Genomic DNA, 112,775 nt, shown 5'->3' on the forward strand with positions numbered 1-112,775 from the left:
GGGTGGAGCAAGCGCTGGGGCAGGGGCCGGGTGCGCGGCTGAACGCGGCGCTGGCCGGGGCGCCGGAACAGGTGTTCGGGCTGATCGGCCGGCATGGCATCGCCTGCGAGGCGGCGCAGGCGGGCACGCTGCATTGCGCGCATGCGCGCCGGGGCTTTGCCGATCTGCGCGAACGCCACCGCCAGCAACTTGCGCGGCAAGCGCCGGTCACGCTGCTGGACCCCGCCGAGGCGTGCGCGCGGCTGGGCAGCGGGCGCATCCACGGCGCGCTGCACGATGCGCGGGCGGGCACGGTGCAGCCGATGGGCTATGTGCGCGGGCTGGCGCGGGCGGCGGCGGGCCTTGGCGCGCGGATCGTCGAGGGCGCGGCGGTCGCGGCCATCCGGCGCGACGGGACGGGCTGGCAGGTGGATTTCGCGGGCGGCCGCGTGCGGGCCGGGGCGCTGCTGCTGGCGACGAACGCCTATCACCGGGGGGCCGAGGGCGCCGATCTGCCGCCGATGACACCGGTGCATTTCTTTCAGCTTGCCACCGAACCGCTGCCGCCCGCCGTCGCGGACACGATCCTGCCGCGGGGCGAGGGCGCGTGGGATACCGGGCTGGTTATGACATCCTATCGCAAGGACGCCGCCGGGCGGGTGATCCTCGGCGCGATGGGCAAGCCGGACGCGATGGGGCTGCACGCGGGCTGGGCACGGCGGGCGCTGGCGCGGCTCTTCCCGCAGGCCGCCGGGGCGGAACTGGCCTATTTCTGGTCGGGCCGGATCGGGATGAGCGGCGACAAGATCCCGAAAATCCTGCGTCTCGGGCCGGGGGCGCTGGCGGTGTTCGGCTATTCGGGCCGGGGCATCGCGCCGGGCACGGTGCTGGGCCAGGCCGCCGCAAAGGCGTTGCTGGAGGGGGATGAGACCGGCCTGCCGCTGGCCCCGGTCGTGCGTCACGGTGAAAGCGGCACCGCGCTGCGCGGGCTTTATTATGAAACCGGCGCGCGGCTGTTGCACGGGCTGGGCGCGCGGTTCTGATCCGCGCGCGTCACCCCCGCCCGGCGGCGCGCAGCAGCAGCGCCAGCGCGTGATCGCGCGCGGCCTTGCGCACCCCGGCGCGGCCGCGCGCGCCGAACTCCACCGTTTCGGTCAGGGTGATCTCGCCCTCGACGGCCAGGCCGAAACAGACGCGCCCCTCGGGCTTGTGCTCGGACCCGCCGGGGCCGGCGATGCCGGTGATTGCCACCGCAAGCTGCGCGTTCGACCGCCACAGCGCCCCTTCGGCCATTTCGCGCGCGACCTCTTCGCTGACGGCGCCATGCGCGGCCAGCGTGGCGCGCGTGACGCCCAGCATCTGCTCCTTGGCGTCGTTGGTGTAGGTGACAAAGCCGCGATCATAGATCGCGGACGATCCCGCCACGTCGGTGATCGCCGCGCCCACCATGCCGCCGGTGCAGGATTCGGCGGTGGCGATCATCCAGCCGCGCGCCGTGCAGGCGGCAAGTATGTCGGCGGGCAGGCTCACATCAGCAACCCGTGGCTGAGGCCGGCGGCGATCATCGTGGCGACACCGGCGAACACGCCGGCCCAGAGATCGTCCAGCATCACGCCGGTGGCGTCGTGGCGGCGGTCGGCGCGGCCCACCAGCCAGGGTTTCCAGATGTCGAACAGGCGAAAGAACACCAGCGCCGCGACCCAGCCGGGATAGGGGAAATGCCAGTTGTCCAGCCCCATCATCCAGAACCCGAAGGACGGGAACAGCAGCGCGACCCACTGGCCCGCCACCTCGTCGATCACGATTTCCGAGGGGTCCTGCCCCGGTTTCGCGGCCAGTTCCACCTCGCACGCCCACAGGCCCCAGCCGATTGCGGCCAGCGTCGCGGCTGCCAGCAGCGGAAAGTTCCCGATGCCGTGGATCACCAGCCCCAGCGCCACGGCCACGACCGAACCCCAGGTGCCGGGGGCGGGGCGCAGCAGCCCGGCGCCGAAAAAGATCGAAACGATGCGTGACAGCTTCATGTTTTCACCAGTGTTGCGGTTGCGATTGCGGCGATGCCTTCCTCGCGCCCGGTAAAGCCCAGCCGCTCGGAGGTGGTGGCCTTGACGGAAATGCGCCCGGCCTCGAGCCCGGTGATGTCTGCCAGCGCCTGTTGCATCGCATCGGCGTGCGGGCCGATCTTGGGCCGTTCGCAGATCAGCGTGCAGTCGATATTCGATACGGCAAAGCCCCGGTCGCGCGCCAGTTCGACCGCGTGGCGCAGGAAGATATGGCTTTCCGCGCCCTTCCATTGCGGATCGCCGGGCGGGAAATGGCGGCCGATATCGCCCATCGCCAGCGCGCCATAGATCGCGTCGGTGATCGCGTGCATCCCCACGTCGGCGTCGGAATGGCCCTGCAGCGCGCGGTCATGCGGCACGCGCAGGCCGCACAGCATGACGTGATCGCCGGGGCCGAAACGGTGCACGTCGTAGCCGTTGCCAAGCCGGATATCGGGTGCTGTCATCTGTCGTCCTTCCAGTATCGCGGCGGCGCGGGCGAAATCGCCCGGCTGCGTGATCTTGATGTTGTCTTCGGAGCCACGGGTAATCATAACGCCGATCCCGGCGGCGCGGGCGACCGCGACATCGTCGGCGGCCTCGCCGGGATGCGCCCGGTGGGCGGCAAGGATCGCGTCGAAGCGAAAGCCCTGCGGTGTCTGTGCGCGGTAGAGCCCGTCGCGCGATTCGGTGCCGGTGACGTGATCCGCCCCACGCCACAGCGCATCGGTGACCGCCAGCCCCGGCGCCGCCCCTTCGGATGTGTCCAGCGCGTCAAGCACCGCGTCGATCACGCCCGCATCCACGCAGGCGCGGGCGACGTCGTGGATCAGCACCTTGTCGATGCCGCGCCCCGCCAGTGCCTCGAGCCCCGCGCGGACCGACGCGGCGCGCGTGGCACCGCCCGCGACGGTTTCGACGCCATCGGGGGCCAGCGCCCGGTCGTCGGGGTGAACGACCATCAGGACATGGTCGATGCGGGGATGGCGGGCAAACGCGGCCAGCGTCCACGCGGCCACGGGCCGGCCCGCCACGACCTGCCATTGCTTCGGCAGGTCGCCCCCGGCGCGGGTGCCGCGTCCGGCGGCGACGATCAGGGCGGCGGTGGTCATCTCGGGCACTCCTCGGGTCATTGCATAGGGCCTTGGCGGAGAGAGGGCAATCGGACAGATCGCACCGGCATGAATGCACAAAAAACAGGCAATGGCCCGGGAATGCGGCACACTCACGCCAGGTTTCATTGTGATTCCCCGTGGGCTGGGCTAGTCAGGGCCGGGTGCACAAGGTTTAGGCACATGAGTTTGACCCTCGACGATCGACAGATAAATCCGCCGGTTCTGCTGGCGCCGCTTGCGGGAATCACGGACCTGCCGTTCCGTGACCTGGTGACGTCCTTCGGTGCCGGGCTGGTGGTGAGCGAGATGGTCGCAAGCCAGGAAATGGTCGAGGCCAGGCAAAGCGTGCGCGACCGGGCCGAGCTGGGCTTCGGGGTTGAAAACACCTCGGTGCAGCTGGCCGGACGCGACCCGCGCTGGATGGCCGAGGCGGCGCGGATGGTCGCGGCAAACGGCGCGCGGGTGATCGACATCAACATGGGCTGCCCGGCGAAAAAGGTGGTTGGCGGGTTGTCGGGCTCGGCGCTGATGCGCGACCCCGACCATGCGCTGCGCCTGATCGAAGCGGTGGCCGATGCGGTGGACGTGCCGGTCACGCTCAAGACCCGGCTGGGCTGGGACGAGGGCAGCCTGAACGCGGCCGACCTTGCCCGCCGGGCCGAGGGTGCGGGCGTGCGCATGGTGGTGATCCACGGGCGCACCCGCTGCCAGTTCTACAAGGGGCGCGCGGATTGGGCGCAGATCCGCGCGGTCAGGGACGCGGTGTCGATCCCGGTGATCGCCAATGGCGATATCGTGGATGCGGACAGCGCGCGCAGGGCGCTGGCGCTGTCCGGCGCGGATGGCGTGATGGTCGGGCGCGGGGCGCAGGGGCGGCCCTGGATACTGGCGCAGATCGCGCATGATCTGGGCCATGGCCCGGCGCCGGATATTCCCGAAGGCGGTGAACTTATCGACATGATTTCAAATCACTACGAGGCGATGTTGACCTTCTACGGTCACGATCTGGGGCTGCGCGTCGCGCGCAAGCACCTGGGATGGTACATGGACGGGATGGGCACCGGCACGGCGCTGCGCCGCCGGATTCTGACCAGCCGCGATCCGGCCGAGGTGCTGCGGCTGCTGCCCGAGGCCCCCGAACAGGAAAGGTGTGCCGCATGATGGCGGACAGCGCACTCTGGAGTTCCCTGCCGGTGCCGGCGCTGCTGGTGGACGACGGCGACCGCATCGCCGACCTGAATCCGGCGGCCGAGGGGTTTCTCAACACATCGGCGAAATCGGCGCATGGCCAGCCGGTCTGGGACAGGCTGGCGGTGGATGCGCCGCTGGAAGAGGCGTTTGCCCGCGCAAGGCAGGAGGGCACGCCGCTTTTCGTCAACGACGTGGACGTGGGCACCGGCGACCGCCCGCCGCTGCAATGCAACCTGCAGATCGCACCGCTGCAGGGCCAGCCGGGGCACATGGTGTTCCTGATCGCCCCGCGCGAACTGGCGGGCCGCATGACGCAAAGCCATTCGGTCAAATCGGCCGCCAAATCCGCCATCGGCATGGCCGAGATGCTGGCGCACGAGATCAAGAACCCGCTGGCGGGCATCACCGGCGCGGCGCAGCTTATCAGCATGAACCTTGGCCCCGAAGACCTTGAATTGACAGATTTAATCGTCAACGAGACCCGCCGCATCGTGAAGCTGCTGGAGCAGGTCGAGCAGTTCGGCAACCTGTCGGCGCCGCATCGCAAGCCGGTCAACCTGCATGACGTGCTGGACCGCGCGCGGCGCTCGGCGCTGCTGGGGTTCGGCGCGCATATGAAGATCGTCGAGCAATACGACCCCTCGCTGCCGCTGGCCTATGCCGATCCCGACCAGTTGCTGCAGGTGGTGCTGAACCTGCTGAAAAACGCGTCGGAGGCGGCCGGGAAAGAGGGCGGCACGATCACGCTGCACACCTTTTTCGAACATTCCTTCCGCCTGCGCCGCAGCGACGGGTCGGGCCATTCGCTGCCGTTGCAGATCGAGGTGATCGACGACGGCCCCGGCCTGCCCGAGGATATCCGCGGCGACATATTCGACCCCTTCGTGTCGGGCCGGGAAAACGGCACCGGGCTGGGCCTTGCGCTGGTGAGCAAGATCATCAGCGATCACGACGGATGGATTTCGGTGAACTCCGTGCCCGGGCGCACGGTGTTCCGCATTTCGCTGCCACGCGCGCCAATGGATGAAAAGGAGACCCCGTAATGGACGGAACCGTTCTTGTTGCCGATGACGATCGCACGATCCGAACGGTCCTGACACAGGCCCTCACACGGGCCGGGTGCAAGGTGCACGCGACCTCGTCGCTGACCACGCTGATGCGATGGGTCGGCGAGGGCAAGGGCGACGTGGTGATCTCGGACGTGATGATGCCGGATGGTAACGGGTTGGAAATGCTGCCGAAAATCGCGCAGGACCGGCCCGGCCTGCCGGTCATCGTGATCTCGGCGCAGAACACGATCATGACGGCGATCCAGGCGGCCGAGGCCGAAGCCTATGATTACCTGCCCAAGCCGTTCGATCTGCCCGACCTGATGAAGCGCACCGCCCGCGCGCTTGAGGCGCGGCGCCGCGTGGCGCCCGCGCGCAGCGCCGGCGAACCGGCCGAGGCCGAGCGCCCCGAGGATCTGCCGCTGGTCGGGCGCACGCCCGCGATGCAGACGCTTTACCGGCTGGTGGCGCGGGTGATGAACACCGATCTGCCGGTGCTGATCACCGGGGAATCGGGCACCGGCAAGTCGCTGATCGCCCGCGCGATCCACGATTTCTCGGACCGGCGCACGCTGCCCTTCGTCACCGTCACCGCCTCGGACCTGGCCGACCTCGAAGGGCCGGCGCGGGTGCTGGCGCGGGTCAAGGGCGGCACGCTGCTGTTCGACGAGCTGGGCGACCTGGACATGGAGGCGCAGGCGCGCATCGTGCGGATGATGGACACGCCCGGCGATCACGTGCCGCGCTTCATGGCGACCAGCCAGGGCAACCTGAACACCGCGATGGAACAGGGCCGGATGCGGCAGGACCTGTTCTATCGCATCGGCGGCGCCACGATCGACGTGCCCGCGCTGCGTGAACGGGTGGACGACATCCCGCTGCTGGCTGAGCATTTTCTGGGTCGGGCCGAGCGCGATACCGGGGTGGCGCGGCGGCTGTCCGAGGATGCGCTGGACCTGATGCGCGCCTATAGCTGGCCGGGCAACGTGCGCCAGCTGGAAAACGCGATCCGCCGGCTGGTGCTGACCAGCCGCGCCGACGAGATCAGCCGTACCGAGGTCGAAGGCGTGCTGGGCAGCCAGCCCGAGGTCGAGCCGGTGCTGGGCGGCGTGGGCGAGGCCGACAACCTGTCGGCCAGCATCGCCCGCCACCTGCGGCGCTATTTCGACCTGCATGGCAACATGCTGCCGCCGCCGGGCCTTTACGGCCGCATCCTGCGCGAGATGGAGATGCCGCTGATCGAGATCGCGCTGGAGGCAACCGGCGGAAACCAGGCGAAATGCGCCGACCTGCTGGGCATCAACCGCAATACCCTGCGCAAGAAGATCACCGATCTGGATATTTCCGTGACACGCCGCCGCAAATTGATGTAAAACCGCAACATCTGCGTGGCAATCGGGCCGCAGACCCGATATATGCCACCATATATTGCGGTTTCGCGCCCGTGGGGCGCATCTTTTCGGGGGGCAGGCGTGGCCACGAGGGCACGGCGCAGGGGTTTGAGCTGGGACCGGCTGGTGCGCCTCAGGCGGCAGCGCCGGATTCAGACGATGGTGACGCTCGGGCTGGTGCTTCTGGGGCCGGCGCTGGCGCTGGCCACCTTTACCGTTCTGGGCCCGCTCGATCGCGGCGCGTCGTCGCTGTCGCTGCGGCTGGTGCTGCTGGCCGACCTTGTCTATGTCCTGCTGCTGGCGGCGCTGGTGCTGCAACGGGTGGTGGCGCTGGTCGCCGCGCGCCGGGCGCAATCCGAAGGCTCGCGCCTGCACCTGCGGCTGACCGGCGTCTTTGCGCTGATGGCGTTCCTGCCCACGGTGACGGTCGCGGTCTTCGCAATGCTGACGATCAATGTCGGGCTGGAAACCTGGTTTTCCGAGCGCGTGCGGCAGGTGGTCGGCGCCTCGCTTGCCGCCGCGCAATCCTATGAAGAGGAGGAGCGGCGCGACCTGAACGACGACGCGCTGCTGCTGGCGCGGTTCATCACCCAGCGCCAGCGCGCCACCGGCTTTACCTCGGTCGGCGATCTGCGCGTGGTGCTGACCGAGGGTCAGGGCCTGATCCAGCGCGGGTTGAAAGAGGCTTATGCCATCGACGGCCAGGGCGAATTGCTGGCGCGCGGGCAGGGGTCGTACCTGTTCGACTATGAACAACCGACCCCGCAGATGTTCGCGGCAGCGCGCCAGGACGGTATCCTGCTGATCCCCGACTGGCCGATCCACGAGTTCCGCGCGCTGGTGCCGCTCAGCGGGTTTGCCGACCGCTTCCTCTATATCAGCCGCACGGTGGACGGCGACCTGCTGGCGCTGCTGGACGAAACCCAGCAAACCGCGCGGTTCTACCAGCAACAGGAAAGCGAACGGGGCCGGCGGCTGTTCGATTTCGCCATGCTGTACCTGGGATTCGCGGTGCTTCTGATCCTGGCGGCGATCTGGCTGGGCCTGTGGTTCGCCGAACGGCTGAGCCGGCCGGTGGGCCGCCTGACCGGCGCCGCGCAGCGCGTGGGCGAGGGCGATCTGGACGTGCAGGTGATCGAGGAAGAGGGCGATGACGAGATCGCCATGCTGGGCCGCTATTTCAACCAGATGACCCGGCAGCTCAAGGCGCAGCGCGAAACCCTGCTGGACAACACCAAGGCGATCGAGCGGCGTCGGCGGCTGTTCGACTCGGTGCTCAGCTCGGTCACCTCGGGCGTGGTGGGGGTGGATGCCAAGGGGCGCGTGACCTTCGTCAACCGCTCGGCCGAGCGGCTGCTCGACTGGCAGGAGGACCAGCAATCGCTGGCGCTGGCGCTGGCGGTGCCGGAATTCGGGCCGCTGTTCGACAAGGTGAAAAGCGGGCAGGCCGAAACCGCGCAGGAAGAGGTCAAGGTCAGCCGCGGCGGGCGGCTGGAAAACCTGCTGGTGCGGGTCTCGACCCGGCGCAACGCCGATGGCAGGCGCGAGGGTTTCGTGGTGGCCTTCGACGATGTGACGAACCTTGTCGCGGCGCAGCGCATGGCGGCCTGGGGCGACGTGGCGCGGCGCATCGCGCACGAGATCAAGAACCCGCTGACGCCGATCCAGTTGTCGGCGGAACGCATCAAGCGCAAGTTCGGCCGCCAGCTCGATCCCGAGCAGGCCGAAAGCCTGGACCAGCTGACCGAGGTGATCGTGCGCCAGACCAACGACCTGCGCCGCATCGTCGACGAGTTTTCGAAATTCGCCCGGATGCCGGAACCCGACCGCAAGCCCGAAAGCATGACCGAGATCCTGCGCAACGCGGTGCTGCTGCAGCAGGCGGGCCAGCCCGAGGTGGCGATCGCCGACGACCTGCCGGGCGTGCCGCTGATGGCCGAGCTGGACGCCACGATGATCGGGCAGGCGCTGACCAACCTGATCAAGAACGCGGGCGAGGCCACCCGGACCCTGCGCGAAAAGGGCGCGCCCGAGGGCTATCGCCCCGAAATCCGCGTCAGCCTGGCCGAGAGCGACGGGCAGGCGGAAATACGCATTGCCGATAACGGGATCGGCCTGCCCGAGGACCGCGCGCGCCTGTTCGAGCCCTATGTCACGACCCGCGAAGAGGGCACCGGGCTGGGCCTGCCCATCGTCAAGAAGATCATAGAAGAGCACGGCGGAACACTCAGCCTCGAAGACGCGCCGCCCTTTGAAAAGGGCGCGCATCGCGGGGCGCTGGCGATCATTCGCCTTCCGCTTTCCCCCGCGGCCCCGGCCACGGCGCAAGACAGCAAGTGAGGACGTTATGAGCGATATTCTTATTGTCGACGACGAGCGCGATATCCGGGAGCTGATCTCGGATATCCTGGAGGACGAGGGTTATACCACGCGGCTGGCGGGCAATTCCGACGACGCGATGAAAGAGGTCAACAGCGAGCCGCCGGCGCTGCTGATCCTCGACATCTGGCTCAAGGACAGCAAGATGGACGGGATCGACATCCTCAAGACCGTCAAGCGCGACAACCCGGACGTGCCGATCATCATCATTTCCGGCCATGGCAATATCGAGATCGCCGTCGCCGCGATCAAGCAGGGCGCTTATGACTTCATCGAAAAGCCGTTCAATATCGACCAGCTTCTGGTGGTGATCCGGCGCGCGATGGAAACCAGCCGGCTGCGGCGCGAGAATACCGCGCTCAGGCGCAAGGAAACCGGCGTGGCCGAGATGGTCGGCGCCTCGCCCGCGTTCCGGGCGCTGCTGGGGCAGCTCGACAAGGTCACGAAATCCAACGGCCGGGTGATGCTGACCGGCCCCGCCGGCGCCGGCAAGGAGGTCGCCGCGCGCTATATCCACGCCAATTCGAACCGCGCGGGCGGCCCCTTTGTTACCGTGGGCTGCGCCAGCATCGACGCCGAGCGCATGGAAGAGGTGCTGTTCGGGCGCGAAACCCCGGAACGGGGGGTGGAGCCGGGGCTGCTGGAACAGGCCCATGGCGGCGTCGTCTATTTCGACGAGGTGGCGGACATGCCGCTGGGCACCCAGTCCAAGATCCTGCGCGTGCTGGTGGACCAGCAGTTCACCCGCGTCGGCGGCACCGACAAGGTGCGGGTCGACATGCGCGTGATCTCGTCCACCAACCGCGACCTGGAAACCGAAATCGCCGGCGGCAATTTCCGGCAGGAATTGTATCACCGGCTGAACGTGGTGCCGATCGAGGTGCCGAGCCTGGAGGAGCGGCGCGAGGATATCCCCGAGCTTGCCCGCCATTTCATCGACGCTTTCCACCAGAGCCAGGGCCTGCCGCTGCGCGAACTGAGCGACGACGCCGTGGCGCTGATGCAGACGATGGTCTGGCCGGGCAACGTGCGGCAGTTGAAGAACCTGATCGAGCGGGTGCTGATCCTGGGCGACGGCACCGGCACGATCGAGGCCCGCGAACTGCCCGGCGACGAGGAAAAACCCGGCGAAGAGGGCCGGGTGGTCATTTCCGGCACGCTGGCCACCATGCCCCTGCGCGAGGCCCGCGAGGCGTTCGAGCGCGAATACCTGCTGACGCAGATCAACCGTTTCGGCGGCAATATCAGCCGCACCGCCAATTTCGTCGGCATGGAACGCAGCGCGCTGCACCGCAAGCTGAAATCGCTGGGCGTGGTGACGACCACGAAATCCGGCGCGCGGGTGGCGCAGGTCAACGAAGAGGACGAGGCCGGGGGCTGACCTGCACCCGCCCTATCCGGCGGGGGTGACGATCTGCCAGCTTCCGTCGCGGTTGCGGATCACGCAGGAATTTTCCGCCAGCCGGGGCAGCACCGTGGTGCGTCCGGCCGGCGCGGCCTGGCGGATGCCCTCGGGGCAGTTCGGCAGGCTGACCGGGGTATAGCCCTCGTTGCGCATGCAGCGGTCGACCACCTGCCTGCGCAGCCGCTCGTTGGCGTCGAAGACGACGACCTCGCCGCCGATACGTTCGTAGAACACGGTGCAGTTGCCGTTCTTGTCGCAGAACCGGCGCGGCACGAGGCTGCTCGGGGTGCGGCGCACCTGCCTGTTGACCGGCACGCTTTGCGCCGCATCGACCCGGCAGGACAGCAGCCGGTCCTCGGCGGTGGCGACCGGCACGCCGGGCTTGTACCATATGTTGAGCGGCGCGCAGGCCGACAGCAGCGCGGCGGTCGCAAGGGGCAGGAGTCTGGCGTATCGTGCAGGCATCGCATGTCTCCGTTTGGCGGCCCCAGTCTGCCCAAAGCGGCGGGCGATGACAATTCAATTGACCCGACCGGGCGCATCTGCCATCCAAATCCTTCGAGGCATGGGAACGTAAACCGATGAAAGTCATCATTTGCGGGGCAGGGCAGGTCGGCTGGCAGATCGCGCGGCACCTGTCGGGGGAACGCAACGACGTGACGGTCGTCGACAACAATGCCGATCTGGTGCGGCGCGCCACGGACGCGCTGGACGTGCAGGGCATCGCCGGGTTCGCAAGCTATCCCGACGTCCTCGACCGGGCCGGCGCGCGCGATGCCGACATGGTGATCGCCGCCACCCATTCCGACGAGGTCAACATGGTCACCTGCCAGGTGGCGCATTCGGTCTTTTCGGTTCCGCGCAAGATCGCACGGCTGCGCGCGCAATCCTACCTCACGGCGATCTATTCCGACCTCTACCGCCGCGACCACATGCCGATCGACGTGGTGATCAGCCCCGAGCGCGAGGTCGCCGAGGCCGCGCTGCAGCGCCTCGGCTCGCCCTCGGCCTTCGACACCGAGGTGTTCCACGACGGCAAGGCGCAGCTTCTGGGGATCACCATCGAGGACGATTGCCCGGTGGTGAACACGCCGCTGCGGCAGCTGACCGACCTGTTCTCGACCCTGCGCGCCATCGTGGTGGGCGTGCGGCGCGAGGGCACGCTGTTCGCCCCCGAACCCGACGACCAGCTTTTCGTCGGCGACGATTGCTATGTCGTGGCGGTGAACGAGGACGTGCCGCGCACGCTCGAGGTGTTCGGCAAGGCGCTGAAGAAACAGGAGCGCGTGGTGCTGGTCGGCGGCGGCAATGTCGGGCTGGCCGTGGCCACCCGGCTGGAGGACCGCGCCGAGCGCGTGCGCGTCAAGGTGATCGAGAAGAACCGCGTGGTGGCCGAACGCGCCGCCGACCGGCTGGAGCGCACCATCGTGCTGAACGGCGACGGGCTGGACAGCGCGCTGCTGAAAGAGGCCAATATCGACCGCGCCGACGCGGTTCTGTGCGTCACCGACGACGACAAGACCAACATGCTGGCCGCCGTGCGCGCCAAGGCCGAGGGCTGCCCGATGGCCATCGTGCTGGTCAATGACCCGACCATGGTGCCGCTGATGGCGCCGCTGGGCATCGACGCCTATATCAACCCGCGTACCACCACCGTCAGTTCGATCCTGCGCCATATCCGCCATGGCCGGGTGCGCGGCGTCTATTCCATCGGCGATGCCGAGGCCGAGGTGATCGAGGCCGAGGTGCTGTCGACCTCGCCCATCGCGGGCAAGAAGATCGGCGAGATCGACTTTCCCGAAGGTGTGCTGATCGGTCTGATCCAGAAAGGGTCCAAGCTGGTCAAGCCCTCGGGCAGCCTGCGCATCGACGAGGGCGATGTCATCACGATCTTCTCGATGGCCAGCGACGTGCCCGAGGTCGAGCGGCTGTTGCAGGTCTCGATCGACTTTTTCTGACCGATGCGCGCGCGGATCGCAGACCAGCCCTTTTTCCTCCTGATGATGGGGGTCAGCGCGCTGGCGATGTATGTGCCGGCGATTCATGCGCTGGTTCTGGATACCGAGGACGAGGCGCGCGCGTTCTTCTATTCGGGCACGCTGCTGTTGCTGCTGACGGTGCTGATCGCCGTGGCGCGGGCAGGGCGGCCGCGCCCGCGCGACGAGATGCGGAACCTGCTGGCGCTGTTCGCGGGCTTCACCGTGCTGCCCGCGGTGCTGGCCGTGCCGTTCCACGACGCGCTGAGCACCACCAGTTTCCTCAACGCCTATGTCGAGATGGTCTCGAGCCTGACGACGACCGGCGCCTCGCTGTTCGCGCCCGAACGCCTGTCGCCCAGCCTGCACCTGTGGCGCGCGCTGGTGGGCTGGATGGGCGGCCTGCTGATGTGGGTCGCGGCGGCGGCGGTGCTGGCGCCGCTCAGCCTGGGCGGGTTCGAGGTGACGGCCAGCGGCGAGCCGGGCCAGGCCGAGGCGGTCGGCCCGATGGGGCAGGCCGATCCGCAGCGCCGTATCCTGCGCGTGGCCTGGCACCTGACGCCGATCTATGCGGGGCTGACGCTGGCGCTGTGGATCATGCTGCTGGTGGGCGGCGACCGTCCGCTGGTGGCGCTGAGCCACGCGATGTCGGTGATGGCGACAAGCGGCATTTCGCCGGTCGGCGGGGTCGAGGGCGCAAGCTCGGGGCTGGGGGGCGAGATCGTGATGGCGCTGTTCATGCTGTTCGCTTTGTCGCGGGTGACCTTTTCGGGCGACACGCTGGTGGGGGCCAAGGTCAGCGTGCTGCGCGATTCCGAGTTCCGGCTGGGGCTGATGCTGGTTGCCGTGGTGCCGCTGGTGCTGTTCCTGCGGCACTGGAGCGGCGCCTACGAGTTCGACGGGGCGCAGAATTTCGGGCAGGCGCTGCGGGCGCTCTGGGGCGGCGTGTTCACCATCCTGTCGGTGCTGACCACCACCGGGTTCGAAAGCGGCGACTGGGCGGCGGCGCAGGACTGGTCGGGGCTCGAGACACCGGGGCTGATCTTTCTCGGCGTGGCGATGATCGGCGGCGGCGTGGCCACCACCGCCGGCGGGGTCAAGCTGTTGCGGGTCTGGGCGCTCTACCTTCAGGGCCTGCGCGAGATGGAGCGGCTGGTGCATCCCTCGTCGGTGGGCCGGGCGGGCGCGGGCAGCCGGCGGCTCCGGCGGCAGGGGGCCTATATCGCGTGGATATTCTTCATGCTGTTCGCCATCTCGGTCACGCTGTTCACGCTGGTCCTGGCGTGGATCGTGGGCGATCTGGAACAGGCGCTGGTGCTGACCATCGCCGCGCTCAGCACCACGGGGCCGCTGGTGACGCTGGCCGCGGAAAACCCCGTTGTGCTGGCCGACCTGGCGATCGTGGGCAAGCTGGTGTTCTGCGCCGGCATGGTGCTGGGACGCCTTGAAACGCTGGCGATCATCGCCCTTGTCAGCAGCGATCTGTGGCGCCGCTGACGCAACGCTTGACGCGCTTTGCCAAAGGTTTGATTTTGGGGCTGGAAACTCGGCTTGGGGCAGGACATACTCGGCCCGGAACAGGGGGAGATGCCGGTCCGCGGCATGTGCAAGAACAAAGGTTTATTCATGGCTTCCGACAAACAAAATCTCCAGGACGCATTTCTCAATCACACGCGGAAGACCAAGATCCCGGTGACGATCTTTCTGATCAACGGGGTCAAGCTGCAGGGCGTCATCACGTGGTTCGACAATTTCTGCGTGCTCCTGCGCCGCGACGGGCAAAGCCAGCTTGTCTACAAGCACGCGATCTCGACGATCATGCCGTCGCAGCCGATCAACCTTTACGATGGTGACGACTCCAATTGATGGAGCATGACCGGGAGCCGACCCGCGCCTGGGTGCTCCATCCCGATATCAAGTCCGACCGCGACCGGCGCCCCGCCGGTTTCGCGCTGGAAGAGGCCGTATCGCTGGCCGCCGCCCTGCCTGAAATCGCCGTCATCGGCTCCGAGATCGTGCCGCTGCAACGACCGCAGGCGGGGCTTTTGTTCGGCAAGGGCAAGATCGAGGAACTGAAGGCCCGGATCGAGGCCAACGAGATCGAACTGGTGCTGGTCGACGGGCCGGTGACGCCGATCCAGCAGCGCAACCTTGAAAAGGCCTGGGGCGTCAAGCTGCTGGACCGCACCGGGCTTATCCTTGAAATCTTCAGCGACCGCGCCGCCACCCGCGAGGGCGTGTTGCAGGTGGAAATGGCCGCCCTGTCCTATCAGCGCACGCGGCTGGTGCGGGCCTGGACCCACCTGGAGCGCCAGCGCGGCGGTCTGGGCTTTGTCGGCGGTCCCGGCGAAACCCAGATCGAGGCCGACCGCCGCGCCATCGACGAACAGCTTGTGCGCCTGCGCCGGCAGCTTGAAAAGGTGGTGAAAACGCGCGACCTGCACCGCAAGGCGCGCGCCAAGGTGCCGTATCCGATCGTGGCGCTGGTGGGGTATACCAACGCGGGCAAGTCGACGCTGTTCAACCGGCTGACCGGGGCCGAGGTGATGGCAAAGGACATGCTGTTCGCCACGCTCGACCCCACGATGCGGGCGGTGGTGCTGCCCGGCGGCGGGCCCGAGGTGATCCTGTCGGACACGGTGGGCTTTATCAGCGACCTGCCGACCGAGCTGGTCGCCGCCTTCCGCGCCACGCTGGAGGAGGTGCTGGCCGCCGACCTGATCGTGCATGTGCGCGATATCAGCCACCCCGAGACCGGGGCGCAGGCCGCCGATGTCGAGGACATCCTTGCCTCGCTGGGCGTCGACAAGGCGGTGCCGCTGATCGAGCTGTGGAACAAGATCGACCGCCTGCCCGAGGCAGAGGCCGAGGCGATGCGCAACGCCGCCGGGCGCAAGGACGGTGTGTTCGCCACATCGGCGCTGACCGGCGCGGGGCTGGAGCCGTTCCTGGCCGAGGTCGCCCGCCAGCTCGATGCCGAACGGCACGAAACCCGCCTGCACCTGCCCTTTGCCGAGGGGCGCAAACGCGCCTGGCTGCACGATCAGGGTGTTGTCGAAACCGAGGAACAGGGCGAAGATGGGTTCGACCTGCTGGTGCGCTGGACCGACCGGCAGGAAAAACGCTTTCGCGAGATGTAGCGCCGGGCACGGGGAGGGACGCGCATGGAACTGACCGAAAAGGGCGCGCTGGACCTGTCGGCGATGCTGGAGCGGCGCGAGATCGGCGCCGCCGAACTGATGCAGGCCACGCTGGACCGCATCGCCGCGGTGAACCCGGCGGTGAATGCCGTGGTGTCTCTGGGCGATCCCGACGACCTGCTGGCCGCGGCGCGCAAGGCCGACGACACCCCGCGCCAGGGCTGGCTGCACGGTATCCCGATGGCGGTCAAGGACCTGGCGAATGTCGCGGGCTTTCCCACCTCTTTCGGCTCGCCCGCGATGCCCACGGCCCCGGCGAAATCCGACGACCTGATGGTGGCCCGGATGCGCGCGGCGGGGGCGGTGTTCATCGGCAAGACCAACACGCCGGAATTCGGGCTGGGCAGCCATACCTTCAACCCGGTGCATGGCACCACCCTGAACCCCTATGATGCGGGGCGCAGCGCGGGCGGATCGTCGGGCGGCGCGGCAGCGGCGCTGGCGGCGGGGATGGTGTCGGTCGCCGATGGCTCGGACATGATGGGCAGCCTGCGCAACCCGGCGGGCTGGAACAATGTCTACGGGATGCGCCCAAGCTGGGGCCGCGTGCCGGGCGAGCCGCTGGGCGAGATGTTCCTGCACCCGCTGGCCACCAGCGGCCCGATGGCGCGCAACCCGCGCGACCTGGCTGCGCTGCTGGACGTGCAGGCGGGCCCCGATCCGCGCCAGCCCTTCTGCCTGCCGCAGGAAAGCTTCCTCGATCGCATCGCCGCGCAGGTCGGCGGCCGCCGCATCGGCTGGCTGGGCGACTGGGGCGGTGCCTACGAGATGGAGCCGGGGATACTGGAGCTGTCCGGGCGCGCCGCGCGCGTCTTCGAGGATCTGGGCGCCATCGTCGAGCCCGTGGCCCCGCCGATCGAGGCGGCGCAGCTCTGGGAGGCATGGCTGGGCCTGCGCGCCTTTGCCAATGCCGGGCGGCTCGATCCGCTGTATCAGAACCCCGCCACCCGCGCGCGGCTGAAACCCGACGCGGTGTGGGAGATCGAAACCGGCCGCGCCCTGACCGCGCCCGAGATCCAGCGCCTGTCGCTGATCCGGTCCGAATGGTATCGCCGCGCCGCCGCGCTGTTCGACAGCTACGACGCGCTGGTGCTGCCCTCGGCGCAGGTCTGGCCGTTCCCCGCCGACTGGGAGCGCCCGCACCGGATCAACGACACCGAAATGGACACCTATCACCGCTGGATGGAGGTGGTGGTGCCGGTCAGCCTGATCGGGCTGCCCTGCGTGAACCTGCCCGCCGGCTTCGGGGCGAACGGCCTGCCGGGCGGGGTGCAGCTTTTCGGGCGGCACGGCAACGACCTGGGCCTGCTGCAACTGGCCGAGGCGTATCACCAGGCGACCGACTGGCCCGGAAAACGCCCGCCGCCGCTGTCCTGATGCTTGATTTGTGAAGTATTTCCCGCTCACATACCGGCAAAGGCGCATCGGAACAGGGGGGAGATCATGAGAGAGGAGCCGCAACTCGGCGTGCCGCCGCTGGGGCAGGTGACATTCGCCATGCTGGCCGAGGCGCTGCGGCGCGGCTGGCGCGACCTGAAACGCGCCCCCGGCTTCGGTTTCGTCTTTGCGCTGGTCTATGTGCTGGTGGGGCTGGTCTTTGCGCTGATCACCTGGGCCACCGGCAAAAGCTACTGGCTGGTCTTCGCGGCGGTGGGCTTTCCGCTGGTCGGCCCCTTCGCGGCGGTCGGGCTTTACGAGGTCAGCCGCCGGCTGGAACGCGGGCAGGTGCTGGACATCTACCAGATCTTCGGCGTGATCGTGATGCAGTCGAAACGGCAATTGCCGTCGATCTGCGCGATCGTGCTGTTCATGTTCCTGTTCTGGTTCTTCATCGCCCACATGATATTCGCGCTGTTCATGGGCTTTTCGACCATGACCAATGTCTCAAGCTCTTACGAGGTCTACATGACCTCGGAAGGTATCACGATGCTGACGGTCGGCACGGTAGTCGGCGCGCTTTTCGCGCTGCTGCTCTACATGATCACCGTGATCTCTTTACCGCTTCTGCTGGACCGCGAGGTGGATTTCGTCACCGCGATGATCACCAGCTTCCAGACCGTGCAGGCCAACCCGGTGCCGATGCTGGCCTGGGGGGCGTTCATCGCGGCGATCACCTTTGCCGCGATGGTGCCGTGGTTCCTGGGTCTGTTCGTCGTGCTGCCGCTGCTGGGCCACGCGACATGGCACCTCTATGATCAGATTGTGGCCGCGGGCGCACAGGTGGAGGCCGGGGCGCAACCGGCCTGAGTCCGTATTCGAACCCGACACCCCGCCCGGAACAGCCGCGAAGCGGCCCGGGCATCGCACGGCCGCCCCCCGGCCGGGCGATTGGCTGCCGCAAGTGCCACGCTTTGAGGGAGGATGTGGCGGCACGATAAACTGCCATCCACAAGCGTCGGATCGCCCGACCGCGGCCGTGCGATGCCCTTTTGTTGCGAACCACCCGAACGGCAGAAAAGACCCGTATAGCTGCCCCCCGATACTTGCCCGCGAAAGGAAACCGGCCCGTTACAGCGGCCGGATCTTGAGCTTGGTGATACGGTTGCCGTCGCGGCCCGTCACCTCGAAGCGGAAGCCGTGGAAGGAAAATACCTGCCCGGTTTCCGGGATCATCTGCGCCTCGTGGATCACCAGCCCGGCGACGGTGTTGGCCTCGTCATCGGGCAGCGACCAGTCGGTGGCGCGGTTCAGGTCGCGGATCGTCATCGCGCCCTCGACCAGGAACTGGTTGTCCTTGGACCGCTGGATCGGGTGATCGGCGGCGGGGTCGAACTCGTCGGTGATCTCGCCCACGATTTCCTCGAGGATATCCTCGAGCGTGATCAGCCCCTCGAGGCTGCCATATTCGTCCACCACCAGCGCGAAATGGGTGCGGCGGCGCAGGAACTGGCGCATCTGGTCGTCCAGCGTGGTGGTGTCGGGCACGAAATAGGGCGGCATCGCCACGTCGAGGATGTTGAAATCCGCCAGCCCCCTGGTCGAAGCGTCGGGGCCGAACATCAGCTTGTACATGGCGCGCAGCAGGTCCTTGGCATGGACCACGCCGACGATGTTGTCGGGGTCGTCCTTGTAGACCGGCAGGCGCGTGTGTGGGCTTTCGAGGCACTGGCGCAGCAGTTCCTCGGGATCGCGGTCGGCGTCGATCATCTCGATATTCGAGCGGTGGAGCATGATTTCCTCGACCGCGCGTTCGCCAAGGTCGAGCGCGCCGAGAATGCGGTCGCGGTCTTCCTTTTCCACCACGCCTTCGGAATGGCCAAGGTAAAGCGCACCGGCGATTTCCTCGCGCACGGCAAGGATCTGGCTGTCGGGGTCGGTGCGCACACCGAAGATGCGCAGCACGCCGCGCACGAACCAGCGCACCGCCGACACCACCGGCGCGAACACCGTCACCACGAACTGGATCGGGCGCGACACCAGGCTGGCGGCGGCCTCGGCATTGGTGATGGCATAGGTTTTCGGTAGCACCTCGGCAAAGACCAGGACCAGCAGCGTCATCACCAGCGTGGCCAGCGCCACGCCGGATTCGCCGAACACCCGGGTAAAGAGCGCGGTGGCCAGCGACGCGGCCATGATGTTCACCAGGTTGTTGCCCAGCAGGACCGAGCCGATCAGACGTTCGTTATCCTCGGTGATCTGCAGCGCCCGTTCGGCGCCGCGCGATCCTTTGTCGGCCTGTGCCCGCAGCTTACCGCGGCTGGCCGCGGTCAGCGCGGTTTCCGAGCCGGAAAAGAACCCGGACAGCACGAGAAGAAACAGAATCGCGCCGGAGGTGATCCAGAACGCGGCGTCAAGCAGGGGGGTAGTGGCCTCGGGGGTCATCATATCCGTTCGGTTTCGTGCAGGATAGACGACTTATGGGGATTGCCACCCCCGCGATCAAGGGGGCGGTTCAGTCGCGCGCCAGCGGGTGGTGATCCAGCACCAGGTCGCGCAGCCGTTCCTCCAGCACATGGGTATAGATTTCGGTCGTGGCCACGTCGGCATGGCCCAGCAGCGTCTGGATCGCGCGCAGGTCGGCGCCGTTGGCCAGCAGATGCGTGGCGAAGGCATGGCGCAGCGTGTGCGGCGTGACCTTCGCGGGGCTGATACCGGCGGCGACGGCCAGTTCCTTGATCAGCATATAGAAGCGGTGCCGCGTCAGGTGGCCGAGCTTGCCGCGCGACGGAAAGAGAAAGCGCGACGGCGTGCCGCCGTTTTCGCGCGTGCGCGCCTCGGTGGCATCGCGCCGCTCCAGCCAGGCGGTCAGCGCCTCGCGCGCGGGGGGCGACAGCGGCACCATCCGTTCCTTGCCGCCCTTGCCCATGACCAGCAGCATCCGCGGATCGCCCCGCGCCGCCGAGACCGGCAGCGACACCAGTTCCGACACCCGCATTCCGGTGGCGTAAAGCAGCTCCATCAGGCAGGTGTTGCGCAGCCGGTCCTCGCGGCTGCGCCCGGTTTCGCGCGCGGCGTCGAGCAGGCGGTCGACCTCGGCCTCGCTCAATGTCTTGGGCAGGCGCTTGTCGCGGCCGGGCCCGGCGATCTGGATCGCGGGGTTGTCCTTGCGCCAGCCCTCTTCGAAGGCAAAGCGGTAAAGCTGCCGGATCGCCGACAGCCGCCGGGCGCGGGTGGATTTCGCCAGCCCCTGCGCATCGCAATGGAGCAGGTAGTTTTCCACATCCGCCCGCGTGGCATCGGAAAACCCGCGCCCCGCATCGGCCAGCCATTCGGCGAAATCGCGCAGGTCGCGGCCATAGGCAAGCCGGGTGTTGTCCGCGGCCCCCTGTTCGGCGGCCGCCGCTTCGAGAAAGGCCGAGATCCAGTGATGATCGCCCATCGCTACCCCCGCATCCCCAGCCGCAAAAGCTGCAGCGCCGCGCGCCGCGCGGTATCTTCGAGCCCGAGCGCGCGAAAGGCCGACAGCGCCTGTTCCAGCGCCACGGTGTCGCCGGTATTGCCGTGTTCGAACAGCGCCATGGCGGTCAGGATCGCCTCGCCCAGGCGCCCCGCCGCCACCAGCTCGGCGATGTCGTCGGGCGGCGTGGCCTCGTCGAAGGCGCGCGCGACGGCGGCGCGCAGCGGGTCGTTGCCCGGCGCGGGCACCGTGCCGCGTGCCACGCCGGTGGCGAAGGCGCGGGCCGCGATCGCGGGGCCGCGGGTGATCGCGGCGTTCTCATAGGCCGGGCCCAGCAGCGCCACGTCATAGGCCAGCACCGCCGCCTCGCCGGTCAGCGGCAGGCGCATCAGCTCGGCGCCGTAAAGCTCGGCGAAGGGCACTTCCAGCCGGGCCGCCCGCATCGCGCGCCAGGCGCCGGGCAGGGCGCGTGCCACCGCGCCGGGATCGCCCGCGCGCATCGCGGTGTCGAACCGCTGGATCGCCTCGACCCGGTCCCAGATCCCGCCCGAGGCGGCGGGCAGGCGTTCGGAATAGATGCCCAGCAGGCGGTTCACCGGCAGCGCGCCGGTGCGCGCCAGCCGTTCGGCGGCGACCAGTTCGGCCTTCCACCCCACGGTGCTGCGCAGGTCGGCCATGGCGAAGGCGCGGGGCAGGGTGTTGGTGGGCAGCGGCTCGCCCACCGCCTCGTACAGCCGGAACAGCAGCGGGCTGGGCCGCACCGGCGGCATCGGCAGCGGCTCGCCCTCGAACAGCTCGGGGTCGAGGAACTGCGCCAGCATCCGGTCCTCCAGATCCGAGATGAACCCCAGCGCCCGCGCGGTATCCAGCGTCAGCGCCGCCGCCGTCCAGTCGCCGCCCCGCGCGGTGCAGAAGATGCGCGCGTCGTATCCGGGGCTGAGATGCGGGCTGTCGCGCAGGGCGCGGCAGGCCTTGTCCTCGTCGCCGGTCAGCAATGTCGCGTCGAACCAGCGCGTGAACAGCGCCGGGGTGGTGGCGCCGGCGCGTTCCAGCAGCGCCTGCGCCGGTTCGACCGCGCCCAGGTCCATCAGCGCGTCGATGCGCGCCTGCAGGAACGGCGCGCCGGGCCCGCTGTCGCCGGGGGCGTCGGCCTCGGCCAGCAGCAGGGTATAGAGCAGCGATTGCATCGCCGGCAGCCGCGTCACCCGGCGTGCCTGCAGCAGGTTGCCCAGAACCTCGGCCCGGCTGTCGCGCCACAGGCTGCGGGGCAACCCGGTGACCGAGCCGGGCAACAGGCCCACGGCATCCACCGTCGGCTCGCCCAGCGGGGTTACGCTGACCGCCGGGATGGTGGCGCTGTCGGCCACGGGCGATTCGCCCGGCACCGCGCCGCGCGGAACCACGCGGGTCACCGGCAGCGTGGTCGGCCTGTTCAGCCAGTCGATCGCCGAAAGCGGTGCCTCCTCGGCGGGCGCGGCAAGCGGCAGGCAGGACAGGACAAGCGCCAGGCTAATCCGCATTCAGGATCACTCGCTCTCGTATCTCGTCCTGCGGGGGCGAGAAATCGGCCCCCAGGAACGGCCCGATATAGGCATAGGCCACCAGCGCGATGCCGCCCAGAACGATCAGAATGAAGAGGTATTTGATAAGTCGCCCCATGTCGCCTGCCTGTTCGTCTTTGTTTTCCCGAGATATAACTGGCATTTCGACAAAGATCACGTCATTCAGGCGGAAATCGGGAAAAACGGCATCGACATGCCGATGCGGGCAAGTGATGGGCTGGCAACTGAAAAAAACGGTCGTGATGGTGGGGATGATGGGCGCGGGCAAAACCGCCGTGGGCCGGGCGCTGGCCGCGCGGCTGGGCGTGCCGTTCCTCGATTCGGATGCCGAGATCGAAACCGCCGCCAACATGACCATCCCCGAGATTTTCGCCCGCGACGGCGAGGCGTTCTTTCGCGCCAGGGAAACCCAGGTGATCGAGCGCCTTCTCGACACGCAGTCCTGCATCCTGTCCACCGGCGGCGGCGCCTTCATGGCCGAGGGCAACCGCGCGATGATCGCCGAAAAGGGCGTGGCGGTCTGGCTGGATGCCGGGCTCGACCTGCTGTGGCAGCGCGTCCGGCACAAGAGCACCCGGCCGCTGCTGCGCACCGCCGATCCCAAGGCGACGCTGGCGGGGCTTTATGAGGCGCGCGTGCCGGTCTATGCGCTGGCCGATCTGCGCGTGGCGGTCATGCCGCGCTATTCCATCGAGGACACGGTCGAGCGGGTGATCGAGGTGCTGCGGACCCGTCCCGACGTGCTGCAGGGGGGAAGCTGATGGAAACCGTCCATGTGGGGCTGGAAGGCCGCGAATACGACATCCATATCGGCCCGGGCCTGCTGGCGCAGGCCGGCGCGCTGATCGGCCCGCTGCTGGCGCGCCCGCGCGTGGCCGTGGTGACCGATGAAACGGTGGCGGCCCTGCATCTCGACGCGCTGCGCGACGGGCTGGCGGCGTCGGGGATCGAGATGGTGGCGCTGGCCCTGCCGCCCGGCGAGGGCACGAAAAGCTGGCCGCATTTCACCCGCACGGTCGAGTGGCTGCTGGAGCAGAAGGTCGAACGCCGCGACATGGTGATGGCCTTCGGCGGCGGCGTGATCGGCGACCTTGTGGGATTTGCCGCCGCGGTGCTGCGCCGGGGCGTGCGCTTCGTGCAGATCCCCACCACGCTGCTGGCGCAGGTGGACAGTTCGGTCGGCGGCAAGACCGGGATCAACGCGCCGCAGGGCAAGAACCTGATCGGCGCGTTTCACCAGCCCAGCCTGGTGCTGGCCGATACGCAGGTTCTGGGCAGCCTGACCGAACGCGATTACCTTGCCGGTTACGGCGAGGTGGTGAAATACGGGCTTTTGGGAGATTCCGAGTTCTTTCAATGGCTTGAAGGTAACGGTTCACGCGCCGCATCGGGCGACATGGCGGCGCGGATCGCGGCGGTCAGACGCTCGGTCGAGATGAAGGCGCGCATCGTCGAACGCGACGAGACCGAACAGGGCGACCGCGCGCTGCTGAACCTCGGCCACACCTTCTGCCACGCGCTCGAGGCGGCGACCGGCTATTCCGACCGGCTGCTGCATGGCGAGGGCGTGGCCATCGGCTGCGCGCTGGCCTTCGGGCTGTCGGCCCGGCTGGGCCTGTGCAGCCAGGAAGACCCCAGCCGCGTGCGCGCCCATCTGCGCGACATGAAGATGAAGGTCGACCTGTCTGATATTCCAGGGGATTTGCCGGATGCCGACGGGCTGATCACGCTCATGGCGCAGGACAAGAAGGTGGTGGCGGGCAAGCTGAATTTCATCCTGGCGCGCGGCATCGGCGATGCCTTCGTCACATCGGACGTGCCGCCCGACGCGGTGCGCGCGGTATTGCAGGACGCGCTGGCGCAACGGGGGTAAGGCGCGGCGCGCCCTGCCTCTTCATCTTGCCTGAAATACTCCGGGGGTGTGGGGGCAGCGCCCCCACTATCCATCGTGCGCAGGTGCGTGCGAACCCTTACCCGTTCAGCCGGACCAGCGCGTGCCGCTTCCGGCCTGCGCTCAGCTTGATCGGCTGCGCCAGCATGGCCGCGTCGATCACCAACCCCGCGTCCGTCAGCGGGGCATCGTCCAGCTTTGCCCCGTTCTCGGCGATCAGGCGCTTGGCGTCCTTGCCGGATTTCGCAAGGCCCGATCTTACAAACAGCTGAACAATAGACACGCCCGCCGTAGCTTCTTCAGCACTCAACCTTACAGTGGGGAGCACGTCCAGTTCTGGGCTTGAAACGTCGCTTTGAGCGGTGATGCCATCTGCGTCGAGCTTGAAACTGAAGATCTGGCCTGCGGCATTCGCAGCTGAAGCAGCGGCCGTTTGCCCATGACAAAGTGCGGTTACCTCATTAGCCAGAATAACTTTGGCTTCATTTATTTCTGAACCACCAAGTCTTCCCATTTGCTCGCATTCTGCGACCGGCAGCTCTGTGTAGAGTCGCAAAAAGCGGCCAACGTCCGCATCCGTCGTATTCCGCCAGAACTGCCAGAAATCAAATACAGAGCACATGTCGGCATTCAGCCACACCGCGCCGTCGGCGGTCTTGCCCATCTTCTTGCCGTCCGAGGTGGTCAGCAACGGCGAGGTCAGGCCAAAGATCCCGTGATCGACCACCCGGCGGGTCAGGTCGATGCCGTTGACGATGTTGCCCCACTGGTCCGATCCGCCCATTTGCAGCAGGCAGCCATAGCGGCGGTGCAGTTCCAGGAAGTCATAGGCCTGCAGGATCATGTAGTTGAATTCGAGGAAGGACAGCGATTGCTCGCGGTCCAGCCGGGATTTGACCGATTCAAAGGACAGCATCCGGTTCACGCTGAAATGCCGCCCGATATCGCGCAGGAAGTCCAGGTAGTTCAGGTCGTCCAGCCATTCGGCGTTGTTCAGCATCAGCGCGCCGGTGGGGCTGTCGTCGTAGCTGACGTATTTCGCAAAGACCTGCTTGATCCCCGCAATGTTGTCGTCGATCTGCGCGGGCGTCAGCAGCGGGCGTTCGTCGGCGCGAAAGCTGGGATCGCCCACCTTGGTCGTGCCGCCGCCCATCAGCGTGATCGGCCTGTGCCCGGTCTTTTGCAGCCAGCGGAGCATCATGATCTGGATCAGGCTGCCCACATGCAGCGATTTCGCCGTGGCGTCGAACCCGATATAGCCCGGCACCACCCCCTTGCTCAGCGCCTCGTCGAGGCCCTGGTAATCGGTGCAGTCGGCCAGAAAGCCGCGCTCGATCATGACACGCATGAAATCCGACTTGGGGTGATAGGTCATCTGTCTTGTTCCCACTAGAATTGCGCGGCATGTATAGGCATCGAATTGGCAAAGGAAAAGGCCATGTTGAAAGGGCAGGTCGCGCGGGCGCTCGGGGCGATGTCGGGAACGTCGCTCGATGGGGTGGACGCGGCCGTTGTGGAAACCGACGGGGTCACGATTTCGGGGTTTGGTGAAACGGCTTACCGCGCCTATTCGGCACAGGAACAGGCGGTGCTGCGCGCCGCGCTTGGCCGCTGGTCGGGCGAAAAAGGCGTGGAACAGGCCGCGCGACTGGTCGAGGACGCCCACGCGCAGGTCTTGTCGGGCTTCGACGGGATCGGCCTGGTCGGGTTTCACGGGCAGACGCTGGCGCATGATCCGGCGGGCGGGCGGACCCACCAGGCGGGGAATGGCGCAAGGCTGGCCGAAACGCTGGGCTGCCCGGTCGTGTGGGATTTCCGCAGCGCCGACATGCGGCTGGGCGGGCAGGGCGCACCGCTGGCGCCGTTCTTCCATTTCGCCTGCGCGAAATGGATCGGGGCAGAGGCACCGCTGGCCTTTCTGAACCTGGGCGGTGTCGGCAACCTGACATGGATCGACCCCGCGCGCCCCGCGCCCGAGGCCGACGGCGCGCTGCTGGCCTTCGACACCGGGCCGGCGAACGCGCCGCTCAACGACCTGATGATGGAGCGCCGCGGGCTGCCCTTCGACGCGGGCGGCGCGCTGGCCGCGCAGGGCAAGGTGGTGGACGGCGCGCTGGAGCTGTTCCTGGACGAGGGGTATTTCCTGAAGATCCCGCCGAAATCGCTGGACCGGGACGATTTTTCCCTGATGCTCGACCTTGTGCGCGAACTGGACGATGCCGACGCGGCGGCCACCATGACGGCGATGGCGGCAGCGGCAGTGATGCAGGGAATGCAGTTCTGCCCGTCCCCGCCCGAACGCCTGCTGGTCACCGGGGGCGGGCGCCATAACCCGGTGATGATGGAGATGCTGGCGGCGGGGCTGGATTGCCCGGTGCTGCCGGTCGAGGATGTGGGCCTGGACGGCGACATGCTGGAGGCGCAGGCGTTTGCCTATCTCGCCGTGCGGGTGGCGCGCGGGTTGCCGACCTCGGGGCCCGCCACCACCGGCGTGCGCGCAACCGTGGGCGGGGGCGAGATCAGCGGCATGGTCCGGCGTTGATATTGCACCCAGCCCGGACCGGCCGCGCAGCGGCCCGGGCATCGCACGGCCGCCCCCCGGCCGGGCGATTGGCTGCCGCAAGCACTCTGCCTTGAGGGACGAGGTGGCGGCGCGATAAACTGCCAGGCCCCGGCCGTCGGATCGCCCGACCGCGGCCGTGCGATGCCCTTCTGTTGCGAACCGCCCGACCCGCAGCAAAACCCCGCCCCCGGCCGCCTTGGGATTGTGCCTTGGTGCGGTCATGTTACTCTGCATCGCAGCAGAGAGGTTCAACATGGTTTCCAGAGTCATCCCCGTCGATCCTTTCGACCTCGTGGTGATCGGCGGCACCGGCGATCTGGCGCGGCGCAAGATCCTGCCCGCGCTCTACCGGCGTTTCTGCGCCGGCCAGGTGCCGGACGACGCACAGATCATCGGCGCGGCGCGCACCGCGATGGACGATGCCGGATACCGAGATTTCGTCGGCGCGGCGCTGGACGAGTTCGCGGGCGCCGCCGGCTGCGAGGATCGCGCGCGGTTCCTGTCGATCATCGGCTACGTGACGCTGGATGTCCTGGGCGATGCCGGCTGGACCGAGCTTGCCGGGCGGCTGGGGCAGGACCGGGTGCAGGCGTTCTATTTCTCGGTCGGCCCGTCGCTGTTCGGCCCGATCGCCGAGCGGTTGCAGACCTATGGCATGGCGGGGCCGGACACGCGGATCGTGGTGGAAAAACCCTTTGGCCGCGATCTCACCTCGGCACGCGCGCTCAATACCGATCTGGCGCGGCATTTCGACGAGGGGCAGATCTACCGGATCGACCACTACCTCGGGAAGGAAACGGTGCAGAACCTGATGGCGATCCGCTTCGGCAACATGCTGTTCGAGCCGCTGTGGAACAGCCAGTATGTCGATCACATCCAGATCACCGTGGCCGAAACCGTGGGCGTCGAGGGGCGCGGCGAATATTACGAACGCGCCGGCGCGATGCGCGACATGGTGCAGAACCACCTGATGCAGCTTTTGTGCCTGATCGCCATGGAGCCGCCGTCGAAATTCGATCCCGACGCGGTGCGCGACGAAAAGCTCAAGGTCATCCGCGCCCTCGATCCCATCGCCCCCGAGGACGTGGTGCGGGGGCAATACCTGGCCGATGGCGACCGCCCGGGGTTCCGCGAACATGTGGGCAATGCGGAATCGACCACCGAAAGCTTCATCGCGCTCAAGGTGCGGATCAGCAACTGGCGGTGGGCGGGCACGCCGATCTACCTGCGCACGGGCAAACGGTTGCGGGCGCGCACCTCGGAAATCGACGTGGTGTTCAAGGACACCCCGCATTCGATCTTCGGCCCCGAGGCCGGGCGGCACCGCAACATCCTGACGATCCGGCTGCAACCGAACGAGGGGATCGACCTTGGCGTGACGATCAAGGAGCCGGGCCCGGGCGGTATGCGGCTGGTCGATGTGCCGCTCGACATGACCTTCGCGCAGGCGCTGGGGCCTGATGCCAAGGATGTGCCAGATGCCTATGAACGGCTGATCATGGACGTGGTCCGGGGCAACCAGACGCTGTTCATGCGCGGCGACGAGGTCGAGGCCGCCTGGGCCTGGACCGACCCGGTCATCGCCGGATGGGAAGAGGCGGGCACCGCGCCGATCCCCTACGATACCGGCAGCGCCGGGCCCGAGGAGTCGCTGGCGCTGATGCATCGGGACGGCCGCCGCTGGAGGGAGATACGGGCATGACTCTGATCGAATACGCCGACCGCGACATGCTGGCCATCGACCTGGCCAACAAGCTGGCGGGCGAACTGGCCGCCGCGCTGATGCATGAGGACCGCGCCACGCTGATCGTGCCGGGCGGCAGCACGCCGGGGCCGGTCTTCGACGATCTCTGCGCCGCCGACCTGGACTGGTCGCGGGTCGACGTGCTGCTGTCCGACGAACGCTGGGTGCCCGAGGACGATCCCGCCTCGAACGCGGCGCTGGTGCGCGACCGGCTGCTGGTGAACCGGGCGGCCCGGGCGCGGCTGGTGCCGTTCTACGTGGCCGGCCAGGCCCCCGAACAGGTCCTTGGCCCGCTTGAGGAGACGATCCGGACCCGCCTGCCGGCCGCCGTGGCGCTGCTGGGGATGGGGGCCGACATGCACACCGCCAGCCTGTTTGCGCGCGGCGACAACCTGCGGCTGGCGCTCGATCCGCAGGCGCCGATTCTGGTCGAGATGCGCGCCCCGGGGCTGGAGCATGTGCGCATCAGCCTGAGCGCGCGGGCGCTGGCCGAATCGCTGTCGCTGCACGTGGTGATCACCGGCGCGGACAAGCGCGCCGCGCTGGAGCGCGCGCAGGGCCTGCCCCCGGAGGAAGCGCCGGTCGCCGCCATTCTGGAGGATGCCGTCGTGCATTGGGCGGAATGAGCGCGATCTGGGACCAGCTCCATGCGATGCAGGCGGATGTGGCGCAGCGGCGGATTCGCAGCCTGTTCGACGATCCCGCGCGGTTCGACGGGTTTTCCGCGCGGTTCGACGGGATTCTGCTGGATTACTCCAAGACCAATATCGACGCCGCGATCCGCGCTGCGCTGATCGCCCTGGCGGATGCGACGGGCGTGCCGGCGGCCCGCGCGGCGATGTTCGGCGGCGAGCCCATCAACCGGACCGAGGGGCGCGCGGTGCTGCACACCGCGCTGCGTGCACCCGCCGACGCGGAAATCGCGGTGGACGGGCGCAACGTGATGCCCGACGTGGTGGCGACCCGGTCGCGCATGGCGCATTTCGCCACGGTGCTGCGCAGCGGCGCCTTCAAGGCGCAGGGCGGGCGGGTGACCGACGTGGTGAATATCGGCATCGGCGGCTCCGACCTGGGCCCGGCGATGGCCACGGCGGCGCTGGCGCCCTGGCATGACGGGCCGCGCTGCCATTTCGTGTCGAACGTGGACGGCGCGCAGATCCACGACACGCTGGCGGGGCTGGACCCGGAGACGACCGTGGTCATCGTCGCCTCGAAAACCTTTACCACCGTCGAAACCATGACCAATGCCGCCACCGCGCGCGACTGGATGGCACAGACGGTCGCCGATCCGGGCGCGCAGTTCGTGGCGCTGTCCTCGGCGCAGGAGCGTGCCGCCGCGTTCGGCATCGCGCCCGAGCGGGTATTCGGCTTCGCCGACTGGGTCGGCGGGCGGTATTCGGTCTGGGGGCCGATCGGGCTGAGCCTGATGATCGCCATCGGGCCGGACGAGTTCGCGGCCTTCCTGGACGGGGCGGCGTCGATGGACGCGCATTTCCGCGACGCGCCGCCCGATGAAAACCTGCCCGTGCTGCTGGCGCTGGCGGGCATCTGGCACCGGCAGATCTGCGGCTACCCGACCCGCGCGGTGCTGCCCTACGATCAGCGGCTGGCGCTGCTGCCCGCCTACCTTCAGCAGCTTGAGATGGAAAGTAACGGCAAGCGCGTCGGCATGGACGGCGCCGACCTGACGCGGCCCTCGGGGCCGGTCGTGTGGGGCGCGCCGGGCACCAACGGGCAGCACGCCTTTTTCCAGCTTCTGCACCAGGGCACCGATATCGTGCCCTGCGAATTCATGGTCGCGGCCGAGGGGCACGAACCGGACCTTGCCCATCACCACGCGCTGCTGGTGGCCAATTGCCTGGCCCAGTCCGAGGCGCTGATGACCGGCCGTTCGCTGGAAGAGGCGCGCGCCCTGATGGCGGCGCGGGGGCTGGAGGGCGCGGAGGCCGTGATGCAGGCCCGCCACCGGGTGTTCCCGGGCAACCGCCCGTCGGTCACGCTGGCCTATGACCGGCTGACGCCGCGGCGGCTGGGCCAGATCGTCGCGCTGTACGAGCACCGGGTGTTCGTCGAGGGAGTGATCCTTGGCCTCAATTCCTTCGACCAGTGGGGGGTGGAACTGGGCAAGGAACTGGCCACCGCGCTGGGGCCGGTCCTGTCGGGCGAAGAACCCGCCGGGGACAAGGACGGATCGACCGCGGGGCTGGTGGCGTTCCTGCGGCGCTGACGCGATCCGGCGGATGCGCGCCCGTCATCGGCGGCGCCAGGGGGGCGCTGCCCCCTTGGGCCTGCGGCCCAATTCCCCCGGAGTGTTTCAGGAACGATGAAGGCCGGGGCGCGCGCGCAGTCGGCGAATCCGTGCCGACCGGATCGGGCGAACCGGCAATCTTCGGCGCATCAAACGGGCGGCGCCGATTCGGGCTGTTCCGCGGGCAAGGTGCGGCCAAGGATGGCGGGCGGACGTTACAGCAAAAGGAGTAACATCATGAATGTTTTGAAAGTTTCAGCCGCTTTCCTGGCGCTTTTCACCCTTGTCGCCTGTCAGAACATGACGAGCCAACAGCGCACGGTGGCCGGTGTCGCCGGCGGTGCGGCCGCGGGGCTGGTCGCGGCGGATGTGCTTGAGGCCGATGACGACTGGCGCCTGATCGCCGGTCTGGCCGGGGCTGCGGCGGGCACGATGGTGGCGCAGAACCGGAACGGACAGACCTGCGCCTATGCGCGCGGCGACGGCACCTATTACCGGGCAGCTTGCCCGAACTGATGCGGGTGCGGGCGGGGCCGCACTGGCCCCGCACCACGCTTACCTGAGAATGCCGCGCCCCGCATATTGCGCGGTTTCGCCCAGCAGCTCCTCGATACGGATCAGCTGATTGTATTTCGCCAGCCGGTCGGAGCGGGCAAGGCTGCCGGTCTTGATCTGCCCGCAATTGGTGGCCACGGCCAGATCGGCGATGGTGGCATCCTCGGTCTCGCCCGAGCGGTGCGACATCACGTTGGTCATGCCCGCGCGATGGGCCATGTCGACGGCGCGCAGGGTTTCGGTCAGGCTGCCGATCTGGTTGACCTTGACCAGCATCGAATTGGCGCAGCCCTTTTCGATGCCCATCGCCAGCCGTTCGGGGTTGGTCACGAACAGGTCGTCGCCCACAAGCTGCACGGTGCCGCCCAGCGTGTCGGTCAGCAGTTTCCAGCCGTCCCAGTCATCCTCGGCGCAGCCATCCTCGATCGAGATGATCGGGTAGTCGGCGCAAAGCGCCTGCAGGTAGGCGACGTTTTCCTTGGAGGTCAGGGTTTTTCCTTCCCCGGCAAGCACATATTTGCCGTCCTTGAAGTATTCCGTCGCCGCGCAATCGAGCGCGAGGTGGATGTCGTCGCCGGGCTTGTAGCCGGCTTTCTCGATGGATTTCAGGATGAAATCCAGCGCGTCGCGGGTGGAGTTCAGCGCGGGCGCGAAACCGCCCTCGTCGCCGACGCCGGTGGCCAGCCCCGCCGCCGACAGTTCCTTTTTCAGGGTGTGGAACACCTCGGCGCCCATGCGCACGGCATCGCGGATATTGCCCGCGCTGACCGGCATGATCATGAATTCCTGGATGTCGATCGGGTTGTCGGCATGTTCGCCGCCATTGATGATGTTCATCATCGGCACCGGCAGCATCCGGGCCGAGGTGCCGCCGACATAGCGGTAAAGCGGCTGGGCGGTGAAATCGGCCGCCGCCTTTGCCACGGCCAGCGACACGCCGAGGATCGCGTTGGCGCCCAGCCGGGCCTTGTTTGGGGTGCCGTCAAGCTCGATCAGCCCCTCGTCGATGGCGACCTGCTCGGTGGCGTCCAGCCCCAGCAGCGCCTCGGCGATCTCGCCGTTGACGGCGGCGCAGGCTTCCAGCACGCCCTTGCCCATATAGCGCGCCTTGTCGCCGTCGCGGCGTTCCACCGCCTCATACGCGCCGGTCGAGGCACCCGAAGGCACGGCGGCGCGGCCCATCGTGCCGTCTTCGAGGATCACGTCCACCTCGACCGTCGGGTTGCCGCGGCTGTCGAGGATTTCGCGGGCGTGAATGTCGATAATCGTGCTCATTGGGTTCGTTCCTTGCTCAAATGGCGGATTTGCCGCCGCTTGTAAGGGCGGCGGGGGTGAAGGAAAAGGGGCGGGGGCGATGATAACGCTAGCGGGCGGCGCGGCGGGCGCGGGCGTGCAGCCGTGCCTCGCGCAGGAGGGTGTAAAGCCCGCTGCCCACGATCAGTGCCGCACCGGCCAGCGTGGGCGTGTCGGGGCGTTCGCCGAACACCGTCACGCCGATGATGATGGCGAAGATCAGCCGCGAATAGCGGAACGGCGTGACCACCGCGACCTCGCCCAGCCGCATCGCCCCGACGATGGCGTAATAGCCCACGATCCCCAGCGTCAGCGCCCCGGCGAACTGCCCCCACTGGCCGGGCCGCGGCGCGATCAGGCTGTCGCCCTGCACCAGAAGAAGCACCAGCCCGGTGGGCACGATCAGCGCAAAGGCATAGGCCGAAAGCTGCATGGCGCCGATCTCGCGCGGGACGGCGCGGGTGGCCAGGTCGCGGATCGCCAGGCCCACCACGCCCTGCAGCGCGAAGAGCGAGGCCGGTTCGAACCCTTCCAGCCCCGGGCGGATGATCAGCAGCACGCCCGCGAAGCCCACCAGGATCGCGCTCCACCGCCGCCAGCCCACGGTGGCGCCCATGAACAGGGCGGCGCCCAGCGTGACCGCCAGCGGCAGCGCCTGCAGGATCGCCGAGGCCGACGACAGCGGTGTCAGCGCGATGGCGGTGACGAACCCCATCGTGCCGATCACCTCGCCCAGGTTGCGCAGCAGGACCGGGCGGGTCAGCAGCACGGGGCTGAGCAGCCGGGTCCCGCGCCGGGCGGCCAGGACGCCGAACACCAGCGCGCCGCCGGCGCCCAGCATCATCAAGATCTGCCCGGTCGGGATATCGGCCGACAGGGTCTTGATGAACATGTCCTCGATGGCAAAGGCCGCCATCGCCGCCACCATCATGGCCGCGCCGCGCAGGTTTTCCATGGGCCGTCCTGTTCGCAGATCGCGGGCGAAATTGCCCGCGTGGCCCGGCTTAGACCCGGACCGGGGCCGGGGCAAGGGGGGTCATTTCTTGATCGGCACGCCGTAGAGTTCCAGCCGGTGATCCTTGAGCCGGTAGCCCAGCCGCTCGGCGATCTTTTCCTGCAGGCGCTCGATCTCGGGGTCGCAGAACTCGATCACCTCGCCGGTGTTCACGTCGATCAGGTGGTCGTGGTGGTCGCGCTCGGCATCCTCGTAGCGGGCGCGCCCGTCGCGGAACTCGTGCCGGTCGAGAATGCCCGATTCCTCGAACAGTTTGACGGTGCGATAGACCGTGGCGATCGAGATGCGCGAATCGCGCGCGGCGGCGCGGGCGTGCAGCTCTTCGACATCGGGGTGGTCGTCGGCCTCCTGCAGGATGGCGGCGATGGTGCGGCGCTGATCGGTCAGGCGCAGGCCCGCAGCCTCGCATCGGTCGATGATGGTGTCGGTCATCGGGCATCCCCCGGGCGGTCGTATCGGTGGGCGCGGTTTAGCGAATGGCGCGCGGCGAATCCACCCCGTTTCGCCCGCGCGCGGGCGATCTATCCGGGGTATTCCGGCCCCGGCGGGGATATTTCCCGCCACGGGAAGGGGATAGTGATTGACTTTATGTCGCGGGGTGTCCATGTGTCCCGCAGCACAGCCCTGCCGCGTGAGCAGGCCGGCGCCCCGATACGGGCGCAAAGGGCGGTGTGACAGAGTTTCCCAAGATCACGCGTGGGGATCGGTGCCGGGACGGCGGGCGCACATGCGGTGCGCCATGCCGCGATCCGGGCACAAACCACGGACCGGCGCAAACTTGCGCCGCATGGCGCACGGGCCAGGGGGCTGCGTGCGCATAAAGGACTGACTGATTATGACCGATACGTTCAAGGATCTGGGCCTGCCCGCGCATCTGTTGCGCGCGCTCGAGGCGCAGAACATCACCACCCCCACGCCGATCCAGGCGCAGGCCATTCCGCACGCCATGAACGGGCGCGACGTGATGGGGCTGGCACAGACCGGCACGGGCAAGACCAACGCCTTCGGCCTGCCGCTGGTGTCGCAGATGCTGGAGCTGCAGGGCAAGCCCGCGCCGCACACGGTGCGGGGGCTGGTTCTGGCGCCGACGCGCGAGCTGGCCAAGCAGATCCAGGACCAGCTTTTGCTGCTGGTCAAGGGCACGCCGATGAAGGTCGGGCTGGTCGTCGGCGGCGCCAGCCTGAATGCGCAGGCGAACCGGCTGGCCAGGGGCACCGACATCCTGGTGGCGACGCCGGGGCGGCTGCTGGACCTGCTGGACCGGCGCGCGCTGACGCTGGCCGAGGCGCATTTCCTGGTGCTGGACGAGGCCGACCAGATGCTCGACATGGGCTTTATTCATGCGCTGCGCAAGATCGCAGGCCTGCTGCCGTCCGAGCGCCAGACCATGCTGTTCTCGGCCACGATGCCCAAGCAGATGGAAGAGATCGCACAAAGCTACCTGGTGAAACCGGCCCGCGTGCAGGTGAACCCGCCGGGCAAGCCCGCCGACAAGATCGAGCAGGAGGTGCATTTCATCGCCAAGGGCGAAAAGCTGGGCCTGCTGAGGGAATTGCTGGACGGTCACCGCGACGACCTGGCGCTGGTCTTCGGCCGCACCAAGCACGGCATGGAAAAGCTGGCGCGGATGCTGGAGAAATCCGGCTTTGCCGTGGCCGCGATCCACGGCAACAAGAGCCAGGGCCAGCGCCAGCGCGCGCTTGAGGCGTTCAAGCGCGGCGACGTGCGGGTGCTGGTGGCCACCGACGTGGCGGCGCGGGGGCTGGATATCCCCGAGGTGCGCCATGTCTATAACTACGAACTGCCCAACGTGCCCGACAATTACGTGCACCGGATCGGCCGCACCGCGCGGGCGGGCCGCGACGGGCGTGCCATCGCCTTTTGCGCGCCCGAGGAAATGGGCGAGCTGAAGGATATCCAGAAGGTGATGAAGCGCGATATTCCCGTCGCCTCGGGCACGCCGTGGGAAAGGATCGCGCCGCCGCAGGGGCAGGGCGCGAAGCCCGCGGGCGGCGGGCGTGGCAAGCCCAAGCCGGGCGGTGCCCGACGCGCCCAGCAGCGTCGCCGCAGCCGTGGTGGGCAGGGCCGGGGCAAGGGGCAGGCGGCGTAAGCCGCGCCTACCCGTTGCCGTTGCCGGTGAACCGATGCGCATCCGCCGCGGCGCGGCGGATGGCGTTGGATTTATGCACGGTTTCCATGTATTCCGCCTGCGGGTCGCTGTCATAGACCACGCCGCCGCCGGCCTGGATATAAAGCGTTTCGTCCTTCACGATGGCGGTGCGCAGGGCGATGCACATATCCATGTCGCCGCCCGCGCTGAAATAGCCCACGCCGCCGCCATAGACGCCGCGCTTTTCCGGCTCCAGCTCGTCGATGATCTCCATCGCGCGGACCTTGGGCGCGCCCGACACGGTGCCCGCGGGCATCCCGGCAAAGAACGCGTCCAGCGCATCGCGGCCCTCGGCCAGCTCGCCCACCACGTTCGAGACGATATGCATCACATGGCTGTAGCGTTCGATGATGAATTTCTCGGTCGGGCGCACGGTGCCGATCCTTGCCACGCGGCCCACGTCGTTACGGCCGAGATCCAGCAGCATCAGGTGTTCGGCCAGTTCCTTCTGGTCGGCCAGCAGGTCGGATTCGAGCGCGCGATCCTCTTCCGGGGTCTGCCCGCGCGGGCGGGTGCCGGCGATCGGGCGGATCGTCACCTCGCGTCCGAAGACGCGGACCAGGATTTCGGGGCTGGCGCCGATCACCTGGAAGCCGCCGAAATTGAAATAGAACATGAAGGGCGACGGGTTCGTGCGCCGCAGCGAGCGGTAGAGCGTGAAGGGCGGCAGCGGAAAATCCTGCGCCCAACGCTGGCTTGGCACGACCTGAAAGATGTCGCCCGCGCGGATGTATTCCCTGGCGCGTTCGACCGCCTGCATGTATCCCGCTTCCGAGAAATTCGACACCGGCGGCGCGATATCGCGCGCCTCGCCCATCTCGCGCGTAGCCTGCGGCAGGGCGCGTTCCAGGTCGCGCAGCGCGTCCATCACCCGCTCGGCGGCCTGCGCATAGGCGGCGCGCGCCGACTGCCCCTCGCTGACCCAGGCGGGGCTGACCACCGTCACCTCGCCCTTGACCCCGTCCAGCACCGCCACCACCGTGGGGCGCAGCAGCACCGCGTCGGGCAGGCCCAGCGGGTCGGGGTTCACGTCGGGCAGGTGTTCCACCAGCCGGATCATGTCGTAGCCGAGATAGCCGAACAGCCCCGCCGCCGATTGCGGCAGGTCGTCGGGCATGTCGATGCGGCTTTCGGCGATCAGCGCCCGCAGGTTGGCCAGCGGATCGCCCGGCTGATCCTCGAACGCGTCCGGGTCGAACCGTGCGTGGCGGTTCAGGCGGCTTTGGCCGTCGTGGCATTGCCAGATCAGGTCGGGCTTCATCCCGATGATCGAATAGCGCCCGCGCACCTCGCCGCCGGTGACCGATTCCAGCACGAAGGCGTCCTTGGCCGCGCCGGACAGTTTCAGCATCAGCGACACGGGCGTATCGAGATCGGCCGCAAGCCGGGCATAGACAAGCTGGTTATGGCCCGCGTCATAGGCGCGGGCGAAGCTATCGAAACTCGGGGTCAGGTCCACGGCGCCGGAATCCTTGGCGTTTGATTACTGGAAATTGGCATGAACGGCATTCAGCGCGGCCTGGTCGATCTGCACCCCGGCGCGCAGCTGGATATCGGTGGCCACGGCGGTGAACAGATCCTGCGCCAGCCCCTGCTGGGCCTGTTCGGTCAGCTGGCTGCGCAGGGTGGCGATTTCGGGCGTGTCCATGTCGGGCGGCAGGATGTCGTCCATGCGCACCAGGAACACCGCGCCCAGCCCGTCGATCACGCGCAGCTGGCCGCGGTTCATCTCGAACACCTGCGTCAGGAAATCCGGCGGGGTGCCGAGGATGAAATCGCCCCGCGTGATCTCGGTTTCCTCGGTCACGTCATAGCCCAGTGTCGACATCTCGGCGCCTTCGGACAGGCGCGGGATCAGCGCCTCGGCCTGCGCGCGCAGGCGCTTGTCGCCCTCCTGCGCCTGCCAGCCGGCAATCGCGTCGTCGCGCACATCGTCGAGCGGCAGTACGCGCGGCTCTTCGATCCCGTCCAGGCGCAGGGCGAAGATCCCGCCATCCTCGAGCGTGGCGATCTGCGGGAAATCGTCTGCCGTCACCTCCTGCGCGACCTGGCGGAAGGCTTCGTAACTGGCCGGGCCCTCGCCGCTGTCGCGGAACCAGTCGATCTGCGCGACCTCCATCCCGGCCTCGCCGTCCAGCTCTTCCAGCGTGGCGCCGCCGGCCAGCAGCCCGTCGATCTCGGTCATGCGGTTTTCGATCAGCCGCCGCGCCCGGTCCAGCGCCAGCTCGTCGCGCAGCTCCTGCTCGACCTCGTCGAAGCCGACCTGCTGCGCCTCGAGCTTGCCGTTCACGCGGTAGAGCGCCGGGCCGATCGGGCTGTCGAAGGGGCCGACCACCGCGCCGACATCGGCGGCGAACACCTCGTCCGCGCCGTTCGGAACGTCGGACCGGGCGACATCGCCCATATCCACATCCGACAGCGACAGCCCGCGTTCGGCCACCACCGCATCGAAATCGGCCTCGCCGGCCGCGATCTGCGCCAGCGCGGCCTCGGCGGCGGCGGTGTCGGCAAAGCCAAGACGCTCGACCAGGCGGCGTTCGGGGCTGTTGTATTCACCGGCGCGGGCGTCGTATTCGGCGCGCAGCTGATCCTCGGGCACGTCGATCTGGTCGACCACCATTTCCGGGCTCAGCCAGGCATAGGTCAGCTTTTTCATTTCCGGCGTGGTGAAGGCGGGCAGATTCGCCTGGTAATAGGCGGTCAGCTCGTCGTCGGAGGGCGCGGGCAGCGGCGTGTCGAGATCGGTGTGATCCAGCCGGATATAGGAAAAGCTGCGGCGCTCGGCGATGAAGGTCATGATGGTGTCGGCATGACTGTCCGGCATCCGGGTGCCGCGCACGATGGCGCCCTGCAACAGCGTGCGCGCGGTTTCCTTGCGCAACTGGGTCTCGAACCGGGCCTCGGTCAGCCCGGCGCGGTCCAGCGCAAAGCCATAGGCGTCGCGGTCGAACGTGCCGCCGGGCCCCTGGAAGGCGGGGATTTCGCGGATCTGGCGCGCAAGGTTGTCGTCGCCGATCGACAGGCCAAGCTGCGCCGCCTCGTTGTCCAGCGCGGCGGCGTTGACCAGCCGGCTCAGCACCGCGCGGTCCAGCCCCGCCGCCTGCGCCTCGGCAAAGGTCACGGGGCCGCCGGCCTGCGCCTCGACGGCGTTCATTTCCTGCTGCAGCGCGCGGGCGTAATCGTCGATGGCGATGTCCTCGTCGCCGACCGAGCCGACCGGGCTGACGCCGCCGGACAGGTTGGTGACGCCGAAGCCGCCAAGCCCCAGGATAAGCAGGCCGAGCAGAACCCAGACCGCCGTTTTCGAAATGCTGCTGCCGCGCGCCATAACGCCCTCTCGGTTATCGATTTCGCCCTGTCTACGCTGCGCCGCTGCCCCGTGCAAGCGCCGCTTGGGCGGTAAAATCCGCCAGCCGGTCGTAAAGCCGGGCGATCCCGTCACGGTCGATATTGGCGAAGGCGATGCGCATCTGGCGCGCGCCATCGGCGTCGCCGTCTGGCATGAACATCGTGCCCGGCAGCGCCAGCACGCCGGCCTGGTGCACCAACTGCCGCGCCAGCCGGTCCGAGGGCAGGTCGAACGGGTGGCGGAGATAGGCGAAATAGGCGCCGACCCCCATCAGGCGCCAGCCGCGATCCGCCAGCCGGGGCAGCCCTTCCTCGATCGCGGCGCGGCGGTCGAGGATCTCGGCCCGTTCGCCCGCCAGCCACTGATCGAGGTTGCGCAACCCCCACAGCGCCGCGCGCTGGCCAAGCTGCGGCGCGCAGATCGCCACGGTGTCGAGGAATTTCTCGGCCTCGGCCAGCCGGTCGGGATGGGCGATCATCGCCCCCACGCGATGCCCGGTCAGGCGGTAGGATTTCGAGAACGAATAAAGCTGGATCAGCGTATCGGCCCAGTCGGGATCGGTGAACAGGTCATGCGGCGCACCCGGCCGGCTGTGAAAATCGCGATAGGTCTCGTCCACGATCAGCGCGATCCCGTGCCGCCGCGCCAGATGCGCGAAGCCCGCCACCAGGTCGGCGGGATATTCCACGCCGCCGGGATTGTTCGGCGTCACCAGCACGATGGCGCGGGTGCGCGGCGTGATCAGCGTTGCGGCATGATCGGGATCGGGCAGCAGCTCGGCGTCGCAGGGCAGGGGCACCGCGGCGACGCCCGCCATGTCGAGCCACATCTTGTGATTGAAATACCACGGCACCGGCAGGATCACCTCGTCGCCCTCGGTCGTCAGGGTGGCGATGGCGGCGCAGAAGGCCTGGTTGCAGCCCGCGGTGATCGCCACGTTCCCGGCCCTGATTCGCCCGCCATAGACGGCACCGGTCCTTTGGGCGAGTTCCGCGCGCAGGTCCGGCAGGCCAAGCACCGGCCCGTAGAGATGCGTCGCCGGATCGTCGCGCACCAGCCGGGCCATTTCCTCGCGCAGCCCGGCGGGCGGCGGATCGACCGGCGCGGCCTGGCTGACATTGATCAGCGGCCGGTCGGGCGGAAAGACCGCGCCTTCCAGCCAGCGGCGCGCCTCCATCACCGGGGGCGCAAAGGTGGATGCGGTGCGGGGTGCGCTCATGCTCGGGCCTTCGGTCTGGCGGTGGGGGCGGATGCCTCCGGCGGGAGTATTTTCGGGAACGATGAAGGGGCGGTCAATCCTTGCCGCGATAGGGCTCGACATATTGCAGGGCCATGTCCCAGGGGAAGAAGATCCAGGTGTCCTGGCTGACCTCGGTGATGAAGGTATCGACCTGCGCGCGGCCCTTGGGCTTGGCATAGACGGTGGCGAAATGCGCCTTGGGATACATCCGGCGCACCAGTTCCAGCGTCTTGCCGCTGTCCACCAGGTCGTCGACGATCAGGATGCCGGTACCGTCGGCGCCCATCATGTCGGGGTTGGGCGCCTTCAGCACCTCGGCCTCGCCCTGGTCCTGGTTGTGATAGGATTTCACGCTGATCGTGTCGACGGTGCGAATCCCCAGTTCGCGCGCGACGATCATCGCCGGGGCCATGCCGCCGCGGGTGATCGCCACCAGCCCGCGCCATTGCCCGTCATCGGGGCCTTGCCCGTCCAGCCGCCAGGCCAGCGCGCGGCTGTCGCGGTGGATCTGGTCCCAGCTGACGTGAAAGCCTTTTTCGTGGGGCAGGCGGTCGGTCATGGCGGTGTCCTTTCGGAGTCTAGCGGGAGAACAGCAGGCGCAGGCCCAGAAGGCCCAGCACGCCGGCGGCGATACGGTCGAACAGCGGCTTGAGGCGCAGGTAACCGTCGCGCGCGGCGGGCGTCGCCAGAAGCGCGGCAAACCCGGTATAGGCCGCCAGCTCGACAAGGAAATGGTTGGCCACGATCAGCGCCTTGTCGGCCATCGTCAGGTCGGGCGGAAAGATCACCACCAGCACCGAGGCGGCGAACAGCACCGATTTCGGGTTGGCGAGGTTCACCAGCACGCCGCCGAGAAAGGCGCGGCGGCCCGGCTGCGCGCTGTCGGCCACCGGGTGGCCGGCATCACGCCAGATATGCCAGGCGATCCAGATCAGGTAGGCCGCGCCGGCAAGCTTCATCGCCAGGTAAAGCCACGGCACCAGTGCAAACAGCGCGGCCAGCCCCAGCAGCGCGGTGCCGGTCCAGGCGGCCGCCATCAGCCCCAGCCCGGCGCCGGTGGCCGCCCCGGTCAGGAAACCGCCGCGCACCGACTGGCGCAGCGCGAAAAGCAGGGCGGGGCCGGGGCTGGCGAGCGCGGCCAGCAGCGTCAGGTTGAAGGCCAGCAGGTCGGTCAGCGTCATGTTGCCCGCCCCTCAGCTTGCCACGCGCAGGGCCAGGACGCCCAGCACCGCCGCGGCGATCCGGTCGATCCGCGCCTTCAGCCGCAGATATCCTGCACGCGCGGGTGCGGTGCTGAGGATGACGGCCGCCGCGCTGTACCACGCGGTTTCGAGTGCCAGGTGATTGGCCACGATCAGCGCGGCGTCGGCCCCCGTCGGCATCACCGGAAACACGGTGGCAAAGATCGCGGCGATGAAGAAGACCGCCTTGGGGTTGGCGAAATTCGTGACCAGCCCCAGCCGGAACCCGCGCAGCCCCCGCGGCGCATCCTGCCCGACCGGCCGATGCGCGCCGCGCCACAGCGACACCGCCAGCCACAGCAGGTAGGCCGCGCCGAGGAATTTCAGCGCCATGTAGGCCCAGGGCACCAGCGCAAAGAGCGTCGTCAGCCCGGCCATTGCCAGCAGCGTCCAGCAGGTCGCAGCGCAGGCCAGCCCCAGCCCGCAGCGCAGCGCCGCCCCGCGCCCCTGCGCAAAGGCCGCCCGGATCATCGCGATAAAGGCCGGCCCGGGCGAGGCCAGCGCCCCCAGGATCGCGATGTTGAACGCGATGAGCGCGGCGCCCTCCATCGCGGTCAGCCGTCCTTGCGGCCGGTCACGGCGTCGATATCGGGGGCGTCCACCGCCTTCATGCCGACCACGTGATAGCCCGCGTCGACATGCAGGGTTTCGCCGGTGGTGCCCGACCCGAGATCGGACAGCAGGTAGAGCGCGGATTTGCCCACGTCGTCGATCGTCACGTTGCGGCGCAGGGGCGAGTTCAGCTCGTTCCATTTCAGGATATAGCGGAAATCGCCGATGCCGCTGGCCGCCAGCGTCTTGATCGGGCCGGCGCTGATCGCGTTGACGCGGATACCGTCCTTGCCCAGGTCCTCGGCCAGGTATTTCACCGACGCTTCCAGCGCGGCCTTGGCCACGCCCATCACGTTGTAATGCGGCATCACCTGTTCGGCGCCGTAATAGGTCAGCGTCAGGGCGCTGCCGCCCTCGCTCATCAGTTTCTCGGCGCGCTGCATCACGGCGGTGAAGCTGTAGCAGCTGACATCCATGGTCATCAGGAAATTGTCGCGGCTGGTGTCGACGTAGCGGCCGCGCAGCTCGTTCTTGTCGGAAAAGCCGATGGCGTGGACGATGAAATCCAGCTTGCCCCATTTCGCCTCGATCTCGGCAAAGGCGGCATCGACCGAGGCGGCGTCGGACACGTCGCAGTCGATCAGCGTATCCACGCCCAGCTGGTCGGCCAGCGGCGCCACCCGTTTGCGGAACGCGTCGCCCATGTAGGAAAACGCCAGTTCGGCCCCGGCATCGGCGCAGGCTTTCGCAATGCCCCATGCGATCGACTTGTCGTTGGCGAGGCCCATGATCAGGCCGCGCTTGCCGGCCATGAGGTTGTTTGACATTTCCGCTACCCTACCCAGATCTATGGTTTTAGTGTGTGTCCTTTAGGCGATGGCTTGCGCTGCATCAAGGCCGGTTGACCTTGCCCGGAGCAATGTTCGCCTTGCAACCGAAACCTTGCCCGGTGCTTCATGCGGGCCGCAACCCGTATCATCTGGAGAGAACAGACCATGACAGACCGCACCGGTATCTTCGCCGGGGACTGCCCCTTCGGGATCGCCCGCCGCTGGCTGGACGAGGCCGGGGAGGCCGAGATCAACGACCCCAACGCCATCGCGCTGTCGACGGTGGACGCCGACGGGCTGCCCGATGCCCGCATGGTGCTGCTGAAAGAGATCGAGGACGACGCTTTCGTGTTCTACACCAATTACGAAAGCGCCAAGGCGCAGGAGATCGACCAGGCCGGCAAGGCGGCCTTCGTCATGCACTGGAAATCGCTGCGCCGGCAGATAAGGGTGCGCGGCACCGTCACCCGCGAGGACGGGCCGCAGGCGGATGCCTATTTCGCCTCGCGCTCGCTGAAAAGCCGGCTGGGGGCGTGGGCGTCGAAACAGTCGCGCCCGCTGGCGTCGCGTGCTGCGCTGATGGCCGAGGTCGCGAAGGTGACCGCACGTCACGGCACGAACCCGCCCAGACCATCCTTTTGGGGGGGTTACAGAATCAATCCGGTTCAGATCGAATTTTGGGCAGACGGGGCATTCCGTTTGCACGACCGCTTCATGTGGCGCAGGAAAGAAGGAGGGGCCGATTGGGAAATCACCCGCCTGAACCCCTGAATTTCATGTCGCGTGAAATGCAAGAGCCCGAAAAAACAGTAATAAATCCCTTGAACCGGTCATGCATCTGACGCATGACTTTACGGGTCTGGGGGTAAGGCAGATCTTGTGGGTGGCCAATTTGACCAACGAAGCTAACAGCACCCGCAGAGTGAACGGACAGGTTAAGTGGTTTGATCCCGTAAAGGGTTTTGGTTTTGTAGTCGCCGACGAAGGCGGGCCGGACATTCTGCTTCATGCAAACGTCCTGAGGAATTTCGGGCAAAGCTCGGTCGCCGATGGCGCCCGGGTCGAGATTGCCGTGCAGGAAACGCCGCGGGGGGTTCAGGCGACAGAAGTCCTGTCGATCGAACCGCCGGCGGGGACCGGCATCGGAACGCTCGCCGATTTCGAGGAAATAGATCCCGCGACCATCGCGGCCGCCCCGCTGGAGCCGGCGCGCGTCAAGTGGTTCGACAAGGGCAAGGGCTTCGGTTTCGGCAACGTGTTCGGCCGCGGCGAGGACGTGTTCATCCATATCGAGGTGCTCCGGCGCTCGGGGCTGGCCGATCTGCAACCCGGCGAGGCGGTATGCCTGCGGGTGATCGACGGCAAGCGCGGGCGCATGGCGACCGAGGTCCTGGCCTGGGAAGCGGCGCTGAAGAAATCCGGGGAGGATTGATGCGTTTCGCGTGGCACGCAGCTGTTTTCACGGTATTTTCGGTTCTGGTTCTGGGTTTTGCCACGTCGCATCCGCGGGCCGAAACGGCGGCCTGCGCACCGGGGCAGGTGTTCCTGCGCGGCGACTGGGGGCAGGCGCGGTTCTCCGTCGACCTGGCGCTAAGCGCCGAAGAGCGCGCGCGCGGCCTGATGTTCGTCGAGAAGATGCCGGCAAGCCGGGGGATGCTGTTCGTCTATCCCCGGCCCGGTCCGGCCTCGTTCTGGATGAAGAACACGCTGATCCCGCTCGACATGATCTTTCTCGATACCACCGGCACGGTGCGCCACGTCCATCACCGGGCGAAACCGGGCGACCTGACGCCGATCGACGGCGGCGACGGCATCCTGGCGGTGCTGGAAATCAACGGCGGGCTGGCGAAATCGCTGGGTATCGTGCCGGGCAGCCAGATGCGCCACCCGGCCTTTGCCGGCGGTCCGGCCGCCTGGCCCTGCTGAGCCGCGCGGCCCGGCCGGAACCCGAAAGGGCAAATACCCCGGCCACCGGCGGCCAGGGGGGTTTTCAAACCGGAATGCGCAGGGTAATGGACCGCATGGATCGGGACGTGGCGCAGTCTGGTAGCGCACCTGTTTTGGGTACAGGGGGTCGTGAGTTCGAATCTCGCCGTCCCGACCATTCCTTCTCCGGCCCTTATGGCCTGCGGGCGTGATCCAGACGAAAGCGGTTCAGACCATGGGCATTTCCGGCATCCAGATCGAGGCTGTGACGCTGTCGCATGGCGGGCGTCGCCTGTTCGACGGGTTGTCGCTGGACCTGTCCGAGCGGCGCGTGGCGATCATCGGCCGCAACGGCGCGGGCAAGACGCAGCTTGCGCGGCTGCTGTCGGGGCTGGGCGCACCGGATGCCGGCAGCGTGCGGGTGCATGGCGTCGACGTGGCGCGCGACCGCAAGGCGGCGCTGTCCACCGTGGGCATCCTGTTCCAGAATCCCGATCACCAGATCATCTTTCCCACCGTCGAAGAGGAACTGACTTTCGGCCTGCGCAGCCAGGGCCACGACGCACAGGCGGCAGCGCAGGCGGTGGCGGGGATGCTGCACAGTTTCGGCCGCGCCGACTGGGCCGCGCGCCCGGTGCACGAGCTGAGCCAGGGCCAGCGTCACCTTGTCTGCCTGATGGCGGTGCTGCTGATGGCACCGCGCGTGATCGTGCTGGACGAACCCTTTGCCGGGCTCGACATGGCCACCACGCTGCGGCTGACACGCCACCTGGACGCGGTGGAGCAGCAGCTTGTCCACATCACCCACGATCTTGAGGCGGTGGCGGGCTATGACCGCGTGGTCTGGCTCGATGCGGGCGCGGTGCGGGCGGACGGGGCGCCGGGGCAGGTGATTCCCGCCTACCGGGCCGAGATGGCGGCGCTGGGGGGCAGCGATGCTTTCACTGACCTCTGACATCCGCACGCCCTGGCACCGGGTGCCCGCCGGGGCCAAGCTGCTGACGCTGCTGGCGGCGACCGCGCTGGCCTTCTGGCTGCGCACGCCGGGGCAGGCGGGCGTGTTCCTTGCCGCGGTCTGGGCGCTTTACCTGCCCGGCGGCGGGCGGTTCCTGCGGCAGGGGCTGCGCCTGATGAAGCCGGTGCTGCCCTTCGTCGTGATCATCCTCGGCTGGCACTGGTTCACCGGCGCGCTGGCGGCGGGCGTGGTGATCGTGGCGCGGATCGTGGCGCTGGTGTCGCTGGCCAACCTCGTGACCATGACCACCCGGTTGCAGGACATGCTGGACCGGGTGGATGCGGCGCTGGCGCTGCTGCGGCTGCCCGCCAGGTGGCGGCGGCGGCTGGCGCTGTCGGTGGCGCTGGTGATCCGCTTTACCCCGGTGCTGGTGCAGAAGGGCGCGGCGCTGGGGCAGGCGTGGCGCGCGCGCTCGACCCGGCGGCCGGGCTGGCGGCTGGTGCTGCCCTTCGCGCTGGTGGCGCTGGACGATGCCGAGCGCGTGGCCGAGGCCTTGCGCGCCCGTTCCGGCGGGCTGTAAAAGGGCGCAAAAGCGAACGGAAGGACAGAGAATGGAACGCAACATCACCCTTATCGCCCTGTTTGCGGCGCTGATCGCCGCGCTGGGACTCGTGCCCAGTTTCATGCTGGCCAGCGGCGTGCCGATTTCCGCGCAAAGCATGGGCGTCATGCTGGCGGGCACCATCCTTGGCGCGCGGCGCGGGGCGCTGGCGGTGCTGCTGGTGCTGTTCCTCGTGGCGCTCGGCCTGCCGCTGCTGGCGGGCGGGCGCGCGGGGCTGGGCGTCTTTGCCGGGCCGACCATGGGCTTTCTTGTGGGCTGGCCGGTCGCGGCCTTCGTCACCGGCTGGCTGGCCGGACGGTGGCGCGATGGCACGCCGGTGGTGATGCCCGCGATCGCGGCCTTCATCGGCGGGGTGATCGTGCTTTATGCCTTCGGCATCGGGGGCTTTGCGATCATCGCGGACAAGACGCTGCTGCAATCGGCGGCGGTCATGGGGGTCTACGTGCCCGGCGATATCGTCAAGGCGGTGCTGACCGGCTTCATCACCGAGGGTGTGCTGCGCGCGCGCCCGGGCCTTGCCCGGGGCTGAGCGCGCTCAGCCCGGACCGCGCCGGATCAGGTGGCGCTGGTGGTCGCCGATATCCTCCAGCGCCAGGTGATCGTGCCCGGCCTCGGCGCAGAAATGCGGCAGGTCGATCCGCGCCATCGCGTCATCGGCCAGCACTTCGACCAGCGCGCCCGGCGGCAGGCCAAGCAGCACCTTGCGCGCGCGCAGGACGGGCAGCGGGCAGATCAGCCCGCGCGCGTCGATCTGGATCGCCGGGTCGGTCATGCCGCCCGATTACCGCGCCCTTCACGCGCTGTCCACGCGCATGTGACCTTGCGTCCCGCCCTTGGGGCGTGACGCCACGCGCGCGGCGGGCTATGCAGGCGCCATGTTCGGAATCGAGATCATAGACGCGGCCCTGTTGCCGGCGATGTTCGTGGCGCTTTTCGCGGGGCTGATTTCGTTCCTGTCGCCCTGCGTGCTGCCCATCGTGCCGCCCTACCTGGCCTATATGAGCGGCGTTTCCCTGGCCGACCTCAACCGCGAGGATGCGCCCGCCAGCGCGCTGACGCCGGCGGTGTTCTTCGTGCTGGGCCTGTCCACCGTGTTCCTGCTGCTGGGATTCGCCGCCAGCGCGGTGGGGGCGCTGTTTTTGCAATACCAGGGCTGGTTCAACACCATCGCGGGCGTGATCGTGATGATCTTCGGCGCGCATTTCGTGGGCGTCTACCGCATCGGCTTCCTTGACCGCGAGGCGCGGCTGGACGCGGGCGACCGGGGCGGCAGCGCCTTCGGTGCCTACGTGCTGGGGCTGGCCTTCGCCTTCGGCTGGACGCCCTGCATCGGCCCGCAACTGGGCGCGATCCTGTCGCTGGCCGCCTCCGAGGCGTCCGTCGCGCGCGGCACGCTGCTGCTGGCGGTCTATGCCGCGGGGCTGGGCATCCCGTTCCTGCTGGTCGCGGCCTTCCTGCCGCGGATGCAGGGGGTGATGGGCTGGATGAAGCGCCACATGGAACAGATCGAGCGCGTCATGGGCCTGCTGCTGTGGACCATCGGGCTGCTGATGCTGACCGGCGGGTTCTCGGCCTTTTCCTACTGGCTGCTGGAAACCTTCCCGGCGCTGGCCGTGCTGGGCTGATCCGGTCCCGGCCGCTATCGCGCCTTACGCTTGTCGAAATCCCGGGGTATCCTGCCGCAAAACAGGTGTGGCATGAGCGGTTCCGATTTCCAAGACAAGCGCAGGCGCCGGGTGTTCTATATCCCCGGCTACGACCCGATTCACCCCCGCCGCTATCGTGAGCTTTACCGCAAGGAGGGCCGCGACCAGGCGGCGATCACGGGCTATGACCTGACGCTCAGCCCCGGCAAGGGCGATAGCGGGCGCTATGGCTGGCACGTGGAAACACTGGTGGACGGCGCCCGCACCGACACCGATGTCGAGGTGCTGGTCTGGTCCGACATCGTGCGCGACAGCATGTCGAACTCGATCCCCGCGACCTATCTGCAACTGCTGCGCACGGCCTGGGCCTATATCGGGTCGGGGGCGCTGTGGCGGTTGATGCGCTTGCGCAAGGGGCCGGTGATCGCGGCGCTTTACCCCATCGTCATGCTGCTGGCGCAACTGGCGCTGGCGCTGCTGGCGGGCTGGCTTCTGTGGCGTGCGGCGGGGCTTTTGACGCCGTGGCTGGGCGTCGCGGCGCAGGGGATCGGCGCGCTGGCGGGCATCGCGCTGGCGGTGCTGGTGCTGCGCTGGTTCAGGGCGCGCGACAACCGGCTTTACGCCTATTACCTGATGCACGACTTTGCCTATTCCGCGCAGGCGCGCGGCGCGAACCCGCCCGAGCTGGAGGCGCGGATGGCCGAATTCGCCGATACCGTGGCCGCGGCGCTGCAGACGGACGTGGACGAGGTGCTGGTCGTCGGCCATTCCTCGGGGGCGCATCTGGGCGTGTCGATCCTGGCCGACCTGATCCGCGACGGACGGGTGCCGCCGGACGGCCCGGCGCTGGCGTTCCTGAGCCTCGGGCAGGTGGTGCCGATGGTGTCGTTCCTGCCCGATGCCTGGCGGCTCAGGCGCGACCTGGCGTATCTCGCGCAATCCGACCGGCTGACATGGGTCGACGTGACCGCGCCGGGCGACGGTTGCGCCTTTGCGCTGTGCGATCCGGTGGCGGTGTCGGGGGTGGCGCCGCAGGACAAACGCTGGCCGCTGGTGTTTTCCGCCGCCTTCACCCAGACGCTCGGCCCCGAACGCCTTGCGGCGCTGAAACGGCGCTATTTCCGGCTGCATTTCCAGTATCTCTGCGCCTTCGACCGGCCCAAGGATTACGATTACTTCCTGATCACCGCCGGGCCGGTCACGCTGGCCGACCGCTATCGCGGGCGGCCCGCCTCGGTCAGCCGGATCGAACGCGCGGTGTCGGGCCATGTGGGCGTGACGCCATGATCCCGCCCAAGCCGCCCGCGCGCCCCGACCGGGTATCGCTGCTGAAATATGTCCGGCTGTTCCGCCGCGATATCCTGTCGGCGCAGCCCGCGCGGCTTTATCGCGCGTGGATGGCCGAGTTCCGCACGCCGTTCTTCCGCTCCTACCTTGTCAACCAGCCCGAACTGGTGCGCCGCGTCCTGAAAGAGCGCCCCGGTGATTTCCCCAAATCCGGCCGCATCGGCGAGGGGCTGCGCCCGCTCCTGGGCAACTCGGTCTTCCTGACCAACGGCGAGGTCTGGAAACGCCAGCGCCGCATCATCGACCCGGCATTCGAGGGCGGGCGGCTGAAAGATACCTATGCCGCGATGTGGCAGGCGGCGGATGCCTGCGTTGCCCGGCTGGGCGCGCGGGCGGGCGGCCAGGTCGAGATCGAAGAGGTCATGAGCCACGCCGCCGCCGACGTGATCTTTCGCACGCTGTTTTCCATCCCGATCGAGCATGAAACCGCCGCGCGCGTGTTCCACGAGTTCCGCGACTACCAGCGCAGCCAGCCGATCCTGAACCTTGCCGCCTTCGTGCCGCTGCCGCGCTGGATGCCGCGATTCTTCCGCCGCCGCACGCGGGCCACGGCGCGCACGATCCGGGCGCTGATCGCCACGCTGACCGAGGCGCGGATGCAGGAGATCGCCGCCGGCACCGCCCCCGACGACCTGGCGACCAAGATCATGACCACCCGCGACCCGCAAACCGGGGCGCGGTTCGATACCGCCGAAATGACCGACCAGGTGGCGATCTTTTTCCTGGCCGGACACGAAACCAGCGCCTCGGCCCTGGCCTGGGCGGTGTATCTTCTGGCGCTTTACCCCGATTGGCAGGAGCGCGTGGCGCAAGAGGCCGCCGTGCTGAAAACCGGCGACTTCTCCGAGGTTGGCAAGCTGCGGATCAGCCGCGATGTGTTCCGCGAAACCCTGCGTCTCTATCCCCCGGTGCCGATGATGGTGCGCGAAACCACCTGCCCCGAGGAGATGCGCGACCGCGTGGCGCCGAAGGGCAGCCAGATCGTGCTCAGCCCCTGGCACCTGCACCGCCACGAACGGCTGTGGGAGCGCCCCGACCACTTCGACCCCGCGCGCTGGCAGACCGAAAACGGCAGGGCCTGCGCGCGCGATGCCTATATCCCGTTCTCTGCCGGGCCGCGCGTCTGCACCGGCGCCGGGTTCGCGATGGTCGAGGGGCCGCTGTTGCTGGCGCGGCTCTGCGCGGCGTTCCGGTTCGAGCCGGTGCCGGGCAGGGCGCCCGAGCCGGTGGCCCACCTGACCGTGCGCGCCCGCGACGGCATCCACCTGCGGGTCACGCCGCGCTAAACCTCCGCGAGGGTGGTTTCCAGATCGCCATAACCGGTAAAGCGCCGCTCGAATTCCAGCCCCAGCCGCCCGGCGCAGGCGCGCGCCTTTTCGGTCAGCGCCGGGTCGTCCGTCTGCGCCTGGTAGACCAGCTTTTCGTAATGGCCGAAATACATCTCCAACAGGTCGGGATGGCGGTCCAGCCCCAGCGGTTTCCACACGAAGGCATCGAATTGCCGGACCAGGAAATCGGTCAGGTAGAAGGCGGTGATTTCCTCCTCGGCATGGGCGGCGAAGCGGTCATTGCCTTCGAAGAAGCTGTAGCAATGCGGGCCTTGCACCATCTCGATGCCCAGCCGGTCGCAGGCCGCCTGCAACTGCCCGCCGGTGCCGCAATCGGCATAGACGACGAACACGTCGTCATACTCGGCGCGGCGCTTTTCCACCGCGTCCACCACCGCCTGCGTGATCCTGTCGGGGGTGTTGTGCAGGATCGCGGGCAGGCAGTGCAGGTCGAGGTGATCCCAGCCATTCGCCGCCCGCAAATCGAGGATCTCGCGCGCCAGCGCGCCGCAGGCGATCAGCAGCACGCGCCCCCGGCCGGTGGGGGCCAGGCCGCGTTCGGTCAGCGTGCGGTCGTCAGGCGTGGTCATCTCTCATGCTCCTTGCGTGGCGGTCCGGTGCAGTGTGACGCGGCGTTCCGCGCGCATCCTGCCTGAAACCGACATAGGTTGTGCCGGGACAGGCATCAATCGCAAAGGGTCCGCCGCATGACCGACACCGCCACCAGTTTCGCCCCGCGCGTCGCGGATTTCGAATCCCGCGTGCGGGACAGTTTCGCACGGCAGGCGGTGATGCGCACGATGGGGGCCGAACTGCAATCGGTGATGCCGGGGCATGTCGAAATAACAATGCCTTACGCGGCAGAGTTCACCCAGCAGCACGGGTTTCTTCATGCCGGCACCGTGTCCACCGTGCTGGACAGCGCCTGCGGCTATGCCGGGTTCTCGCTGATGGATGCAGAGAGCGCGGTGCTGACCGTCGAATTCAAGATCAACCTGCTGGCCCCGGCGCAGGGCGCGCGATTCCGCTTTGCCGGAGAGGTGATCAAACCGGGCCGCACCATCGTTCTGGCGCAGGGCGCGGCCCATGCCATCGGCGAGGATGGCGCAGAAAAGCTGATCGCCACCATGACCTGCACGCTGATGGCGGTGCGTGATCGGGGGATTAGCGGGTAAGGGACAGCGCCGGTGGGGGCTCGGAGGGCACCTGCCCGGAACAGCCGCGCAGCGGCCCGGGCATCGCACGGCCGCCCCCCCGGCCGGGCGATTGGCTGCCGCCAGTGCCACGGTCTGAGGGAGGAGGTGGCGGCGCGATAAATTGCCATGCCACAAATGTCGGATCGCCCGACCGCGGCCATGCGATGCCCTCTGTTGCAGTCAACCGGACGCACAGTCCGGGACTCACCCGCATGAAAAAGGCCCCGGACGGTGCCGGGGCCAAAGCATGACTGTTTTTCAATGCGCTCAGACGGTTGCGACGCCCTGGTTATGCTTGCGTGCCACGAACTGCTTGGCGGTTTCCACCGCCACGGCGGCGTCGCGGCAATAGGCGTTGGCGCCGATCGCCTTGCCGAATTCCTCGTTCAGGGGGGCACCGCCCACCAGCACCACGTAATCGTCGCGGATACCCTGTTCCACCATCGTGTCGATCACCACCTTCATGTAGGGCATGGTGGTGGTCAGCAGCGCCGACATGCCAAGGATGTCGGGTTTGTGTTCCTCCAGCGCCTCGAGGTAGTTCTCGACCGGGTTGTTGATGCCCAGGTCCACCACCTCGAACCCGGCGCCTTCCATCATCATGCTGACAAGGTTCTTGCCGATGTCGTGGATATCGCCCTTGACCGTGCCGATCACCATCGCGCCCATGCGCGGCGCGCCGGTTTCGGCCAGCAGCGGCTTGAGGATGGCCATGCCGCCCTTCATCGCGTTGGCGGCCAGCAGCACCTCGGGGACGAACAGGATGCCGTCACGGAAATCGTTGCCGACGATGGTCATGCCGCCCACCAGCGCCTCGGTCAGCACCTTGTAGGGGGCCCAACCGCGTTCGAGCAGGATGTTCACGCCTTCCTCGATCTCTTCCTTCAGGCCGTCGTAAAGGTCGTCGAACATCTGCTGGACGAGTTCCTCGTCATCGAGTTCGGAGAGGATGATATCGTCTTCTTCTTCCGACATGGGCTGTTCCTTCATGGCCGCGCGCGCGGGATTGGCTGTCATTCGCAGGTTTCGTCATTTTGTCGCACGCGCACTGTCTGAATAGCGACATAAGCGCCATCGCTTCCGACTTATAGCCCCAAAACGGCGGGGGAATTCTGAAAAATACTCAGGATGATATCGCGGGGAATTGCATATGTTCCCGTTATGTTCCATTTTCGGGCCATGACACAGGATACCCGCCCCCTGATCCAGCCCGACCTGCGCCGCGCGCGGGGGGCCGGGCGCAACATGACCGGCCGGTTCGAGGCGCTGGAGCGGGTCGAACCCGGCACCGGATGGGAGGGCGACGGCTGGGACATTCCCGAGCCGCAAAAGGGCTGGCGCACCGAGGTGGCGGTGGAACGGCCGCGCAGCGCGATCACGCGCAACGCATCGCCCGACGTGCCGTTCGACCGCTCGCTCAACCCCTATCGCGGCTGCGAACACGGCTGCATCTACTGTTTCGCGCGGCCCAGCCACAGCTACCTGGGGCTGTCGCCGGGGCTGGATTTCGAAACCAGGCTGGTGGCGCGGCCCGATATCTGGCGGGTGCTGGAAAGGGAACTGCGCCGCCCGTCCTACCGGGTTGCGCCGCTGGCGATCGGCACCAGTACCGACCCCTACCAGCCGATCGAGGCAAGGTTCAAAGCGATGCGCAAGGTATTGGAAGTGTTGCGGGATTTTCATCACCCCGTCGGTATCGTCACCAAGGGCACGATGGTGGCGCGCGATCTGGATATCCTGGCGCCGATGGCGGCGGCGGGGCTGGCGCATGTGGGGGTGACGGTAACGACGCTGGATGCCGACCTGTCGCGCCGGATGGAGCCACGCGTGCCGCTGCCCGCGCGCCGGCTGGCGCTGATCCGGCAACTGGCCGGGGCCGGCGTGCCGGTGCGCGTCATGGTCAGCCCGGTGGTGCCCGGCCTGACCGATCACGAGATCGAGCCGATCCTGGACGCCGCGAAACAGGCCGGCGCGCGGGCGGCAAGCTGGATCATGCTGCGCCTGCCGCATGAGGTGGCGCCGCTGATGACCGACTGGCTGTGGGAACATGCGCCGGGCCGCGCCGAGAAGGTGCTGCGCCGCCTGCGCGAGATGCATGGCGGCAAGGGCTACGATGCGCGTTTCGGCCACCGGATGCGGGGGGAGGGGGTCCATGCGCGGATGATCGCGCGGCGGTTCGAGGTCGCAACCCGGCGGCTGGGGCTGGATGGCGGCCTGCCGCCGCTCGATTGCGGGCAGTTCCGCGTGCCGCTGGGGACGCAGGATCAGCCGAGCCTGTTCTGAGTGAAGAAAACCGCGCGGTTTCGGGTCAAAACCGCGCGCTTCGCCGCGTCAGCCGCGCCGCCGCCCGCGCCGCTGGCGCTTGGGCCCGTCATCCTCGCCGGTGCCGTCGGCGGCCGAGGAAAAGCCGCCCAGCTTCTCGGCGATCTCGTCCAGCGTGGGGCGCGGGCCGCGGGGCCGGGTGCTGAGCGCCTCGTGCATCTTTTCCAGGTGCTCGGGCATGGTGCCGCAGCAGCCGCCGATGATCGTCGCGCCGCAATCGCGCGCCATCACCGCATATTCGGCCATCAGCTCGGGCGTGCCGTCGTAATGGATATGCCCGTCATGGTATTTCGGGATGCCCGCGTTGCCCTTGGCGATGATCGGCCGCTCGGTGCCCTGCGCGGCAAAGCCCAGCACGGTGCGCAGCAGGTCCGAGGCGCCGACGCCGCAATTGGCGCCGAAGGCGACGGGCGGGTTCGGCAGGGCCTCGACCATGTCGACCATGTCGGCGCTGGTCACGCCCATCATGGTGCGGCCCGCGGTGTCGAAGCTCATGGTGCCGCACCAGGGCATGCCGGCCAGCGCAAAGGCCTCGGCGGCGGCGCGGTATTCCTCGGGGGCGGAAATGGTTTCCAGCCACAGCACGTCGGCGCCGCCCTCTTTCAGCCCCTCGGCCTGTTCGTGAAAGATCTCGACCGCAACCTCATGCGTCAGCGGGCCCATCGGGGCGAATATCTCGCCCGTCGGCCCGACCGAGCCGGCCACCACGACGACACGGCCCGAGGCATCGGCCACCTCGCGGCCAAGCTCGGCGCTGATGCGCGACAGCTCGCGCGCGCGGTGCTGGGCGTCGTGCAGCTTCAGGCGGCTGGCATTGCCGCCGAAGGAGTTGGTCAGGAAGATGTCGCTGCCCGCATCGACGGCGGATTTGTAAAGCGTCCTGATCCGGTCGGGATGCTCGGTGTTCCACAGCTCGGGCGCGTCGCCCGAACTCAGCCCCATGTTGAACAGGTTGGTGCCGGTGGCGCCGTCGGCCATCAGCCAGTCGCGGGTTTCAAGCAGACGCGAAAGGGCGTTCGTCATGGGAATGCTCCTGCAGGTTTCTGCGAACCGGGATTTCAGGTCGGACAGGATGGCGCAAGCGCAAAACTCTCATCACCCACATGAGGCGCGCGCATGACCGGCGCGGCCCCTTTGGCGGGGCCGCGCGGGCGGCTTAGTTTTCCTCGACGATCTGGCCCTTGGCCTGCGCCAGCATCTCGGCCATCATGGCGCGGATTTCCTCGGCCGTGGTCTTGTCGCCCAGATCGCCCAGGACCTTGCGCACCACGTCCTCGTGCCCCGCCTCTTCGAAATCGGCCTTCACGACCTCCCTGGCGTAGGCCGCGGCATCGTCACCGGATTTGCCCAGCTTTTCGGCAGCCCAGAGGCCCAGCAGCTTGTTGGCGCGTGCCTGCGCCTTGAACTTCATTTCCTCGTCATGGGCGAATTTGTTTTCGAACGCGCTTTCGCGATCATCGAAGGTCGTCATGGAAGGCAATCCCCTGGCTGACAGTAAGGTTGGCCCTGATATGCCCGCAAGGGCGGTCTGACGCAAGGGGCGGCTGCACCTTGCGAGCGTGCCGCCCATCAACTAAAGGGAAGCCAAGGCGCCGGGACTCAGCCCCGCGCCAGCGACGGAGTGGCCATGGCACGGCGCAAGAAGATTTACGAAGGCAAGGCGAAAACCCTGTACGAAGGCCCCGAACCGGGCACCATCGTTCAGTATTTCAAGGATGACGCCACCGCCTTCAACGCCGAGAAACGCGCGACCATCGAAGGCAAGGGCGTGCTGAACAACATGCTGAGCGAATATTTCATGCTCGGCCTGACCAATCTCGGCATCCCCAATCACTTCATCAAGCGGCTGAACATGCGCGAACAACTGGTGCGCGCCTGCGAGATCGTGCCGCTGGAAGTGATCGTGCGCAACTATGCCGCGGGCTCGATGGCCAAGCGGCTGGGGATCGAGGAGGGTGTGCAACTGCCGCGCCCGATCGTGGAATACTGCCTGAAGGACGACAAGCTGGGCGATCCGCTGGTCACCGAGGAACATATCGCCGCCTTCGGCTGGGCCAGCCAGCAGGACATGGACGACATCCTGAGCCTGGCGCTGCGCGTCAACGATTTCCTGTCCGGCGTGATGTATGGCGTCGGCATCCGGCTGGTGGATTTCAAGATCGAGATCGGCCGCGTCTATGACGGCGATTACCAGCGCCTGATCGTCGCCGACGAAATCAGCCCCGACAGCTGCCGGCTGTGGGATATCGAGACCGGGCAAAAGCTGGACAAGGACGTGTTCCGCCGCGACCTGGGCTCGCTCACCGATGCCTATACCGAGGTGGCGCGACGGCTGGGCGTGATGCCCAAGGCGAATGCGCCCGTCACCAAGCCGACGCTCATCAACTGAGCGCAAGACAAACCGGGGCAGGGGCCGTGTGCCCGCCCGACATCTACCGGAGGACGCCATGAAGGCACGGGTCACGGTCATGCTGAAGAACGGGGTGCTGGACCCGCAGGGCGAGGCGGTGCGTCACGCGCTGGGATCGCTGGGCTTCGACGGTGTCGAAGGGGTGCGCCAGGGCAAGGTGATCGAGCTGGAGCTGGCCCCCGGCACCACCGAGGACACCGTGGTGCAGATGTGCGAAAAGCTGCTGGCGAACACGGTGATCGAATCCTACAGGGTGGAGATGGGCTGATGCACGCCGCGGTTCTGGTCTTTCCCGGCTCCAACTGCGACCGCGACCTTGCGGTGGCTTTCGAAAGGGCGGGCGCGCGGGTCTCGATGGTCTGGCACAAGGAAACCGGGCTGCCCGACGGTGTCGACCTGGTGGCGGTGCCGGGTGGGTTTTCCTATGGCGATTACCTGCGCTGCGGCGCGATCGCGGCCAATTCGCCGATCTGCGGCGCGCTGAAAAAGCACGTGGAACGCGGCGGTTTCGCGCTGGGGATCTGCAACGGGTTTCAGGTGCTGACCGAAACCCGGCTGCTGCCCGGCGCGCTGCGCCGCAACGGCAACCTGAAATATATCTGCAAGCCCGTGGGCCTGCGGGTGGAAACCGCCGACAGCGCCTTTACCGCCGGCTACGCCGCGGGGCAGGAGATCACCGTGCCCATCGCGCATCACGACGGCAACTACTATGCCGACGACGAGACCCTGAAGGCGCTGAACGATCAGGACCGCGTGGCGTTCCGCTATGCCGACAATCCCAACGGGTCGGTTCAGGACATCGCCGGCCTGCTGTCGGAGAACCGCCGGGTGCTGGGCATGATGCCCCACCCCGAGCGGATGGCCGAGCCCGCCCATGGCGGCACCGACGGGCAGGCGATGTTCCGCGCATTGACGGACCAGCTCGAGACTGCCTGACTTGAGCGGTTCGCGCGCGCAGCGTAACCTGCCGGTATGACACAGCTTCCGGCAAAAGTGATCTCGGGCGGGCGCACCATCGGCTGGCGCACGCGCATTGCGCTTGCCGCGTTGCTGGTGCTGGCGGTGACCACGGTGGTGACCACCAATGTTCTGCTGACCGACCGCTTTACCCAGAACACGCGCAACCGCGCCGAGCTGCGCCTTGCGCTTTATTCCGGCAACCTGCTGTCCGAGCTTCGGCGCAACGCCATCGTGCCGCAATTGCTGGCGCGCGACCCGGCGCTGATCGGGGCGCTGGGATCGGGCGATTACTCGTCCTCGACCCAGCGGCTGATTTCCTTTGTCGAGGAAATCGGCGCGGCCTCGCTGATGCTGCTGGACCGCGACGGGCGGGCGGTGGCGGCGACCGACCGCAACCGGCTGGGCAGCCAGCACCGCTCGGATCGCTATTTCGTCGATGCGATCCGCGCCAGCGGAACCGTGTTCACCGCGATGCGGCGCGACAGCGGGGCCTATGTCTTTGCCTATTCCCGCCGTGTCGAGGAGCGCGGCAGCGTGCTGGGCGTGATCCTGGTCGAGGTCGACCTGGCCAAGTTCGAACGCGCCTGGGCGGGTATTTCCGACGCGGTGGTGGTGTCGGACAGCTCGGGCACGATCATCCTGGCGACCGAACCGCGCTGGCGCGGCCTGACCGAGGCCGAGGCGCTGGCCGCCGAACCCGCCCGCAGCGCGATCCAGCGCGCGATCCAGGTCACCTCGGACTGGACCGCGCTGCCCGCGGACGCCTATGTGCAGGGCGAGGCGGTGATGCGGATGCAGACGCGCATCCCGTTCCGCGGCTGGACGATGACTAGCTTCACCACCTATGCCAGCGTGCGCGAGAAGGTAAACGGGTTCCTGGCGCTGGAAATCATGGGATTCGCCATCCTTCTTGCGGTCGCCTTCTATTTCCTCAGCCGCAAGAGCGCGCTGCGCATGGCGCTTTTCCAGCGCGAGTCGGCAGAGCTTCGCGCATTGAACGCGCGGTTGCAGCGGGAAATCGCCGAGCGTGAGCGCGTGCAGGAGAACCTTGCCGTGGCCGAACAGACGCTTGAGCAAAGCTCGAAACTGGCGGCCCTGGGCGAGATGTCGGCGGCGGTCAGCCACGAGCTGAACCAGCCGCTTGCCGCGATGAAGACCTACCTTGCCGGCGCGCGCCTTCTGCTGCGCCGCAACCGCCCCGAAGAGGCGCTGTCCTCGTTCCAGCGCATCGACGACCTGATCGAACGGATGGGCGCGATCACCCGGCAGCTGAAATCCTACGCGCGCAAGGGCAGCGAGGAGTTTGCCCCTGTAAACATGGGCGATGCGCTGGCTTCGGCCATGTCGATGATGGAGCCGCAGCTCAAGCGCAGGCAGATCAGGATCAGCCGCGCCATCCCGTCCCGGCCGGTCATGGTGATGGGCGACCGGATGCGCATCGAACAGGTGATGATCAACCTGCTGCGCAACGCCATCGACGCCACCGGCAGCGTGGACGACCCCGAGATCGACATCATCCTGGCCGCGGGCGAAACCGCGACCCTGTCGGTGCGCGACAACGGGGTGGGGATCGACAATCTCGATAAGCTGTTCGAACCTTTCTACACCACCAAGACCGCCGGTGACGGTGTCGGGCTGGGGCTTGCGATTTCCTCGGGGATCGTGAACGACCTTGGCGGACGCCTGACCGCACGCAACGCCGAGGGCGGGGGGGCTGTATTCGAGATGCAGCTTCCTATCTTGGAAGAAGAAGATGCCGATATCGCGGCCGCGGAGTGAACCATGTCTAAAGCCATGAAGATTGCCATTGTCGATGACGAACAGGATATGCGCCAGTCGATCAGCCAGTGGCTGGCCCTGTCGGGATACGACACCGAAACATTCGCCAGCGCCGAGGACGCGCTCAAGGTGCTGGGGCCGGAGTATCCGGGCATCGTGATCTCCGATATCCGTATGCCCGGCATGGACGGGATGCAGTTCCTGAAAAAGCTGATGGGCAGCGACAGCGCGCTGCCGGTGATCATGATCACCGGCCATGGCGACGTGCCGATGGCGGTCGAGGCGATGCGCGTGGGCGCCTATGATTTCCTTGAAAAACCGTTCAATCCCGACCGGATGACCGAACTGGCCAAGAAGGCGGCCAATGCGCGGCGGCTGACGCTGGACAACCGCGCGCTGCGGCGCGAGCTGTCGGATGGCGGCCAGATCATGAAAAAGCTGATCGGCCAGAGCCCGGTGATGGAACGCCTGCGCGAGGATATCCTCGATCTCGGGCAGGCCGACGGGCATGTGCTGATCGACGGCGAAACCGGCACCGGCAAGACGCTGGTGGCCCATGCGCTGCACGCGGTGGGCGCACGGGCGGGCAAGAAATTCGTGCTGATCTCGTGTTCGGCCTTCGAAGAGGACGCGCTGGCCAAGCGGCTGTTCGGCCCGATGCAGCCCGAGGACAGCCAGTTGCCCGCCGTCGAAGAGGCGCGCGGCGGCACGCTGGTGCTGGAAGATATCGAGGCGCTGTCGGATTCGTTGCAGGCCCGCCTGCTGAGCGTGATGAACGACCAGGGCACCCCGGCGGAAACCCGCATCGTGGGGATCTCGAACCTGCAACAGCAGGACAAGACGCTTGAGGACGTGCTGCGCCCCGACCTGTTCTACCGGCTGGCGGCGCTGCGCATCACCGTGCCGCCGCTGCGCCAGCGCGGCGAGGATATCCTGACGCTGTTCACCCGGCTGTCGGAACAGTTCGCCGACGAATACGGCTGCGACGCCCCGCAGGTCAGCGCGCAGGAGGCCGCCCAGCTTTTGCAGGCGCCGTGGCCGGGCAACGTGCGCCAGCTGATCAACGTGGCCGAACGCGCGGTGCTGCAGGCGCGGCGCGGGCAGGGAACCATCGCGTCGCTGCTGATGGCCGATCACGACGAGATGCAGCCGGTGATGACGACCGAGGGCAAGCCGCTCAAGGAATATGTCGAGGCGTTCGAACGGATGCTGATCGACAACACCATGCGGCGGCACAAGGGTTCGATCCAGGCGGTGATGGACGAGCTGTGCCTGCCGCGCCGCACGCTGAACGAGAAGATGGCGAAATACGGTCTGCAACGCGCAGATTACCTCGGCTGAGGGGAGGTGACGGCGGCGATCGCACTTTGCGATTGTAATTGGTCGGTTTCCTCCTCTATGAATAGGGAACGGCCCGCTGGCGCGACGCTGCACCGTGTGGACCGGATGGATTTTCCGAAAGGGCATCGTGGAGAAAGACCCGACCCTTCACGGACCGTGGAATATGGCCCTCCTGTAACGAGGCCATTGTGAACAGCCCGCGGGCGCGAGCAGAACTCTGACAAGCGCCGGGCCTTGAATTGGCGCCTGCCTGGCAGGCGTCGGAGACGAAACGCGATGCTTGGCGCATGTGATACAAGGCGGATGACAGCGGCCCCCGCGGCCGGGCTGTCCCGCAGCGGCGCCGGCCTTGCCACAAATAATGGACATGACAGGAAAACCGCCGCGCCCCCCGGTGCGGCCGGTGGCAGTCATGCATACGGATTACATGGCAAAAAAGATGCTCATAGATGCCACCCACGCGGAGGAAACCCGCGTCGTGGTGGTGGACGGCAACAAGGTCGAGGAATTCGACTTTGAATCGGAGAACAAGCGGCAGCTCGCCGGCAATATCTACCTGGCAAAGGTAACACGGGTCGAACCCTCGCTTCAGGCGGCCTTTGTCGATTACGGCGGCAACCGCCACGGTTTCCTGGCGTTTTCCGAAATTCACCCCGATTACTACCAGATTCCCGTCGCCGACCGCGAGGCGCTGATGGAAGAAGAGCGCGCCTATGCCGAGGCGATGCGCGCCCGCGACGAGGATGACGAAAAGCCGAAATCGCGCCGCCGCTCGCGTTCGTCCAGCAAGGCGGCCCGCGCCGGCAACGACGATGCGGTGGCCACGCAGGAACTGCCCGGCAACGGCGATATCGCCGGGATGGAGACCATCGACTTCGAAGGTGACGAACTGCCGGAAGAGGGCAGCTCGCCGATGGATACGGTGTCGGAAACCCCGGTCGAGGAACCGCAGGACGACGACCTGCCCGACGGCGCCGCCGAGGCGGTGACCGGCAGCGATGCGGACGACGCCGATGACGACAACGGCGACAATGGCGGGCGCGATGACGACGCCGCCAGCGCGGCGGACAAGGATTCCTCGATCGAATCCGTGGCCGATGACGACGATGTCGAGGATATCCGCCCGCCGCGCAAACCGCGCCCGCGCCGCTACAAGATCCAGGAGGTCGTCAAGGTCCGCCAGATCATGCTGGTGCAGGTCGTCAAGGAGGAGCGCGGCAACAAGGGCGCGGCGCTGACCACCTATCTGTCGCTCGCGGGCCGCTATTGCGTGCTGATGCCCAACACCGCGCGCGGCGGCGGGATCAGCCGCAAGATCACCAATGCCGCCGACCGCAAGAAGCTGAAGGAAATCGCAACCGAGATCGACGTGCCGCAGGGCGCGGGGCTGATCATCCGCACCGCGGGCGCCAAGCGCACCAAGTCCGAGATCAAGCGCGATTACGAATACCTGCAACGGCTGTGGGAACAGATCCGCGAGCTGACGCTGCAATCCATCGCGCCGGCCAAGATCTATGAAGAGGGCGACCTGATCAAACGCTCGATCCGCGACCTTTACAGCCGCGATATCGACGAGGTGCTGGTCGAGGGCGAGCGCGGCTATCGCATCGCCAAGGACTTCATGAAGATGATCATGCCGTCGCACGCCAAGAACGTGCGGCATTACGGCGACGCGCTGCCGCTGTTCGCGCGCTACCAGGTCGAAAGCTACCTGTCGTCGATGTTCAACCCGACGGTGCAGCTGCGCTCGGGCGGGTATATCGTGATCGGCGTGACCGAGGCGCTGGTGGCGATCGACGTGAACTCGGGGCGGGCCACCAAGGAAGGCTCGATCGAGGAAACCGCGCTCAAGACCAACCTGGAGGCCGCCGAGGAAGTGGCCCGCCAGCTGCGCCTGCGCGACCTTGCCGGCCTGATCGTGATCGACTTCATCGACATGGAAGAGCGCAAGAACAACGCGGCGGTGGAAAAGCGGCTCAAGGACCGGCTCAAGACCGACCGCGCGCGCATCCAGGTCGGGCGCATCTCGGGCTTTGGCCTGCTGGAGATGAGCCGCCAGCGCCTGCGCCCCGGCATGATCGAGGCGACGACCCAGCCCTGCCCGCATTGCCACGGCACCGGGCTGATCCGGTCGGACGACAACCTGTCGCTGTCGATCCTGCGCCAGATCGAAGAGGAAGGCACCCGCCGCCGCTCGCGCGAGGTGCTGGTCAAGGCGCCGGTCAGCATCGCCAACTACCTGATGAACCAGAAGCGCGAACATGTCGCCCAGATCGAGGGGCGCTATGGCATGGCCGTGCGGATCGAGGGCGACCCGATGCTGATCAGCCCCGATTTCAGCCTTGAGAAGTTCAAGACCGCCACGCGCATCGTGGCCGAGGTCGCGGCGCCCGTGGTGTCGGTCGATACCTCGCTGATGGACCAGATCGACGAGGACGTGGCGGAGGAAGACGAAGAGGACAGCCGCCCCGAGGCCGAGGCCGAAGCCGGGGACGAGCAGAAGCCCAAGAAGCGCCGCCGCCGTCGCCGGTCGCGCCGCTCGAAATCGTCGCAGCGTGACGATCAGGACAACGGCGCGGAAGCCGGTGAGGAGGCCACCGCCGAGGCCACGCAGCCCGAGGCGGCAGAGGCTGAGAAACCCGCCGACGAGCCGGTGAAAGCCGAAACCGCCGAGGCGGATGCCGCCGGGGATGCGCCCGAGGCCGAGGCTGCGGAAGCCGCGCAGGCGGAAAAGGCCGCGGACAAGCCGAAGCGCAAGACCACGGCCAGGAGCCGCCGCAAGAAGGCCGAACCGGAGGAAGCTGCACCTGCGGAGGCTGCCGAGGCCGTGGAGGTGGCCGAGGTTGCCGAGGCACCGGAACCCCCGGCGAAGAAACCCGCGACCCGCAGCCGGGCGAAGGCCAAAAAGGCCGAGGACAAGCCGGAACAGCCCGAGGCCGGGGCGGCCGAGGAGGCGCCCAAGCCGGCCAAAGCCGCGTCGAGGCGCAAACCGAAACCCACACCCGAACCTGAAGCCGAGGCAGAGCCGCAACCGGCGGCCGAACCCGCGCCGGAACCCGCGATGGCCGAGGCCGCGCAGGAGGACAGCGCGCAGGCCGAGGACAAGGACGATTCGCGCCCCAAGCGGCGCGGATGGTGGTCGCTGGGCCGCTAAGGCGCGGCGCACGGCAAGGATCGGACGGCCCCGGAAATCTCCGGGGCCGTTTTCATTCGGGGATCGGTTCGCCGCCCATCCGGGCCAGCAGCTCGCGCATTTTGCGCGCGACCTGCGCATCGGGATACACCACGTAGATCTCGCTGCCGTCCGGTTGCGGCACCGAGACAAAGACCGAGGCGACGACGATGGTCGCGTCCTGCTCGGTGCTGGTTTCGAAGCGGATGACGCTTTCGGGCAGCGCGTCGATCGTGCCGTTATAGCGCAGGATCGCCCCGGCGGCCCCTTCGGGCGGCAGCAGGCGGCGGCATTCGATCGTGCCCTCGCGCGGGCGCAGCACACGCTCGCCGGGGCCGGAACATACGGCGGGCACCGCGGCGAACAGCCGCGCGGGCGGTGCGGCGAAACGCATCCGCGCGGACGGGTCCTGCGGCGGGGTGCAGCCCGCGGAGAGCGCCAGCGCCGCCCCCAGAAAGAATCGCCTGAACCGCAAGATGTGGTGTCCTGTCCTGTTTGTGCCGCCAAACTGTTGAGTGTCCGGCGACGCGCTGTTGCTTTTTTGTGCAACCGGCCCGATCACGCCCCCGAGCTGAGGCAACGGGGCAAAAGTGCCGGATAACGGGCACGGATACAACGGTTTTCGCGGCTTATACCGGCCTTGCCCACAGGGTCGTCCACAGGTTGCGCCGCCGCGATGAATCACCACCCGGTCCCCGCGTCCCGGCGTCAACGATTTTTTTGCGCGTGAAGCGGTAAAAAATTCGTTGCCCCCTCGGCCAATTCACGTCACCTTGTGCGGGCCTTCGGTGAAAGACACAAGATGTAGTGCCAGACCGGGCGGGGACAGTGGATTTACCAATAAACCGGGATCGTACCCGGATCGACGCGCAGCAGGTGTTTGCGCGCACGATACCCGTCTGTGTCGCGTGCCGAAGCGCAAGGAAAACGGCTGAACTGATGGGGCAGATCCAATGAAGATCGAAAGAAAATTCACGCGGGCAGGGCAGGACGCTTACGCGGAGCTGAATTTCATCACCACCACCTCGGAAATCCGCAATCCCGACGGCACCGTCGTGTTCAAGCTGGACGAGGTCGAGGTTCCCGACAGCTGGAGTCAGGTGGCATCCGACGTCATCGCGCAGAAATATTTCCGCAAGGCGGGCGTCGCGCCCCGGCTTAAGCGGGTGAAGGAAAAGGGCGTGCCCGAATTCCTGTGGCGCTCGGTTCCGGCCGACGACAACAGCGAAACCGGCGGCGAAACCTCGTCCAAGCAGGTGTTCGACCGGCTGGCGGGGGCCTGGACCTACTGGGGCTGGAAGGGCGGCTATTTCTCGACCGAAGAGGACGCGCGCGCCTATTTCGACGAAATGCGTTACATGCTGGCAACCCAGCGCGCGGCGCCGAACTCGCCCCAGTGGTTCAACACCGGTCTGCACTGGGCCTATGGCATCGACGGGCCCAGCCAGGGCCACTATTACGTCGATTACAAGACCGGCAAGCTGACCAAATCGGCCAGCGCCTATGAACATCCCCAGCCCCATGCCTGTTTCATCCAGTCGGTCGCCGACGACCTTGTGGGCGATGGCGGCATCATGGACCTGTGGGTGCGTGAGGCGCGGCTGTTCAAATACGGTTCCGGCACCGGCACCAACTTTTCCTCGCTGCGCGCCGAGGGCGAGAAGCTGTCGGGCGGCGGCAAGTCGTCGGGGCTGATGGGTTTCCTGAAAATCGGCGACCGCGCGGCGGGCGCGATCAAGTCGGGCGGCACCACGCGCCGCGCCGCCAAGATGGTGATCTGCGATGTCGATCACCCCGATATCCAGGAATTCGTCAACTGGAAGGTCAAGGAAGAGCAGAAGGTTGCCAGCATCGTCGCGGGTTCGAAGATGCACGAGCAGCGCCTGAACGAGATCTTCGCCGCCATCCGCCAGTGGGACGGCAGCACCGAGGATGCGGTGGACCCGGCCAGGAACGAAAGCCTGAAATCGGCCATTCGCGGCGCCAAGAAGGCGGCGATCCCCGAGACCTATGTCAAGCGCGTGCTGGATTACGCCAGGCAGGGCTATGACAGTATCGAATTCCCGACCTACAACACCGACTGGGACAGCGAAGCCTATGCATCGGTGTCGGGCCAGAACTCGAACAACTCGGTCCGCGTGACCGACGCATTCCTGAAGGCCGTGCAGGACGATGCCGACTGGGAGCTGCTGCGCCGCACCGACGGAAGCGTGTCGAAGACCGTAAAAGCGCGCGACCTGTGGGAAGATATCGGCCACGCCGCCTGGGCCTGCGCCGATCCCGGCATCCAGTATCACGACACGGTCAATGCCTGGCATACCTGCCCCGAAGACGGGCCGATCCGCGGCTCGAACCCGTGTTCGGAATACATGTTCCTCGACGATACCGCCTGCAACCTGGCCTCGATGAACCTGCTGACCTTCTACAAGGGCGGCGAATTCCAGGTCGAGGATTACATGCACGCGATCCGGCTGTGGACGCTGACGCTGGAAATCTCGGTGATGATGGCGCAGTTCCCGTCCAAGGAAATCGCGCAGCTGTCCTACGAGTTCCGCACGCTGGGGCTGGGCTATGCCAATATCGGCGGGCTGCTGATGAACATGGGGCTGGGCTATGACAGCGACGAGGGCCGGGCGCTGACCGGCGCGCTGACCGCAATCATGACGGGCGTGTCCTATGCCACCTCGGCCGAGATCGCCGGCGAGCTGGGCGCCTTTTCGGGCTATGAGCGCAACGCCGCGCATATGCTGCGGGTGATCCGCAACCACCGCAACGCCGCCTATGGCGCGACCGACGGGTACGAGGATCTGGCGACGCTGCCGGTGGCGCTGGATCATGCCAACTGCCCCGATGAACGGCTGGTCAGGATCGCCATGTCCTCGTGGGACGAGGCGCTGCGGCTGGGCGAAAAACACGGCTATCGCAACGCGCAGGCCACGGTGATCGCGCCCACCGGCACGATCGGGCTGGTGATGGATTGCGACACCACCGGGATCGAACCCGATTTCGCGCTGGTGAAGTTCAAGAAGCTGGCCGGCGGCGGCTATTTCAAGATCATCAACCATTCGGTGCCCGCCGCGCTGGAAAAACTGGGCTACGGTTCGGCCGAGATCGAGGAGATCATCGCCTATGCCGTGGGCCATGGCAGCCTTGGCCAGGCGCCGGCGATCAACCACAGCTCGCTTGTCGGGCACGGTTTCGGCCCGAACGAGATCGACAAGGTGGAAAGCGCGCTGGCCACCGCCTTCGACATCCGTTTCGTGTTCAACCAGTGGACGCTGGGCGAGGAATTCTGCACCAACGTGCTGGGCATCCCGGCCGAAAAGCTGAACGATCCGACCTTCGACATGCTGCGCCACCTTGGCTTTTCGCGCGCCGATATCGAGGCCGCGAACGACCATGTCTGCGGGACGATGACGCTGGAAGGCGCGCCGCATCTGCGCGACGGGCATTACCACATCTTCGATTGCGCCAACCCCTGCGGCAAGAAGGGCAAGCGGTACCTGTCGGTCAACAGCCATATCGACATGATGGCGGCGGCGCAGTCCTTCATCTCGGGCGCGATCTCCAAGACGATCAACATGCCCAACGACGCCACCATCGGGGACTGCCAGGAAGCCTACGAACGCAGCTGGAAGATGGGTATCAAGGCCAACGCGCTGTATCGGGACGGCTCGAAACTGTCGCAGCCACTGGCCGCCTCGCTGGTCGAGGATGACGACGAGGCCGCCGAGATCCTGGAAACCGGCTCGGCGCAGGAAAAGGCCGCCGTGCTGGCCGAAAAGATCGTCGAAAAGGTGGTGGTCAAGGAAATCGTCCGCAGCCACCGCGAGAAGATGCCGGAACGCCGCAAGGGCTATACCCAGAAGGCGGTCGTGGGCGGGCACAAGGTGTATCTGCGCACCGGCGAGTATGCCGACGGCAGCCTTGGCGAGATTTTCATCGACATGCACAAGGAAGGCGCCGGTTTCCGCGCGATGATGAACAACTTTGCCATCGCGGTATCGGTCGGGCTGCAATACGGCGTCCCGCTTGAGGAATTCGTGGATGCCTTCACCTTCACCAAGTTCGAACCTGCGGGGATCGTGCAGGGCAACGATTCGATCAAGAACGCGACCTCGATCCTCGATTACATCTTCCGCGAACTGGCGGTCAGCTATCTCGACCGCACCGACCTGGCCCATGTGAAACCCGAAGGCGCGTCCTTCGACGATCTGGGCCGCGGCGAGGAAGAGGGCGTATCGAACGTGCAGGAACTGAGCGACAGCGCCGCCTCGCGCTCGCTCGAAGTGCTCAAGCAGATCAGCTCGACCGGCTACCTGCGCAAGCGCCTGCCGCAGGAACTGGTGGTGCTGAATGGCGGGCAGGGGCTGGCCACCGGCACCGATCCCGTCAGCGTGCTGAACACGCTGGTGCCGGAAACCGCGCAGGGCGCCACGGCGACGATGACCGCGGCCTCGACCACCACGACCACGGTGGCCAGCGGCTCGGTCTCGCTGGATGCGCGCACCAAGGCCAGGATGCAGGGCTACGAGGGCGAGGCCTGCGGCGATTGCGGCAACTACACGCTGGTCCGCAACGGCACCTGCATGAAGTGCAACACCTGCGGCGCGACGAGCGGGTGCAGCTAAACGAACACGGGGCGGGTGCGCTCGCCCCGCGTGGATCAGGCCGCAGGCAGAAAAATTCCGAGCGGTTAACAGACAGAGCCTGATCAACGAAACTCCGGGGGCGCGGTTGCGTCCCCTTTTTCTTTGCGCGGGCCGGGGTTAGGCTTGCCCGAAAGGGGGCGCCGATGGCCGATCTGGAAACACGTATCGCGCAGGCCCGTGGCGAGGCACCCGCCGACCTGGTGCTGCGCGGGGGCCGCGTGCTGGACCTTGTGACCGGCGAGTTGCTGGAGGGCGACGTGGCGATCTGCGGCGACCGGATCGTGGGCACCTGCGCGGATTACGAGGGGCGCAAGGTGCTGGATGTCGGCGGGCTGATCCTTGTGCCCGGCTTCATCGACACGCATCTGCATATCGAATCCTCGCTGGTCACCCCGTTCGAATTCGACCGCTGCGTGCTGCCGCGCGGGGTGACCACGGCGATCTGCGACCCGCATGAGATCGCCAACGTGATCGGCGCCGAGGGCATCCGCTATTTCCAGCAGGCCAGCGAACGCACGCTGATGGATATCAAGGTGCAGCTCTCCTCCTGCGTGCCGTCGAGCCATATGGAAACCGCCGGCGCGCGGCTGGGGGCGGAGGATCTGAAACCGCTGATGGGCCATCCTTCGGGGCTGGGGCTGGCGGAATTCATGAATTATCCCGGTGTGTTGGCCCGCGATCCCGATGTGATGGAAAAGCTGGCGCTGTTCCGGGGTGGGCATATCGACGGGCATTGCCCGCTGTTGTCGGGGCGCGATCTGAACGCCTATGTCGCCGCCGGCATCCGCACCGAGCACGAGGCGACCAGCGCGCAGGAGGCGCGCGAAAAGCTGCAAAAGGGGATGCGGGTGCTGATCCGCGAAGGCTCTGTCTCGAAAGACCTGCACGCGCTGCAACCGCTGCTGAGCGAGCGCACCGCGCCCTACATGTGCCTGTGCACCGACGACCGCAACCCGCTGGACATCGCCGAGCACGGGCACCTGGATTACATGATCCGCGAGTTGATCCGCCTGGGCACGCCGGTGCTGGCCGCCTATCGCGCCGCCAGCCTGTCGGCGGCCGAGGCGTTCGGGCTGAAGGATCGCGGGCTGATCGCACCGGGGCTGCGCGCCGATATCGTGGCGGTGGACAGCCTTGAGGAGTGCCGCGCGCGGCACGTCATCTGCGCCGGTCAAATCGTTGACGATGCCGCATTTTCTGCGCGTGAGACCATCCCGCCGGTGGGGCGGAGCTCGGTCCACGCACCGGTTGTCGGGCCGCAGGATTTCCGCGCCCGCGCCAACCGGGCGGAAACCGATGTGATCGGCATCCGCGAGGGGCAGATCCTGACCGACCACCTGCACGAGGTGATCGGGATCGCCGACGGCGACAAGCCCCCCAATCCCGCGCGCGACCTGGCGCGGATCGCGGTGATCGAACGGCATGGGAAGAACGGCAATATCGCCACCGGATTCGTGCGCGGGTTCGGGATGCAGGCGGGGGCCATCGCCTCGACCGTGTGCCACGACCACCACAACATCGCCTGTGTCGGCGTCGATTACGCCGACATGGCGCTGGCCGCCAACCGTCTGAGCCAGATCGAGGGCGGGTTCGTGGTGGTGCGGGACGGCCTTGTGCTGGCCGAACTGGCGCTGCCGGTGGCCGGGCTGATGAGCCTTGAGCCGTTCGAGGCGGTCCACACCCATCTGGATGCCCTGCGCGCGGCGGCGAAATCGCTGGGCGTCACGCTGGAAGAGCCGTTCCTGCAACTGGCCTTCCTCGCGCTGCCTGTGATCCCGGCGCTGAAGATCACCGATCGCGGCATGGTGGATGTGACGCGGTTCGAACTGATCGGGTAACCTGTGCGCCTGTGCGCATATCTGGCGCGTTGATGGGTGTTTTGTGCATTCACGTTTCGCCCTAGCTTTTGGTGATCCCACACAGGAGGAGGACATGCCATGAGCTGGAACCCCGCGCTCGACCCCGATTGCCCGACCGGCGATGCGGTGGATGCCATAGACACCGTGATCGTGCCGCGCGCCCGCGACCTCGGGGATTTCGAGGTGCGCCGCGCGCTGCCCGCGCCGCGCCGGCAGATGGTCGGCCCGTTCATCTTTTTCGACCAGATGGGCCCGGCCGAATTCCTGACCGGGCAGGGGATCGACATCCGCCCGCACCCGCATATCGGGCTGGCGACGGTGACCTATCTTTACAAGGGCAGGTTCCACCACCGCGACTCGCTGGGCACCGACCAGTGGATCGAACCGGGGGCGGTGAACCTGATGACGGCGGGCCACGGCGTCACCCATTCCGAACGGGTGGATGGCGACATGCTCGGGGCGCCTTACGCGCTGTCGGGCATCCAGACCTGGATCGCGCTGCCCGAGGACAAGGAGGACATGCCGGCCGATTTCGTCCACGCGCCGAAGGACGCGCTGCCGCTGATGCAGGGCGAGGGCAAGCAGGTGCGGCTGATCCTCGGCCATGCCTGGGGCGAGCGCGCGCCGGTCGAAACCCCGTCCGAGATGTTCTATGCCGATGCGGTGCTGGAGCCGGGGGCGCAGATCCCGCTGCCCGACGATCACGAGGATCGTGGCGTCTATGTCGTGGATGGCGAGGTAAGCGTTGCGGGGCAAGTGTTTGAAAAACAGCGCATGATGGTGTTTCGCCCCGGTGACCGGCTGTCGCTGCGGGCCGGTCCGCAAGGCGCGCGGGTGCTGCTGCTGGGCGGTGCCACGCTGAACGGGCCGCGCCATATCTGGTGGAACTTCGTGGCCTCGTCCCGCGACCGGATCGACGCCGCGAAAGAGGCGTGGCGCGCGGGCGACTGGGCGCATGGCCGCTTTCGCCTGCCGCCGACGGACAGCGATGAATTCATCCCGCTGCCGGAGTGAGAAAAAAATGCCGCCCCCCGCGCATTCGCTGCTTGACGGGGGGCGGTGGGCCGCGTAAATCGGCCCGCACGCGGTTGTAGCTCAGTTGGTTAGAGTACCGGCCTGTCACGCCGGGGGTCGCGGGTTCGAGCCCCGTCAACCGCGCCACTTTCCCCCTTCGATCTGATGATACCCCCCTTCGGGGGCGCGAACCGCGCGGTTTCGTGCCCGAAGCGCGCGGTTTTCCCGGTGATGCCACGGCGGCCTTCAAGGCAGGCAATTTCGCCATTGACGCCCCCGCGCGCTTGGCCTATCCCACCCCTCACGCGGTTGTAGCTCAGTTGGTTAGAGTACCGGCCTGTCACGCCGGGGGTCGCGGGTTCGAGCCCCGTCAACCGCGCCACTTTCCCCCCAGATACGGCGAAGGACGACCCATGCAGGCGCTCGACGGCATTTCCTGGCTTCCGGTCGTCGTGCTGTGCCTGCTGCTGGGCGGCGCGCCCTTCGTGCCCGAGCCGCACCTGCTGGAAAAGCTGCGGATGCTGGCACAGGGCACGCTGAGCCGCCCCATCGACATCTTCGACCTGGTCATGCACGGCTCACCGTTCCTGCTGCTTTTCGCCAAGATCGCGCGCGCAGCCACCCGTTGAGCCGGGGCGAAACCCGGCCCTTTCAGGCGGTCAGGAAACCGCGCAGCGCGGCCAGCGTGTCGCCGGGATTGGCGTCGATGAAGAAATGCCCGCCGGGGATCGCCTGCGCGCGCATGTCGGACAGCCGCCCGGCCCATGTGGCGGGCACGTCATAGGCGCGCGCCATCGGCCCGTCGGCGCCGTAAAGCACCAGCGCGGGGCAGGCCACCTGCCGGGGCAGGTCGGCGCGGTCCAGCGCAAGGTCGTGGTCGATGGCCGCGCGATAATCGTTGCACATGCCCCGGATCGTGCCGGGGGTGCGCCAGGCCGCGCGATAGGCGGCAAGCTGGTCGGGGGCAAAGCCCGACAGCCCGTTGCCGCCCCAGCCGCCGAGGCAGGTTTCGAAATAGGCATCGGGGTCGTGCCCGATCATGGTTTCGGGCAGCGGCGCGGGCTGGGCGAGGAAGAACCAGTGGTAATAAAAGCGCGCCACCGGCGTTGTCAGTTCGTCCAGCAGCAGTTGCGTCGGCACGATATCCATCAGCGTCAGGCTGGTGAGCGTGTCGGGGTGATCCAGCGCGATGCGATGGGCGGTGCGCGCGCCCCGGTCGTGGCCCACAAGGTCGAACCGGCGATACCCCAGATGCGCCATCAGCGCGACCATGTCGGCCCCCATCTCGCGGAAGCTGTAGTTTTCCACGCCCTGCGGTTTCGACGACGCGCCATAGCCGCGCAGATCGGCGCAGATGACCGTGCGGGATGCGGCCAGCCCGGGCGCGACCTGCGCCCACATGGCATGGGTTTGCGGAAAGCCGTGCAGCAGCAGCACGGGCGGGCCGTCGCCGGTTTTGACATAGGCGATGCTCTGGCCGTTTACCTGCGCGGTGGATTTTTCGAACCCTGCGAACATATGTGCCCCTCCTGCCGCGACAGTAGGGCCAATCGCGCGGTGGGGAAAGGCGGCTTTGTTCAGCCTTCGGTCACGCCGCACCACTCGGCGATGAACAGCGCGGTGGTCTGCGTCACGCGGCGCACGGATTCGAGATCGACCCGTTCGTTGAAGCCGTGGATCGCCTCGGCCCGCGGGCCATAGACCAGCGCGGGCGTGTCGGCATAAAGGCCAAAGAACCGCGCATCGGTAGTGGCGGTGATCGCCATCTTTTCCAGCGCGGTGCCGGTGACGTGGCTGTGCGCGCCTTCCAGCGCGCCGATGGCCTGCGTGGCGGTTGCGCTTTTATCCTCGCTCAGCGCGTAACCCTCGGCGGCGAAGCCGTGATAGACCACCTCGGGCGAGTTGTTGCGCAGAAAGGCGTTCTGCTGCGCGGCCTCGGCCAGCGTCGCCTCGATCTCGTCACGCAGGGCCTGGATGTCCTGGCCGGGGTAAAGCCCCATGCGCACGTCGAACACGCACCACGCCGGCACCGACGAGGCCCAGTCGCCGCCCTCGATCCGGCCCACGTTCAGGTTCAGCGGGTGGTGCATATGGGCGTAATCGGGGTGCTTGCGGTCGTCGGCGTTCCAGCGATCCTCAAGCGCGTGCAGGGCAGCGATCAGCGGGATCGCCGCGTCGATGGCATTGGCGCCCGACCCGGCATAGGCGACATGGGTCGGCAGCCCCCTGAGATGCACCTGGAACCACAACACGCCCACCTGCGCGGTCACCAGCCCCTCGTTGAAGGGTTCGGGGATCAGCGCCGCATCGGCACGATAGCCGCGTTGCAGGCAGGCCAGCGCGCCGTTGCCGGTGCATTCCTCCTCGACCACGGACTGGAAGAAGATATCGGCGGTGGGGGTCAGCCCGGCATGGGCCAGCGCATCCAGCGCAAAGAGGTTCGAGGCCAGCCCCGCCTTCATGTCGCCCGCGCCGCGCCCGTACATCCAGCCATCGTCGATGCGGGGTTCGAAGGGCGCGGTGTCCCACATGTCCAGCGGGCCCACCGGCACCACGTCGATATGCCCGTTCAGGATCAGCGATCGGCCCTTTTGCATATCGGCGCGCTGCGTGCCCACCACGTTCACCGCGTCGTCATAGGCGCCGATCACCGGGGAAAAGCCGGGCATGTCGCGGATATCGTCCACGTCGATCTGCCAGCGGTCGACCGCCATCCCGCGCCTTGCCAGTTCGTCGGCCATGAAATCCTGCGCGCCCTGTTCGTTGCCACGGGTCGAGGGATGCGCCGTCAGTTCCGACAGGAACGCCACCTCGTCGTCGAAAACCGCGTCAACGGCGTTCATGATGCGGGTCGTAAGCTGCTGGTCCATCCTGGCCCCTCGGTTCAGAAAATGGGAATGGCGTCGCCGGGGATATGCAGCGGCGCCCCGGTGGCGTGTCTGACATCCGCGACCGTGACGCCCTGCGCCAGTTCGCGCAAGGCAAAGCCCGCCGGCGTCACGTCGATCACCGCCATGTCGGTGAATATCCGGTCGACGCAGGCGGCGGCGGTCAGCGGCAGGGTGCAACGCGTCAGCAGCTTGGGGTTGCCCGCGCGGTCGGTATGGGTGGTCAGCACCGCGACGCGGCGGGCCTTTTGCGCCAGCTCCATGCCCCCACCCGCGCCGGGCGAGAATTTTCCGGGGATCTTCCAGTTGGCGAGATCGCCGTTTTCCGCCACCTCGAACGCGCCCAGCATCGTCAGGTCCAGCCGCCCCGAGCGCACCAGCGCGAAGCTGGTGGCGCTGTCGAAGAACGCGCTGCCGGGCACGGTCGAGACATAGGCGCCGCCGGCGTCGATCAGGTTCCGGTCGGCAGCGTCGGGGGGCAGGGTGGGGCCGATGCCGGTCAGCCCGTTCTCGGTATGCAGGCAGACAGGGAAATTGGCGGGCAGGTGGTTGACCACCTGCGTCGGCAGCCCGATGCCCAGGTTCACCGTCATGCCGGGCGCGATGTCGCGGGCGGCGCGGGCGATCATGCGGGATTTAGCGTCGGACAACGGCGTATTCCCCGGACAGTTGCGGCACATGCACCACGTGATCGACAAAGGGGCCGGGGGTATGCACATCGTCGGGGGCGATGTCGCCCGGCGGCACGATCTCCTCGGCCTCGACGATCACGGTGTCGGCGGCCATCGCCATCAGCGGGCTGAAATTGCGCGCGGTGGCGGCGAAACGCAGGTTGCCGAACGTGTCGGCCCGCGCCGCGTGGAGCAGCGCCACGCCGGCGCGCAGGGCGGTTTCGATCATGGCCACCTCGCCGCCGATCTCGATCCGTTGCTTGCCGGCACCCATCTCGGTGTCGATGCCGATATCGGTGACGACCCCCTTGAGGCCAGCACCGCCCGCGCGGATACGCTCGGCCAGCATTCCTTGCGCGCAGAACTCCACTTCGATCGCGCCCTCGTTCATCAGGCGGATCGCGTTGGCGTTCAGCCCCAGATGGGTGGTGATCAGGCGGCGCACGCAACCCGCCACCAGCAGGTGATCGACGCCCATGCCGGTTTCGTTGGCGTCGTTCTTGATGATCGTCAGGTCACGTTTGTTCTGCCGCACAAGTTCCTGAATCATAAGGAAAGGCGTGCCCGGCACCCCGAATCCGCCCAGCATGATCGTGGCGCCGTCGGGGATGGCGGCGATGGCCTGTTCCATCGTCGTGGTCTTGTCCGGCAGCCTCATGCGGCGGACCTGCCAAGCCCGGCCTCGGCCGCGAAATCGTCAAGCGCGGCGGTCAGCATCTCCATGATTTCATCAACCTGGCCCTGCGTGGTGATCATCGGCGGGCAGACAAGGAAGTGATCGCCCGACAGCCCGCCCCGTGTGCGGCGGGAATAGATGATCAGCCCCTTGTCATAGGCGATATCGACCAGCCGGGAATGGGCGTTCAGGCCGGGGGGCAGCGGCTCCATCGTCACCCGGTCGGCGACCAGTTCGAAGGCCAGAAGCAGCCCCTTGCCGCGCACGTCGCCGATGAAGGGATAGCGGTTCATCAGCGCATTCAGGCGTGATTCCAGATACTTGCCGACCGTTGCTGAATTCTCGATCAGGCCCGCGCGGTGGATTTCGTCGATCACGGCGGTACCCGCGGCGCAGGCCAGCGGGTTGCCCGCATAGGTGTGGCCGTGGGCGAAACCGCCCGCATCCAGCACGGTTTCCACGATCTCGTCGCGGGCAATCATCGCGCCCAGCGGCACGTAGCCACCACCGAACCCCTTGGAGATCGAGATCAGGTCCGGCGCGGTGCCCCAGTGATCGGCGCCCCAGAACCTGCCGGTGCGTCCGCCGCCCGACATCACCTCGTCATGGATGAGAAGTATGCCGTAAGTATCGCATATGTCGCGGATTCTCTGCATATACCCCGCAGGCGGCACCAGCGCCCCGGTCGATGCGCCGCCCACCGGCTCGACGATGAAGGCCAGCACGGTGTCGGGCCCTTCGTCCAGGATCTTCTGCTCCAGCATGTCGGCGTAATGAAGCCCCGTGGCCGGGTCATCGGCATCCAGCCCGTCCAGGTAGGCGCGCGGCGCGGGGATTTTCGGCATGTGCTGCATCATCGGCTCGAATGGCGCGGAGAGCGGCGCATAGCCGGTGACCGACAGCGCCCCCAGCGTCGAGCCGTGATAGGACGGCATCCGCGAGATCACCTTGAACCGCTGCGCCTGGCCCTTCGCCAGCGCGTATTGCCGGGCCAGTTTCAGCGTGCTTTCCACCGCCTCGGACCCGCCCGAGACGAAAAACACCCGGTTCATCCCATCGGGGCAAAGCGCGGCGGTCTTTTCCGCAAGTATTTCCGAGGCTTCGGTCTGGAAGTGCAACCGATACCCGAAGGTCGATTTCTCCATCTGGTCGCGCATCGCCTGCAGCACGGCGGGGTTCGAGTGGCCGATATTGCTGACCATCGCACCGCTGGAGCCGTCGATATACCGTTTGCCCGAAATGTCCCACATATAGATGCCCTCGGCACGGTCGAGCGCGGGGCGCGGCAGGCGGGACTGGTAGAAAAGTTTGCTGGCCATTGGGGTGATCCGGTGACTGAGGGGCTGGAAAACCCTTGCACGGGCGCCGCATTCGTTCAAATTGATAAATAGAATGAAGGCCATTAACCCAAATAATGCACGGTCCCCGGCGGAGCGGTTCGCCGCCACGCTCGACTGGAACCTGCTGCGCAGCTTCGTCGTAATCGTCGAGGCGGGCAGCATCACGGCGGCCGCCGAACGGCTGCTGCGCGGCCAGCCGGCGGTCAGCCTTGCGCTCAAGCGGCTGGAAGAGGCGGTGGGCGCGCGGCTGATCGAGCGCGGGCGCGGCGTGTTCGAACTGACGGCGGCGGGGCGCGCGCTCTATGAGGATTGCGCCGATCTTTACGGCGGGGTGGCGCGGCTGCCCGATGTCACCCGCGCCGCCGAGGCCGAGATCGCGGGGCAGGTGGCGATCCACCTGGCCAGCCACGTGGTCACGCCGCTGCTGGACGACCTGCTGGCGGCGATGCACCGGGACCATCCCGGCGTGCGCTTTCGCATCCGCACCGACACCAGCGCCGGGGTGGCGCGCGCGGTGCAGGACCGCAGCGCCAGTTTCGGTATCTGCCTGGTGAACCGGCAACATCCCGACCTGGATTACGCGGTGCTTTACCGTGAATTCTTCGGCTTCTATTGCGGCCCGTCGCATCCGCTGTTCGGCCGGTCCGGCCTGACGCTGAACGATCTGCGCGGGCACGCGGCCGTGGCGTTCGAGACCGAGGATCTGAACGACGCGCTGCGCCCGGTGGCGCTGTTGCGCCGGCAGGGCGCGCTGGACCAGGTGGTGGTGGGCCGCTCCAGCCAGTTGGAGGAGGTGCGGCGCATGATCCTGTGCGGGCTGGGTATCGGCGCCTTGCCCGTCCATGTGGTACAGGGCGATGTCGATGCGGGACGCCTGTGGCGTCTGCCGCCTTATGACGATCCCCCGGCGGTGGATATTTTCCTTGTCACCAACCCGCGCAAGCGCCTGAACCGGGCCGAGGCGGTGATGCGCGATCACCTGCAAACCGCGATCGCCACGATGCCGCTTGCCGCGCGCACCTATCCCCCCGAATAGGCCCCGGCTGCTTCATCTTGCCGAAAATACTCCGGGGGGTGTGGGGGCAGCGCCCCCACGCAGCCCTGTATCCTATGCCAGTTTCCCCAGCATCCGCGCCCAGCTGCGGATACCCTTGTGGAAACAGGCCAGGTCGTATTTCTCGTTCGGGGAATGGATGTTGTCGTCGTCCCGCGCGAAACCGGTCAGCAGCGCATCCATGCCGAGGATCGTCTTGAAATGCCCCGCGATGGGGATCGAGCCGCCGCAGCCGACAAAGGCCGCCGCCTCGCCCCATTCCTCGGTCAGGGCGTCGCGGGTCTGTTCGAACAGCGGGTGATCGGTCACCATGCGCGATCCGCCCGCGCCGCCGGACAGTTTGAACTCGGCCGTGCAATCGGCGGGCAGTTGCGCGGTGATCCAGTCGCGGAAATTCTGCCGGATCGCCACCGGGTCCTGGTCGCCGACAAGGCGAAAGCTGACCTTGGCGTGGGCCTCGGCCGGCAGCACGGTCTTGAAGCCCGCGCCGGTATAGCCGCCCCAGATTCCGTTGATTTCCGCCGTGGGGCGGGACCAGATCATTTCCAGCGGCGTGTAGTCCTGTTCGCCCGCGGGCACGGACAGGCCGACATCGCCCAGGAACCGCGCGTGATCGAAACCCAGCGCCTGCCATTGCGCGGCGATGTCGGGCGCGATGTCGGGCACACCGTCATAGAAATGCGGGATCATCACCCGGCCCTTGTCGTCGTGCATGCCGCCAAGGATGCGGGTCAGCAGGCGGATCGGGTTCATGGCGATGCCGCCATACATGCCGGAATGCAAATCGCGGCTGGCGGCGTGGATGGTGAATTCCTCGGCGACCAGCCCGCGCAGCATGGTCATGATCGCGGGCGTCTGCGACTGGAAGAGGCCGGTGTCGCAGATCAGCGCCAGGTCGGCGCGCAGCTCGTCGGCGTTTTCCTCCAGGAACGGCACCAGCGAGGGCGAGGAGGATTCCTCTTCCCCCTCGAACAGGATGGTCAGGCGGCAGGGCAGGGCGCCGTTCACCGCCTTCCAGGCGCGGCAGGCCTCGACAAAGGTCATGAGCTGGCCCTTGTCGTCCGAGGCGCCGCGCGCGCGGATCGTCTGCCCGTGCGGGCCGTCCACCACCGCGGGATCGAACGGGTCGCTGTCCCACAGTTCCAGCGGGTCGACCGGCTGCACGTCGTAATGGCCGTAGAACAGGATATGCGGCGCATCCGCCGGCCCCTCCATGTGCCCAACCACCATCGGGTGGCCGGGGGTGGGGCGCACGCTGGCGTCGATGCCGATGGACTGCAGGTCAGCCACCAGCCATTCGGCGGCGCGCTGGCAATCGCCCGCAAAGGCCGGATCGGTCGAGATCGAGCGAATCCTGAGCAGCTCCTGCAGCCGTGCGATGGCGTCGGGCAGATCGGCGTCGATATGGGAAAGGGTCTTCTCAAGGCTCATGGTCGGCTCCTGTCACGAATTCGGGCCGAGCCTATCGGGCGGCGCGCGGGTGTCCAGCGGCTTTGTCTTTGTCGGGGGTGCGCGCCGTGGTAATATGCGCGCATTTAACAGGAGATTTTACCATGAAACCGATTGTCAAACGCGGCCTGGCGGCTGCCCTGTTGGTGCTGGCGCCCGTGTCGCCGGCGCTGTCCGCGACACTTGTGCCGGGCGGGGTGATCTTTCCCGGCGGAACCACCGCCGCTGCCGCGCCGGAACTGGCCGGCACGGTCCAGCAGGATCAGGTGCTGGCGTTCCAGTCCGTCAGCCCCATTCCGCTTTTCCTTGACGTCCTGGGTAACGTCCAGAACCGGGTGGTGCGGTCCGATGCCACCGGCACCGCGGTTCTGAATTATCGTCTGCGCGATCTGAGCAGCACCTACGCGGCGGACGATATCGTGATCACCTCCATGTGGCTGGACGGCTTTGCCACCTACGGCGATTTCGACGTCGATGTGGATTACCGGCTCGACGGGAACGGGAATCGCGGGCTGGATTCGGTCAGCCGCTCGGCCGATGGCGACAGGCTGACCTTTCGCTTCGACGATATCGCCGTTTCGGGCGATTTCACGGTGCCGTCCGACGACAGCTATTTCGTGTCGCTTTTCACCGATGCGACTCACTGGTCGAACGAGGGGCGCCTGACGATCGTCGGTATCGACACCAGCGACGGGCGCAGTTTTTCCACCACGATCGGCGGAATCGCGATTCCGGCGATCGCGGTCATTCCCCTGCCGCTGCCGGCGGGTTTGCTGCTGGCGGGCCTGTTGTCGCTGGGTTTGCTGCGGCACCGGTCGCGCGCCTGACGCTGCGTCGGCCGCGCCCGGAAAACGGGCGCGGTTTGACCGAAGTCAAAGATATCTCCCCGTGTCATTTTGTAACCTGTCGCTAACGCGTGAACGGGTTTATATCCGTTCTAATTCCAAGCCCGCCCGCGCGGCGGACCGACTATCGAAGGGAGAGCCCGGTGGACTACAACGCCCAGCTGGATCAGGCGATCAACCGTCTGCATGAGGAAGGCCGCTATCGCACCTTCATCGATATCGAGCGTGAGAAGGGGAATTTCCCGCACGCGACCTGGCACCGCCCCGACGGCGAAAAGCAGCCGGTGACGATCTGGTGCGGCAACGATTACCTCGGGATGGGGCAGAACCCCGCCGTTCTGGCCGCGATGCACGAGGCGCTGGATGCCACCGGCGCGGGGTCGGGCGGGACGCGCAACATTTCGGGCACCACGGTCTGGCACAAGCGGCTCGAGGCCGAGCTGGCCGACCTGCACGGCAAGGAAGCGGCGCTGCTGTTCACCAGCGCCTATATCGCCAATGACGCGACGCTGTCGACGCTGCCCAAGCTGTTTCCGGGGCTGATCATCTATTCCGACGAGCTGAACCACGCCTCGATGATCGAGGGCGTGCGCCGCAACGGCGGGGCCAAGCGCGTGTTCCGCCACAACGACGTGGCGCATCTGCGCGAATTGCTGGCCGCCGACGACCCCGAGGCGCCCAAGCTGATCGCCTTCGAATCGGTCTATTCGATGGATGGCGATTTCGGCCCGATCGAAGAGATCTGCGACCTGGCCGACGAATTCGGCGCGCTGACCTATATCGACGAGGTGCACGCGGTGGGCATGTACGGCCCGCGCGGCGGCGGGGTCAGCGAACGCGACGGGCTGGCGCATCGCATCGACATCATCAACGGCACGCTGGCCAAGGCCTATGGCGTGATGGGCGGCTATATCGCCGCCAGCGCAAAGATGTGCGACGCCGTGCGGTCCTATGCGCCGGGCTTCATCTTCACCACTTCGCTGCCGCCGAGCGTGGCGGCGGGGGCCGCCGCCTCGGTCGCCTATCTCAAGACCGCCGATGGCCGGGCGCTGCGCGAGAAACACCAGGAACAGGCCAGGGTGCTGAAGCTGCGGCTGAAGGGGATGGGCCTGCCGATCATCGACCACGGATCGCATATCGTGCCGGTGATCGTGGGCGACCCGGTACACACCAAGAAGCTGAGCGACATGTTGCTGGACGGCTTCGGCATCTATGTGCAGCCGATCAATTTCCCCACCGTTCCGCGCGGGACCGAGCGGCTGCGCTTTACCCCGTCGCCGGTGCACGGGCCGGGCGAAATCGACAAGCTGGTGCGCGCGATGGACAATCTTTGGTCGCATTGTGCGCTGAATCGTGCCGAATTGAGTGCCTGAGCAACCGCAAGGTGCAAACTGCCTTGTATCGTGGTAACTTGCGGGTAACAAAGACGCGACTCGAATCGGGGATGGGTTCGGGCGCAGTCTGGAAAACGGGGCAGATGCATGATCGGGCGCAAATCCCAGCGCGATGACAGGGAGCAAATCGGCGAACCCAAAGGGTTCGACGATTTCGATCTGCGGCTGGGCGACGTGATGCGCGGCGAGCGCGCCACGATGGGCAAATCCCTGCTCGATGTGCAGCGCGAGCTGCGGATCAAGGCAGCCTATATCGCCGCGATCGAGAATTGCGATCCTTCCGCCTTCGACACGCCGGGTTTCATCGCGGGCTACGTGCGCTCCTACGCCCGTTACCTGGACATGGACCCCGACCGCGCTTTCGCGCAGTTCTGCGCCGAAAGCGGGTTTTCCACCGCGCACGGCATGTCGGCGGCGGCCAGTTCGGTGCGCAAATCCGACACGCCCCGGCAATTGCCGCCCGAGCGCGATCCCTTCGCCTCGCCCGCGACGCCCTTCGTTCCGGCCAAAGACGCGTTCCTCAGCCGGATCGAGCCGGGGGCGGTCGGCTCGGTTCTGGTGCTGCTGTTGCTGATCGGCTCGATCGGGTTCGGCGGCTGGACGGTGTTCAACCAGGTCCAGCAGGTGCAGGTGGTTCCGGTCGAGAACACACCGGACGTGCTGTCCGATCTCGACCCGCTGCAGACCGCGCGCAACATGGCCCCGTCAGGGGACGGTGCCACGCCGAACGCCCCGGCGCCCGAGGCGCTGGACCGTCTTTACCGGCCGCAGGCGCTGGACGTGCCGGTGCTGGTGGCGCGGGATGCGCCGATCTCGACCCTCGATCCCGATACGGTGGGCGTGTTCGCCGCGCCCGAGGGGCCGGCGCTGCCGCAGATCGACCGCGCGACCGCCATCGCGCAGGCCCTGGCCGAAGCGCAGACCGGCGAGGGCGAAGCGCCCCTGCCGCAGGTGGTCGAGAAACTGGGCCCCGGCGTCACCATCGTGGCGGCGCGGCCGTCCTGGGTGCGGGTGCGGGCGGCCGACGGATCGACCGTGTTCGAAGCGATCCTCGAGGCCGGCGATACCTATACCGTCGCCCAGACCGAGGAGCCGCACACCATCCGCGTGGGCGAAAGCGGCGCGATCTATTTCGCCGTCGATGGCCAGACCTATGGCCCGGCCGGGCCGCGGGGGTCCGTGACCTCGGGGCTGGCGCTGTCGGCGGACAACCTGACCGGCACCTACCAGGTGGCCGATATCGAGGCCGATGGCGATCTGGCCCGTGTCGTGGCCGACCTGCAGGGCGTGCCGGACACCACCCCCGCCATCGACTGACGAATTCCACGTTGCACAGAAGGCCCGCGCGCCCTAAGTCCTGTGGCGGACCCGCGCAGGAGGTTTGATCCATGTCGCTGAACGAAATCCGCCCGTGGCGCAACATCTATCGCCGTGAAAGCCGCCGGATCATGGTCGGCAACGTGCCGGTGGGGGGCGATGCGCCGATCAGCGTGCAGACCATGACCAACACGGCGACCACCGATGTGAAGGGCACCATCGGCCAGGTGCTGCGCGCGGCCGAGGCGGGGGCGGATATCGTGCGCATCTCGGTGCCCGACCAGGACAGCAGCCGCGCGCTGAAAGAGATCGTGCGCGAAAGCCCGGTGCCCATCGTCGCCGACATCCATTTCCACTACAGGCGCGGGATCGAGGCGGCCGAGGCGGGCGCGGCCTGCCTGCGCATCAACCCCGGCAATATCGGCAGCGAGGACCGCGTGCGCGAGGTGATCCGGGCGGCGCGCGACCACGATTGCTCGATCCGTATCGGGGTGAATGCCGGGTCGCTGGAAAAGCACCTGCTGGAAAAATACGGCGAACCGACGCCCGACGCGATGGTGGAATCCGGCCTGGATCACATCAAGGTCTTGCAGGACAACGATTTTCACGAGTTCAAGATCAGCTGCAAGGCGTCCGACGTGTTCATGGCCGCCACCGCCTATCAGCAACTGGCCGAGGCGACGGATGCGCCGATCCACCTTGGCATAACCGAGGCGGGCGGGCTGATGTCGGGCACGATCAAATCGGCCATCGGGCTGGGCAACCTGCTGTGGATGGGGATCGGCGACACGATCCGCGTCAGCCTGTCGGCGGACCCGGTCGAAGAGGTCAAGGTCGGCTACGAGATCCTGAAATCGCTGGGGCTGCGGCACCGGGGCGTGAACATCATTTCCTGCCCAAGCTGCGCGCGGCAGGGATTCGACGTGATCAAGACCGTCGAGGCGCTGGAAAAGCGGCTGGAGCATATCAAGACGCCGATGAGCCTGTCGATCATCGGCTGCGTGGTGAACGGGCCGGGCGAGGCGCTGATGACCGATGTCGGCTTTACCGGCGGCGGCGCGGGCAGCGGCATGGTCTACCTTGCGGGCAAGGCCAGCCACAAGATGTCGAACGACCGGATGATCGACCATATCGTCGAAGAGGTCGAAAAGAAGGCCGCCGAGATCGAGGCGGCAAGCGCGGCGCAGGCGGCGGAATAACCTAGTCCTGCAGATACCGCTCCAGCACGATGGGCGGCACGTGGCCGCGCACCATCTTGTCGGGCAGCACGTAAGAGGGGGTGGCGTCCAGCTCCAGCGCGGCGGCCAGATCGGCGTTTTCGTGGATATCCAGAACCGTGAAAATCACGCCTTTCCCGTCCGTTAGGGCGCGCAGTTCATCCAGTGCCTGCGCGCAGTCGGGGCAGTCCTTTGCGACGAAGACGGCGATCGCCGCGCCCCCCGCAAACAGCGTATCGGCGTGCCGCTCGATCACGCCAAGGTCGCGGTCGACCGCCTCGGCATAGGGCGACGGGCCCGACAGGGCGCGGGCGACGATTTCAGGCTCGTCCAGCAACAGCGCGCGGATCTCGGCACGCAGCACCGCGCGTTCCTGCAGGGTAAGCGCGGTGAAATCGGTGTCGGCCAAGGCCGCACCGCCCGCGCCCCACAGGGCGCAGGCCAGTGGCGTCAGGCGTCGCATCGGGTCAGTTCGCGCGGATCTGGTCGACGATCTGCATCATGCCCTGCAGCGGCACGTAGCCGCGCAAAAGCTGGTCTTCGAACACGAAGGTGGGCGTGCCGTTGACCTGCAGCCGGCCGGCCAGTTCGCGGTTCTGCCGGATCTCGGCGTCGACCTCGGGGTCGTCCATGCGCGCGAGGATCGGCTCGGGGTCGATGCCCAGCCCCTCGGCCAGCCGGGTCAGCGAGCCGCGCCCGACATTGCCGTTGAAGGTGATCAGCGCGTCGTGCATCTGCTTGTAGGCGTCGTCGCCGGCGACCATCCGCGTGGCGATGGCAAAGCGCGACGAGACCACCGAGTCCTCGCCCAGGATCGGGAATTCCTTGAGGATGAAGCGGATATTGCCATCGGTGTCGACCAGCTGCGCCACCTCGTCATGGGCCTTGCGGCAGTACCCGCAGCGGTAATCCACGAATTCCACCAGCGTCACATCACCATCGGGGTTGCCGCCGACCCAGGAATAGCCGTCGTCGAAGATATCCTCGGCATTGACGCGCACCAGGTCCAGGTCGGTCTGCGCCTGCTGGTCGGCCTGGCGTTGCTCCAGCACGCCCACGGCCTCCATGATGATTTCGGGATTTTCCAGCAGGTAGGCGCGGATCTCGGCGCGGAAGGCGGTGCGCTCGTCCTCGGTCATGGCGGTCAGGTCGAAGGCGGCGGCGGGAACCGACAGGGCCGCAAGCGACAGGCCGGCGGCGGCGAGGGTGCGTTTCATATGGATCATCTCCGTTGTCTGAGGGCGGCTTCGGCCGCAGAAATCACATCTTGGGCCCGAAGGCCAGCGCGCGAACCGCGCGGCACCAGCCCCTCGGCCCGCCTGGCATGAACCAGCGCATCGTCGAACCGCCCGGCCAGCGCATAGCGTTCCGCCGTCACCACCGAGGCCAGCCCCGGGTCGCCGGTTTTCGCATAGGCCACGGCAAGGTCGCGCAGCACGCGCGGATCGCGGAAATCGCGGGCGCGGGCCCGTTCCAGCGCATCGCGCGCGGCGCGCGGGTTGTCCGCCGCCAGCAGCGCGCGGCCATAGCCGCCCATGATCAGCGCGTTGCCCGGCGCCAGATCGGTGGCGCGCTTGTAGGCGGCCACCGCGGCGCCCGCCTGCCGGCTTTCCAGCAGGATCTGCCCGCGCAGCTCGTGCACGAAGGGGTCGGTGGGGCGCATCGCGGCCAGCTTGTCGATGGCGGCCATGGCGCGGCGCGTGTCGGGCTGCCGGTGATGGGCGATCGCCGTGCGCATCAGGCGGATATCCTCGGTGGGCGACTCGTTCAGCCGCCGCAGCGTCCAGGCGGGCGCCCGCGAAAAGGCCGACAGCTTGCCGGTGGCGCGGGCGAACCAATAGGCCGCGTCCTGCGGCGGGGGCGATGCGACCTGCGCGGCCCCGGCCTGCGCGGTCACCGCGCGCAGCCGGTCACGCGACAGCGGGTGGGTGCGGGCATAGGGGTCTTGCCGCGATTCCGACAGCAGTTCCTGCCCGCGAAAGATATCCAGCACCTCGATGAACGCCTTGGGGTCGATGCCCGCGCGCACCATGTAGCGCAGCCCCGAGGCGTCGGCGCTGCTTTCCTCGGCCCGGGTATGCGACATGAAGACCCGGTTGGCAGACCCGGCCACGCCCAGCGCCAGCCCGCTGGCGGCTTGCCCGCCCGCGCCCGAGGCCGCCGCCGCCATCGCCAGCGCGATCCCCAGCCCCGAGATCGTGTTCGCGGCCTGCGCACTTTGCAGGCGGCTGGCGATATGGCCGTTCTGGATATGCGCGGCCTCATGCGCGATCACCGCCTGCACCTGCGCGGGGCTGTCGAGCTTCATCAGCATGCCCGAATGGATGAAGATGTGGCGGTTATCGACGATAAAGGCGTTCAGGCCGGGATCGTCGATCACCAGTATGCGCACCTGCGTGGGCGACAGGCCCGCCGCGTTCAGCACCGGCCGGGCCAGTTCGGCCAGCGCGTGCTCGATATCCGGGTCGCGGATCAGTCCGCGCGCCTGGGCGGGCAGGGCCAGCGCCACGACAAGCGTCGCGGCAACCGCAAATCGCCAGATGTAAGACATTGACCCTCGTCCGGTTTCGCTGTGAATTGGCCCTTCGCGGCAAAGCATAGGAAGTAAGTCATGCGGAACTCAACCCGTGGAGAGGTCGATCCCTTCATTGTGATGGACGTGATGGAGGCCGCCCGCGCCGCCGAAGAGGCCGGGCGCCACATCATCCACATGGAGGTGGGCCAGCCCGGCACGCCAGCCCCGGCAGCGGCGCGCGACGCGCTGGCGCAGGCGATGCGGGACGATCCGCTGGGATACACGGTCGCGCTGGGGCTGCCCGCGCTGCGGCGACGTATCGCACGGCTTTACGGCGACTGGTACGGCGTCGATCTCGACCCCGCGCGGGTGGTCGTCACGCCGGGTTCCTCGGGCGGGTTCATCCTGGCCTTCACCACGCTCTTCGATGCGGGCGACCGGGTGGGCATCGGGGCGCCGGGCTATCCCAGCTATCGCCAGATCCTCAGGGCGCTGGACCTGACGCCGGTGATGATCGAAACCGCCGCGGAAAACCGCCTGCAGCCGGTGCCCGGCGATCTGGACGGGCTGGACCTGCAGGGGCTGATGGTGGCCAGCCCCGCCAATCCCAGCGGCACCATGCTGGATCGCGCGGCGATGTCGGCGCTGATCGCGGCGGCGCAGGCGCAGGGCGCGGCCTTTATCAGCGACGAAATCTATCACGGCATCGAATACGAGGCCAAGGCGGTCAGCGCGCTGGAAATCAGCGACGAGACCTATGTCATCAATTCGTTTTCCAAGTATTTCAGCATGACGGGCTGGCGCGTCGGCTGGATGGTGGTGCCGCCCGACCATGTGCGCCGGGTCGAGCGGCTGGCGCAAAACCTGTTCATCTGCCCGCCCCATGCCAGCCAGGTCGCGGCGCTGGCCGCGATGGACGCCACCGACGAGCTGGAGGCGAACATGGCGGTCTATCGCTGCAATCGCCAGTTGATGCTCGACGGGCTGCCAAAGGCCGGGTTCGACCGGATCGCACCACCCGACGGCGCGTTCTACGTCTATGCCGATGTCGGCCACCTGACCGATGACAGCCGCGCCTTTTGCGCCGAGATACTGGACAAGGCGGGCGTCGCGGTGACGCCGGGGCTGGATTTCGACCCCGCGCGCGGGCATGGCACGCTGCGGTTCTCCTACGCCCGCAGCACCGCCGATATCGAGGAAGGGCTGGCGCGTCTGGCGCGCTTCATGAAGGACACGGGGCGGCTGTGAGGTGGGCCGCGGCCCTTTTGCTGTTGTCCGCCGCATTGCTGGCGGGGGTGCTGGCGTGGCGCATGATCCCGCCGGCGGCGGGCATCGCGCCAAGGCTGGACGCCGGGGCCGGGCGCGCGCCGGTCGTGCTGCTGCTGGGGCCCCAGACCGGCGGGCGGCCCGGCGCGGGCGATCCGCTGCCGCAGGAGTTGCGCAATGCCGGTTTCCGCGTGGCGCGGGTGGGCTGGATCGGGATGCCGGGCACCCCGGCCCGGCTGGACCGGATCGCGCTGGACCCGTTCGACAGCTACCTGGAAGGGCTTGCTGCGCGGGGTGACGTGGACCGGCGCTGCCTTTACGTGGCGGGCGCGTCGCGGGGGGCGGAACTGGCGCTGCTGATCGCCTCGGGCAACGGGGCGGTGGGCGCGGTCGCGGCGGTGGCCCCGGCGCATGTGGCGTTCCAGGCGCCGGGCATCGCGCCGCTGCGGCAAAGCGCGTGGCGGCGGGGCGGGGCGCCTGTCGCCTTCGTGCCGTTCCGGGCGGACCTGCGCGCCTTGCGCGGCCTTGTTACCGGTGATCGATTCGCCGGACGATACGCCCGCGCGCTGCAGGACGCGGCGGCGGTGGCCCGCGCGGCGATCCCGGTGGAACGCATCGCCGGGCCGGTGCTGCTGATCGGCGCAGCGCGGGACGAGGTCTGGCCCTCGGCGCGGATGGCGCAGGCGGTGGCGGACCGGCTGGCCGAAAGCGCATTCGCCCACGAGGTCGGGCTGACGATCGTGGATGCGGGGCACGACCTGCTGGCGCGGGGGGACGTGCGGGCCGGCATCGTCACCTTCCTGACCGGCGCGGCGCAGCGGGCGGGATGCCTGCCGCCGGTGGCGCGTTAGGCGCTTTCTCGGCGCGGGGTTTGCTGTTAGTTTGCGGCCAAAGGCCGGGCGGACACCGGCCGGGGGCGATGTATGAGCAGGCTGCTGGTTTTCTTGTTGACGATGCTGTGGGGCGGTCTGGCGCTGGCCGAGGATTTCAGCGCGCTGGCCCGGGTGCAGCCGGATGGCAGCGGCATCGACGACACGCGCGGCGGCGCGCGGCTGACCCTGACGCTCAGCCAGGGGGTGCCGTGGCGGGCCTATACCCTGACCGATCCGCCGCGGCTGGTGCTCGATTTCCGCGAGGTTCTGTGGGACGGGCTGGATGCCGGCACCCTCGACCGGGCCGAGGCCGTGCGGGGCGTGCGCTTTGGCGGGTTCCGGCCGGGCTGGTCGCGCATGGTGGTGGATCTGGCCATGCCGCTGGCGGTGGCGCAGGCCGGTATGACGGTCGCGCCGGACACCGGCCTTGCCAGGCTGGCGGTGATGCTGGATGCGGTGGCGGCGGAAGAGTTCGCCGCGCGGTCGGGCACCCCGCACGATCCGCGCTGGGATCTGCCCGAACGCAGCCGGCCTGCGGACGTGCCGCCGCGCCCGATGGGCGAGGGGCCGGTCGTCGTGGTGCTGGACCCCGGCCATGGCGGGATCGACCCCGGCGCCGAACATGACGGGCTGACCGAGAAGGACCTGATGCTGACCTTCGCGCGCGAATTGCGCGACGTGCTGCGCCGTGCCGGTGGGTTCGAGGTGGTGCTGACGCGCGACGACGACCGCTTTGTCTCGCTCGAACGCCGGGTCGCCATCGCGCACGAGAGGCGCGCGCATGTGTTCCTGTCGCTTCATGCGGATGCGCTGGCGCAGGGGCAGGCCCATGGCGCGACGGTGCATGTGCTGGACGACGAGGCCAGCGATGCCGCCACCCGGCTTCTGGCCGAGCGGCACGACCGCGACGACCTGCTGTCGGGCGTGGATCTCGACGGGCAGGACGACGTGGTGGCCGGGGTGCTGATGGACCTTGCGCGGCACGAGACCCGGCCGCGCACCGTGCGGCTGGCCGAGGCGCTGGTGCAGGGGCTGATGGCCGCGGGCGGCCCGGTCAACCGGCGCCCGATCCGGCGCGGCGCGTTCTCGGTGCTGAAGGCGGCCGATATCCCCTCGGTCCTGATCGAGGTCGGGTTCCTGTCCAGCCCGCGCGACGCGGCCAACCTGCGCGATCCGGCATGGCGGATGGCGATGGCGCAGGGGATGCGCGACGCGCTGCGCGCCTGGGCCGATGACGACATCGCCCGCAGCGCGCTGCGCCGGCAATAGGCCGCGCGACGGGCAAGGTTTTGCCCATCGGGCACGCCGAGTTGTTTTGACCGCGGCCGGTCGCGCGCGTATAGAGGCCCCAGACTGCAAGGGAAATGCTGGTGATACGGTTCGTTCTGTCCTTTTTCGGCGCGATTTTCACGCTGATCACGCTTGGCCTGCTGATGGTCGCGCTGAGTATCGGCGCGGTCTTCTGGATGTATGGCCGCGACCTGCCCAGCCACGAAAGCCTTGCGCAATACACGCCCCCGACAATCAGCCGGATCTATTCGGCGCAGGGGCGGCTGATCGACGAGTTCGCGCAGGAACGCCGCCTGTTCACCCCGGCCGAGGAAATCCCCGACCTGGTCAAGCGCGCCTTTATCAGCGCCGAGGACAAGAATTTCTATACCCACAAGGGCTATGACGCGCGCGGCATCGCCAGCGCGGCGATCGACGCGGTGCGCTCGCGCGGGCAGGATATCCGCGGCGCCTCGACCATCACGCAGCAGGTGATGAAGAACTTTCTGCTGGGCGGCGAGCGCCGGGCCGAGCGCAAGATCAAGGAAATCATCCTGGCCACCCGGCTTGAGGAAACGCTGTCCAAGGACAAGATCCTTGAGCTTTACCTTAACGAGATCTTCCTGGGGCAGAATTCCTATGGCGTGACGGCGGCGGCGCAGACCTATTTCAACAAATCGCTGAACGAACTGGCCCCGCACGAGGCGGCGACGCTGGCCTCGATGCCCAAGGCGCCATCGGATTACCATCCGGTGCGGCAAAAGGAGCGCCTGCTGGCACGGCGCAATTTCGTGCTAAAGGAGATGTACGAAAACGGCTACCTGACCGAGGCGGAATACCAGAGCGAGCGGGAAATGCCGCTGCGCTCGGTCCAGAACGGCGATTTCGACAGCTTCAAATCGGCGCTGCCGCCGCGCGACTATTTCACCGACGAGATCCGCCGCCAGCTGTCCGACACGTTCGGCGAGGACGAGTTCTTTTCCGGCGGCATGACCGTGCGCGCCACGATCGACCCCGAGATGCAGGCGGTCGCCGCCGCCTCGCTGCGGCAGCAACTGGAACAATACGACCGCGGGCTGGGCATCTGGCGCGGCACCGGCGCGACGATCCCCGAGGACCGGCTGGGCAGCGAAGAGGCCTGGCGCGAGGCGCTGGCCGCGACCGAGGTGGCGCGCGACATCGACCTTGACGGCACATGGCACCCGGCGGTGGTGCTGGCGGTCGAGGACCAGCAGTTGCGCATCGGCATCGAGGGCGTGCAGGAGACCGAGGCCGAGCCCTTTGTCGTGCCGCGCAAGGATATCGGCTGGCTGCGCGGCGATTTCTTCGACAATTTCAAAACCGGCGACGTGGTGCATGTGCGCCGCATGACCTCCGGCGACGACGGCACCGGCGATTTCATCCGCTGGACGCTGCGGCAGGTGCCCGAGGTGCAAGGCGGTTTCATGGCGATGGACGTCAATACCGGGCGGGTGATCGCCATGCAGGGCGGGTTTTCCTACCAGCATTCGGTGTTCAACCGCGCCACGCAGGCGCAGCGCCAGCCGGGCTCGTCCTTCAAGCCCTTCGTCTATGCCTCGGCGCTGGACAGCGGCTATACCCCCGCGACGATCATCATCGACGCCCCGATCGAGATCGACACGCCGCAGGGGCTGTGGCGGCCCCGCAACGCGTCGAACACCTTTTACGGGCCGACGCCGCTGCGCACCGGGATCGAACGGTCGCGGAACCTGATGACCATCCGCCTTGCGCAGGAGGTCGGGATGGACGTGGTGGCCGACTATGCCGAACGGTTCGGCGTCTATGACAACATGGGCCGGTTCCTGGCCAATTCGCTGGGGTCCGAGGAAACCACGCTGTACAAGATGGTGGCGGCCTATGCGATGTTCGCCAATGGCGGCGAACGGGTGGAGCCCACGCTGGTCGACCGTATCCAGGACCGTTACGGGCACACCGTCTATCGCCACGACCGGCGCGATTGCGTCGATTGCACCGACCCCACGATCCCGGCCAGCGAAAGCCCGGCCATCCTGACCAACCGCGAGCGCGTGATGAACGCGGTCACCGCCTATCAGCTCACCTCGATGATGACGGGCGTGGTGCAGCGCGGCACCGCGTCGGGCGCGGTGAACCTGCCGGTGCCGGTCGCGGGCAAGACCGGCACGACCAACGAGTCGAAGGATGTGTGGTTCATCGGCTTCACCAACTCGGTCGTGGCGGGTTGCTATATCGGTTACGACCAGCCGCGCAGCCTTGGGCGCGGCGCCTCGGGCGGCGGGTTCTGCGGGCCGGTGTTCCAGCGGTTCATGGAGCAGGCGATCCAGAAATACGGCGGCGGGCGGTTCCGCATCCCGGATGAATGCATGTTCATCAAGATCGACCGCTTCACCGGCGCGCGGCTGGACGACGACGCCACCGGCGACCATGTCGTGCCCGAATGTTTCCGCGAGGGCGAGCAGCCGATGTTCGGCATCATGTTCGACGGCGGTTTCGCCATGGGCGCCAACCTGCCGCTGGTCGAAGAGGTCGGCACGCGGCTGGGCCGCGAGGTCACCACCTCGACCGGGAAAAAGGCCGTGGTCGGCCCCAAGGCGAATTTCGGCACGCTGAGCTCCGGCGGGCTCTACTGACGCGCCGGATGCTCACCGCTTGCCCCCTGGCAGGCGGTGGTCTATCACCCCGCACTGAAACCCCAAATCAGGACAATGCGATGCGCGCAGAGGCCCAGAATACCGTTGCCGAGATCGAGAAATCGCTGGAGCTTTTGCGCCAGCGGATGGACTGGGATACGGCGCAGCACCGGCTGGAGGAATTCAACGCCCGTGTCGAGGACCCCAATCTTTGGGACGATCCCGCCGCCGCGCAAAAGCTGATGCGCGACCGGCAGGCGCTGGTCGATTCCATCGACACCTACGAGGGCATCCGGCAGGAGCTGTCGGACAATGTCGAACTGATCGAACTGGGCGAGATGGAGGGGGATGACGAGGTCGTCGCCGAGGCGGAGGCCGCGCTGAAGGCGCTGGCCAGACGCGCCGCCGCGAAAGAGCTTGAGGCGCTGCTGAACTGCGAGGCCGACGGTAACGACGCCTTCCTGGAAATCAACGCCGGCGCCGGCGGGACCGAGGCCTGCGACTGGGCGCAGATGCTGGCGCGGATGTATGTCCGCTGGGCCGAGCGGCGCGGCTTTACCGTCGATCAGCAGGACATGAGCCCCGGCACCGAGGCCGGGATCAAGTCGGTCGTCTACCAGATCAAGGGGCAGAACGCCTATGGCTGGCTCAAGTCGGAATCGGGCGTGCACCGGCTGGTGCGCATCTCGCCCTTCGGCAAGGGCACGCGCGAGACATCCTTTGCCTCTGTCTGGGTCTATCCGGTGGTGGACGACAATATCGAGATCGAGGTGAACCCCGCTGATATCCGCATCGACACTTACCGGTCCTCGGGCGCGGGCGGTCAGCACGTGAACACCACCGACTCGGCGGTGCGGATCACCCACATGCCCACCGGCATCGTGGTCACGAGTTCCGAGAAATCGCAGCACCAGAACCGCGACATCGCCATGAAGGCGCTGAAATCGCGGCTCTATCAGTTGGAGCTGGAAAAGCGCACGGCCTCGATCCAGGAGGCGCACGAGGCCAAGGGCGAGGCCGGATGGGGCAACCAGATCCGGTCTTACGTTCTGCAGCCCTACCAGATGGTGAAGGATCTGCGCACCAGCTTCGAGACCAGCGATACGCAGGGTGTGCTGGACGGCGATCTTGACGGGTTCATGGCCGCGACGCTGGCGATGAACGTGGCCGGCAAATCCCGCGCCGAGGCGCAGGGCGAGGACTGAGGCAGGATTTCGAGGAGGCTTTCGAGTCCTTTCGAGACATCTGAAAGACGCACCCGCCCGGAACAGCCGCGCAGCGGCCCGGGCATCGCACGGCCGCCCCCCGGCCGGGCGATTGGCTGCCGCAGGCACTCCGTTTTGAGGTAGGATGTGGCTGGACGACAAAATGCCAGTCACAGACGTCGGATCGCCCGACCGCGGTCGTGCGATGTCCTTCTGTTGCCAACGACCGGGCCCCGTCGTCACTCCCTCGGCAGCAGCCGCGTCACCCCCACGGCGGCGGCGCGGGCAAGGTCGAGGTCCAGCGACATCGGGATATACTCCCCGCGCCGCCACAGCTCGCCCATGTCGTCATAGAACCGCGACAGCGGATGGCCGGACTGACCGGTGGCGATGATGAAGACCGAGCTGTCGGGATCGGTGAAATCATAGACCCCGCGATAGCCCGCCGCGTGGACGTTCTCGAACGGCGCCGCGCCGGTCCCGCGCGTCAGCCCGCGTTGCAGCGTGTTGTCCCCGCCCGAGGTCGATTGCCGGATATTCACCACCCAGCGCAGCAGCGGCACGTCGCCCAGCGTCGGGTGATCGTGGGTGGCCTGGTGCGCATCGCCCCAGCGCAGCGATTCCAGCGCGGTGCCATAGTTTTCCTCCAGCCAGACGATCGCGTCGTCCAGCGCCAGCCGCGCCATGTCTGTGCAGCTTTCCCGCGGCGCGCTCTGGATCACGTCGCACCAGATCCCGGCGCCGTCCACGTCACGATAGACCCGTTCGATGAACAGCGGCTCGATATGGGTGAAATCCCGCGACAGCGGGCCCAGCTCGTCGCGGATCAGCCGGTCCTGCAGCGCGCGGACCCAGGCCGAATAGATCAGCGGCTCGGGCAGGTGCTCGTTCATCTCGCCGTTCCAGTCGGCCAGCAGGGCCAGTGCGTCGTGGCGCTGGCGTTCGGCGGTGCCTTCGGGCGCGGCCTCGCCGGTGAACCACAGGTCGGCGCCGATCAGCGGCAGCAGCGTGCGCGCGGTGGGCGACACGGTATCGAGCTGCGCCTCGATGAAACTGTCGCGGGTATGGACCTGCCGCGACTGCATCAGGCGGGTCCAGCGTTGCACGCGCTGGGTGTCGCCCCAGTGAAACGACATGTGCAGCGGAAAGGGGCGGTCGACGATCTTGTTGTTGGTGGTGCCGACGATGCCGCCGGGGGGCGAGATGAATTCGGGATTGGCGCTGTAGGGGCTGATCCCCTTCCAGAGGTTGTGATCCAGCCAGCCGGGCGCGGGCAGGCGGCCCTGGCTTTGATGGTCGGCATCGCGGCGCGGGGCGTGGCCGATCGTCTTCATGGCGATCTGCACCCCGTCCACCACCACGAGGTTGAGCGACGGCGCGACATGCGCCTCGGCAGCGGCGATGGCATCCTGCACGGTGCGGGCCTGCATCAGCCGCAGCCAGGCGGCGATCGACCGGTCCTCGGGCGACAGCCCGGTCCAGCCCAGCGCCATCACGTGCCCCTGCGGCGTGATGCTGTCGAGGTCGAAATCGGTGCCGGGCAGGACCGGGCCGTTCCCGGTCCAGCGCAGGGTCAGGGTCACCGGGGTTTCGTCCCTGATCCGCAGGATCGACCGCCGGGTTTCGAACGCGGCGAAACCGTCGGGCGTTTCGTATTGCTCGGGGTCGTCGGGGTTCAGCTTTTCGACGAAAATATCCTGATCGTCCATGTAGGAGGCGGCGATGCCCCAGCCCAGGTCCTCGCTGCGGCCCGACAGGATCACCGGGATACCGGGGATGGTGGCGCCGATCACGCCGCCAGTGCCCAGCTCCAGCCGGGCGAGATACCAGATCGCCGGGGCGGTCAGCGGCAGGTGCGGATCGTTCGCCAGCAGCGTCCCGCCCGAGGCCGAGCGTTTCGGCGCCGCGGCCCAGGCGTTCGACGCGCCCGACAGCCCCGCGCGCGCCACCGGCCAGAGCGGATCGGGGGATTGCCGCGCGGCCTGTGCCACGCGGGGCAGGGGCGTGTCGAACAGCGCGGCGTAATCGGGCAGGGCGGCCACGCCGCTGCCCGGCGCCTCGGGCAGGATATCGGCCACCCGCGCGGCATCGGGCAGCAGCAGCGACACCCGGGCGCGGCGCACCTCGGCCTGCAGGTGGTCGGTGACCTGCAACGCCATCAGCTTGACCAGCGCGATGGAATCGGCGGGCTGCCAGGGCGCGACGGCGGGGTTGAACAGGAACATCTCGGGGGCGCCGCGGCCCAGCGCGCGCTCGTTGATCTCGGCCAGCCGCGCGTTCACGCCGTCGGCATAGGCGTTGAGCGCGGCCAGCGTCGCATCGTCCTGCACCCCGGCCGAGGCCTGCGCCGCGCCGTAGATGTCCAGCCGGCGCATCAGCTTGTCGGTTTCCACGGTGCGGGTGCCGAACACCTCGCTCAGCCGGCCCTGCGCGGTGCGGCGCAGCACCACCATCTGCCACAGCCGGTCCTGCGCATGGGCATAGCCGAGGCCGAAAAACACGTCGGCATCGGTTTCGCCCAGGATATGCGGCACGTTGGCGTTGTCGCGCACGATCTCGACCGGGGCCGAGGGGCCTGTGACCTCATGCGTGGCGTCGTATTCGGGCAGCGACCGGGCGGCGAGGTAATAGGTGACGAACAGCGCCAGGAACGTCAGAACGACCAGCCCGCCCGCGATCCGCAAGAGCCATCGGAAAACCTGCGCCATTGCACCCTGTCCAGTTCATCCTTGCCTTTGCCCTGTTCCCTAGACACAAACCTAGGCGAACACAAACAGATGAAGGAGGGGTATGATGGCAAAGGTGACGTTTCTGGGGCTCGGCGTGATGGGCTATCCGATGGCGGGCCACCTGGTCAAATCCGGGCACGAGGTCTGCGTCTACAACCGCACGCCGGCGAAGGCGGAAAAATGGGTGGCCGAGCATGGCGGCACCAGCGCGCCGACCCCGCGCGCGGCGGCGCAGGGCGCCGATTTCGTGATGGCCTGCGTCGGCAACGACGACGACCTGCGCGCCGTCGTGCTGGGCGATGACGGAGCGCTGGCGGGCATGGCCGAAGGCACGGTCTTCGTCGATCACACCACGGTTTCTGCAAAGGTCACCGCCGAGCTTTATGAGGCGGCACGCGCGCAGGGCGTGGGCTTTGTCGATGCGCCGGTGTCGGGCGGCCAGGCGGGGGCCGAGAACGGCGTGCTGTCGATCATGTGCGGCGGCGATACGGGCCATTACGACCGGGCCGAGCCGGTGATGCAGGCCTATGGCCGCTCGATCAAGCGGCTGGGCGAAAGCGGCGCGGGACAGCTGACCAAGATGGTCAACCAGATCTGCATCGCAGGGCTGGTGCAGGGCCTGTCCGAGGGGCTGGCATTCGCGCAAAAGGCCGGGCTGGACGGCAAGGCCGTGGTCGAGGTGATCAAGGGCGGCGCGGCGGGAAGCTGGCAGATGGAAAACCGCCACGAAACCATGCTTGAGGATTTCTTCGACTACGGTTTCGCCGTCGACTGGATGCGCAAGGATCTGGGCATCTGCCTGTCCACGGCGGACGAGCTGGGCGCGGCGCTGCCCGGCACTGCGCTGATCGACCAGTTCTACAAGGATGTGCAGAACATGGGCGGCGGGCGCTGGGACACCTCGTCGCTGATCAGGCGGCTGCGCTAGGCGGCGCAGGCCGCCTCAGTGCGGGGTGGCGTTGGAAAAGATGTGGATGACGACGATTCCGCCCAGGATCATCGTCATCCCGATCACCGCCGGCCAGTCCAGCGCCTGCCGGAACACCAGGTAACCGATCAGCGCGATGAACACGATGCCCAGCCCCGACCACATCGCATAGACGATGCCCACCGGCAGCACCTTGAGCGTCATCGACAGCAGGTAGAAGCTGACGCCATAGGCCAGCACCACCAGCACCGAGGGCCAGAGCCGGGTGAATTGCTGGCTGGCCTGCAACGCCGAGGTGCCGACGGTTTCGGCAAGGATCGCAACGGCAAGAACAAGGTAGACATGGGTGGGCATGGGCGACTCTCCTGCGGAACTCCGCCTGTCTTAGCCTGCGGCGCGGTCGGGGTCACGGGGGGGGGCGACGGGTCAGAACCGGCCGAGGCGGTTTTCGGCGCGGCGCATGACGATCATCGTGACGAAGGCACCGGCGCAGACCGCGCAGACCCCCAGCGTCAGCGGCAGCAGCGTGCCGTTGAACGACAGCCCGATCGGCACCGCCAGCAGCGCCCCGGCGAGGGTCGAGACCGAGCCGATCACGCTGGCGGCCATGCCCGCGACATGGCCCATCGGCTCCATCGCGATGGCGTTGAGGTTGCCGATGGTCAGCCCGGTCTGGAAGAACACGCTGGCCTGCCAGCCGATGAACAGCCCGAACAGCACCGGCCCCGGCAGCGGCGCCAGCGACAGCAGGGTCATGGTCAGCGACAGCACGACCTGGATGCCGAAGGCGGCGGTCGCCAGGCGCCGCATCCCCAGCCGCATCACCAGCGTGGCGTTCAGGATTGAGGCGCTGGCCGCGATCAGCGACACCAGCGCGAACCAGTAGGGAAAGCTGTCGGCGGCGCCGAACACCTGGTCATAGATCGGCTGCACCAGGCTGATCATCACGAACAGCATGGCATAGCACAGCGCCTGCGCCAGCAGCGCCAGGCTGACCGTGGGGTGCCGGGCCATTTCGACCAGCGCCGCGATCATCAGCGAAAACCGCATCGGGCGGCGGTTTTCGACGGGCAGGGATTCGGGCTGGCGCAGCGCCAGCCACAGCCCCGAAATCACGGCAAAGACGATGAACGAGACAAAGATCGCGCGCCATCCCGCCGCGTCGGCGATCCAGGCCCCGAGCAGGGGCGCGACCGCAGGCACAAGCGTGAAGGTCATCATGATGAAGGACAGGATACGCGCCATGTGGCGGCCGCCATAGAGGTCGCGCACGATGGCCATGGCGACGACGCGCGGACCCGAGGCGCCGATCCCCTGCAACACCCGCGCGGCCAGCAGCATCTCAAGCGTCTGCGCGCGCCAGGCCAGCGCCGAGGCCGCGATATAAAGCGCCGTGCCCGACAGCAGCACGACCCGGCGGCCCAGCGCATCCGACAGCGGCCCGACAAAGAAGGTGGCGATCCCCATGCCGATGACGAAGCTGGTGACGATCATCTGCACATTGTTCGGCGCGTCCGGCGTCAGTTCACCGGCGATCTGCGGCAGCGCCGGCAGCATCGCGTCGATCGAGAACGCGATGGTGGCGAACAGCATCGCCATCAGGGCGATGAATTCGATGATCGACAGGGGACGCGCGCGCATGAAAATAGTTACATAATTCCCGTGGAATGCGCCGACCCAACACCAAACGACCCTGGGTAGCAATGGTAAGAATTTTTACCGTTTGGTTGACGTCACGGAAGGGGTGTCACGCGTCGCCATCCTCGTCTTCCGTGGTTTCGCGCCGTTTCTCGCGCTCGGCACGGCGGCGGCGCAGGCGGCTGGCGATGGTGATGTTGGAAAAGTGCTGGATCGCGGCGGCGAATATGCCGAGCCCGGTAAAGATCAGGACCGTGGCGGCGATCTTGCCCAGCGCCGTTGCCGGCACAAGGCTGCCATAACCGACGGTGGACAGGGTCACGACGGTAAAGAAATAGGCGTCGAGCCAGCTCCACCCCTCGACATAATGAAAGAACACCGTGCCGACCGCGACGACCGCGACAAGCGCGCCGATCAGGAGCCTGGCGGCCTCGGTATTCACATCATGCCTCCGTGTTCTCCCCCGGCCTGCACCTGCCCGGCGATTTCGTCGATCACCTTCAGCCACAGGTCGGTCGCCTGCGCGCCCGGCACCGCGTGCTGGCGGTTGACGAGGAAGGTCGGCACCGAGTTTATGCCCATCTCGCGCGCGGCGGCGTCCCTCTCGCGGATCTCCTGCAGGTCGGCGTCCGAGGCCAGAAGCCGCTGGATCATCGCGGCGTCCATGCCCGCACTGTCGGCGATATCGGCCAGCACCTCGGCATCGCCGATATCGCGGCCCTCGGTGAAATAGGCGCGGAACAGCGCGCTGACAACGAATGTCTGCCGCCCCTCGATCCCGGCCCAGTGGATCAGGCGGTGCGCGTCCATCGTGTTCGGCGTGCGTGCGATCGCCTCGAAGTCGATGGTCAGCCCGGCCTGCGCGGCGTGCTCCACCACCGGCATATAGGCTTTTACCGCCGCCTCCCTGCCGCCGAACTTGGCCTCGAGATAGGCGCGGCGGTCCATCCCCTCGCGCGGCATGTCGGGGTTGAGCTGGAAGGGATGCCATTCGATCGTGAAGGGATGGCCGGGGCGCTGCTCCAGCGCGCGGTCCAGCCGCGTCTTGCCGATATAGCACCACGGGCAGATCGGATCGGAAAAGATATCGAGCTTGATCATGTTGGCCTCATTCGCATCGCGCCGGGGTAACAGGCGCGGGCGCGGATGAAAAGTGCCGCAGCCGTTGCCCGCCTTCAGACCAGCGCCTTCAACGCCTGGCGTTGCAGCTTGCCGTTGGGGTTGGTCGGCAGGGCGTCGAGCCTGCGGAAGATGCGCGGCTGCTTGTAGCGGGCCAGCCGTTCGGCGCACCACGCGGCCAGTTCGTCCGCGGGGATGTCGGCGGGGCCGGTGTAGAAGGCGGCGATCAGGCGCACGTCTTCCTTGACCTCGATATCGGTCGCGCCCGCCTCGGTGATACCGGGATGGGCCAGCAGCGCGGCCTCGACCTCGAGCGGCGAGACGCAGTAGCCGCCCGCGTTCATCATGTCGTCGTTGCGCCCGTGATAGGCGATCTGCCCGTCCTCTTCCATGTGGCCCTGATCGCCGGTCAGGAACCATTCGCCCCTGATCCGCGCGGCGGTGTCGGTCTCGGCGCCCAGGTAGCCCAGCATCAGGCCGGGATCGGCGGTGCCGACCGCGATCGTGCCTTCCGTGCCCATCGCAACCGGCTGTCCGTCGGCATCGACGATGGCAACCCGCCGCCCGTCCTGCGGCTGGCCCAGCATACCGGCGCGCGAAGGATGCGCGGGGCTGCCCGAGATGAAGGTGGAACATTCCGACATCCCGTACGCCTCGTATATCCGGGTGCCGGTGGCGTCGTTCCAGTGCCGGCGGATGCTGTCGGACAGCTTTTCGCCCGCCGCCAGCCCGTGCCGCAGTTTCGGCAGGTCGATCCGGTCGTGATGGTTCAGGATCTTGCGGTAAACCCCCGGGGCGGCGGCGAAAAGCGTCGCGTCATGGCGTTTGAGCAGCAGCGGCAGCGTGTCGGGGCCGACACCCCTGGCGGGGATCAGCGCCGTGGCGCCGACGCTCCACGGGTCCATCAACCCGGTGCCCAGCGTGAAGGTCCAGTTGAACGCCCCGGCATGAAGCAGGCGGTCGTCCTGTCCCAGCCCGTACCAGCCCTCGTGCATCATGCGCCGGGCCCAGATCGCGCGATGCGCGTGGCAAACCGCGCGGGGCACGCCCGAGGTGCCCGAGGTATAGACGATATAGGCCAGCCGGTCGGGATCGCCCATCGCGTAGTCGCAGGGCGGCAGGCTGCGCATGTCCTCCAGCGCATCGGTGCCGATCACCGGCACGCCGGGATCGTCGGGGCAGGGCACGCCCGCGTCGCGCAGGATGCCCGCCGGTTTCAGCCCGGCGATCATCCTGTCCACCTCGGGCGCGGTCAACTGGCTGGAGGTCGGCACCGGCACCATGCCGACGGCGATGGCGCCGAGATAGGCGATGGGAAACTCCACCGTATTGCCCAGCCGCATCAGCAGGATGTCGCCCGGTGCGAACCCCGCTTGCAGCAGCCCGGTTCCGGTGCCGCGCACGGCGGCGGCCAGCCTGGCGTAACTCCAGCGGTCGGCCCCGGCGGGCGACAGCACCGCCAGCGCGATCTTGTCGGGCAGATCCCCGGCATGGGCCAGCACATGGGCGGCCATGTTGAAGGGGGCGGGGCAGGGCGCGGGCGCGCCGGTATCGAAAACGGACAGCATGGCCTTGGGTTAGGCCCGCGCGGGCGCAGTTGCAAGGCCCGCGATGCCCGCTTATAGCAACGCCATGACGGAAAGAGATCCCAAGGCCCTGATCCGCATCGCGCGATCGACCGGCGAGGACGAGGCGGCCGAGCCGCTCGACCTCGGAAGCCGCGTGCGCGAGCTGCGCAAGGCGCGTGACTGGACGCTGGAACAGGCGGCGGCGCGGGCGGGGCTGGCGCGCTCGACCCTGTCGAAGATCGAGAACGGGCAGATGTCGCCCACCTACGAGGCGCTCAAGAAACTGGCGACGGGGCTGGCGATCTCGGTGCCGCAGCTCTTCACCCCGCCGCAGCGCGACCAGATCAACGGGCGCATGTCGGTCACCCGGTCCGACGAGGGTGCGGCCCATGCCACCGCCACCTACGAGCACGAGTTGCTGGCCGAAGGCCTGACCAAGAAAAAGATGCTGCCCTATCGCGCGCGGGTGCGCGCGCGCTCGATGGACGAGTTCGATGGCTGGGTGCGCCACGACGGCGAGGAATTCCTGTACGTGCTGACGGGTGTGATCCGGCTTTATACCGAGTTCTACGAGCCGGTCGAAATGCGCCGGGGCGACAGCGCCTATTACGACGCCGCGATGGGACATAACGTCATCTCGGTCAGCCAGGAGGATGCGACGATCCTCTGGGTCACGTCACTGGCCTGAAGCGCGGGGCTCAGAACCAGCTCTGGACCGTGCGCGCCGCGCCCGAGATATCCTGACCGATGCCGTCGATCGTGCCGCAGCCGCCCAGAAGGGCGATCAGCGCCACAAGACCCATCTGCCTTGCGATTGTCATCTCTGCTCTGCCTTCGTTCGTTATTCTTTGTTAATCTTCGGACCACCAGACATCGGGCATCCAGCCGATCCTGTCGCCATATATCGGCGTATTTTCGGGAAATTTCAAGTTTTTGGCATGGGCCACGCGGTCGGTCAGGGTGGTCCAGATCGGGATGACGAAGCGCCCCGCCATCAGCACCCGGTCCAGCGCGCGGGCGGCGGCGGTGAAATCCTCGGGGGTTTCGGCGTTCAGCAGCGCGTCGATCATCGCGTCCACCGCCGCGCTTTGCACGCCCATCAGGTTGCGGGTGCCGTTGCGGTCGGCGCCTTCCGAGCCCCAGTAAAGCCGCTGCTCGGTGCCGGGGCTGAGCGACAGGTCGCGCCGGAAGGTCATGATGTCGAAATCGGCCGCGGCCTCGCGCTCGGTGAACTGGGCGTTGTCGATGCTGCGGACGGTCAGCGCGATGCCCAGCCGCTCCAGCGCGCGGGTATAGATCTGCAGAACCGATTCCATCCGCTTGTCGCCCTGGCGCAGCACCGCCTCGATCTGGAACGGCTGGCCCTCGGCGTTGCGCAGCACGCCCTGCTCTACGCTCCATCCGGCCTGCGCCAGCAGATCGACCGCCCGGCGCAGGTCGCCCCGGTTGCGCGGCGCGCTGTCGCCTTCGGGCAGGGCATAGCCCTCGATCGCGCCGGGTGGCAGCGTATCGGCGAAGGGGGCCAGCAGCGCGCGCACCCGGCCGCTGGCCGGGCCGGGGCGCATGGCCAGGTCGGAATTGGCGAAATAGGAGGTGATGCGCGGCTGCCGCCCGCCGGTCACGGTGCCGTTGATATAGGGAAAGTTGAACGCCAGGATCAGCGCCTCGCGCACGCGCCAGTCGGCCAGGTGCGGGCGGCGGGTGTTCATCACGAAGCCGGTCATGCCGGTGGGGCGGTCGTGGCGGATTTCCGACAGCACGATCCGGCCCGATTGCACGGCGGGAAAATCGTATTGCGTGGCCCATTTGTCGGCGTTGGTTTCGCGGTAGAAATTGAGGACACCGGCCTTGAACGCCTCGAACATGACGTTCTCGTCGCCGAAGAACTCGATGCGGATCTCATCGAGATTGGCGATGCCGCGCCGGATCGGCAGGTCGTTGCCCCAGTAATCGGGGTCGCGCGTCAGCGTGACGTGGCGGCCCGCCTCGTACCCGGTGACGACATAGGGCGCGGTGCCGATGGGAATGTCGCGGATCGTGCCGGCGGTGAAATCGCGCCCCTCCCATTGCGCCTTTTTCAGGATCGGGCGCAGCCCGGCGATCAGCGCCAGTTCGCGGTTGTCGCCCTCGAATGTCAGGCGCAGGCTGCGCGGGCCGGTCTGTTCGATGCTTTCGACCTGCGTCCAGAACGGAAGGTAGCGGGGGTGGCCCACCGTGCCCAATGTCTCGTAGGACCAGATCACGTCCTCGACCGTGACCGGGCTGCCATCCGAGAATCGCGCCTGCGGGCGCAGCGTGAATTCGACCCAGGACCGGTCCGGCGCGACCTCGACCGATTCGGCCAGAAGGCCGTAAAGCGCAAAGGGTTCGTCCCAGTTTCGCGTCATCAGCGATTCATAGGCATAAAACCGCAACTGCCACGGGACCGTGCCCTTGCGCAGGAACGGGTTGAGCGAATCGAAGCCCCCGGTATTGCCCTCGACCAGCCTCCCGCCACGGGGCGCGTCGGGGTTGGCATAGGGCAGGGACACAAAATCCGGTGGTAGCTGCGGCTCGCCATACATAGCGATGCCATGGCGCGGTTCGGCGATTCCCGCCACGGCCTGAAAAACAAAGGCCGCAACGGCGGTGACGACCAGGGATTTACGGAAAAATATAGACCGCATTTCTGCAACAATCCTGCTCTGCCTTTGTTTTCTTGAGGCGGAACGTAGCGGTGGATTCATTGCTTTTCAAACTTTTAGCTTGGAGTCGCGTGTTGGATTGCTTATAAAGAGGGCACTGCTCGATAGGTTTCTTGCCTGTATGAAACCTGCCTCAATAACTGAACGCCGGCCTTGTGCCGGCGTTTTTTTTTGTGTGCCCGCTGGCGGGGTCTTGGTTCCTTTTGCAGATGCAGAATGTCAGGATGGCGGGGAAACCAGACAAGGAGCCATCCATGAGCTTTGCAGGAAAGACCGCCATCGTCACCGGATCGAATTCCGGGATCGGGCTGGGCGTTGCCCGGGAACTGGCCCGCGCGGGCGCGAACGTGGTGCTGAATTCCTTTACCGACCGGGACGAGGATCACAAGCTGGCCGCCGGCCTGGCGGCCGAATTCGGCGTGACCGCGCGCTATATCGCGGCCGACATGTCCGACCCCGACGCCTGCCGCGCGCTGATCGCGCAGGCCGGGGCCTGCGATATCCTCGTGAACAACGCAGGCATCCAGCATGTCAGCCCGATCGAGGATTTCCCGGTGGCGAAATGGGATGCGATCATCGCGATCAACATGTCCTCGGCCTTTCACTGCACCGCCGCCGCGCTGCCGGTGATGCGCAAGGCGGGCTGGGGCAGGGTGGTCAATATCGCCTCGGCGCACGGACTGACGGCCTCGCCCTACAAATCGGCCTATGTGGCGGCCAAGCACGGGGTTGTGGGGCTGACCAAGGTCACCGCGCTGGAAACCGCGCAGGAGGATATCACCTGCAACGCGATCTGCCCCGGCTACGTGAAAACCCCGCTGGTCGAGGCGCAGATTCCCGACACGGCCGCGAAATACGGCATGACCGAGGAAGAGGCGGTGCAGAAGGTGATTCTGGAGCGCCAGCCGTCCAAGCAATTCGCCACCGTCGAACAGATCGGCGGCACCGCGGTATTCCTGTGCTCGCCCGCCGCCGACCAGATCACCGGCACGACGATCAGCGTGGACGGCGGCTGGACCGCGCTGTGATCCGGGAGGGCGCGGTGTCACCGCCGCGCCCTTACACGACAGTCGAGTGATGCACCTTGCCCGGAACAGCCGCGCAGCGGCCCGGGCATCGCACGGCCGCCCCCCGGCCGGGCGATTGGCTGCCGCAAGCACTCCGCTTTGAGGGAGGATGTGGCGGCACGATAAACTGCCAAATCCCGACCGTCGGATCGCCCGACCGCGGCCGTGCGATGCCCTCTGTTGCGAATGCGGTTACTGCGCCGGCACCGCCACGGGCGTTGCGGCGAACAGGCCCGCCCGGTCGAAGAAATCCGCGATCTGGCGCTCTGCCACCTCGTTGCCCGACAGGGTGCGGCCCGCATCGACATAGGTCATGCGCTGCACCGTACCCGCGCCCGCGTCCTTGGCCCCCGGCGCGCGCCAGTCGCTGTCGAGGTGGTCGGACAGATGCGCCTGCGCCAGCACCTCGCCGTCGCGCACCAGCCGCAGCACCGGGTGGATGAACGGGTCGGCGGCGTCCCCGTCGGTGGTGTGGGCACGCTTCACATGCATCGGGTCGGGGCCGAAATTGCCGAATTCCAGAGTCACGCGCAGCACCGTGCGGCCCCGGAACTCCGGCGCCTCATCGGCCCAGTGCATCGGCACGTCGGTGTAATGCGCCCCGGCCTCCGGCCCGTCCAGCACGATGACATCCCCCAGGAACGAGGGTTGCAGGAACATGCCCGAGGCGGTGCTGATACGGTCGATCAGCAGCCCGCCCAGCGCCGGCCGGTCCAGCGGCGCGGTGCCGTGCGGATAGGGCTGGCCGGTCACGCGGCCCGCCACGAACTCGGCCAGACATTTCACGTTGTGGCGGAACCCGTGCACGAAACCCGACATGGTCTTCTTGAAATCGCGGCATTGCATGATGGTGCCGGCAAAGAACAGGCCCGGCGCGGCCTCGCTTTCCCATTCGGCGGTCATCGCCGGAAACTTGCCCATGTGGCGCATCTCGGGGCGGATCGCCGGGTCGAGGATCGAGTCGTCGAAACGGAAGCCGGTGCAGGCGATGACGTGATCGTAATGCAGCACGATCTCATGCCCTTCGGCGGCGCTCATGGCGACATGGAGCGTCAGCCCGTCGCCCTCTTTTTCAATCCGGGTCACGGCGCCGTCCACCACGGCGTTTTGCGATTTCAGCTGGTAGGTATCGAGGAAATTGTTGTTCACCGCCCGCAGGTTGCCGACGAAATGCGTGTTCCACGCGAATTTCACCGGGTTGGGGCTGACGACATGGATCGCCTGCGCCTCTTCGATCAGCGACTCGGCGGTCTCGAAGGCCGAATTGCCCTTGCCCAGGATCGCCACGCGCTTATCGCGGAACCGCTCGGGCGTCGGGTCGAAATCGTGATATTGCTCGGCCAGGCCGATCCCTTCGATATCCGCGTGCCAGGGGCGCGAGACGCCGGTGGCCACGATCACCGTGCGGGCGTGATGCGTCGCGCCATCGCCGGTTTCCACCGTGAACAGCTCACCCTCTTTCCCGATCCGCGTGACCTCGACCCCGCAGCTGATCCGGTCGGCGAACCTTTCGGCAAAGGCATCGAGATAGCCCACGTAATCGTCGGCATCGGGGAAATAGCGGCGGCTGACATCGGTGAACATCTGCCCCTCGTCGTTCAGCAGGCTGTTCCAGTCGAAGCGCAGCTTCGTATCGGGGTTGCTGAGGCCGGTATGCACCTTGTTGATGGAAATCAGCATCCGGTGGCGCGGGAACCGGCGAAAGAACTGCCCGACCGCGCCCCGTTCGAGGATACGGAAACTGATGCCCTTCCTGTCCAGGAAATAGGCCGCCTGCAGCCCGGCGGGCCCGGCGCCGATGATAAGGCAGTCGGTGACGTGATTTGCTGTTTCCATGAATGTTCCCCAATGTCAGTTTGAACGCGGCGCGCAGATGGCCCGAGGATAAACAGCCAAGGCGCGCGTCGAAAAGGAAAAATTCGCCCGAAAGGCGTGTTTGCCGGCGACAGGGGAAAAATTGGTTATGAGCGATACGATCCGCATCAATCTGGCGCTGCAGGGCGGGGGGGCGCATGGCGCCTTTACCTGGGGTGTGCTCGACAGGCTTCTGGATGACGAGGATATCGAGGTTGCCGGCATCTCGGGCAGTTCCGCCGGGGCGATGAACGGCGCGGCGTTCAAGGCCGGCTGGCTGGAGGGCGGACGCGACGGGGCGCGGGCCAATCTCGAATGGCTGTGGCAGCAGCTGGGGGCGCAGCAGGACACGCCGATGATGCAATGGATGATGGCCTTTGCGCCCTCGGCGGCGCTGCTGGGCCGGGCCTTCGAATATTCGATCGGCAGCGCGATGGCCGATGCCGCCTCGCGGTTTTCCTCGCCCTACGCGCTGGGGCCGTTTTACGACAACCCGCTGCGCAAGGTGGCCGAGCGGTTCCATTACGACACCGTCTGTGCCGCCGAGGGGCCGCGCCTGTTCATCGGCGCGACCAATGTGCAGACCGGCAAGATCCGCATCTTTTCCGGGGACGAGATCACGCCCGACGCGATCCTGGCCTCGGCCTGCCTGCCCACGATGTTCAAGGCGGTCGAGATCGAGAACCCGAAAACCGGCGAGACCGAGGCGTTCTGGGACGGCGGCTATACCGGCAATCCGGCCCTGTTTCCGCTGTTCGCCGCCGATCTGCCGGACGATATCCTGATCGTCTGCATCAACCCGCAGGAACGTGCGGGCGTGCCGGTTTCGCCGCAGCAGATCCATAACCGGATCAACGAGATCAGCTTCAACAGCTCGCTCCTGCGCGAGTTGCGGGCCATTGCCTTTGTGAAAAGGCTCATCGCCGAGGGCAACCTGGGGCGCGGCCGCATGAAGGATGTGCTGGTGCACATGATCGCCGATGACGCGCTGATGACCGAATTGACGGCAAGCACCAAGCTGGCGCCGGGGCCGGTGTTGCTGAGCCGGCTCAAATCCGCGGGCAGGACGGCGGCGGATGCCTTCCTGGCGGCGCATAAATCCGATCTGGGCGCGCGCGGCACGGTCGACCTGCAGGCGATGTATGGCTGAAGGCGGGGGCGATGGTCAGGGCATTTGCCCTTTTGGGGCATCTGCACGCTGGATTGGTTCGCCCGACCGCGGCCGTGCGGTGCCCTTCTGTTGCGAACCGCCCGTTCTTCGGCTCCTTTTCGTCATCGGATCAGCGGTTTACCCCTGTTTTGCCGGCTTCGTCGGGTCCTTGGGGTTGGGATAGACCAGCCCGGCCGAGATCACCAGCTTGGCGGCATCCTCGACCGTCATGTCCAGTTCGATCACGTCCTCCTGCGGAAAGAACAACAGGAAGCCGGATGTGGGGTTCGGCGTGGTCGGCACGAAGACCGACAAAAGCCCGCCCGAGGTTTCGGCCCGGCCCGCGATCTCGCCCCTGGCCGTGGTCGAGATGAATCCGATGGCCCATATCCCCTTGCGCGGATACTGGATCAGGCAGGCCTTTTCGAAACTGCTTTCGGATTGCGCGAACACGGTCTCGGCCAGTTGCTTGACCCCGTTATAGACCGATCTGACGACCGGCATCCGGTCGACCAGCCCTTCGGCCCAGCGGATCAGCGACCGCCCGATGAACCCCTTGGCCAGCCAGCCCACCACGATGGTGAACAGCAGAAAGATCACCACGCCGACGCCGCGGATATGCAGCTGCGTGTCGTCGCCCAGCCACCGGGCATAAAGCTCGTCGCCGATCAGCGCGCGCAGCACCACGTCGGGCTGATAGGCCTGCGGGATGAAGGGCAGCACGAAACTGTCGACCCAGCCGATCACCGTCCAGATCAGCCAGATCGTCAGCCCCACCGGCGCGATCACCACCAGCCCCGTCAGGAAGGACGAGCGCAGCCGCGCGAAAATGCCCGGCCTGCGCGGCGGGTCCGGGTGATCGTTGAATTCGAACGGGGTGTTCATGACTGGCCCTGTGCCTCGCAAAACGCTTTGCGACATTTAGGCTTTAACGGGTCCGGCCACAATACGCAGCGGCAGGCGGGGTCAGGCGCGATCCCGTGCCGCGCCCAGTTCGCGGGCGATTTCCGCGCCCAGCCGCGCGTTGTTCAGCACCAGCGCGATATTGGCGGTCAGCGACCGCCCTTCGGTCAGCTCGAAGATACGTTGCAACAGGAAGGGCGTGACCGCCTTGCCGGCGATGCCCTGCGCTGCGGCCTCGGCCTGCGCCTGCGCGATGATCGGGGCCAGCGTGGCGGCCGGGATCTCGTCCTGCTGCGGGATCGGGTTGGCGACAAGCTGGCCGCCGGTCAGCCCCAGCCCCGCCCGCATCCGGTGCGCCGCGGCGATATCGGCGGCGCTGTCGGCGCGCAGCGGCGCGGCCAGCCCCGCGTCGCGCGACCAGAAGGCCGGGAAGGCGTCCTGCCCGTAGGCCAGGACCGGCACGCCCAGCGTTTCCAGCACCTCAAGCGTCTTGGGCAGGTCGAGGATCGCCTTGGCCCCGGCGGCGACCACCGTGACCGGGGTGCGGGCCAGCTCGTGCAGGTCGGCGGAGATGTCGAACGTGTCTTCCGCGCCCTTGTGCACCCCGCCGATCCCGCCGGTGGCGAAGACGGCGATTCCGGCCAGATGCGCGCCGATCATCGTGGCCGCCACGGTGGTGGCGCCGGTGCGGCCCTGCGCCATGCAGGCGGCGATATCGGCGCGGCTGAGTTTCGCCACGTCTTCGGCCTGTGCCAGCGCGGTCAGTTGCCCATCGGTCAGCCCGGCGTAAAGCACCCCGTCGAGCACCGCGACGGTGGCGGGCACGGCGCTGGCGGACCGCACGGTTTCCTCGACCAGCCGCGCGGTTTCCAGGTTCTGCGGCCAGGGCATCCCGTGGGTGATGATCGTGCTTTCCAGCGCGACGACGGGGCGGCCATCGGCCAGCGCCCCGGCGACCTCGGGCGAAAGGGTAGGGCGGATCATAGGCTCGTGTCTCCCGATACGTATTGCGCGGCGGTGTCCAGCGCGCGGGCCAGCGCCTGCGCGCGGTCGGCACCGTCGCGTTCGGCGGCGATATGGGCCGCCATGAAGGTATCGCCCGCGCCGGTGACGCGGGTCACCAGCACCTCGGGCGGTTGCCGGCCGATCGTGGGCTGGCCCGCCGCCGCCTCGGCCGCGGGGTTGCCGCCATCGGTGACCAGCACCCGTTTCGCGCCGCGTGCCACCAGCGCCTCGGCCGCCGTGGCGCTGTCGGTAAAGCCGCGCTGCGCCAGCAGGCTTGCCTCTTCGAGGTTGACGTAAAGCACCGCGCGGGGATGGGTCAGGAACGGCAGCAGCCGCTCGGCCTTGCCGGGCGAGGCGGGCGCCACCCGCAGATCGGCCCGCGCCAGCGCCGGGTCGGTGGCGATACGCTCCAGCAGCATCTGCGTCAGGTTCCCGTCCAGCGCCACGGTGCCGGCAAAGGGCGCCTCCGCCGTACCCAGCCGCCCGTCGCTGAGCGGGCGCAGGATCTTGTCGCCCGCCGCCTCAAGCGAATGGGCGTCGGCGATGGCGGCGATCAGCCCGTTGGCGCCCTCGACCGCCATGTACCGGTCGGTCGGCAGGTCGTCCGATCGGTAGAGATAGGCGGTTTCGAGGGTCAGCGCCGCGCAGGCGGCGACCAGTTCGTCGCCCTCGGCATCGCGGCCGACCGAGGACAGCAGCGCCGGGCGCAGGCCTGCGCGCGCCATCGCCATGGCGATGTTCAGCGCCACGCCCCCCGGCAGCCGCGTGATCCGGCCCGGCACGTCCGAGCCCGCGCGCATCGCGCTGGCGGAACGGCCGATCACGTCCCACAGGACGGAGCCGATGCAGAGGATATCGGGGCGGTCTGTCATGATCCCTTGATGCACGGGGCAGGCGCGGGCGGCAAGGGGGATCGGGCGGTGACCCTGGGGGCGGCCGTGCGATGCCCGGGCCGCTGCGCGGCTGTTCCGGGCAGGGTGCGGCGGGCGAACGCCGTGGCGATGGGCGACACAGCCGCTTTTTGCCGCACCCCCCGGATTTTCCGGGAATTCCGCAGCGCGGAAGACTTGTCTGCCGACGCGCGCGGGTCTAACGATCGCATATGAAACCGCAAATCCTTTCGACTCTGCCCGGTTACGGGGGCAGGGCGCTGTTGTCGGACCTCGCTGCCGGGGTCACCGTTGCCATGGTGGCGATTCCGCTGTCCATCGCGATTGCCATCGCGTCGGGCGGAACGCCCGCGCAGGGGCTGGTGACGGCCGTCGTCGCGGGCTTCCTGATCTCGGCGCTCGGTGGCAGCCGGGTGCAGGTCGGCGGGCCGACCGGCGCCTTCATCGTGGTGGTTCACGGCGTCATCGCAACCCACGGCTATGACGGGCTGGTGCTGGCGACCCTGCTGGCGGGCGTCATCCTGCTGATCGCCGCTGTGCTGCGCGCCGGACGGCTGATCGCCTATGTGCCCGAACCGGTGGTCAACGGTTTCACCATCGGGATCGCGGTGATCATCGCAAGCAGCCAGATCAAGGATGCCCTGGGCATCGAGCTGGCCGAGGTGCCGGCCGAATTCCTGCCGAAACTGGCCGCCCTGTGGGGCGCGCGCGCAACGATCCTGCCGCAGGCGGTGGCCGTCGCGGCCGGCACCGGGCTGATGATCGTGGTGCTGCGGCGGCTGGCCCCGGCCTTTCCCGGGCTGATCGTCGCGGTGGCCGCGGGCTCCGCCGCGGCGCTGCTGTTCGGCTGGCCGGTCGAGACCATCGCCGACCGTTTCGGCGCCTTGCCTGCGGGGCTGCCCGCGCCGTCCTTGCCCCGGCTGGACCTTGCCAAGGTGGTCGAAGTGCTGCCCTCGGCCTGCCTGATCGCGTTTCTCGCGGCGATCGAGTCGCTGCTGTCGGCGATGGTGGCCGACCGCATGATCGACGACAACCACCGGCCCAACGCCGAGCTGATGGCGCAGGGCGCGGCGAATATCGGTTCGGCGCTGTTCGGCGGGATGCCCGCGACCGGCGCCATCGCCCGGACCGCGACCAATGTCAGGGCAGGGGGGCGCACCCCGGTTGCCGGGATGACCCACGCGCTTGTGGTCCTTGCGGTGCTCAGCCTTGCCGCGCCGCTGGCGGGGATGCTGGCGCTGCCGGCACTGGCGGCGCTGCTGATGCTGACCGCCTGGAACATGTCG

102 protein-coding genes and 3 tRNA genes (2 of these 105 running past the window's edge) are annotated in these 112,775 nt (G+C 67.5%); 59 read left to right on the forward strand and 46 right to left on the reverse strand.

Going from position 1 to position 112,775, the window contains the following annotated elements; genetic code table 11:
* On the forward strand, positions 1 to 1,022 hold the 3' portion of the coding sequence (locus tag F3H87_RS05225) for an NAD(P)/FAD-dependent oxidoreductase (protein WP_317511086.1). Its footprint begins 238 nt before the window's first position; the window shows 1,022 of its 1,260 coding nt (coding positions 239-1,260); its start codon lies off the left edge, out of view; its stop codon occupies positions 1,020 to 1,022.
* A 10-nt stretch (positions 1,023 to 1,032) separates the two neighbouring features.
* On the opposite strand, the gene F3H87_RS05230 is transcribed toward F3H87_RS05225, so the two are convergent.
* The 3 genes from F3H87_RS05230 to F3H87_RS05240 are packed head-to-tail and all read right to left on the reverse strand — an operon-like array spanning position 1,033 to position 3,133.
* A complete protein-coding gene (locus F3H87_RS05230) occupies positions 1,033 to 1,509 on the reverse strand; it encodes a CinA family protein (RefSeq protein ID WP_149786106.1) in 477 nt (158 codons plus the stop codon).
* Complete coding sequence (locus F3H87_RS05235) at positions 1,506 to 2,003, reverse strand: phosphatidylglycerophosphatase A family protein (protein WP_149786105.1); 498 nt, start codon at positions 2,001 to 2,003, stop codon at positions 1,506 to 1,508. Before F3H87_RS05235 ends, F3H87_RS05230 begins: the two co-directional genes overlap by 4 nt.
* On the reverse strand, positions 2,000 to 3,133 hold the full coding sequence (locus F3H87_RS05240) for a bifunctional 2-C-methyl-D-erythritol 4-phosphate cytidylyltransferase/2-C-methyl-D-erythritol 2,4-cyclodiphosphate synthase (protein WP_149786104.1): 1,134 nt from the start codon (positions 3,131 to 3,133) through the stop codon (positions 2,000 to 2,002). The genes F3H87_RS05235 and F3H87_RS05240 overlap by 4 nt, the downstream gene beginning before the upstream one ends.
* A 183-nt stretch (positions 3,134 to 3,316) precedes the next feature.
* On the opposite strand from F3H87_RS05240, the gene dusB reads away from it, so the two are divergent.
* The 5 genes from dusB (at position 3,317) to ntrX (ending at position 10,527) form a co-directional block, all read left to right on the forward strand.
* Positions 3,317 to 4,297 carry a tRNA dihydrouridine synthase DusB gene (gene dusB / locus F3H87_RS05245; protein WP_149786103.1) on the forward strand — a complete coding sequence of 327 codons (981 nt, stop codon included), beginning with the start codon at positions 3,317 to 3,319 and terminating at the stop codon, positions 4,295 to 4,297.
* Positions 4,294 to 5,370: a two-component system sensor histidine kinase NtrB gene (locus tag F3H87_RS05250; RefSeq protein WP_149786102.1), complete on the forward strand. Its 1,077-nt coding sequence runs from the start codon at positions 4,294 to 4,296 to the stop codon at positions 5,368 to 5,370. The genes dusB and F3H87_RS05250 overlap by 4 nt, the downstream gene beginning before the upstream one ends.
* Positions 5,370 to 6,749: a response regulator gene (locus tag F3H87_RS05255; RefSeq protein WP_149786101.1), complete on the forward strand. Its 1,380-nt coding sequence runs from the start codon at positions 5,370 to 5,372 to the stop codon at positions 6,747 to 6,749. The genes F3H87_RS05250 and F3H87_RS05255 overlap by 1 nt, the downstream gene beginning before the upstream one ends.
* A gap of 177 nt (positions 6,750 to 6,926) precedes the next feature.
* A complete protein-coding gene (locus F3H87_RS05260; protein ID WP_223227987.1) occupies positions 6,927 to 9,107 on the forward strand; it encodes a sensor histidine kinase NtrY-like in 2,181 nt (726 codons plus the stop codon).
* A gap of 7 nt (positions 9,108 to 9,114) precedes the next feature.
* Positions 9,115 to 10,527: a nitrogen assimilation response regulator NtrX gene (gene ntrX, locus F3H87_RS05265; protein ID WP_149786099.1), complete on the forward strand. Its 1,413-nt coding sequence runs from the start codon at positions 9,115 to 9,117 to the stop codon at positions 10,525 to 10,527.
* A gap of 12 nt (positions 10,528 to 10,539) precedes the next feature.
* On the opposite strand, the gene F3H87_RS05270 is transcribed toward ntrX, so the two are convergent.
* Positions 10,540 to 11,016, reverse strand: coding sequence for a hypothetical protein (locus F3H87_RS05270; RefSeq protein ID WP_149786098.1), 477 nt, complete (start codon positions 11,014 to 11,016; stop codon positions 10,540 to 10,542).
* Positions 11,017 to 11,132: 116 nt separating this feature from the next.
* On the opposite strand from F3H87_RS05270, the gene trkA reads away from it, so the two are divergent.
* The 6 genes from trkA (at position 11,133) to F3H87_RS05300 (ending at position 17,974) form a co-directional block, all read left to right on the forward strand.
* Positions 11,133 to 12,509 carry a Trk system potassium transporter TrkA gene (gene trkA, locus F3H87_RS05275; RefSeq protein WP_149786097.1) on the forward strand — a complete coding sequence of 459 codons (1,377 nt, stop codon included), beginning with the start codon at positions 11,133 to 11,135 and terminating at the stop codon, positions 12,507 to 12,509.
* 3 nt (positions 12,510 to 12,512) lie between these two features.
* Positions 12,513 to 14,024 carry a TrkH family potassium uptake protein gene (locus F3H87_RS05280; protein ID WP_149786096.1) on the forward strand — a complete coding sequence of 504 codons (1,512 nt, stop codon included), beginning with the start codon at positions 12,513 to 12,515 and terminating at the stop codon, positions 14,022 to 14,024.
* A 129-nt stretch (positions 14,025 to 14,153) separates the two neighbouring features.
* Complete coding sequence (gene hfq, locus F3H87_RS05285) at positions 14,154 to 14,393, forward strand: RNA chaperone Hfq (protein WP_024812204.1); 240 nt, start codon at positions 14,154 to 14,156, stop codon at positions 14,391 to 14,393.
* Entirely contained in the window at positions 14,393 to 15,667 is a 1,275-nt protein-coding gene (gene hflX / locus F3H87_RS05290; RefSeq protein WP_149786095.1) for a GTPase HflX, read from the forward strand. Before hfq ends, hflX begins: the two co-directional genes overlap by 1 nt.
* Positions 15,668 to 15,691: 24 nt before the next feature.
* Complete coding sequence (locus tag F3H87_RS05295) at positions 15,692 to 17,104, forward strand: amidase (protein WP_149786094.1); 1,413 nt, start codon at positions 15,692 to 15,694, stop codon at positions 17,102 to 17,104.
* 66 nt (positions 17,105 to 17,170) lie between these two features.
* Positions 17,171 to 17,974 carry a DUF2189 domain-containing protein gene (locus F3H87_RS05300; RefSeq protein WP_149786093.1) on the forward strand — a complete coding sequence of 268 codons (804 nt, stop codon included), beginning with the start codon at positions 17,171 to 17,173 and terminating at the stop codon, positions 17,972 to 17,974.
* 261 nt (positions 17,975 to 18,235) lie between these two features.
* Here the strand turns inward: F3H87_RS05300 and F3H87_RS05305 are convergent, their stop codons facing one another.
* The 4 genes from F3H87_RS05305 to F3H87_RS21765 all read right to left on the reverse strand — a co-directional run bounded on the left by F3H87_RS05305 (position 18,236) and on the right by F3H87_RS21765 (position 22,223).
* Complete coding sequence (locus F3H87_RS05305; RefSeq protein WP_394852150.1) at positions 18,236 to 19,549, reverse strand: HlyC/CorC family transporter; 1,314 nt, start codon at positions 19,547 to 19,549, stop codon at positions 18,236 to 18,238.
* Between the two features lie 70 nt (positions 19,550 to 19,619).
* Positions 19,620 to 20,546, reverse strand: a complete 927-nt coding sequence (locus F3H87_RS05310; RefSeq protein WP_149786091.1) for a site-specific tyrosine recombinase XerD — start codon at positions 20,544 to 20,546, stop codon at positions 19,620 to 19,622.
* Between the two features lie 2 nt (positions 20,547 to 20,548).
* On the reverse strand, positions 20,549 to 22,084 hold the full coding sequence (locus tag F3H87_RS05315; protein WP_149786090.1) for a hypothetical protein: 1,536 nt from the start codon (positions 22,082 to 22,084) through the stop codon (positions 20,549 to 20,551).
* Positions 22,074 to 22,223 (reverse strand): hypothetical protein, encoded by a 150-nt coding sequence (locus F3H87_RS21765; protein ID WP_188129119.1) that lies wholly within the window; start codon positions 22,221 to 22,223, stop codon positions 22,074 to 22,076. Before F3H87_RS21765 ends, F3H87_RS05315 begins: the two co-directional genes overlap by 11 nt.
* Positions 22,224 to 22,338: 115 nt before the next feature.
* Here F3H87_RS21765 and F3H87_RS05320 point away from each other — a divergent pair, with 115 nt between their 5' ends.
* Both F3H87_RS05320 and aroB read left to right on the forward strand, forming a co-directional pair.
* Positions 22,339 to 22,887: a shikimate kinase gene (locus F3H87_RS05320; protein WP_149786089.1), complete on the forward strand. Its 549-nt coding sequence runs from the start codon at positions 22,339 to 22,341 to the stop codon at positions 22,885 to 22,887.
* Positions 22,884 to 23,999 carry a 3-dehydroquinate synthase gene (gene aroB / locus F3H87_RS05325; RefSeq protein ID WP_149786088.1) on the forward strand — a complete coding sequence of 372 codons (1,116 nt, stop codon included), beginning with the start codon at positions 22,884 to 22,886 and terminating at the stop codon, positions 23,997 to 23,999. Before F3H87_RS05320 ends, aroB begins: the two co-directional genes overlap by 4 nt.
* 97 nt (positions 24,000 to 24,096) lie before the next feature.
* Here aroB and tyrS read toward each other — a convergent pair whose 3' ends face one another.
* Positions 24,097 to 25,392 (reverse strand): tyrosine--tRNA ligase, encoded by a 1,296-nt coding sequence (gene tyrS, locus F3H87_RS05330; protein WP_149786087.1) that lies wholly within the window; start codon positions 25,390 to 25,392, stop codon positions 24,097 to 24,099.
* Positions 25,393 to 25,455: 63 nt separating this feature from the next.
* On the opposite strand from tyrS, the gene F3H87_RS05335 reads away from it, so the two are divergent.
* From F3H87_RS05335 to F3H87_RS05355, 5 genes are all read left to right on the forward strand, one after another.
* Positions 25,456 to 26,559: an anhydro-N-acetylmuramic acid kinase gene (locus F3H87_RS05335; protein ID WP_149786086.1), complete on the forward strand. Its 1,104-nt coding sequence runs from the start codon at positions 25,456 to 25,458 to the stop codon at positions 26,557 to 26,559.
* Between the two features lie 274 nt (positions 26,560 to 26,833).
* On the forward strand, positions 26,834 to 28,282 hold the full coding sequence (gene zwf / locus F3H87_RS05340) for a glucose-6-phosphate dehydrogenase (protein ID WP_149786085.1): 1,449 nt from the start codon (positions 26,834 to 26,836) through the stop codon (positions 28,280 to 28,282).
* A complete protein-coding gene (pgl, locus tag F3H87_RS05345) occupies positions 28,279 to 28,950 on the forward strand; it encodes a 6-phosphogluconolactonase (RefSeq protein ID WP_149786084.1) in 672 nt (223 codons plus the stop codon). The genes zwf and pgl overlap by 4 nt, the downstream gene beginning before the upstream one ends.
* Positions 28,947 to 30,551: a glucose-6-phosphate isomerase gene (pgi, locus tag F3H87_RS05350; protein ID WP_149786083.1), complete on the forward strand. Its 1,605-nt coding sequence runs from the start codon at positions 28,947 to 28,949 to the stop codon at positions 30,549 to 30,551. Before pgl ends, pgi begins: the two co-directional genes overlap by 4 nt.
* Positions 30,552 to 30,809: 258 nt before the next feature.
* A complete protein-coding gene (locus F3H87_RS05355; protein ID WP_149786082.1) occupies positions 30,810 to 31,088 on the forward strand; it encodes a glycine zipper 2TM domain-containing protein in 279 nt (92 codons plus the stop codon).
* A 39-nt stretch (positions 31,089 to 31,127) separates the two neighbouring features.
* On the opposite strand, the gene eno is transcribed toward F3H87_RS05355, so the two are convergent.
* From eno to F3H87_RS05370, 3 genes are all read right to left on the reverse strand, one after another.
* On the reverse strand, positions 31,128 to 32,402 hold the full coding sequence (eno, locus tag F3H87_RS05360) for a phosphopyruvate hydratase (RefSeq protein ID WP_149786081.1): 1,275 nt from the start codon (positions 32,400 to 32,402) through the stop codon (positions 31,128 to 31,130).
* Between the two features lie 88 nt (positions 32,403 to 32,490).
* A complete protein-coding gene (locus F3H87_RS05365) occupies positions 32,491 to 33,375 on the reverse strand; it encodes a DMT family transporter (protein ID WP_149786080.1) in 885 nt (294 codons plus the stop codon).
* An 81-nt stretch (positions 33,376 to 33,456) separates the two neighbouring features.
* Positions 33,457 to 33,867, reverse strand: coding sequence for a Fur family transcriptional regulator (locus F3H87_RS05370; protein WP_149786079.1), 411 nt, complete (start codon positions 33,865 to 33,867; stop codon positions 33,457 to 33,459).
* A 403-nt stretch (positions 33,868 to 34,270) separates the two neighbouring features.
* Here F3H87_RS05370 and F3H87_RS05375 point away from each other — a divergent pair, with 403 nt between their 5' ends.
* On the forward strand, positions 34,271 to 35,545 hold the full coding sequence (locus F3H87_RS05375) for a DEAD/DEAH box helicase (RefSeq protein WP_149786078.1): 1,275 nt from the start codon (positions 34,271 to 34,273) through the stop codon (positions 35,543 to 35,545).
* Positions 35,546 to 35,552: 7 nt separating this feature from the next.
* On the opposite strand, the gene trpE is transcribed toward F3H87_RS05375, so the two are convergent.
* The 7 genes from trpE to fabI all read right to left on the reverse strand — a co-directional run bounded on the left by trpE (position 35,553) and on the right by fabI (position 42,814).
* Positions 35,553 to 37,064 (reverse strand): anthranilate synthase component I, encoded by a 1,512-nt coding sequence (gene trpE / locus F3H87_RS05380; RefSeq protein WP_149786077.1) that lies wholly within the window; start codon positions 37,062 to 37,064, stop codon positions 35,553 to 35,555.
* Positions 37,065 to 37,088: 24 nt separating this feature from the next.
* Positions 37,089 to 38,933, reverse strand: a complete 1,845-nt coding sequence (locus F3H87_RS05385; RefSeq protein ID WP_149786076.1) for a SurA N-terminal domain-containing protein — start codon at positions 38,931 to 38,933, stop codon at positions 37,089 to 37,091.
* Between the two features lie 31 nt (positions 38,934 to 38,964).
* Positions 38,965 to 40,173, reverse strand: coding sequence for an aminotransferase (locus F3H87_RS05390; RefSeq protein WP_149786075.1), 1,209 nt, complete (start codon positions 40,171 to 40,173; stop codon positions 38,965 to 38,967).
* 73 nt (positions 40,174 to 40,246) lie between these two features.
* A complete protein-coding gene (gene gpt / locus F3H87_RS05395) occupies positions 40,247 to 40,753 on the reverse strand; it encodes a xanthine phosphoribosyltransferase (RefSeq protein WP_149786074.1) in 507 nt (168 codons plus the stop codon).
* Positions 40,754 to 40,772: 19 nt separating this feature from the next.
* Positions 40,773 to 41,375 (reverse strand): LysE family translocator, encoded by a 603-nt coding sequence (locus F3H87_RS05400; RefSeq protein WP_149786073.1) that lies wholly within the window; start codon positions 41,373 to 41,375, stop codon positions 40,773 to 40,775.
* A 12-nt stretch (positions 41,376 to 41,387) separates the two neighbouring features.
* Positions 41,388 to 41,984 (reverse strand): LysE family translocator, encoded by a 597-nt coding sequence (locus F3H87_RS05405; RefSeq protein WP_188129118.1) that lies wholly within the window; start codon positions 41,982 to 41,984, stop codon positions 41,388 to 41,390.
* Positions 41,985 to 41,989: 5 nt separating this feature from the next.
* A complete protein-coding gene (fabI, locus tag F3H87_RS05410; protein WP_149786072.1) occupies positions 41,990 to 42,814 on the reverse strand; it encodes an enoyl-ACP reductase FabI in 825 nt (274 codons plus the stop codon).
* A gap of 168 nt (positions 42,815 to 42,982) precedes the next feature.
* Between fabI and pdxH the strand changes: the two genes are divergently transcribed.
* The 7 genes from pdxH (at position 42,983) to F3H87_RS05445 (ending at position 46,849) form a co-directional block, all read left to right on the forward strand.
* Positions 42,983 to 43,588 (forward strand): pyridoxamine 5'-phosphate oxidase, encoded by a 606-nt coding sequence (pdxH, locus tag F3H87_RS05415; protein ID WP_149786071.1) that lies wholly within the window; start codon positions 42,983 to 42,985, stop codon positions 43,586 to 43,588.
* 61 nt (positions 43,589 to 43,649) lie between these two features.
* Positions 43,650 to 44,249, forward strand: a complete 600-nt coding sequence (locus tag F3H87_RS05420; protein ID WP_149786070.1) for a cold-shock protein — start codon at positions 43,650 to 43,652, stop codon at positions 44,247 to 44,249.
* A complete protein-coding gene (locus F3H87_RS05425) occupies positions 44,249 to 44,743 on the forward strand; it encodes a DUF192 domain-containing protein (RefSeq protein ID WP_149786069.1) in 495 nt (164 codons plus the stop codon). Before F3H87_RS05420 ends, F3H87_RS05425 begins: the two co-directional genes overlap by 1 nt.
* 101 nt (positions 44,744 to 44,844) lie before the next feature.
* Positions 44,845 to 44,921: transfer RNA gene (locus F3H87_RS05430), tRNA-Pro, on the forward strand.
* 57 nt (positions 44,922 to 44,978) lie between these two features.
* The gene (locus tag F3H87_RS05435) at positions 44,979 to 45,698 is read left to right on the forward strand and encodes an energy-coupling factor ABC transporter ATP-binding protein (RefSeq protein ID WP_149787084.1); all 720 of its coding nucleotides are present in this window, start codon (positions 44,979 to 44,981) and stop codon (positions 45,696 to 45,698) included.
* Positions 45,679 to 46,278: an energy-coupling factor transporter transmembrane component T gene (locus tag F3H87_RS05440; protein WP_149786068.1), complete on the forward strand. Its 600-nt coding sequence runs from the start codon at positions 45,679 to 45,681 to the stop codon at positions 46,276 to 46,278. The genes F3H87_RS05435 and F3H87_RS05440 overlap by 20 nt, the downstream gene beginning before the upstream one ends.
* Positions 46,229 to 46,849, forward strand: coding sequence for a biotin transporter BioY (locus F3H87_RS05445; RefSeq protein WP_149786067.1), 621 nt, complete (start codon positions 46,229 to 46,231; stop codon positions 46,847 to 46,849). Before F3H87_RS05440 ends, F3H87_RS05445 begins: the two co-directional genes overlap by 50 nt.
* 6 nt (positions 46,850 to 46,855) lie before the next feature.
* On the opposite strand, the gene F3H87_RS05450 is transcribed toward F3H87_RS05445, so the two are convergent.
* Positions 46,856 to 47,092 (reverse strand): sulfurtransferase TusA family protein, encoded by a 237-nt coding sequence (locus tag F3H87_RS05450; RefSeq protein ID WP_149786066.1) that lies wholly within the window; start codon positions 47,090 to 47,092, stop codon positions 46,856 to 46,858.
* A gap of 103 nt (positions 47,093 to 47,195) precedes the next feature.
* Here F3H87_RS05450 and F3H87_RS05455 point away from each other — a divergent pair, with 103 nt between their 5' ends.
* From F3H87_RS05455 to F3H87_RS05465, 3 genes are all read left to right on the forward strand, one after another.
* Positions 47,196 to 47,945 (forward strand): cytochrome c biogenesis CcdA family protein, encoded by a 750-nt coding sequence (locus tag F3H87_RS05455; RefSeq protein WP_149786065.1) that lies wholly within the window; start codon positions 47,196 to 47,198, stop codon positions 47,943 to 47,945.
* Positions 47,946 to 48,017: 72 nt separating this feature from the next.
* Positions 48,018 to 49,253 (forward strand): hypothetical protein, encoded by a 1,236-nt coding sequence (locus F3H87_RS05460; protein WP_149786064.1) that lies wholly within the window; start codon positions 48,018 to 48,020, stop codon positions 49,251 to 49,253.
* Complete coding sequence (locus tag F3H87_RS05465; protein WP_149786063.1) at positions 49,250 to 50,599, forward strand: cytochrome P450; 1,350 nt, start codon at positions 49,250 to 49,252, stop codon at positions 50,597 to 50,599. The genes F3H87_RS05460 and F3H87_RS05465 overlap by 4 nt, the downstream gene beginning before the upstream one ends.
* Here the strand turns inward: F3H87_RS05465 and F3H87_RS05470 are convergent.
* Positions 50,596 to 51,231: a DUF1638 domain-containing protein gene (locus tag F3H87_RS05470; RefSeq protein ID WP_149786062.1), complete on the reverse strand. Its 636-nt coding sequence runs from the start codon at positions 51,229 to 51,231 to the stop codon at positions 50,596 to 50,598. The genes F3H87_RS05465 and F3H87_RS05470 overlap by 4 nt on opposite strands.
* Positions 51,232 to 51,348: 117 nt before the next feature.
* Here F3H87_RS05470 and F3H87_RS05475 point away from each other — a divergent pair, with 117 nt between their 5' ends.
* Complete coding sequence (locus tag F3H87_RS05475) at positions 51,349 to 51,816, forward strand: PaaI family thioesterase (RefSeq protein ID WP_149786061.1); 468 nt, start codon at positions 51,349 to 51,351, stop codon at positions 51,814 to 51,816.
* A 288-nt stretch (positions 51,817 to 52,104) separates the two neighbouring features.
* Here the strand turns inward: F3H87_RS05475 and F3H87_RS05480 are convergent, their stop codons facing one another.
* The gene (locus F3H87_RS05480) at positions 52,105 to 52,812 is read right to left on the reverse strand and encodes a corrinoid protein (RefSeq protein ID WP_149786060.1); all 708 of its coding nucleotides are present in this window, start codon (positions 52,810 to 52,812) and stop codon (positions 52,105 to 52,107) included.
* A gap of 204 nt (positions 52,813 to 53,016) precedes the next feature.
* Here F3H87_RS05480 and F3H87_RS05485 point away from each other — a divergent pair, with 204 nt between their 5' ends.
* Positions 53,017 to 54,120 carry a PA0069 family radical SAM protein gene (locus F3H87_RS05485; RefSeq protein ID WP_149786059.1) on the forward strand — a complete coding sequence of 368 codons (1,104 nt, stop codon included), beginning with the start codon at positions 53,017 to 53,019 and terminating at the stop codon, positions 54,118 to 54,120.
* A gap of 48 nt (positions 54,121 to 54,168) precedes the next feature.
* Here the strand turns inward: F3H87_RS05485 and bmt are convergent, their stop codons facing one another.
* Together bmt and F3H87_RS05495 are read right to left on the reverse strand one after the other, a co-directional pair.
* Positions 54,169 to 55,182, reverse strand: coding sequence for a betaine--homocysteine S-methyltransferase (gene bmt, locus F3H87_RS05490; RefSeq protein ID WP_149786058.1), 1,014 nt, complete (start codon positions 55,180 to 55,182; stop codon positions 54,169 to 54,171).
* Positions 55,183 to 55,315: 133 nt separating this feature from the next.
* A complete protein-coding gene (locus tag F3H87_RS05495) occupies positions 55,316 to 55,630 on the reverse strand; it encodes a DUF1476 domain-containing protein (RefSeq protein ID WP_149786057.1) in 315 nt (104 codons plus the stop codon).
* A 156-nt stretch (positions 55,631 to 55,786) separates the two neighbouring features.
* Here F3H87_RS05495 and purC point away from each other — a divergent pair, with 156 nt between their 5' ends.
* From purC to F3H87_RS05525, 6 genes are all read left to right on the forward strand, one after another.
* Positions 55,787 to 56,548, forward strand: coding sequence for a phosphoribosylaminoimidazolesuccinocarboxamide synthase (gene purC, locus F3H87_RS05500; RefSeq protein ID WP_149786056.1), 762 nt, complete (start codon positions 55,787 to 55,789; stop codon positions 56,546 to 56,548).
* A 58-nt stretch (positions 56,549 to 56,606) separates the two neighbouring features.
* The gene (gene purS / locus F3H87_RS05505; protein WP_149786055.1) at positions 56,607 to 56,837 is read left to right on the forward strand and encodes a phosphoribosylformylglycinamidine synthase subunit PurS; all 231 of its coding nucleotides are present in this window, start codon (positions 56,607 to 56,609) and stop codon (positions 56,835 to 56,837) included.
* A complete protein-coding gene (purQ, locus tag F3H87_RS05510; RefSeq protein WP_149786054.1) occupies positions 56,837 to 57,505 on the forward strand; it encodes a phosphoribosylformylglycinamidine synthase subunit PurQ in 669 nt (222 codons plus the stop codon). Before purS ends, purQ begins: the two co-directional genes overlap by 1 nt.
* A 36-nt stretch (positions 57,506 to 57,541) precedes the next feature.
* Positions 57,542 to 59,308, forward strand: a complete 1,767-nt coding sequence (locus tag F3H87_RS05515; protein ID WP_149786053.1) for a sensor histidine kinase — start codon at positions 57,542 to 57,544, stop codon at positions 59,306 to 59,308.
* Between the two features lie 3 nt (positions 59,309 to 59,311).
* On the forward strand, positions 59,312 to 60,649 hold the full coding sequence (locus tag F3H87_RS05520) for a sigma-54-dependent transcriptional regulator (RefSeq protein ID WP_149786052.1): 1,338 nt from the start codon (positions 59,312 to 59,314) through the stop codon (positions 60,647 to 60,649).
* 427 nt (positions 60,650 to 61,076) lie between these two features.
* Positions 61,077 to 63,803 carry an Rne/Rng family ribonuclease gene (locus F3H87_RS05525; protein ID WP_149786051.1) on the forward strand — a complete coding sequence of 909 codons (2,727 nt, stop codon included), beginning with the start codon at positions 61,077 to 61,079 and terminating at the stop codon, positions 63,801 to 63,803.
* Between the two features lie 52 nt (positions 63,804 to 63,855).
* Here the strand turns inward: F3H87_RS05525 and F3H87_RS05530 are convergent, their stop codons facing one another.
* The gene (locus tag F3H87_RS05530) at positions 63,856 to 64,296 is read right to left on the reverse strand and encodes a hypothetical protein (protein ID WP_149786050.1); all 441 of its coding nucleotides are present in this window, start codon (positions 64,294 to 64,296) and stop codon (positions 63,856 to 63,858) included.
* Positions 64,297 to 64,774: 478 nt separating this feature from the next.
* Here F3H87_RS05530 and F3H87_RS05535 point away from each other — a divergent pair, with 478 nt between their 5' ends.
* The 6 genes from F3H87_RS05535 (at position 64,775) to F3H87_RS05560 (ending at position 71,975) form a co-directional block, all read left to right on the forward strand.
* A complete protein-coding gene (locus F3H87_RS05535) occupies positions 64,775 to 68,452 on the forward strand; it encodes a vitamin B12-dependent ribonucleotide reductase (RefSeq protein ID WP_149786049.1) in 3,678 nt (1,225 codons plus the stop codon).
* A 164-nt stretch (positions 68,453 to 68,616) separates the two neighbouring features.
* The gene (gene ade / locus F3H87_RS05540; RefSeq protein WP_149786048.1) at positions 68,617 to 70,311 is read left to right on the forward strand and encodes an adenine deaminase; all 1,695 of its coding nucleotides are present in this window, start codon (positions 68,617 to 68,619) and stop codon (positions 70,309 to 70,311) included.
* A 99-nt stretch (positions 70,312 to 70,410) separates the two neighbouring features.
* The gene (locus F3H87_RS05545) at positions 70,411 to 71,346 is read left to right on the forward strand and encodes a pirin family protein (RefSeq protein ID WP_149786047.1); all 936 of its coding nucleotides are present in this window, start codon (positions 70,411 to 70,413) and stop codon (positions 71,344 to 71,346) included.
* A 70-nt stretch (positions 71,347 to 71,416) separates the two neighbouring features.
* Positions 71,417 to 71,493 (forward strand) — tRNA-Asp (locus tag F3H87_RS05550).
* Between the two features lie 158 nt (positions 71,494 to 71,651).
* A tRNA-Asp gene (locus F3H87_RS05555) sits at positions 71,652 to 71,728 on the forward strand.
* A gap of 31 nt (positions 71,729 to 71,759) precedes the next feature.
* Positions 71,760 to 71,975 carry an RND transporter gene (locus F3H87_RS05560; protein WP_149786046.1) on the forward strand — a complete coding sequence of 72 codons (216 nt, stop codon included), beginning with the start codon at positions 71,760 to 71,762 and terminating at the stop codon, positions 71,973 to 71,975.
* A gap of 22 nt (positions 71,976 to 71,997) precedes the next feature.
* Here the strand turns inward: F3H87_RS05560 and F3H87_RS05565 are convergent, their stop codons facing one another.
* The 5 genes from F3H87_RS05565 to F3H87_RS05585 are packed head-to-tail and all read right to left on the reverse strand — an operon-like array spanning position 71,998 to position 76,900.
* The gene (locus tag F3H87_RS05565) at positions 71,998 to 72,864 is read right to left on the reverse strand and encodes an alpha/beta fold hydrolase (protein WP_149786045.1); all 867 of its coding nucleotides are present in this window, start codon (positions 72,862 to 72,864) and stop codon (positions 71,998 to 72,000) included.
* Between the two features lie 59 nt (positions 72,865 to 72,923).
* Positions 72,924 to 74,216 (reverse strand): ArgE/DapE family deacylase, encoded by a 1,293-nt coding sequence (locus F3H87_RS05570; RefSeq protein ID WP_149786044.1) that lies wholly within the window; start codon positions 74,214 to 74,216, stop codon positions 72,924 to 72,926.
* A 14-nt stretch (positions 74,217 to 74,230) separates the two neighbouring features.
* Entirely contained in the window at positions 74,231 to 74,884 is a 654-nt protein-coding gene (locus F3H87_RS05575; RefSeq protein ID WP_223227966.1) for a 3-oxoacid CoA-transferase subunit B, read from the reverse strand.
* Positions 74,871 to 75,563: a CoA transferase subunit A gene (locus F3H87_RS05580; protein WP_149786043.1), complete on the reverse strand. Its 693-nt coding sequence runs from the start codon at positions 75,561 to 75,563 to the stop codon at positions 74,871 to 74,873. Before F3H87_RS05580 ends, F3H87_RS05575 begins: the two co-directional genes overlap by 14 nt.
* The gene (locus tag F3H87_RS05585) at positions 75,560 to 76,900 is read right to left on the reverse strand and encodes an aminotransferase family protein (RefSeq protein ID WP_149786042.1); all 1,341 of its coding nucleotides are present in this window, start codon (positions 76,898 to 76,900) and stop codon (positions 75,560 to 75,562) included. Before F3H87_RS05585 ends, F3H87_RS05580 begins: the two co-directional genes overlap by 4 nt.
* A gap of 73 nt (positions 76,901 to 76,973) precedes the next feature.
* Between F3H87_RS05585 and F3H87_RS05590 the strand changes: the two genes are divergently transcribed.
* A complete protein-coding gene (locus tag F3H87_RS05590) occupies positions 76,974 to 77,957 on the forward strand; it encodes a LysR family transcriptional regulator (protein ID WP_149786041.1) in 984 nt (327 codons plus the stop codon).
* Between the two features lie 72 nt (positions 77,958 to 78,029).
* Here F3H87_RS05590 and F3H87_RS05595 read toward each other — a convergent pair whose 3' ends face one another.
* A complete protein-coding gene (locus tag F3H87_RS05595; RefSeq protein ID WP_149786040.1) occupies positions 78,030 to 79,406 on the reverse strand; it encodes a M20/M25/M40 family metallo-hydrolase in 1,377 nt (458 codons plus the stop codon).
* Positions 79,407 to 79,528: 122 nt separating this feature from the next.
* Here F3H87_RS05595 and F3H87_RS05600 point away from each other — a divergent pair, with 122 nt between their 5' ends.
* From F3H87_RS05600 to ispG, 4 genes are all read left to right on the forward strand, one after another.
* A complete protein-coding gene (locus F3H87_RS05600; protein WP_149786039.1) occupies positions 79,529 to 80,251 on the forward strand; it encodes a hypothetical protein in 723 nt (240 codons plus the stop codon).
* A gap of 161 nt (positions 80,252 to 80,412) precedes the next feature.
* Positions 80,413 to 81,642: a 5-aminolevulinate synthase gene (hemA, locus tag F3H87_RS05605; RefSeq protein WP_149786038.1), complete on the forward strand. Its 1,230-nt coding sequence runs from the start codon at positions 80,413 to 80,415 to the stop codon at positions 81,640 to 81,642.
* Between the two features lie 108 nt (positions 81,643 to 81,750).
* On the forward strand, positions 81,751 to 82,980 hold the full coding sequence (locus F3H87_RS05610; RefSeq protein ID WP_149786037.1) for a helix-turn-helix domain-containing protein: 1,230 nt from the start codon (positions 81,751 to 81,753) through the stop codon (positions 82,978 to 82,980).
* A 71-nt stretch (positions 82,981 to 83,051) separates the two neighbouring features.
* A complete protein-coding gene (gene ispG / locus F3H87_RS05615; protein ID WP_149786036.1) occupies positions 83,052 to 84,179 on the forward strand; it encodes a flavodoxin-dependent (E)-4-hydroxy-3-methylbut-2-enyl-diphosphate synthase in 1,128 nt (375 codons plus the stop codon).
* Between the two features lies 1 nt (position 84,180).
* On the opposite strand, the gene F3H87_RS05620 is transcribed toward ispG, so the two are convergent.
* From F3H87_RS05620 to F3H87_RS05630, 3 genes are read right to left on the reverse strand one after another with little or no spacing between them, the layout of a single operon-like run.
* Positions 84,181 to 84,660 (reverse strand): thioredoxin domain-containing protein, encoded by a 480-nt coding sequence (locus F3H87_RS05620; protein WP_149786035.1) that lies wholly within the window; start codon positions 84,658 to 84,660, stop codon positions 84,181 to 84,183.
* Between the two features lie 4 nt (positions 84,661 to 84,664).
* On the reverse strand, positions 84,665 to 85,414 hold the full coding sequence (locus tag F3H87_RS05625; RefSeq protein ID WP_149786034.1) for a DsbA family protein: 750 nt from the start codon (positions 85,412 to 85,414) through the stop codon (positions 84,665 to 84,667).
* A 5-nt stretch (positions 85,415 to 85,419) separates the two neighbouring features.
* Entirely contained in the window at positions 85,420 to 86,748 is a 1,329-nt protein-coding gene (locus F3H87_RS05630; protein ID WP_149786033.1) for a M48 family metalloprotease, read from the reverse strand.
* A gap of 60 nt (positions 86,749 to 86,808) precedes the next feature.
* Between F3H87_RS05630 and F3H87_RS05635 the strand changes: the two genes are divergently transcribed.
* The 5 genes from F3H87_RS05635 (at position 86,809) to prfB (ending at position 93,954) form a co-directional block, all read left to right on the forward strand.
* Positions 86,809 to 87,960, forward strand: a complete 1,152-nt coding sequence (locus tag F3H87_RS05635; RefSeq protein WP_149786032.1) for a pyridoxal phosphate-dependent aminotransferase — start codon at positions 86,809 to 86,811, stop codon at positions 87,958 to 87,960.
* A complete protein-coding gene (locus F3H87_RS05640) occupies positions 87,957 to 88,829 on the forward strand; it encodes an alpha/beta hydrolase (protein WP_149786031.1) in 873 nt (290 codons plus the stop codon). The genes F3H87_RS05635 and F3H87_RS05640 overlap by 4 nt, the downstream gene beginning before the upstream one ends.
* A 72-nt stretch (positions 88,830 to 88,901) precedes the next feature.
* Complete coding sequence (locus tag F3H87_RS05645) at positions 88,902 to 90,119, forward strand: N-acetylmuramoyl-L-alanine amidase (protein ID WP_149786030.1); 1,218 nt, start codon at positions 88,902 to 88,904, stop codon at positions 90,117 to 90,119.
* 101 nt (positions 90,120 to 90,220) lie between these two features.
* On the forward strand, positions 90,221 to 92,749 hold the full coding sequence (locus F3H87_RS05650; RefSeq protein ID WP_149786029.1) for a penicillin-binding protein 1A: 2,529 nt from the start codon (positions 90,221 to 90,223) through the stop codon (positions 92,747 to 92,749).
* An 80-nt stretch (positions 92,750 to 92,829) separates the two neighbouring features.
* Complete coding sequence (gene prfB, locus F3H87_RS05655) at positions 92,830 to 93,954, forward strand: peptide chain release factor 2 (RefSeq protein WP_149786028.1); 1,125 nt, start codon at positions 92,830 to 92,832, stop codon at positions 93,952 to 93,954.
* 239 nt (positions 93,955 to 94,193) lie between these two features.
* On the opposite strand, the gene F3H87_RS05660 is transcribed toward prfB, so the two are convergent.
* Positions 94,194 to 96,662 (reverse strand): penicillin acylase family protein, encoded by a 2,469-nt coding sequence (locus tag F3H87_RS05660; RefSeq protein ID WP_149786027.1) that lies wholly within the window; start codon positions 96,660 to 96,662, stop codon positions 94,194 to 94,196.
* Positions 96,663 to 96,747: 85 nt separating this feature from the next.
* Between F3H87_RS05660 and F3H87_RS05665 the strand changes: the two genes are divergently transcribed.
* Positions 96,748 to 97,611: an NAD(P)-dependent oxidoreductase gene (locus F3H87_RS05665; RefSeq protein WP_149786026.1), complete on the forward strand. Its 864-nt coding sequence runs from the start codon at positions 96,748 to 96,750 to the stop codon at positions 97,609 to 97,611.
* Between the two features lie 15 nt (positions 97,612 to 97,626).
* On the opposite strand, the gene F3H87_RS05670 is transcribed toward F3H87_RS05665, so the two are convergent.
* The 5 genes from F3H87_RS05670 to F3H87_RS05690 form a co-directional block, all read right to left on the reverse strand.
* The gene (locus F3H87_RS05670) at positions 97,627 to 97,965 is read right to left on the reverse strand and encodes a DMT family transporter (RefSeq protein WP_149786025.1); all 339 of its coding nucleotides are present in this window, start codon (positions 97,963 to 97,965) and stop codon (positions 97,627 to 97,629) included.
* A 72-nt stretch (positions 97,966 to 98,037) separates the two neighbouring features.
* On the reverse strand, positions 98,038 to 99,252 hold the full coding sequence (locus F3H87_RS05675) for a multidrug effflux MFS transporter (RefSeq protein ID WP_149786024.1): 1,215 nt from the start codon (positions 99,250 to 99,252) through the stop codon (positions 98,038 to 98,040).
* A 106-nt stretch (positions 99,253 to 99,358) separates the two neighbouring features.
* The gene (locus tag F3H87_RS05680) at positions 99,359 to 99,691 is read right to left on the reverse strand and encodes a potassium channel family protein (RefSeq protein ID WP_149786023.1); all 333 of its coding nucleotides are present in this window, start codon (positions 99,689 to 99,691) and stop codon (positions 99,359 to 99,361) included.
* A complete protein-coding gene (locus F3H87_RS05685) occupies positions 99,688 to 100,350 on the reverse strand; it encodes a DsbA family oxidoreductase (protein WP_149786022.1) in 663 nt (220 codons plus the stop codon). Before F3H87_RS05685 ends, F3H87_RS05680 begins: the two co-directional genes overlap by 4 nt.
* Positions 100,351 to 100,424: 74 nt before the next feature.
* Positions 100,425 to 101,936: a class I adenylate-forming enzyme family protein gene (locus F3H87_RS05690; protein ID WP_149786021.1), complete on the reverse strand. Its 1,512-nt coding sequence runs from the start codon at positions 101,934 to 101,936 to the stop codon at positions 100,425 to 100,427.
* A 64-nt stretch (positions 101,937 to 102,000) separates the two neighbouring features.
* On the opposite strand from F3H87_RS05690, the gene F3H87_RS05695 reads away from it, so the two are divergent.
* Entirely contained in the window at positions 102,001 to 102,624 is a 624-nt protein-coding gene (locus F3H87_RS05695) for a helix-turn-helix domain-containing protein (RefSeq protein ID WP_149786020.1), read from the forward strand.
* A gap of 10 nt (positions 102,625 to 102,634) precedes the next feature.
* Here the strand turns inward: F3H87_RS05695 and F3H87_RS05700 are convergent, their stop codons facing one another.
* Both F3H87_RS05700 and F3H87_RS05705 read right to left on the reverse strand, forming a co-directional pair.
* Positions 102,635 to 102,757 carry an entericidin EcnA/B family protein gene (locus F3H87_RS05700; RefSeq protein ID WP_223227967.1) on the reverse strand — a complete coding sequence of 41 codons (123 nt, stop codon included), beginning with the start codon at positions 102,755 to 102,757 and terminating at the stop codon, positions 102,635 to 102,637.
* Positions 102,758 to 102,787: 30 nt separating this feature from the next.
* The gene (locus tag F3H87_RS05705) at positions 102,788 to 104,602 is read right to left on the reverse strand and encodes an extracellular solute-binding protein (protein WP_149786019.1); all 1,815 of its coding nucleotides are present in this window, start codon (positions 104,600 to 104,602) and stop codon (positions 102,788 to 102,790) included.
* Between the two features lie 272 nt (positions 104,603 to 104,874).
* Between F3H87_RS05705 and F3H87_RS05710 the strand changes: the two genes are divergently transcribed.
* On the forward strand, positions 104,875 to 105,648 hold the full coding sequence (locus tag F3H87_RS05710; RefSeq protein ID WP_149786018.1) for a 3-hydroxybutyrate dehydrogenase: 774 nt from the start codon (positions 104,875 to 104,877) through the stop codon (positions 105,646 to 105,648).
* Between the two features lie 231 nt (positions 105,649 to 105,879).
* On the opposite strand, the gene F3H87_RS05715 is transcribed toward F3H87_RS05710, so the two are convergent.
* Positions 105,880 to 107,523, reverse strand: coding sequence for an NAD(P)-binding domain-containing protein (locus F3H87_RS05715; protein ID WP_149786017.1), 1,644 nt, complete (start codon positions 107,521 to 107,523; stop codon positions 105,880 to 105,882).
* Positions 107,524 to 107,650: 127 nt separating this feature from the next.
* On the opposite strand from F3H87_RS05715, the gene F3H87_RS05720 reads away from it, so the two are divergent.
* A complete protein-coding gene (locus F3H87_RS05720) occupies positions 107,651 to 108,691 on the forward strand; it encodes a patatin-like phospholipase family protein (protein WP_149786016.1) in 1,041 nt (346 codons plus the stop codon).
* 138 nt (positions 108,692 to 108,829) lie between these two features.
* Here F3H87_RS05720 and F3H87_RS05725 read toward each other — a convergent pair whose 3' ends face one another.
* From F3H87_RS05725 to F3H87_RS05735, 3 genes are all read right to left on the reverse strand, one after another.
* Entirely contained in the window at positions 108,830 to 109,576 is a 747-nt protein-coding gene (locus tag F3H87_RS05725; protein WP_149786015.1) for a DUF502 domain-containing protein, read from the reverse strand.
* Positions 109,577 to 109,657: 81 nt separating this feature from the next.
* Positions 109,658 to 110,578: a pseudouridine-5'-phosphate glycosidase gene (locus tag F3H87_RS05730; RefSeq protein ID WP_149786014.1), complete on the reverse strand. Its 921-nt coding sequence runs from the start codon at positions 110,576 to 110,578 to the stop codon at positions 109,658 to 109,660.
* Positions 110,575 to 111,471 carry a PfkB family carbohydrate kinase gene (locus F3H87_RS05735; protein ID WP_149786013.1) on the reverse strand — a complete coding sequence of 299 codons (897 nt, stop codon included), beginning with the start codon at positions 111,469 to 111,471 and terminating at the stop codon, positions 110,575 to 110,577. The genes F3H87_RS05730 and F3H87_RS05735 overlap by 4 nt, the downstream gene beginning before the upstream one ends.
* A 230-nt stretch (positions 111,472 to 111,701) precedes the next feature.
* Here F3H87_RS05735 and F3H87_RS05740 point away from each other — a divergent pair, with 230 nt between their 5' ends.
* A protein-coding gene (locus tag F3H87_RS05740) for a SulP family inorganic anion transporter (RefSeq protein ID WP_149786012.1) crosses the window boundary here: on the forward strand, positions 111,702 to 112,775 show its 5' portion. Its footprint extends 180 nt past the window's final position; only the first 1,074 of its 1,254 coding nucleotides appear in the window; it begins with the start codon at positions 111,702 to 111,704; its stop codon lies beyond the right edge, outside the window.

Origin of the sequence: Lutimaribacter pacificus, assembly GCF_900142185.1 — a bacterium.
GTDB classification, from domain to species: Bacteria; Pseudomonadota; Alphaproteobacteria; order Rhodobacterales; family Rhodobacteraceae; genus Lutimaribacter; species Lutimaribacter pacificus.

Coding starts and splice junctions, on each gene's coding strand:
- F3H87_RS05235 (WP_149786105.1), bottom strand. CDS start 2,003: ATGAAGCTGTCACGCATCGTTTCGATCTTTTTCGGCGCCGGGCTGCTG.
- F3H87_RS05240 (WP_149786104.1), bottom strand. CDS start 3,133: ATGACCACCGCCGCCCTGATCGTCGCCGCCGGACGCGGCACCCGCGCC.
- dusB (WP_149786103.1), top strand. CDS start 3,317: ATGAGTTTGACCCTCGACGATCGACAGATAAATCCGCCGGTTCTGCTG.
- F3H87_RS05250 (WP_149786102.1), top strand. CDS start 4,294: ATGATGGCGGACAGCGCACTCTGGAGTTCCCTGCCGGTGCCGGCGCTG.
- F3H87_RS05255 (WP_149786101.1), top strand. CDS start 5,370: ATGGACGGAACCGTTCTTGTTGCCGATGACGATCGCACGATCCGAACG.
- F3H87_RS05260 (WP_223227987.1), top strand. CDS start 6,927: ATGGTGACGCTCGGGCTGGTGCTTCTGGGGCCGGCGCTGGCGCTGGCC.
- ntrX (WP_149786099.1), top strand. CDS start 9,115: ATGAGCGATATTCTTATTGTCGACGACGAGCGCGATATCCGGGAGCTG.
- F3H87_RS05270 (WP_149786098.1), bottom strand. CDS start 11,016: ATGCCTGCACGATACGCCAGACTCCTGCCCCTTGCGACCGCCGCGCTG.
- trkA (WP_149786097.1), top strand. CDS start 11,133: ATGAAAGTCATCATTTGCGGGGCAGGGCAGGTCGGCTGGCAGATCGCG.
- F3H87_RS05280 (WP_149786096.1), top strand. CDS start 12,513: ATGCGCGCGCGGATCGCAGACCAGCCCTTTTTCCTCCTGATGATGGGG.
- hfq (WP_024812204.1), top strand. CDS start 14,154: ATGGCTTCCGACAAACAAAATCTCCAGGACGCATTTCTCAATCACACG.
- hflX (WP_149786095.1), top strand. CDS start 14,393: ATGGAGCATGACCGGGAGCCGACCCGCGCCTGGGTGCTCCATCCCGAT.
- F3H87_RS05295 (WP_149786094.1), top strand. CDS start 15,692: ATGGAACTGACCGAAAAGGGCGCGCTGGACCTGTCGGCGATGCTGGAG.
- F3H87_RS05300 (WP_149786093.1), top strand. CDS start 17,171: ATGAGAGAGGAGCCGCAACTCGGCGTGCCGCCGCTGGGGCAGGTGACA.
- F3H87_RS05305 (WP_394852150.1), bottom strand. CDS start 19,549: ATGACCCCCGAGGCCACTACCCCCCTGCTTGACGCCGCGTTCTGGATC.
- F3H87_RS05310 (WP_149786091.1), bottom strand. CDS start 20,546: ATGGGCGATCATCACTGGATCTCGGCCTTTCTCGAAGCGGCGGCCGCC.
- F3H87_RS05315 (WP_149786090.1), bottom strand. CDS start 22,084: ATGCGGATTAGCCTGGCGCTTGTCCTGTCCTGCCTGCCGCTTGCCGCG.
- F3H87_RS21765 (WP_188129119.1), bottom strand. CDS start 22,223: ATGGGGCGACTTATCAAATACCTCTTCATTCTGATCGTTCTGGGCGGC.
- F3H87_RS05320 (WP_149786089.1), top strand. CDS start 22,339: ATGGGCTGGCAACTGAAAAAAACGGTCGTGATGGTGGGGATGATGGGC.
- tyrS (WP_149786087.1), bottom strand. CDS start 25,392: ATGACCTATCACCCCAAGTCGGATTTCATGCGTGTCATGATCGAGCGC.
- F3H87_RS05335 (WP_149786086.1), top strand. CDS start 25,456: ATGTTGAAAGGGCAGGTCGCGCGGGCGCTCGGGGCGATGTCGGGAACG.
- zwf (WP_149786085.1), top strand. CDS start 26,834: ATGGTTTCCAGAGTCATCCCCGTCGATCCTTTCGACCTCGTGGTGATC.
- pgl (WP_149786084.1), top strand. CDS start 28,279: ATGACTCTGATCGAATACGCCGACCGCGACATGCTGGCCATCGACCTG.
- pgi (WP_149786083.1), top strand. CDS start 28,947: ATGAGCGCGATCTGGGACCAGCTCCATGCGATGCAGGCGGATGTGGCG.
- F3H87_RS05355 (WP_149786082.1), top strand. CDS start 30,810: ATGAATGTTTTGAAAGTTTCAGCCGCTTTCCTGGCGCTTTTCACCCTT.
- eno (WP_149786081.1), bottom strand. CDS start 32,402: ATGAGCACGATTATCGACATTCACGCCCGCGAAATCCTCGACAGCCGC.
- F3H87_RS05365 (WP_149786080.1), bottom strand. CDS start 33,375: ATGGAAAACCTGCGCGGCGCGGCCATGATGGTGGCGGCGATGGCGGCC.
- F3H87_RS05370 (WP_149786079.1), bottom strand. CDS start 33,867: ATGACCGACACCATCATCGACCGATGCGAGGCTGCGGGCCTGCGCCTG.
- F3H87_RS05375 (WP_149786078.1), top strand. CDS start 34,271: ATGACCGATACGTTCAAGGATCTGGGCCTGCCCGCGCATCTGTTGCGC.
- F3H87_RS05385 (WP_149786076.1), bottom strand. CDS start 38,933: ATGGCGCGCGGCAGCAGCATTTCGAAAACGGCGGTCTGGGTTCTGCTC.
- F3H87_RS05390 (WP_149786075.1), bottom strand. CDS start 40,173: ATGAGCGCACCCCGCACCGCATCCACCTTTGCGCCCCCGGTGATGGAG.
- gpt (WP_149786074.1), bottom strand. CDS start 40,753: ATGACCGACCGCCTGCCCCACGAAAAAGGCTTTCACGTCAGCTGGGAC.
- F3H87_RS05400 (WP_149786073.1), bottom strand. CDS start 41,375: ATGACGCTGACCGACCTGCTGGCCTTCAACCTGACGCTGCTGGCCGCG.
- F3H87_RS05405 (WP_188129118.1), bottom strand. CDS start 41,984: ATGGAGGGCGCCGCGCTCATCGCGTTCAACATCGCGATCCTGGGGGCG.
- fabI (WP_149786072.1), bottom strand. CDS start 42,814: ATGTCAAACAACCTCATGGCCGGCAAGCGCGGCCTGATCATGGGCCTC.
- pdxH (WP_149786071.1), top strand. CDS start 42,983: ATGACAGACCGCACCGGTATCTTCGCCGGGGACTGCCCCTTCGGGATC.
- F3H87_RS05420 (WP_149786070.1), top strand. CDS start 43,650: ATGCATCTGACGCATGACTTTACGGGTCTGGGGGTAAGGCAGATCTTG.
- F3H87_RS05425 (WP_149786069.1), top strand. CDS start 44,249: ATGCGTTTCGCGTGGCACGCAGCTGTTTTCACGGTATTTTCGGTTCTG.
- F3H87_RS05435 (WP_149787084.1), top strand. CDS start 44,979: ATGGGCATTTCCGGCATCCAGATCGAGGCTGTGACGCTGTCGCATGGC.
- F3H87_RS05440 (WP_149786068.1), top strand. CDS start 45,679: ATGCTTTCACTGACCTCTGACATCCGCACGCCCTGGCACCGGGTGCCC.
- F3H87_RS05445 (WP_149786067.1), top strand. CDS start 46,229: ATGCCGAGCGCGTGGCCGAGGCCTTGCGCGCCCGTTCCGGCGGGCTGT.
- F3H87_RS05450 (WP_149786066.1), bottom strand. CDS start 47,092: ATGACCGACCCGGCGATCCAGATCGACGCGCGCGGGCTGATCTGCCCG.
- F3H87_RS05455 (WP_149786065.1), top strand. CDS start 47,196: ATGTTCGGAATCGAGATCATAGACGCGGCCCTGTTGCCGGCGATGTTC.
- F3H87_RS05460 (WP_149786064.1), top strand. CDS start 48,018: ATGAGCGGTTCCGATTTCCAAGACAAGCGCAGGCGCCGGGTGTTCTAT.
- F3H87_RS05465 (WP_149786063.1), top strand. CDS start 49,250: ATGATCCCGCCCAAGCCGCCCGCGCGCCCCGACCGGGTATCGCTGCTG.
- F3H87_RS05470 (WP_149786062.1), bottom strand. CDS start 51,231: ATGACCACGCCTGACGACCGCACGCTGACCGAACGCGGCCTGGCCCCC.
- F3H87_RS05475 (WP_149786061.1), top strand. CDS start 51,349: ATGACCGACACCGCCACCAGTTTCGCCCCGCGCGTCGCGGATTTCGAA.
- F3H87_RS05480 (WP_149786060.1), bottom strand. CDS start 52,812: ATGTCGGAAGAAGAAGACGATATCATCCTCTCCGAACTCGATGACGAG.
- F3H87_RS05485 (WP_149786059.1), top strand. CDS start 53,017: ATGACACAGGATACCCGCCCCCTGATCCAGCCCGACCTGCGCCGCGCG.
- bmt (WP_149786058.1), bottom strand. CDS start 55,182: ATGACGAACGCCCTTTCGCGTCTGCTTGAAACCCGCGACTGGCTGATG.
- F3H87_RS05495 (WP_149786057.1), bottom strand. CDS start 55,630: ATGACGACCTTCGATGATCGCGAAAGCGCGTTCGAAAACAAATTCGCC.
- purC (WP_149786056.1), top strand. CDS start 55,787: ATGGCACGGCGCAAGAAGATTTACGAAGGCAAGGCGAAAACCCTGTAC.
- purS (WP_149786055.1), top strand. CDS start 56,607: ATGAAGGCACGGGTCACGGTCATGCTGAAGAACGGGGTGCTGGACCCG.
- purQ (WP_149786054.1), top strand. CDS start 56,837: ATGCACGCCGCGGTTCTGGTCTTTCCCGGCTCCAACTGCGACCGCGAC.
- F3H87_RS05515 (WP_149786053.1), top strand. CDS start 57,542: ATGACACAGCTTCCGGCAAAAGTGATCTCGGGCGGGCGCACCATCGGC.
- F3H87_RS05520 (WP_149786052.1), top strand. CDS start 59,312: ATGTCTAAAGCCATGAAGATTGCCATTGTCGATGACGAACAGGATATG.
- F3H87_RS05525 (WP_149786051.1), top strand. CDS start 61,077: ATGGCAAAAAAGATGCTCATAGATGCCACCCACGCGGAGGAAACCCGC.
- F3H87_RS05535 (WP_149786049.1), top strand. CDS start 64,775: ATGAAGATCGAAAGAAAATTCACGCGGGCAGGGCAGGACGCTTACGCG.
- ade (WP_149786048.1), top strand. CDS start 68,617: ATGGCCGATCTGGAAACACGTATCGCGCAGGCCCGTGGCGAGGCACCC.
- F3H87_RS05545 (WP_149786047.1), top strand. CDS start 70,411: ATGAGCTGGAACCCCGCGCTCGACCCCGATTGCCCGACCGGCGATGCG.
- F3H87_RS05560 (WP_149786046.1), top strand. CDS start 71,760: ATGCAGGCGCTCGACGGCATTTCCTGGCTTCCGGTCGTCGTGCTGTGC.
- F3H87_RS05565 (WP_149786045.1), bottom strand. CDS start 72,864: ATGTTCGCAGGGTTCGAAAAATCCACCGCGCAGGTAAACGGCCAGAGC.
- F3H87_RS05570 (WP_149786044.1), bottom strand. CDS start 74,216: ATGGACCAGCAGCTTACGACCCGCATCATGAACGCCGTTGACGCGGTT.
- F3H87_RS05580 (WP_149786043.1), bottom strand. CDS start 75,563: ATGAGGCTGCCGGACAAGACCACGACGATGGAACAGGCCATCGCCGCC.
- F3H87_RS05585 (WP_149786042.1), bottom strand. CDS start 76,900: ATGGCCAGCAAACTTTTCTACCAGTCCCGCCTGCCGCGCCCCGCGCTC.
- F3H87_RS05590 (WP_149786041.1), top strand. CDS start 76,974: ATGAAGGCCATTAACCCAAATAATGCACGGTCCCCGGCGGAGCGGTTC.
- F3H87_RS05595 (WP_149786040.1), bottom strand. CDS start 79,406: ATGAGCCTTGAGAAGACCCTTTCCCATATCGACGCCGATCTGCCCGAC.
- F3H87_RS05600 (WP_149786039.1), top strand. CDS start 79,529: ATGAAACCGATTGTCAAACGCGGCCTGGCGGCTGCCCTGTTGGTGCTG.
- F3H87_RS05610 (WP_149786037.1), top strand. CDS start 81,751: ATGATCGGGCGCAAATCCCAGCGCGATGACAGGGAGCAAATCGGCGAA.
- ispG (WP_149786036.1), top strand. CDS start 83,052: ATGTCGCTGAACGAAATCCGCCCGTGGCGCAACATCTATCGCCGTGAA.
- F3H87_RS05620 (WP_149786035.1), bottom strand. CDS start 84,660: ATGCGACGCCTGACGCCACTGGCCTGCGCCCTGTGGGGCGCGGGCGGT.
- F3H87_RS05625 (WP_149786034.1), bottom strand. CDS start 85,414: ATGAAACGCACCCTCGCCGCCGCCGGCCTGTCGCTTGCGGCCCTGTCG.
- F3H87_RS05630 (WP_149786033.1), bottom strand. CDS start 86,748: ATGTCTTACATCTGGCGATTTGCGGTTGCCGCGACGCTTGTCGTGGCG.
- F3H87_RS05635 (WP_149786032.1), top strand. CDS start 86,809: ATGCGGAACTCAACCCGTGGAGAGGTCGATCCCTTCATTGTGATGGAC.
- F3H87_RS05645 (WP_149786030.1), top strand. CDS start 88,902: ATGAGCAGGCTGCTGGTTTTCTTGTTGACGATGCTGTGGGGCGGTCTG.
- prfB (WP_149786028.1), top strand. CDS start 92,830: ATGCGCGCAGAGGCCCAGAATACCGTTGCCGAGATCGAGAAATCGCTG.
- F3H87_RS05660 (WP_149786027.1), bottom strand. CDS start 96,662: ATGGCGCAGGTTTTCCGATGGCTCTTGCGGATCGCGGGCGGGCTGGTC.
- F3H87_RS05665 (WP_149786026.1), top strand. CDS start 96,748: ATGGCAAAGGTGACGTTTCTGGGGCTCGGCGTGATGGGCTATCCGATG.
- F3H87_RS05670 (WP_149786025.1), bottom strand. CDS start 97,965: ATGCCCACCCATGTCTACCTTGTTCTTGCCGTTGCGATCCTTGCCGAA.
- F3H87_RS05675 (WP_149786024.1), bottom strand. CDS start 99,252: ATGCGCGCGCGTCCCCTGTCGATCATCGAATTCATCGCCCTGATGGCG.
- F3H87_RS05685 (WP_149786022.1), bottom strand. CDS start 100,350: ATGATCAAGCTCGATATCTTTTCCGATCCGATCTGCCCGTGGTGCTAT.
- F3H87_RS05690 (WP_149786021.1), bottom strand. CDS start 101,936: ATGCTGTCCGTTTTCGATACCGGCGCGCCCGCGCCCTGCCCCGCCCCC.
- F3H87_RS05695 (WP_149786020.1), top strand. CDS start 102,001: ATGACGGAAAGAGATCCCAAGGCCCTGATCCGCATCGCGCGATCGACC.
- F3H87_RS05700 (WP_223227967.1), bottom strand. CDS start 102,757: ATGACAATCGCAAGGCAGATGGGTCTTGTGGCGCTGATCGCCCTTCTG.
- F3H87_RS05705 (WP_149786019.1), bottom strand. CDS start 104,602: ATGCGGTCTATATTTTTCCGTAAATCCCTGGTCGTCACCGCCGTTGCG.
- F3H87_RS05710 (WP_149786018.1), top strand. CDS start 104,875: ATGAGCTTTGCAGGAAAGACCGCCATCGTCACCGGATCGAATTCCGGG.
- F3H87_RS05715 (WP_149786017.1), bottom strand. CDS start 107,523: ATGGAAACAGCAAATCACGTCACCGACTGCCTTATCATCGGCGCCGGG.
- F3H87_RS05720 (WP_149786016.1), top strand. CDS start 107,651: ATGAGCGATACGATCCGCATCAATCTGGCGCTGCAGGGCGGGGGGGCG.
- F3H87_RS05725 (WP_149786015.1), bottom strand. CDS start 109,576: ATGAACACCCCGTTCGAATTCAACGATCACCCGGACCCGCCGCGCAGG.
- F3H87_RS05730 (WP_149786014.1), bottom strand. CDS start 110,578: ATGATCCGCCCTACCCTTTCGCCCGAGGTCGCCGGGGCGCTGGCCGAT.
- F3H87_RS05735 (WP_149786013.1), bottom strand. CDS start 111,471: ATGACAGACCGCCCCGATATCCTCTGCATCGGCTCCGTCCTGTGGGAC.